Raw genomic sequence first — 115,343 nt, 5'->3', positions numbered from 1 at the left:
CGGTCATGAGCCCAACGTGACCTGGGCCTCGGTGCACGGTCCCGGTTATGTCCGCGCCGGCCTGACCAAGGGCTACAGCCCCCCGAACGACGCCGCCTTGAGCGACGACTTTCACACCTACACCGTGGAGTGGATAAAACAGGGGCTCACGTTTTCGGTGGACGGGCACGAATACTACTCAGTGGCCCGCACAGACATCGGCGAGGGCCGGCGGTGGGTCTTCGACAAGCCGTTCTTCCTCATTCTCAACGTCGCCGTCGGCGGCGAATGGCCAGGTGCCCCAGACGATTCCGTGCTTCCATCGACGCTGGTCGTGGACTCGGTGCGGGTCTTCGGGAAGGCTGCGCCCGACGACAAGTAGCGTATCAACGCGTCCTCGGCAAACCGAAGCGACAGCCGCGCTTATCCTTCGGTTTGCCATCGAGTCGCCTGAATTCCAGCTGGATTCACCGCGATGCCCCGAATTGGACAAAGGTGATTCTTTGGCTTAGCGTGGCTGACGGTTGCGACATGCCGAGAACCTCGGGGGGTTCACCGGCGCGCCCGATCACCACGAAGCTGCAACGCCCGGGGGATCGAGCGGTACGCCGTCGCCGACGTCCTGCGTCGGCAGCGGTGGTCGCCTGTACACGGCGACGCGATGTCGCTTGCGGACCGCGACGACGCGGTCTCACCCGCTGAACCCCTCAACCGCGTGACGATGACGCACGCCGGTTCGGGGTGTCCTCGGCGGTCCCCTGTCCCTCCATCAGAGAGCTCCGTCTTGACGACCCGAGTCCTCGCACTCATTCCTGCCCACAACGAACAAGTGATCATCGGCCAGGCCATCACGGCACTGCACGAGCAGAGCCGGCCGCCGGAGCGCATCGTTGTCGTCGCCGACAACTGCACCGACGACACCGTGCGCATCGCGCGCGACCTCGGCGCGGAGGTCTTCGAGACCGTCGGGAACGTCCACAAGAAGGGCGGCGCGCTCAACCAGGCGCTCGACGCACTGCTGCCCGACCTCGGCGAAGGCGATTTCGTCTTCGTCCAGGACGCGGACTCGGTGGTTCGGCGGGACTTCCTGCACAACGCCGAGGCGTGGTTCACCCGCAAGCCCAACCTGGGCGCCCTCGGTGGCACGTTCCGTGCGCTGCCGTTCGCGACCGATGCCGGCTGGCAGGAGCGGCTGCTGTGGCGGCTGCAGGACAACGAGTACGCCCGCTACCAGCGCGACGTCGAGCGACTCAACGGCAAGTGCCTGGTGGTGACGGGCACGGCGGCGCTGTTCAAGGCCGCCACCCTGCGCCACGTCCAGGCCGAGCGCGGCCGCCGGCTGCCCATGGGCGGGGGCGGGATCTACGACACCACGGTCCTCACCGAGGACAACGAGATCTCGTTCGCGATCATGCACCTCGGCTACGACCTGCTGGCCCCGCACGACTGCCTGCTGGAGACCGACGCCATGCAGAGCTGGAAGGACCTCTACAACCAGCGGCTGCGCTGGAAGCGGGGGGCCGTCGAGAACTGCGTGCAGTACGGCCTGACCCTCATCACCCTCCCCTACTGGGGACGGCAGCTCCTGACCATGGCCGGGGTGATCGTCACCGCCCTCTACCTGGCCTCCCTGGTGTGGTCCGGCACGGTCGGCGGCGGCATCCACATCCACCCGTTCTGGATCTGGGTGACGGGGATCTTCGTCGTCGAACGGTTCGTCACGGTCAGCAAGAAGGGAGTCAAGGAACAAGTCCTCGCCGCCTCGATGTGGGAGATCCCCTTCGAGATGTTCCTCTCATTCGTCCATGCCGACGCGTATGTCAAGGCCCTCACACGACAGAAGAAGGTTTGGTGACCTGATGTACAACAACTACTCGATCGCCGGCGCCAGCATCGCCGCGCCGACCAGCGCCTCGTTCCTCCCGCTCGACTTCCCGCTGGGCCCCTCGACCGAGCCGTTCTGGCTGCTCCTGGGCGGTTTCGCCATCTTCGCGGCGCTGTCCGCGGCCAAGCGGATCGCCCCCACGTGGACCCAGCTCGTCGGCTCCACCACGCCGTCCGCGGTCACCGAGGCAGCGTCGGACGCCCCCGTCCAGGCCTCCGCTGAAGCGGACGTCGAGGGCGCCGGCGACCACGACGCGACCCGGGCCGCCGGGCGGCACCGCGCGCCCGCACGGACCCGGACCCGGGTCTTCGCCTGAGGCAGCGGAGCTCGATCGGGGTGCGACGGGGGTCGCAGGGAGCAGACAGGGGCCGGGCGGCCGCAGTGAGCGGCGCCCTGGCCCTGGCCCTGTGTGCCGGATTCGTGGGCGGCTGGGCCACCCGCGGAACCGTCGACGCGACCCCGTCCAACGCAAACCAGGGAACGGCATCCGCTGCTAGTCGGCGGGTGCCGTTCGCCGCGTCCATGACGGCCCGCTGCCCCGCGCCGACCCCGATCGTCAACATCGCTGCGCCGGCCCGCGTCGCCGCCTTGACCTTCGACGACGGTCCCAGCGTGGATACCACCGACGCGATCCTGGCGATCCTGCGGCAGAAGCAGGTCAAGGTCACGTTCTTCGAGACCGGCGAGCACACGGCCGCGCACCCCGAACTGGTGGCCAAGGTGGCCGCCGCTGGGCACGCCGTCGGCAGCCACTCGTGGAACCACCCCCGCCTGTCGACGCTGACCGAGGCCGACCTCACGGCCCAGCTGGAGAGCTCGACCGCTGCGGTCGCCGACGCCATCGGTCAAGACGTGTGCCTCATGCGGCCCCCGTTCGGGGACGCCAATCCCTCCGTGGACGCGACCATCGCCCGCCTGCGGCTCACCAAGGTGGGCTGGACCGACAACCCCATCGACTGGGAGAACCCCAGCGCCGCAGAACTCACCCGACGCGTCGTCGCCGCCGCGGACGGCCACCCGATGATCCTGCTGCTCCACGAGCACGGGAAAGAGGACCCGCAACAGGTCGGTCCGTCGCCGACCGTCCAGGCGCTCGGCGACATCGTCGACGGCCTCAAACGCGCCGGCTACAGCTTCGTGCAGGTCGACGGGCGGCCGTTCCCGACCGACCCGCCGCCGGGCCGCCCGCGCTGAGGCGCGTGCCCGCGCCGTCACCACGCGCGGCGCTCGCTCGCCGATTCCCGCAACCATGGTGACGAGAAATCAGCACGGTAGGGGCTCCGTGGGAGCACGCCCTACGGCGTACGGCGTACGGCGTACGGCGTTGGCAGCGGCCGCGTCAGCGGTACATCGCCACGTAGTCGACGACCAACTCCGCCGGGAACTGAGTGGTCGCCGCCGGGTCGCCCGGCCACTTGCCGCCGACCGCCAGGTTCAGGATCACGTGCATGGGCTTGTCGAAGACCCACTCGGCGGCCCCGACGTCGGCGCGGTTGACCTGGTGATACACGTTGCCGTCCACGGAGAACTGCACCCCCGTCGAGGTCCACTCCATCGCGAAGGTGTGGAAGTCGTCGTGGTAGGTGACGCCCTCCGGGAGCCGGTACGGCGCCGTGAGCCCGGCGAGCACGTATCCCGGCCCGTGGATCGACGACCAGATCTCGCTGGGCCAATCGCCGACGAGCTCCATGATGTCGGCCTCGCCGCACTGCGGGTAGCCCGCCGTGTCGAGGTTGTCGCCCAGCATCCAGAACGCCGGCCAGACGCCCTTGCCGATCGGCGTCTTGAGCCGAGCCTCGACCCGGCCGCTGTTCGCCGTCACCTTCTTCGCGGTGGTCAACCGGGCTGACGTGTATTGGCACGGCCCGTACCAGCACGTTCCCGCCGACTCCTTGCGGGCCGTGATGACGAGGTTGCCCTGGCCGTCGACGGCCGCGTTCTTGCCGCCGGACTGGTACAGCTGCAGCTCCTGGTTGCCCCAGCCCTCGCCGCCGGACAGCTCGGTCCACCACGCCGGGTTGACGCGGCTTCCGGCGGGGCCGTCGAAGTCGTCGCGCCACACGAGGGTGGGCGCGGTGCTGGGCGGTGGCGTCACGGTGGTCGGCGTGGGCGTCGGCGTCGGGCTGGGCGAGGGCGTCGCCGTCGGCGTGGGCGTGGGTGTCGGCGTCGGCTTGGGACGCTTCCTGGTCGCCAGCCTACGGGTCGTCCGGCCGGCGGCGACGAAGCGGGTCCCGTCGGGGGAGGACGTGGCGAGCGCGGGTGCGGCGCCGGCCGGCAGCGGTACGTCGAGAGCCGCGACATCCGTGGCCTCGAGGGCGGCAGGCGTCGACACGGCGTACGCCGTCCCGGGGCCCAGACTCAGCACCACGGCGGAGCACATGAACGCCGCGCGGGCGCCACGGGACATCTTCACGGACGTTCCCTTCCAGGGGGCGAGACGCGGCCCGCGGACGTGATGGGGGCGGGACGCGTCGATGCCGTGCGGGAAGGGCGCCCGGCGGGGCGGTTTGCGTAGATCCAGTCGTCCGTCCGACGGCCGATCTGAGGCCGTGCGGGGCCCGTGGGCAGCGGCCGGGAATTCACCCCGATGCGTGCGAAATTGGGCTCCTCGCAGACCCCAAACGACCCGGGATGTGAGACAAATCACACCGCGCCACGACCATTGCGTACCCCGTTAAGCCACACCGATATTGGCTGATCAGAGGCCTATTCTGGCCCGATCTCGGCTTGAGTTATGCCGAATGGGACTGTCTACTGGACGTGCGACCCAGACAGTCGACCACCAGCGTCGAGGGGGGTTTGGGCGCAGTCATTGGGGACATCAGAACGGCCGTTCGCCATTGGGTGGCGCGCGGGGGGAACGTTCTGCACGCCGACGGGGGAACGTCGGCAACTGGGGAATGAATGGGGGGATTATTCGTGGCCGATTTCACGCGCTCCGGAGTGCTTCCGGGGATGAGCGGATCGACCGAAAACCACGCATCGCCGTACGCCCCGCACGAGGCGGCCCGCGAGCAGCTACCCGCCAGCGGCGGGCGCACGAGCAACATCACCGTCGTCGTGTGCGTCTACGACATGGCCCGGCTCCGCGAGATCGACCTGTGCCTGGCCTCGCTCCGCCGCCAGACGCTGGCACCCGCCGAGGTCGTCGTGGTCGTCGACGGCTGTGAGCCGCTGGCCGCGGCCCTCATGGACCGCTACCGCGACATCACCCTGGTGCCGCTCCCCGAGAACCAAGGCCTGTCCGCCGCCCGCAACGCCGGGCTGGCCCGCGTGCACACGCCGTGGGTCGCCTTCCTGGACGACGACGCGTACGCCGAGCCCGACTGGCTGGCCCAGCTGGCCGAGGCGCACGCCGACACCGGCGCCGTGGGCGTCGGCGGCTGGGTCGAGCCGGTGTTCGTCGAGGGCCGGCCCCGCTGGTTCCCCAGCGAGCTGCTCTGGACCGTGGGCTGCTCGCACGCCGGGCTGCCGACCGAGCGCACCGTCGTCCGCAACGTCTTCGGCGGCTGCGCCATGATGGCGACCGACGCGCTCAAGGACCACGGGGGCTACGACGAGAGCGTCGGCCGCAAGGGCGACGACGCGCGCGGCGGCGAAGAGGCGGACCTCTGCCTGCGCATCCGCGAGGCCGTCCCGGACGCGCAGTTCGTCCTGGAGCCGAGCGCGGTCATCCACCACCACGTCCCGGGCAACCGCAGCCGCGTCGGCTACGTGATGAAGCGCTGCCACGCCGACGGCAAGGCCAAGGCCGGGATGGCTGCCCGGCTGGGCGCCGACTCGCTGACCAGCGAGACCGCCTTCGTGCGGGACTTCGTGCCCCGCGTGCTCGGCCTGGTGGCCCGGGCCCGCGTCGCCGCGGCCTTCGTCCTCCTCCTCGGCATGACGGTGGCGGCCTTCGGCTTCGCCATGGGCCTGCTCGCGTTGCGCCTGCGGCCGGCCAAGCCGGCCCTGGGGCGTCCCGGGCGTCGGGCCGCTGCGGCCGCGCCGGACGCCGAGGCGCGGACCCGCGGGTCAGCGCACGCCTCGGCCTCTCCCCCCACGCGCTCCGCCGATCCGGCGTACAGCGCTTCCTGACCAGCGTCGCACGGCACCGCGCGCGCCGACCTTCGTCACGCGTCGGGACGGTCGCGGACGGGACTGCTTGCCGCAGCAAGCGTGGCCTGCCCTCGCCGTGTCGCTGATCGCGACGCCATGCGACGTACCCCTATTCCGCGGTGCCAGCCGCGACGCCCCTCGCGCGATCGAGAAACCTCGGCGCGCCCAGGCCAGACCGACATCCGAAGGACAGCAGATGACCAGCACGGAGTTCGTCGCTACCGACGTCAACGGCAACAGCACCTCGCCAGCACGCGACGCCGAGCCGTTCAAGATCCTCATGGTGGCCCACAAGTACCTGCCGGACGTGGGCGGCATCGAGAAGCACGTCAACGAGGTCGCCAAGCGGATCAACGCCGACCCCCGCTTCGAGGTCACGATCCTCACGACCGACGTGTCGGGGACCCGCCCGAAGGACGAGTACCTGGACGGCATCCGCACCCTGCGCGTGCCCGCCTACCCCAAGACGAAGGACTACTACTTCGCCCCCGAGGTCGCCCGCATCGCCGCCGACGGCGACTGGGACCTCGTCCACCAGCAGGGCATCCACACCGCGGTGCCGCCGACCACGATGCTCGCGGCGGCCCGGGCGAAGATCCCGTACGTCGTGACGTTCCACACCGGCGGTCACAGCCTCGGCCACCGCAACGCCGCGCGCGGCGCCCAGTGGCGCCTCCTCGCCCCGCTGCTGCGCCGCGCCGACGCCCTCATCGGCGTCAGCCACTTCGAGGCCGACCTCGTCGCCTCGCAGGCGGGCATCACGCCCAGCCGGGTCGAGGTCATCCGCAACGGCGGCGGGCTCACCGCCCTGCCGCAGCGCCCCGAGACCGTGCCGGGCCTCATCATCTCCTCCGGTCGGCTCGTGCCCTACAAGGGCCACCAGCGCGTCATCGAGGCGCTGCCGGACGTGCTGCGCTCCGAGCCCCGCGCCCGCCTGCTGATCCTCGGCGCCGGCGACCAGAGCAGCAACGAGCCGCAGCTGCGCGAGCTCGCCGCCAAGCTCGGCGTCGCCGACAAGGTCGAGATCACCTCCCTGCCGCCGGACGACCGGACCGCGATGGCCGAGGCGCTGTGCAAGGCCGACGTGTTCGTGTCGCTGTCGGAGTACGAGGCACACCCGGTCGCCGTCATGGAGGCCCTGTCGCTCGGTTGCACCGTCGTCGGCCTGGAGGTCGCCGGGGTGGGCGAGCTCGTCCAGGAGGGCTGGGTCCGGGGGATCCCGGAGAGCGCCAGCCCCGCGGACGTCGCGCACGGTCTGCTGTCGGCCATGTCCACCGGCCCGACCGCCGACCCGGAGCAGCTGCCCACCTGGGACACCAGCGCCGAGGGCCTGCGCGACATCTACCTGAAGATCCGCGCCCGCGCCGCGCGCCGCCAGGGCCGCTGATGGCCGACCCCCGCAGCGCAACCGTCACGTCGGAGTCGACGCCGCTGCCCATCCTCATGTACCACTCCGTGCCCGCGGACGGAGACGGTACGCCGTTGGCCGTCCCGCGGGCCCGGGTCCGTGAGCAGTGGCGCGCCCTCGTCGCCGACGGCTGGCGACTGGCGGGGGTGACCGAGGCCCTCACGGCCAGGGATCGCGACCCGAACGCCCGGATCGTGGCGCTGACCTTCGACGACGCGCTTGACGACTTCGACGCGGTGCCCGACCTCCTCGCGGAGGTCGGGGGCTCGGCCACCGTCTACGTGCCCACCGCGCTGGTGGGCCGGACGGCGGAGAGCATGCGCTACGCGGGGTCGGTGCTCGACTGGGCCCGCCTGGAGGCGCTGCCCGAGTCGGTCGAGATCGGCAGCCACGGGCACCGGCACCTGCCGCTCGACCTGTTCGGGCGGCGCCCGCTGGCGCGGGAGCTGCGGCTGTCGGCCGAGCTCCTGCAGCAGCACCTGGGTCGCCGGCCCGTCTCGTTCTGCTACCCGCACGGCTACGCCGGCCGGTCCACCCGGCAGGCGGTGCGTGACGCGGGGTTCAGCTCGGCGTGCGTGATCGGGCGCCGGCTCGCGCGGCCGGGGGTGGACGACCCCCTCGCGCTGCCGCGCCTGCACGTCCTGCCGGAGCACGACGCCGCGGCGATCGTCGCCGCGGTGCGCGCGGACCGTACGCCGCTCGCCGCGCGCGTCCGGGACGCCCTGCAACCGGGCTGGCGGCTGGCCCGCCGCTCGGTCTACCGGACGACGCGCGTCGTGCTCACCTAGCGGGGGCGGCAGCGCCCATGCCCGACATAACACCGCAACCATGGTTGCAGGGTTACGTCATTTCGTCACCATGGTTGCAGGATTATGTCGCGCGACAGTGCGATATCGGCGGAAACTGAATAGATACAAAGGTCGAGAATGCAGTTGGACAGGCGTCTAGATCTCGACCGACAATGAAGAGGGGCCCACGTCGCCATTCTGGGGAGAATGCGACAGCTTGACCGGGCTCATGGGGATTCTGGGGAAGGATCGGGGAAATACCATGCGTAACAATCGGCAGCGGGAGTTCGACTACATCATCGCGGGCGGCGGCTCGGCTGGCTGCGTCGTGGCTGGTCGGCTCGCTGACAGCGGGGCATCCGTGTTGTTGCTGGAGGCGGGCCGGGGGGACAGCAACCCGCTGATCCACATTCCGGCGGGCATCGGCGTCCTGAACAACGAAAACTACGAATGGCCGCTGCACTCGGTGCCGCAGAAGCACTGCGTGGGCCAGCGCGTCGAATTGCGCCAGGCGAAGGTGATCGGCGGCGGCGGCTCCATTAATGCGCAGGTCTTCACCCGCGGCGCCCCCGTCGATTTCGACACGTGGGAAAGTGAATTCGGTGCGCACGGTTGGTCGCACGCCGACGTCGCCCCGGTCTACCGCCGCTACGAGCGCAACGCCCGCTTCGCCGACGAGTTCCACGGCGTCGACGGCCCGCTCGGGGTCTCCGACCAGATCGACCCGCACCCGCTGTCGCTCGCGTTCGTGCGCGCCGGCCAGGAGGCCGGCCTGCCGTTCAACGCTGACTTCAACGGGGCCCGCCAGCACGGTGTCGGCTTCTACCAGCGCACCACCTGGAACAGCCTGCGTAACAGCACCAGTTCGGCCTACCTCGGCCGGACCCGGCGCCCCCGCAACCTCACGGTGGCGACGCACGCCCAGGTCATGCGGATCGGCATCCACCAGGGCCGGGCGCGCACGGTCGAGGCGCTCGTGCGCGGCCGCCGTACGACGTACCGCGCGAGCCACGAGATCATCCTGTCGGCGGGCGCTTACCTGTCCCCGCACCTGCTCAACCTGAGCGGCATCGGCGACCCGGAGGTCCTGCGGGCCGCGGGCATCCCGGTCGTGCACGAGCTGGTCGGCGTCGGCAAGAACCTGCAGGACCACCCGCGGGTCGACATGTGCTACTCGATCAAGCCGGGCAACTCCATGGACCGCTACCGGCTGCCGATCCCGGGGGCGATGGCGGTGGCGCAGTACGCCGCGCACCGCCGCGGGCCGCTGCAGTCGACGCTGGCTGAGGCGGGGGCGTTCGCGTACGTCGACGCCGACGCGCCGGCGCCCGACCAGCAGCTGCACTTCGTCCCGGCGATGACGAACGACTTCCGCCGGCAGGCGGGCTACCGCACCGGCCACGGCGTGGGCGTCGACGTCTACACGCTGCGCCCGACCTCCCGCGGCTCGGTGACGACGATCAGCTCCGACCCGACGCAGCTCCCGCTGCTCGACCCGAACTTCCTGGCCACGGAATACGACGTCCGCCAGATGATCGGGGGGACCAAGATCATGCGCGAGATCATGGCGCAGCCGTCGATGGCCCAGCTGGTGGACGAGGAGTTCCTCTACGGCTTCGACGAGCTGCGCACCGACGCGGACTACGAGCGGTTCGTCAAGACGCACATCGTCAGCGCTTGCCACCCCACCGGCACCTGCTCCATGGGCACCGGCGCGATGGCCGTCGTCGACCCGCAGCTGCGGGTCCACGGCATCGAGGGCCTGCGGGTCGCCGACGCCTCCGTCATGCCAACGGTGCCGAGCTGCAACACGCAGGCGCCGACCGTCATGGTGGGCGAGCGGTGCGCCGACTTCGTGCTCGGCGTCAGGACGCCGGCACCGGCGCGACCGGCCGCCCGGCAGCTCGCCGTCACCGCGCCGCCGCGCAGCGACGCCCTCGCCGGGCACTAGCCAAGACCTCCCTCCCCCCAGAGCCGCACGGCCGGCCGACCCCCGTCGGACGGCACGCGGCAGCAGGCGGAGCAGCCGTCCCGCAGGGTGCGGTTTCCGCCGCCTCGGTGCCAGGGACCCCCACCTGGCACCGAGGCACCCAGACCACCGCAGCGATGCGATGACCAGCACGACCCTCAGCACGACTGAGCACCACGAGAACAACCCGTAGTTCATCCGCAGCACGTCATCCGCAGCAACCGGCGAAACGAGGAAGAGAATCCCATGCGCAGAGATCGGACAACCGGACCGGTGAAGGTGAGCATCGTGGTACCGGTCCTTAACGAGGCCCGCAACCTCGAGGTCATCCTCCCGAAGCTCCCCGCCGTCCACCAGGTCGTCCTCGTCGACGGCCGGTCCACGGACGACACCGTCGCGACCGCCCGCCGGGTCATGCCCGACATCACCGTGGTGACGCAGACGCGGCGCGGCAAGGGCAACGCCCTCGCCTGCGGCTTCGAGGCCTCGACCGGCGACATCATCGTCATGTTCGACGCCGACTGCTCCGCCGACCCGGCCGAGATCCCCGCGTTCGTCGACGCGCTCGTCGCCGGCGCCGACTTCGCCAAGGGGACCCGCTACGCACACCAGGGCGGTTCCCACGACCTGACGTTGCTGCGCTCGATGGGCAACCGCGGCCTGAACGGGCTGGCGAACGTGCTGATGGGCACGCGGTACACCGACCTGTGCTACGGCTACAACGCGTTCTGGCGGGACATCCTGCCGGCGCTGAACCTGCCGAGCAGCCGGGTGCGCACCATCGACCCCGACGCCCGCCTGTGGGGCGACGGCTTCGAGATCGAAACGCTGCTCGCCTGCCGGGTCACCGCGGCCGGCCTGCGCGTCGCCGAGGTCCCGAGTGTGGAGCAGCCCCGCCTGTTCGGCGAGAGCAACCTCAACACCTGGGGCGACGGGGCCCGGGTGCTGCGCACGATCATCGCCGAGAAGCGGCAGATGCACGCGCGTCGCCGTGGCTCGGACGTCGCTACCAACGAGCCCGCGACGCAGCGCGCCGCGGCGACGAGCGCCTGACCGGCGCCCACATCGGGACGGGACAAGGACACCAGCCATGTACGACCAGCTGATCGCGCCGGCCACCGCGGCCGAGGCGGACCGCATCCTGGCCTCCTGGGGAGCCCAGCACGTCCGTCCGCTGGAGTCCCGCAACGCCACCTGGCCCGAGCCGCTGGTGCAGATCTGGGGCGACCTGGTTGCGCTCACGCGCGATAAGGTCGCCCAGCGGGCCCGCCGGCTGGTGCGTCGCCCGGACTTTCGGCACGTGGTCCGGTTGCTCGACATGCGCGGCCGGCGCGCCGCCGATGTCCCGACGGACCGGCTCGATGAGCTGATCGACGCCCTCGTCGTCGAGGCGGGGCTGCCCTGGAGCGCCGGACCCGAGGCGATCGCCCAGCACGAGTTGGGTCGCGAGCTGGCGGTCCTGCCGTTCCGCATCGTGGTTGGTGATCGGTACGTCGCCATCCGCTTCAGCCACGCCTTCGGGGACCTGTACGCCGAGACCCGGGCGCTCCTTCCCCTCCTCCTGGCCGACGCCGACGAACCGGTGCCCGCGCCGGTGCCGGCGCCGCTGATCCGCGCCTTGGCGCACACCGTCACTCGCCACCCCGCCAAGGTCCTGGCCGCATTTCGGGCGGACCGCTGGGCGCCGCCGGCAACGTTTGCCGACGGCCCCGCACAGCTGTGGCGGCGCGAGCTCTGTTTCGCGACCAGCGAGGACGGCTGGCTCGACGACCTGACCGCGCGGCTCGACCCGGCGCGGGTTTCGGTGGGGGGGTGGCTGACCGCCGCGATGCACCGCGCGACGCGGGAGGTCGGCATCGCCGCCCACCCGGGCGCTCTCGTCGTGGTCGATTGTCGGCGGTATCTCCCGGCCGGGGCGCGGCACCTGTCGGGGAACTTCGTTGCGGGGAGCTTCCTGACGGTGGCCGATCCGACGGATCCGGTCCAGACCACCGCGGCCATTCGCGAGTACGCAGCCTCGGCGCGGCCCCTTCTCGCGATGGCGGCCAGCCGCCGCTCGGATGGTCGCCGGGCTCGTGCGGACCAGCCGCACCGCGACCAGCTCCCGGATCCGGATGGGCGCGCCTACCTGGGGCTTTCGCACACCACGCGGGTGCCCTGGCCGTCTCGGACGGTTCCGCCGGCCGGGTGCGCCTTCAACGTGCCGACCCCGATCGGACCCGACGGGATCGCTGCGGTGACGATGGGCGTCGGGGGACGTCTTTCGGTCTCGCTGGCGTATCGCGAAGGCCAGTACGACCGGGCGGCCATTGAGCACGTCGCCGGGGCACTGACCGGCGCTCCGGCCGCTATCAGGGCGAGGTAGCCCGCTGGGCAGACCGCGGGACGGAACGCAACACAACGGGGAACAGCGCCGGTGGGGGGACCAACGGCGAGTGGGGGATGGGAGAACAGCGCGATGAGCGCGAACAGTCACGTCATGGAGCGAACCATGCAGCCGCCGGAGCCCGAAGGGGGAGCCGGCGCGGGCGACCCGCTAGCGGACGGAGGCGGCGGGCCCGCGGCCACGCCCCGGCCGCCGCAGTCGCGGATGTCCGGATGGCTGGGTCACCAGCTCGGCCGGCTGCTGGCCATCAGCGCCTCGCTGGTGTCGACGTATGTCATCACCGGTGGGCTGGGGCTGCTGTTCTGGGCCATCGCCGCGCGCCGGCTCAGCATCGCCGAGGTCGGCGTCGCCGGGGCCGCCATCGCCCTGATGTCCCTCTTGGGCGGGCTCGGCAGCCTCGGGCTGGGTGCGCTGCTCATCCAGAAGATCCCGCAGACCCCGCAACCGCACCGACGCGTGCTCGTGCGCTCCAGCCTGGCGCTTGCGGCCGCGACCAGCTTCGTGTTGACGCTACTGGTGGCGACCGGCGTGGCCCACCTGTCCGATGCGCCGGCCCTGCGGTCCCTGACGGACTCGCCGTTGAAGATCGGCATGCTCGCGGCGGGCACCGCCTTGGCCACCGTCGGCATGATCCTCGACCAGGCCGTGCTGGTGCTCGGCGTCGGCACGCTGCAGATGAAGCGCAACACGGTCGCGAGCGTCGCGAAGATCGTTGCCCTGTTCGCCATGCCGAGCGCGCTCGGCGGCATGGCGGTCTTTGCGGCCTGGACGATCGGCATCGCGCTGTCACTGCTCGTCATCGTCCACGGCACCCGCGGCGGCCGGGCACTCGAGGAGCCCACCAACAAGCTCGTCGACCTCGCCGTCATTCGCCAGCACGCCCGCGCCGTCGCCGGGAACTACGCCCTGAGCACGATGCTCATCATTCCGTTGCAGATGCTGCCGATCATCTGCAGCGTGGTGCTCAGCCAGCGTGACAACGGCCTGTTCACCGCCACCCTGCGCATCTCCGAGATCTGTTTCGTCTTGCCGTACTCCCTCTCCATCGGCCTGTTCGCCGCCTCCGCGGGCAGCCCCCGCAGCGTCCTGCGGCAGATGCGGGTCACCCTGCCGATGGCGCTGGCAATCTGCGGCGCCGCGGCCATCGTCGCGTTCTTCGGCGCACCGCTGCTGTTGTCGCTGTTCGGCTCGGCGTACTCCGCCGAGGCTGCCACGATCCTGCGCCTGGTCGTGCTGGCGTCGATCGGCTTCGCGGTCAAGGACCACTTCGTGGCCTTCAAGCGCGTCCAGGAGCGCACCGGCTCCGCCGCCGTGTTCTTCTTCGTCTTCACCCTGATCGAGCTTGTCGCGGCGACTGCCGGCGCCAAGGTCGCCGGCCTGGCGGGCTTGGTCTCGTTCTGGCTCGCGGTCGTTGCGGTCCAGGCCGTGATCATGCTGACGCTGCTGTTCCGCGAGGACCGGCGCTCCCGCGGGACCTCGGATGACGCCCCCGCTGCGGACGACGTACCGGCTGCTGCAGTGGACGACGTACCGCCGCTCGCCACAGCTGCCGCGGCGGACGATGTACCGCCGCTCCCAACAGCCGGGGCAGCCGCCGTACCCGCCGCCGCAGCCGACGCACGGCTGTCCGCGGCAAGCGACGCCGCGCCAGTCGCGCCCGGTGACGCGAAGCGCGTGTCCGCCAAGGCTGCGGCCCGGCACGCCGCGGCCGATGAGGACAACGTGATCAGCCGTTTCATCAATCGGCAGGGGCTGGGATTCCCCCTGCTGGTCATCGCCGTCGGGTTGGCGATCTTCACCGTCGGGATCGACCAGGCCCGGGCCATGCACACCGGCACCGGGATGGCGCTCTACCTGGCCGGCCTGGCGCTGCTCATCGTGCCCGCCGTGGGCGCGGCGCTGCTGCCGGGCCTGACCGACCCGTTCCGCCGCTGGGTCCCCATCGCCATGCTCGTGGCGTTGCAGCTGACGCGGTTCATCCAGTTCCCGCACCACTTCACCGATCACGACGAACTCGCGCACGCGGCCAACCTGGAACACCTGATGACGACGGGCGAGCTGTACGGCGCCAACCCGATCCTGCCGGTGACGGCCTCCTACCCGGGCTGGCCACCGCGGCCGGGGCGGTGGCGCAGCTCACCGGGCTGTCGGAGCACACCAGCGGCATGGTCGTCACGTTCATCGCCCGCGTCATCTTCGCGGCCGCGATCTACGGCGTCGCCGCAACCGCCGCACGATCCGCCCGGGTCGGCGGGGTCGCCGTGGTGATCTACGCCTGCGCCCCGCAGACGCTGCTGTTCAACTCGCAGTACGCCTACCAGACCCTCGCCCTGCCGTTGGCGCTGTTCGCGGTGTACCTCGTGGCGCGGCGCCACGCCGACGGCGTCGGCGGTCTCGTGGCCCCGATGCTCACCGTCGGCGCGGTCGCGCTCACCCACCACCTGACGTCGATCGCCCTCCTGGGGATCTTCGGCCTCTGGTGGCTGTTGACGCTGGTCCGGCGTCGGCGTACAGACCGGTGGGGACGCCGCGTCGGCGAGCTCTCGCTCATGGTGGTGGCGACAGCGGCGGCCATCGTGGGAGTCGCGCTGATGCCGGGCAACGTCATGACGACGTACCTGGGCAGCGCGTTCCAGAACGCCGTCGCCTCCGGGATGGCGGCCCTGTCCGCGGGCGAGACGAAGACCCTGTTCGTCAACCCGGCCGGCCTGACCAGCTCGCTCGCGGAGAAGCTCGCGATGGCCGGCTCGATCGCCCTAACCGGCCTGGGCCTCCTGTTCGGGTGGTGGCACGCGCGCACCTGGTTGCGACGCCGCAACGCCGCCCTAGGCCTGCTCCTCATCGCCCTCTCCGCCGTGTTCGTGCTCGAACCGCTGGGCCACGTGGTGCAGAGCACCGCGGAGATCGCCGACCGGTCCACCAGCTACGCCTTCCTGGGCATCGGGTTCGTGCTCGGCCTATGGGCGTGGTCGCGGCGCATGACGGTACGCCGGTTCGTGGTGCTCGGCACCGCCGCGGTGGTCATGTTCGCCGGCGGGGTGATGCTTGGCGCGGGCCCGATGGTGATGCAGGTGCCTGGCGGCTACTTCGTCGGCGCCGACCACCGCACCGTGGACCGCGACAACATCGCCGCCTCTGAGTGGATGCGGACCGAGATGCCCACGGGTAGCCGGGTCTTCGCCGACCGCGTCGGGATGCTGCTGGCCGCCGGCGTCGGCGCCGAACCGCTCACCCAGATCGGCACCGGGGTGGACGCCAGCGACCTGCTCCTCGCCCCCGGCGTGACGCCCCAGGACTACGCGCTGATCAAGAACCTGAAGGTCGAGTACCTGATGGTCGACGAGCGGGACAGCACCGGCCTGCCCAACCTGGGGATCTACGTGACGGGCGGCGAGTACGGGCTGGCCGATCGCCGCACCCCGGTCCCGCTGTCCACCCTGCGCAAGTTCGCCGGCGTCCCCGGGGCTCAGCAGATCTACACGAACGGCTCGATGAAGATTTACACCCTGAAGGGGGTCAACGGTGGCTGACGAAAGCGCCGTGCGCACCGAAAAGGCGATCGATCCCGAGACCGCCCGCTCCGGCGGCACGGTGACCGATCTCGAGACCCCGCCCGTGGCCGAGACTCGGGAGGAGACTCGGACCGGGGCCTCGACCGCGGCCGGGTTTGTGGACGCGATCGAGACGCCGTCGGCGACCTCCGAGTCGGGCCTCGATCCCGCGTCGACGGCGGATCCCATGGGCGCTCGCTCGCGCTGGGCACCCTCGGCTGGCCTGCGGCTCTGGGTGCCGTTGGCCGTGGTCGCGGCCGCCGTTGCGGCGACCATGCTGCAGGCCGGACCGGCCGTGCAGGTGCCCCTGTGGGTGGCCGCAGCCGTGGGAGTGGCACTGGTCTTTCGTACCGAGGCCCTCGACCTGCTGACCCGCAGCCTCGGCCTCGGCGCGGTCGCCGTCATCCTCCTCGGACCGCTGCTGCAGGCCTTCGGGATCAAGCTGTGGCACGACGCCTGGGCCCTCGGCGTCGGGGCGCTCGCCGTGGCCGCGATCGTCGTGGGCCACCTCCGCAGCCGCGCGGGCTACCCGTGGCCGGGCCACGCTGCGGGGGACCCGCGTCGCGATCCCGCTCCGGTCAACCGTCGGTCGCTGGTGTGGGGTGGCCTGGCCGCGCTCACGGTCCTGGGCGCCCTCGCCGGAGCTAGCCTCAGCGGCCGCATCGATGCACCGGAGGCGGAGCTGTGGCTGGTCAACCCCGCCGAGGTCCAGGCGGCCGCACCGGCGCAGCCGGGCGCCGGCCAGGTCCCCGCTGGGGCCCCCGCTCAGCCGGCCGCAGCGGCCCCGACCCCCGCGGCGCCGACGCAGGTGCAGGTCGCCGTACGGGCCGCCCAGGCCATCCCCGACGCGCAGCTGATCGTGACGACGCTCGGGCCCTTCGTGGCCGTCCCGTACGCGCCCACACCGACCGGCGCCGGCGCGGCCAAGGGCACCGCGGCCGGACCCGCTGGCGGCGCGCCCACCTTCGCCCTAGCGGCCGGCGAAACCGTGCAGCGTAGCGTGACGATCCCCGCCACGGGGCGCACGGAGATCCGCCTGACCAGCGCCAGCCGCCCGGATCTCGACCGCACCCTGGTGCTGAACCGGTGACGGCCGTGAGCACCTGTCCACGACGCGTCATCCATGTCATCGCCGCCCTCCACGAGGGCGGGGCCGAACGCCAGCTGGAGCTGCTCGCCCCGCGGCAGGACGCGGACGTCTCCGTCATCACCCTGTACGGCGGGGGGGCGGTCGCCGAGGCGCTGCGCGCGAAGGGGATTCCCGTGCTGGAGTTCCCGCTGAGCGCCGGCCCCAAGGCCTTGGCCTGGTTCCGGCTGGCCAAGGTGCTACGTCGCGAACGCCCCGACGTGGTGCACGTCCATCTCCTGGCGTCCCAGCTCTGGGCCATCCCCGCCGCCCGGCTGGCACGGGTGCCGGTGATCGTCAGCACGGAGCACTCCCTCAACGACGAGCTCATCGAGGGTCGCCCGCTGACCGCGTCGTTGCGCGTCGTGTATTGGTGCCTGGCCCGGATGGCCACGATGACCCTGGCGGTGTCTGCGGAGACCGCCGACATCCTGCGCCGGTGGCGGATCGCCGCGGATCGCGTCGAGGTCGTCGACAACGGCATCGACTTCACGGCCATGAGCTTTGACCCGGCCGGCCGCGACCGGGTGCGGGCGGAGTTTGGGATTCCCCCGGAGACCGAACTCATCGGGGCCGTGGGAAGGCTGCACGTCAGCAAGCGGTTTGACGTGCTGCTCCGAGCCGTTCGCCCGGTGCTTAGCCCGTCCCATCGGCTGATGATCGTCGGCGACGGCCCCGAGCGGGAGGCCCTGCACGCGCTCGCCCATGAGCTGGGCCTGACCGACCGGGTGGTTTTCACCGGCGCCCGGGACGACATCCCCGACCTGTACTCGGCCATGGACGCCTTCGTCAGCCCTGGGCTGGCCGAGACGTTTGGATTGGCCATCATCGAGGCGCTGGCTAACGGGTTGCCGACGGTCTATGCCATGTGCCCGGCGCTTGCGCCCCTGCCGCCCCAGCCGAAGGCGCACTGCATGGGGACGCGGGACGGCGCGGCTGCCGAGGAGGACCTGCGGGTCGCGCTGGCCGACGCGCTGGCCCAGACCAAGGCCACCGCCGAGACTCGGGTGGCGCCGCCGGAGCTGGCGCGCCGCTACGGCATCGACATGACGGCCGCGCGACTCGACGAGACCTACCGACGACTCCTCGCGGAGGCCCCTCCCGCAAGGGGGAGTCTGCTCCGGCTACGGCGTACGGCCTCGGCGACGTGAGCCGACCGACGACGACCAGCAGCACCACCATCGACGACGAAGGCAAAGGCACCATGGTTCGGGGGAACACCAGCAGGGTACGACGGGCACACCGCCGGGTCCGGCGCCGTGGGGCGCTGGGGCCGTTGGCTGTGGCGCCACTCTTAGCGGCGCTGGCGGTGGCGGGTTGCGACAGCAACCCCGCCCCAGCGCCCACGACGAGCACGCCGAGCACCGCGGTCTCGAGTTCCAGCACGACCAGTCCGACGGGCGCCACGCCCGGGCGGCCGGCGACCTTCCTCAAGACGCAGGGCACCCAGTTCATGCTGGACGGCCAGGAGTTCCGGTTCTCCGGCTTCAATCTCTTCGACGCCGCAGCCTCGGCGTTCTACGCGTGCGAGCCGCACAACACGATGTCGGACGAGCAGCTGCGCGCCGCGTTCCGGGAGATCAAGGGCAAGTCCGGCGCCAAGGTCGTGCGGTTCTGGGCCTACCAGCCGTTCACCAAGGGGGGCACCGACTTCGCTGGCGTGGACCGCCTGATCAACGCCGCCACGAGCGAGGGCATGCTGGTTATGCCGGTCCTGGAGGACGGGCCGGGCTACTGCACGACCGGCGCCAAGGCCCAGCCGAAGATGAACTGGCAGGACGACACGTACTACACGGAGGGCTACCGCAAACCCTTCGGCAGCGCCTCGCGCAGTCTGCTCGACTACGCCCGTGTCATGGCCGAGCACTACAAGAACGAGCCGACGATCGCCGCCTGGATGATCATGAACGAGGCCGAGACGAAGCGGCGCAGCCCCGACGGCAAGTCGGTGCTCGTGGAGATGGCCCGCACCGTGGCGCGCGAGATCCGCAAGGCCGACCCGAACCACCTGGTTTCGCTCGGCACCCAGGGCAACGGCGCGCCCGGCAACTCCGGCGCGGACTTCCGCGACATCTACAGCCTGCCCGAGATGGACTACGTCGAGGTGCACGACTGGGCCTACTACGGCTCGGACACCGAGGCCATGCCGGGGGCGCTACCGAACGGCGAGCTGCCTGCGGCGGACAGCCCCCAATGCCAGGACAAGGCGGCCAAGATCGCCTGCTCGTTCGCCATCGCCAAGGCGCTGAACAAGCCGCTGGTGGTCGGCGAGATCGGCATCAAGGCCAAGGACAAGGCGGCGATCGAGCGGCGCGCCAAGCTCATGGACGCCAAGATCCAGGCGGCCAAGAAGCACGGCGCCGCCGGCTACCTCATCTGGGAGGTCAACACCTTCGCCAACGAGGGCTACGGGATCGTGCCCGGCTCCGGCGACCCGATTTGGGATGCGCTGGCCCGGTTCTGATGGGGCACAGCGGAGCCCGACGCGGCGGTGCTCCCGGAGCGGGTGCAGCCGCCCCGGGGGGCCTGCGGGTTCGGGACGCGCAAGCTAGCATGTGAGCCACCCTGCGCCCGGAGCGCAGGTTCCGGCGCCCACGGTGACCACGGCGCTTCCCCCCCGGACGTGAGGAGTCACCCATGGCCGCCACCCCTCGCGCTCGCAGCGACGCCGCACCGGCCCCCTGCCGGTGCGGCCACGACGCGTTCGACCACGAGCACTACCGGCGCGGCCGCGAGTGCGGGCGGTGTGAGTGCCCCGCCTATCGGTCCCGGAGTGGTATGCCGGTTCGGGTGGTCGCCGGGCTGCGCACGGCCGTGCGGCGGTTCGCGGGGCGTTGACGCCTCGAGTGGCGGTTCGGCTGGTGCCTCGGCCGGCGGTTCGGCCGGCGGCCGTCTCGGACGGGGCGGCTTAGACTCGAACCATGCGAGTGCTGGTCACGGGCGGCTGCGGCTACATCGGTTCCCACACGGTCCTGCAACTGCTGGGGTCCGGTCACGACGTGGTCGTGGTCGACGACTTCAGCAACGCCTCCCCGGCGGTCGCGCCGCGGCTGGAGGAGCTGGCCGCCCGGCCGATCCCGGTGCACCGGTTCACCCTGGAGGACCGCGCGGCCACCCGCGCCCTGTTCGCCGCCGAGCGGATCGACGCGGTCATCCACTTCGCCGGGTTCAAGGCAGTCGGCGAGAGCGTCGCCAAGCCGCTGGACTACTACCGCAACAACATCGGCTCGACGCTTTCGCTGGTCGAGGCGATGACCGCGCACGACGTACGGTCCTTGGTGTTCTCCTCCTCGGCGACCGTGTACGGGCCGGCCGCAGAGCCTCCCTTCCCGGAGGAGCTGCCCACGTCGGCGACGAACCCGTACGGCTGGACCAAGGTGATGATCGAGCAGATCCTCCGAGATGTGGCGGTCTCGGACGAGTCATGGCGGATCGCGTTGCTGCGCTACTTCAACCCCGTGGGCGCGCACCCCTCCGGGCGGATCGGCGAGGACCCCACCGGCGTCCCGAACAACCTGCTGCCGTTCATCGCGCAGGTCGCGGTGGGCCGGCGGGAGAAGCTGGCCGTGTTCGGGGGGGACTACCCGACGGTCGACGGCACGGGCGTGCGCGACTACATCCACGTCGACGACCTCGCCGCGGGCCACGTCGCCGCGCTGGACGCCCTTGCGCGGCTCGACCGGCCGGTCTCGACGTGGAACCTGGGGACGGGCCAGGGGACCTCGGTGCTGCAGCTGCTGGCGGCGTTCGAGCGGGCGTGCGGGCGCGAGTTGCCGTACGAGGTGGTGGCCCGGCGCGCGGGTGATGTGGCGGCCTCCTTCGCCGACCCGGCGCTCGCCGAGCGGGAGCTGGGCTGGCGGGCCACCCGGACCCTGGACGACATCTGCGCCTCGTCGTGGAAATGGCAGTCGGCCAACCCGAACGGCTTCGCCGGCTGAGCGGTCCGCCGTTCCTGGCGACGATCATTACCGACCGGATCGGGGTATTCGGCGGCCGGATCGGGGGCATTGATCGCGGCGCGTAACCGCACCGGGGCTACGGGCGGGCCGCGCCGGGGTGTCGGCGCGCTGCGGGGAGGCTCGGTCGGCGAAGTCGACGCGCGGGTCCGTCGCCGAGGGCGACGCTGCGGTCAGTCGCCGAGCGCGACGCTCGGGTCAGTCGCCGAGGGCGACCTGGACCGAGATCGTGTATTGGTCCCCGCGGTAGCGGTGGTCGCCGCACTCGATGATCCGGCCGCTGGCGTCGAACGCGTTGCGCCACATGGTGAGCAGGGGGTCGGCCCTGGTCAGGCCCAGGAGGCGCCGCTCCGCGCCGGTGGCATTGCGGGCGCCGAAGGTCTGCTGCGCGGTGTGCGGAGCCAGGCCCTGGGCGCGCAGGATCTCGTACATCCCCTCCCGCTCCAGCCGGCCGGGCACCAGCGCGGGCAGCGCCGGGGTGTCCGGCGGGAGCCAGTTCTCCAGGATCGCCAGCGGCAGGGCGCCCACGTAGCGCAGCCGGGTCACGTGCACGAGGCGGGTCCGCGGCGGCAACCCCAACACGGTGGCGGCGCGCGGCCACACCGTCGAGGTGTCGAGATCGAGCAATTCCGTTCGGGGAGAACGGCGTTCGGCGGCAAGGTCGTCGTAGAGGCTGTTCAGTTCGGCGTGCTGTTGCACCCCGCCGGCGGCGACCACGGTGCCGACCCCACGGCGCCGGACGAGCAGCCCGCGGTCGACGAGGACGGCGATGGCCCGGCGTACGGTCGGGCGGGACAGTCGCAGCCGGCGGGCCAGGTCGACCTCGGTCTCGAACGGGTCGCCGGGCTGGACGCGGCCGTGCTCGATGCCGGCCAGGAGTTGCTGCGAGAGCTGCAGGTAGAGGGGCACGTCGCTGCCGCGGTCGAGCGCGACGGGCAGCTGGACGGTCACGGCCCCAGGGTACGTCGACCGCCGGCAGTCAGCCGATTCCGAGCAGCGCGGGCAGGACCTGGTCGGCGGGCAGGCCTTCGTAGATGAGCCCGTAGACGGCCTCCGAGACGGGCATCGGCACGTCGTATTCGGCGGCCATCAGGTGCACGCTCTTGGCGTTGTGGACGCCCTCGGCGACCTGGCCGAGCTCGGCCTGGATGTCCTCCAGCGTGCGTCCCGAGCCGAGGGCGAAGCCGACCCGGTAGTTGCGGGACTTCGTGGAGGAGCAGGTCAGGAACAGATCGCCGAACCCGGCGAGGCCCTGCATGGTCTCGGGGCGGCCGCCGCGGCGGGCGGCGAGGGCGGAGGTCTCGGCGAGGCCGCGGGTCATCAGGGCGGCGGTGCCGTTGGTGGTGACGCCGGAGCCGACGGCGAATCCGGTGGCGATGGCCACGACGTTCTTGGTGCAGCCGCCGAGTTCGACACCCATGACGTCGGTGCTGGTGTACGGGCGGAAGAACGTGGAGTAGAACGCCTCCTGCACGCGGACGGCGACGTCTTCGGATTCGGCGGCGATGGTGACCGCGGTGGGCATCTGGTGGGCGACGTCGACGGCGAACGACGGGCCGGACAGCACGGCGAGCCCGGCGTGGTGGCGCGGCGGCAGGACGTCCTTGAGGACCTCGTGCATGGTCATCAGGGTGTCCACCTCGACGCCCTTCGTCACCGAGCAGAGCAGGACGTCGTCGGGGAGCCGGTCCGCGATGTTCTGTGCGGCGGAGCGCATGGCGAAGGAGGGGACCGCGAGCACGACGAGTTCGGCGCCCTCGAGCGCGCGGGTCAGGTCCGGCTCGCCGACCATCGAGTCGGGCAGCACGACGCCGGGCAGGTAGCGGCTGTTCTCGTGCTTGTCGCTGATCGTCCCGAGGGGGCCCGGGTCGATGTCCCACATCCGCACGTCGTCACCCTTGTCGGCGAGGAGGCGGCCGAGAGCGGTACCCCACGAGCCGGCCCCCAAAACTGTCGTGCGCATGCCCGCACTCTAGGGGGTGGCGGCAGCGGCGGGGGTGGTTCTCGGGCCGCTACCGGGCTCCCGTGACCAGCCAGGCGTCGCTGCGGGCGCGGCGGACCAGCAGGACGGCGCGCAGGCCCATGAAGGCGACGAAGGCCGCCCACAGGGTGGCGACGGCGACCCGATCCCCCGCGGCGGCGAGCGTGGGGGCGGCGTGGTGGACGGCGAGGGCGAGGGGGGCGTACGCCACCAGCAATCCCGTCTGCGCGATCGCCAGCCAGCGGGCGTCGCCGGCGCCGATGAGGACGCCGTCCAGCACGAACGCGACCCCGGAGATCGGCTGGCAGAGCGCGATGACGACGAGCCCGGCCGCGAGGGCGGCCGCGGTGCGGGGGTCGGGGGTGAACAGGGCGGGCAGCACGGTGTGGGTGGCGAGGACGAGTACGCCGAGCGCGGCGCCGCACAGCAGCCCCCACCGGGTCATGACGCCGGTCATCGCGCGGGCCCCGGCGACGTCGCCGGCGCCCAGGGCGCGCCCGACGAGGGCCTGGCCGGCGATGGCGAGGGCGTCGAGGGCGAAGGTGAGGAAGGTCCAGATGGTGCTGGTGACCTGGTAGGCGGCCAGGGGTACGTCGCCGAGCGCGGCAGCCGCCCAGGTCGCCAGGAGCAGGACACCGCGCAGGGCGAGGGTGCGGACGAGGAGCGGTACGCCGTCGCGGGCGGCCCGGGCGATGCGGCGGGGATGCGGCCGCAGCGGGGCGCGGAGGCGGTGTCCGGCGCGGCCGACGACGACGAGCAAGGCCAGTGCCATGGCGGATTGGGCGATGACCGTGCCCCAGGCGGAGCCCGCGATGCCGAGTCCTGCCCCGTACACCAGCGCGAGGTTGAGGACGACGTTCCCGGTGCAGGCGGCGGTCGTGACGATCAGCGGGGTGCGGGTGTCCTGGAGTCCGCGGAGGATGCCGGTGGTGGCCAGGACGAGCAGCATGGCGGGCAGGCCGAGGGCGCTGATGCGCAGGTAGATGGTCGCCGCCGCGAGAACCGGGGGCGAGGGGCCGAACGCGGCGCAGATCGGTTCGGCCGCGACGAAGGCGATGGCGCCGCCGGCGAGTCCGAGGGCCGCGGCCAACCAGACGCCGTCGAGCCCCGCGCTGACGGCGTCCCGCTCGCTGCCGGCGCCGAGGGCGCGGGAGACGACCGCCGTGGTGCCGTAAGCGAGGAAGACGAACAGCCCGGCGGCGGTGGCCAGGGCGGCTCCGGCGATGCCCAACCCGGCGAGCTCGGTGGTGCCGAGGTGCCCGATGATGGCCGAGTCGGCGAGCAGGAAGACGGGCTCGGCGATCAGGGTGAGGAGGGCGGGCACCGCGAGGTGCAGGATGGCGCGGCGGTGGTCCGGGGTGCCCCCGCCGCGCGGCTCGCTGCTCACCGCCGAAGAATAGCCATCGCGCGGTGGCTTTGCCGGACCGCGGCCGACGGGCAAGTCGTTGCGTTAACGCCGTTCACTCACATTGGAAAAGCGACGGGCCCGCCGCGCAAAAAGGACACTGCGCAGCCGGCGGGTGGGACGGATGTGACGGCTGCGACCACGGGTGACGCGCGCCACGCCGATGGTGTTATCCCCAGGCGGCGCGTGAACTGCGGATTTGACGCGGTGTTGACCGAAACGCCGAAAGCGGGCCGCCACGAGGGCCTTCGTGTTCGAGGAGGAGGGTGAATCGCGCTCTGTCGCGGCTGCTCCGGCGACTATCCACACCCTCGTCCACAGGCCCGTCGGCGCTCTCGCAGCGCCTCTTGCCCGGGCTGGCGGGGATTGTGCGACCGGGTATGGCCCCAGCGCTGTCCAGTCCGAATATCGGGACGATCTGTCTCACGGGCTCCGGTCGGGACAAAAGTCCTCGGATCAACAGCCGGTGGACGGCAACGATGCCGGTCAGGCGCGACCGCCGCACGTCGGTCGGGTGTGTCGTCAACAACGATCTCCACAGGCCGGTGGGGTTGTGCACCGGCGGGGGCGCGGTTGTCCCCAGGTCGCGCACAGGGTGTTCCACAGGGGTTCTTGAGCCTTCGCCGGGCTGCGCCGTACCTTCTCTTTACCCCTCCTGGCCGGCGCGACCTGTTTCACCGCCCCGCGTGCGACAAGCCAGTTTCGACCTGGACCGGGTGCGTCGTCGCGCCCACGGTCAGCTCCCGGATCACCGGAAAAACTGCTGGTCGTGGCGTTGTCGGCGCACGAAGTCACACTGATGACATTCGAGCCTCGCCCGCGTGCCCGCGTGGGTGTCGCCGCGGTGGGTCGGTGTCCCTGCACTGTCGCTCGAGCTGGGAAGGGGGTGTTCGCCGGTGTCGCTCTCCGAGCTGGAGAAGGACTTCGCGGGGTATTCCGCGGGCGACCCGACGGACCGCATGCCCCCGCAGGACGTGCACGCGGAGCAGTCCGTGCTCGGCGGGATGCTGCTGTCCAAGGACGCGATCGCGGACTGCGTCGAGACGCTGCGGTCCACCGACTTCTACCGGCCCGCGCACGAGCTGATCTACGACGCGATCCTCAACCTCTACGGACGCGGCGAACCGGCCGACGCGATCACGGTCTCCGACGAGCTGACCAAGCGCGGTGACCTGGGCCGGATCGGCGGGCAGGCCTACCTGCACCAGCTGATCCAGGCGGTGCCGACGGCGGCGAACGCGGGCTACTACGCGGAGATCGTGGCCGAGCGGGCCACGCTGCGCCGGCTTGTCGATGCCGGCACCCGCATCGTGCAGATGGGCTACGGCCAGGGTGGCGGCGATGTCGAGGACATCGTCAACGCGGCGCAGGCGGAGGTGTACGCCGTCGCCGACAAGCGCGGCGGCGAGGACTATCACCTGCTGCGCGATCTGCTCGAGCCGACGTACGACGAGATCGAGGCCGCCGGCGGCGCCAGCGGCGAGATGATCGGCGTGCCTACGGGCTTCGCCGAACTCGACGAGCTGACCAACGGCCTGCACCCCGGGCAGATGATCGTGATCGCGGCCAGACCAGCTGTCGGCAAATCGACCCTGGCACTCGATTTTGCGCGGGCCGCGGCGATCAAGCACCAGCAGGCGACCGTGGTGTTCTCGCTCGAAATGAGCCGCTCGGAGATCACGATGCGCTTGATCTCGGCTGAGGCGGGGATCAACCTGCAGAAGATTCGGCGCGGCAAGCTGGAGGATCGGGACTGGGAGAAGCTGGCTCGGTTGGCGTCGGAATTCGACGCGGCGCCGTTGTTCATCGACGACTCGCCGAACATGTCGCTGATGGAGATCCGGGCGAAGTGCCGGCGGCTGAAGCAGCGCAACAATCTGCGGCTGGTGATCATCGACTACCTGCAGCTGATGTCGAGCGGCAAGAAGGTGGAAAGCCGACAACAGGAGGTGTCGGAGTTCTCCCGCGCGCTGAAGCTACTGGCCAAGGAGCTGGAGGTGCCCGTGGTGGCGCTGTCCCAGCTCAACCGGGGACCCGAGCAGCGTACCGACAAGAAGCCGCAGGTCAGTGACCTGCGCGAGTCGGGCTGCCTCACCGGGGAGACGCGGCTCCTGCGGGCCGACACCGGTGCGGAGGTCTCGATCGGGGAGCTGGTCGCCGGAGGCGCCCGCGACGTACCGGTGTGGGCGTTGGACTCCTCGCTGCGCTACGTGCCGCGGCCGCTCACCCACGCCTTCCCCACGGGGACGCGGCCGGTGTTTCGGCTGACCACCGCGTCCGGGCGGACGGTGCGGGCGACCGCGAACCACCCGTTCCTGACGTACGACGGGTGGCGGTCGCTCGGCGAGCTCTCCGCGGGGGACCGGCTCGCCGTCCCCCGGCACGTGTCGGCACCGAGTGAGGTCGACGAGAGTTGGGAGGACGATGATGTCGAGGCGGCAGCCCAGGTGTGCGCGACGATGCCCGACGCCGTCGTACCGTCGGCGGTGTTCCACCTGCCGAAGCGGCAGATTGCGGTGTTCGTACGGGAGGTCTTCTCGGCTGCCGGTGGGGTGATGCTTCCGCACGACGAGGCGGGCGGGCAGATCTTCTGCTTCGCGGCGACCCGGGGGTTGCTCGACCGAGTGGCGCTGCTGCTGCTGCGGTTCGGGATCACCGGCCAGATCGTCGGGGACGAGTCGGGCTGGATGCTCGACATCGTCGAGCTGGATGACCAGCGACGGTTCCTGCAGGAGATCGGGATTCGCGGCGAGGCAGCGGTGGACGCCGTACGGATGCTGTCCATCGTGCGGGCGGCGACCGCGGTGCCGACGCGCGTCGGCGCGGGCGTCGACGCGGCGGCGAGCGGTACGTCGGGCGCGGCGGACGCCTCGTGGCATCGCGTGGCGGCCGTCCTGGCGGACGCCCCGGACGAGGGCGCGCTGCCCTCCGTCGCCGCCGAGCTCGCGGACGGCGGCCTGGACCTGGCGGCCGTCAACGACGTGATGTGGGACGCGGTGGCCGCGGTCGAGCCGGATGGGACGGCGGAGGTGTACGACGCGACGGTGCTCGGCGCGCACAACTTCGTCGCCAACGGGATCGCGGTGCACAACTCGATCGAGCAGGACGCCGACATGGTGATGTTGCTGCACCGGGAGTCCATGTACGAGCAGGACAGTCCCCGGGAGGGGGAGGCCGACATCATCGTGGCCAAGCACCGAAACGGCCCGACCAAGACCATTACGGTCGCTTTCCAGGGACATTATTCGCGCTTCACCAACATGGCGACCACTTACTAGACTTTTGTCGAGATGCCTCCTAGTTTGGATTTTTCGCCTTCTGTCCTGGGATGGCGGGACTCTACACAAAGCTCCTGGCAGAGCACGGTGTCACCCCGACCCCTTGAAACCGCCACCTCTCTGGCAGACACACCGTCCGCAGTCAAGCCAGCTTGGCCTCAAATCGTGGCGTCTACCTCACCATTTGACCCGAGTTGCACAGGTTTAGTGGGTCGCCTTGTGGATGACGGCTTGGATGTCGTCGGGGATCGCGGGATGGGCGGTGATGGTCTGGCCAGCGATGGCGATGGTCACATCGCGCAGGGGTCGCAGGGTCTGGATGATCTTCTTGATACTCATCCCTGTGCTGTTCTGGAGGTGGCGGGCCACTGCCAGGGCGGTGAAGACGATGGTCAGGTGGGCCTCGATGGCGTCGCGGTTGTGGTGGAAGATGGGGCGGGCTCGCAGGTCGGCCTTGCTCATCCGGAACGAGGCTTCGACCTGCCACAGGTCGTGGTAGCTGGCGATGACTTCGGCCGCGGGCATGACGTTGGTGGGGATGTTCGTCACGTACCCTTTCAAGCCCACGAGGCGTCGGGCTCGAGCCAGGGACGCCTCGTCCAAGGACTGGGTGCCGTTCTTCGTGGTGACGAATCGTGGTGTGCGCGCGGCCTTCTCGCCGGCGACGACGGCCCGGGCGCGGTTTTCCTGCAGCCTCATGGTGTGCCCGTCGCGGGTGGCTCGTTTGCGGGAGTACGCCCACACCGCACGCCATGAGCGGGTGTGGACTGCCGGGTCCCACACCGGCTCGGGCCGCTGGGAGCTGTCATTGACGCAACGCGCGGCGGCGGTGGCCACGCGCGCGGTGATCGTGTCGATGAGCTGCCCGTCGGTGAACGCGTCTCCGTGCCACCGGAAATGCGAGGCCAGATCAGCTGGGGCCTTGGTGACCCGGGACCCGACGATGAACCGCAGTCCGGCCTCGTCGAGGCCCTTCAAGTTGCCCGCTGACAGCATCCCGGCGTCAGCGACGACCACCATGTCGCTCAGGTTGTGCCGGGCCTGGAACCCCTTGACGATCGGGACGATCGTGGTCGTCTCTGCCTTGTTGCCTTCGTAGCACCCAATCTCTAGGGGAAACCCGGCCCGGTGGGGGTGTCAACTCTTCTGTGTAAGGGTCTTCGGGCCTGACACGAGAGGACGCAGTACGCGTGAGCATGATGGACGAGATGACGGCATCGACGAACGGCGCGGAGGCGACGGCGGCGATGGCCGAGGAGCTGGTGGCTTCTGGCGCCTTGGACGGGTTGTTCTCCCGGATCGATTCCGGTGAGGTGCAGCTGACCGGTGAGGGCGGGATGCTGCCGGCGATGATCAAGGCTGCGCTCGAGCGTGGCCTGCGGGCCGAGCTGACCGATCACCTGGGATACGACAAGGGCGACCCGGAGGCGAAACACTTCCCGAACTCGCGTAACGGCACGACGCCCAAGACGGTCTCGACCGAGGTCGGCGACGTCGCCCTGGAGGTGCCTCGGGACCGGGCGGGGACGTTCACCCCGATGCTGGTACCCAAGGGTGCGCGGCGCCTCGGCGGCCTCGACGACATGATCATCAGCTTGTATGCGGGTGGGATGACGGTCCGGGAGATCGCCCATCACCTCGCGGCCACGATCGGCACCGAGCTGTCCCACGAGACGATCAGCAACATCGTGGACGAGATCGCCGATGAGGTGATGGCCTGGCAGAACCGGCCGTTGGAGGCGTTCTACCCGGTCATCTACCTCGACGCGATCATCGTCAAGATCCGCGACGGCGCGCACGTGCGCAACAAGGCCGCGCACATCGCCGTGGGCGTGGACATGGACGGGATCAAGCACGTCCTGGGCATCTGGATCGAGAACACCGAGGGCGCGAAGTTCTGGGCCGGGGTCTGCGCCGAGCTCGCCAACCGCGGGGTCCGTGACGTGCTGATCGTGTGCTGCGACGGCCTCAAGGGCTTCCCCGAGGCGATCGAGGCGACCTGGCCGAACTCACTGGTCCAGACCTGCGTGGTCCACCTGATCCGCGCCGCGATGCGGTTCGTCTCCTACGGCGACCGCAAGGCCGTCGCCGCGGCCCTGAAGCCGGTCTACACCGCCGCGAACGCCGAGGCCGCCCTGGACGCCCTGGGAGCGTTCGAGGCCAGCGAACTCGGCCGCAGATACCCCCACGCGGTCGCGACCTGGACCGGGGCCTGGGAGCGGTTCACCCTGTTCCTGGCGTTCCCGCCCGAGCTGCGGCGAGTGATCTACACGACGAACTCGATCGAGTCGCTGAACTACCAGCTGCGGAAGGTGACCAAGAACCGTGGTCACTTCCTCCGACGACGCCGCCCGCAAGCTGCTGTGGCTGGCGATCTGCAACATCGAGGACCGCCGCGCCCGCGAACGAGCCAAGGAACGCGGCAAGCCCGCGAACGAGCGCAAGGCCTCAGGCCGGCTCGTCGAGGGCCAGGTCACCACGAACTGGAAGCAAGCCCTCGCCCAGCTCGCCGTGGCCTACCCCGAACGCATCAACCCCTACCTGACCTACTGAAAGCCCGACCCGCTTACACAGAGAAGTTGACAGGCCCGGCCCGGTCGACCAACAACCCGACGACGATCTGAGGATCGACCCGGCGTTCTTTGGAGAAACCGACCTTGCGCAGGTCATCCTCGTGCTCCGCCTCGAAGTAGAGGGTCGTCACGTCGTACAGCACCAAGGACACGTCCCCACTGGTGGCGGCCTGGGTGAAGCAGGCGGTCGCGATCTGGTCGCGGTATCCGCGCTGCCCACACCGCTTCAACGTCGCGGTGAACGTGTTGCGGTGCGCCGCAGCCAATCCCAGTTCGGTCAGCACCCGCACCGAATCGGCCTTACTGGTCGGCTCCACCAGGCGCGCGAGCACCAGCTGGAAGAACGCCTCGTCCCCGACAACGTCGAACCCGAGCTGTCGCCAAGCTCCCTCAACCACCTCGATCAGGACCCGCGAGCGTTGCCCGACCACGACCGCCTCACGCGAACCGCGCTCTCCCAGGCCCAGATCCAGCTCGCCCTGGCCCTCATGCATCTTCTGGCGGCCGGCCTGCATCAACACCGCCAGCTCAGCCTCCGAATGCGCCGACCCAAGATGCTCGATCACCTTGTCCCGCCCGCCAACACGCTCAGCGATCTGCACCGCCGTCGCTCCCGACGCCGTCCGCACCTTCCGCAGGAACACCACGAGAAGGCACGCTACCCACCCGGTTAGTGTGTCAACGCCCAACCCCGCACATCCCTGACCAGGACAAACGCGAGCCCGACCGCAGAATCACACCCGACATGTGCAAGTCAGGTTTGAGGCCAAGGATCCTCTCCATCGACGACGCCAAGCACGAGCAGCCTCAGCGCGCGGCTAGCACCCGCCGAGCCATCGCCTCGGGCAACAGCTCGGCGAACTTCAGTCCCCGCAGCGCTTCTTCGCTCACCGTGATCTGTACCCCCGCCAAGTCCGCACCGAATCGAGAGTGGGCTTCCCTCATGGCCTCAGCCACCTCGGCGGCCTGACAGCCAGGGCGCAGCCGCACCGCCAGGTTGGTGACGCCCCGGCCCTCCGCGAGCAGCGTCGGGTCGATCGCGTCCAGGGCCGCGGCCCGGTGGACGTTGCCGCGCAGGCCCGCCCACGTCCACCAGGTCGTCGCGGTGCCGTCGGTCAACACCACGGGGTCGGCCGACCACGCCTGCTCGCCGCGCAGCTCCCGGAGGTGGTCGAGTCGCTGCCGCGCCCGCCGGGTCAACGCCACTCCGTCGGGGTCGGCTCCCGCGAGGACACGCCGCATCGCGTCGCACAACTGCGGGGTGTACGCCGCTCCGCCGCCTCCCCAGGTGGTACGTCCGGGGGCGTCTGATGGTTCGACGTAGGCGCGGCGCCGCGGCCAGTCGATGCCGGTGACCCGCCACGACCGGCCGGCCAGGGACAGCACCGTCGGCCCGTCCTGGCGGCGCGTCAGGGTCACCGGTTCGACCGTCCCGAGCTCATCTCGGCCGTGCAGGATCGTCACCTCGGGAGGGGCTGAGAAGACGGCGAGCAGGTCGAGGAAGTGCTTGCGGCCGTAGCGACGCTCGGCCTCGGGCCCGACGAACGACAGCCCCCCGTCGGTGTCGAGGTGTCCGCTCGCGTGCAGGTGCGCCAGGATTTTGTCGAATTCCGCCGGCGTGGCGACGCCGAGGGGCGCCAGCGGCTCCCACGCCTCTGACCCCGTGACGGCGGAGCGTTCCAAAGCCTGGGCGATCACCTGCTGAGCGACGATGTGCAGCGGGATGGGCGGCGGGATGGTCGGTTCGACGTACCCCTCCGACCACAGCAACAGCAGCCCGGCCGCCCGCAGGAGTGCGTCGTCGTCCGGGGCGAGGAAGAGCGTGTTGCGCACGCCGCCGGGTCGCCGACCGGTCCGCCCGAGCCGCTGCAGGAAGGATGCGACGGTACTGGGCGCCCCGAGCTGCAGCACCCGGTCGAGGTCGCCCACGTCGATGCCCAGCTCGAGCGTCGAGGTGGACACGATGAGGCAGTCGCGGGCCTGAGCGAAGGCCGCCTCGGCCCGGCGCCGCTCGTCGAGCGACAGGGAGGAGTGCGACACGTAGGTGTCGACGCCACGCTCCCGCAGCTCCACGGCCAGCCGCTCGACAGCCCGGCGGGAGTCCGCGAAGAGCAGCCGCTTCTCCCCGACGTACAGCCGCGAGGCGACCTCGGCCGCGTTGGGGATGCCGCCGACGTAGTCGAGCACCACCTCGGGCTGCGCCGCGGCCGCGGGCGGAGGGTTGATGACCGCGGCGGGCACCCCCGCGGCACGGTTGCTGCCCTGCAGCCAGGACAGCAGCTCGGGGGCGTTGCCGACCGTCGCGGAGCAGCCGATGCGTTGCAGTGGTCGTCCGGCGATCCGGGCGACCCGCTCCAGCACGGCCAGGAGATGCCAGCCGCGATCGTCGCCGGCGAAGGCGTGCACCTCGTCCACGACCACGGCTCGCACGTCGCGGAAGAGGTCTCGCGGGTCGTTCAGCGCGGAGACGAGCATCGCCTCGATGGATTCGGGGGTGGTCAGCAGAAGGTCGGGCGGCTCGATCACCTGGCGCCGGCGGGCACCGGCGCCGATGTCGCCGTGCCGCAGCTCGGCGCGGCGCCCTAGCCATCCCGCATAGGCCTGCGCGCGCACGTGGATGTTGTTGAGCAGGGCCTTGAGCGGGCAGATATAGAGGATGGAGGTGCCCCGCCAGCCTTCCCGGGAGGCGCGGGTGAGCAGCGGAAAGAGCGCCGCCTCGGTCTTGCCTCCGGCGGTGGGTGCGAGAAGGAGTACGTCGTGTCCGCTCAGGATCGGAGCGATGGAGTGCTGCTGCAGCGCCCGCAGCTCGCGCCAGCCGAGGGTGTTGACGACGTGATGCTGGAGGACGGGGTCGAGGTCGTCGAAGCCGGCCGCGCCTGCGCTCGTCACGGGTCAGCCCATGTCGAGGTCGATGTCGTCGGGCGCACTCACCGGGCCGGACCGGGCCCCTCGCTCGGCGTCGGTCAGCTCGGCCGGGCGCACGGTCAGCGCATAGTGCGCGCGGGGGTCGAAATCCGCGAACTGGTCGACGCGGTCGAGCACGTCGCCCACCAGCTTCTTCAGATAAAGCCGCGGCGCGACCCCCACCTTGCCGCCGAGGGACCCCGTGACCCCGTCCGCGAGCGCCGCCAGGTAGTCGTCGTCGACGCGGGCCCGCAGCCGGGCCTCGGCGGACTCTCCGGTCGCGTAGACATCCCGCACCCGGGCGCCGACGGCGACCAGGCTGTCCCGGGTGAAGCCGGGTAGCCGCACCTGCACTGCCCGTGGGTTGTCGAAGCGCGCATCGGTGGTGAAGTCGGTCGCGAGCCGACCTGCGAGCGGCGCCAACCGTTGCACGCCGGACACGCCGTCGTAGAAGGCAGGCGTGCCCGTGATCACCAGGAAGAGCCCGGGGTAGCGGCCGCCGTCCACGTCGTCGATGAGCTGCCGCAGGGCGTTGAGCGCCTTGTCTCGCACGTCCCCGCGGACCCGCTGCAGCGTCTCGACTTCGTCGAGCACCAGCAGCAGCCCGGGGTGCCCGGCGTCGCGGAGCACGGTGAGGAGCCCCTGCAGGAAGCCCATCGCCCCGAAGTGGTCGAGGCCGCCGCGCACCCCGGCGGCCCGTTTGGCGGCGGAGGCGACGTGCGGCTGACCCCCGAGCCACGCCGCCACGGCGTCCGCGGTCGCGGCCTCCCCACTCAGCGATGCGACCCCATAGCCGCGCAGCGCCAGCGCGAAACCGGGCGCAGAGGAGGCGACGGAGGCCAGTCTCCGCTCCACCAGTCCCCCGACGGCCGCGCCGACCGCGACGCCATCTGCCGCATCGAGACTCGGATCCGCCTCGAGTGCGTCTTCCTCCAGGGTGTAAAACCACGAGTCCAGCACGGCCCGAAAAGCACTCGGCGGGATCGACGCGGTGCGCAGGGTCTCCGTGACACGGCGATAGACGGTTTCCAGGCGGTGGAGGGGAGTCTCGGTCTCGGAGACTTGGACCTCGGACACGGCGAAGCCTCGTTGCAGCGCCCGTTCGGCGAGGTGGCGCGTGAAGAAGGTCTTCCCGGACCCGTAGTCGCCGCGGACGGCCTTGAAGACAGCCCCTCCCGAGGCCACCCGGTCCAGGTCCTCGTCGAGGGCGCCCGCGAAGCGGTCCAGCCCCACGGCGAGCACGTCGAGGCCCGCCTGCGGGACCGTGCCGCGACGCAGGGCGTCGATGATGTAGCGACGGCGTCGCGCGGAGACCTCAACCACCGCTCAGTCCGAACTGCTCGCGCAAGGAGCGCTCATCCAGGACGAGCGTGGTGCCGTCGGCGTCCACGCGCAGCACGGGGTAGCCGTCCACGTTGAGGAGCTGCTTCACCTGTTCCTGGGCGCGGGGCAGGCGGGACGTCGGGACACCGAGGGCTTGGGCGGCGGGCACCTGCCCCAGGCGTCGATCCGGCGTGGCGAGCAGGGCGTCCACGAGACGTGCCACCGCGTCGGCGGTGACGCGCAGGCGGGGCGAGAGGTGGACCTGCGCGGCGTAGACCTGACCGCCCACCAGGCGCCGCCCAACGCTCGCGGATGACCCGGCGGCCGCCGAGTCCGTCGCTGCCCGCTCGCCCACCTCGAAGAGCGCCGGCTCCTCCTGTCGGGACTCCCGTCGCCGCGCGGACCGTGCGGGCGGCGGGGAGGCAGGCGGTACGGCGTCCGCCGCCGCCTCCACCGGTCCGAGCCACCAAGCCGGTTCCTGTGGGGGCAGGCCGCCCTCGTCGCTTCCGGCGCCGGCGGGCTGCAGGACGATGAGGGGGACGACGACCTCGGCCGGGTGGGCGCCGCCGTGATAGCCGGCCTTGAGCGGGCCATAGCGCAGCTTGTCCGAGACGGCGAGCACGGCGCGTCCCTCAGGTACGACTCGTCGCCCCTCGATCAGCACCTCCTCGGCGGGGTCGACGTGTGCCCCGGGGAGGGCCTTCCTGCTGCGACCGCTGTCGCTCTGATCCCGCGCGGGCTTCAGGTGTCCCAGGCGTCGCTCGACGATGTGGCCGTGGTCGCCGGTGAGGACCACGGTGAGCCCCGCCGCCTGAGCGCGGGCCAGGAGTGGCTCCAGGTGACGGATGGCGTCGGCCGTCCACGTGGTGCCGCCGGGGTCGGACCGGTCCAGCGCGTCGTCGATGGTGTTGAGGACCACGGCGACGACTCCGACGGCCTGGTCGTCGATGGCCTCCGCCACGTCGGCAGCCAGGGCGTGCCCGCTGCGCCCGGTGTCCAGGGCCTTCTTGTGGAACAGACGCCCTGCGCGCTTGAGGCGTTGGTCGACGTACCGCTCGAAGGACGCGACCTCGAACTCGCGGCCGCCCCGGGTGAGTTCGCCAGCGAGGAGCGAGGCGCGGCTGATCTCAGTCAGCGTGGGGAGGGCCGCGATGGCGGCCCCGCGGCGGCCGCTGGGGCTGATCTCCTCCCACCCCCGGCGCAGCGCGTCGGTGGCCACTTCGGTGCCTGCGCCGGAGCTCAGGCCGTCGAGGACCACGAGGAGCACGCGCCGCTTCTGCGCCACCAGCGGCGCAACGCCGCGGTCCAGGGCCGCTTCGATGAGCACGACCCCGTCCGAGGGTTCCCCCACGATCCCCTCCGCGGCACCGACGTCTTGCGAGGTGGCGCGGGCGAGGGTCTCGGCGAAGAGGCGGGCCTGGGTCTCCCGCCGGGCCATTGCGGCCGTGGCGACGTGTTCGATGCCGCGGGCCTGGATGTCCGCGCTGACGCCGGCGGCGGCGACGTTGATCGCGACATCGGCCCAGGCCGCGTCGTCGACCTGGAGTCGAGCCAGGGCGGCCAGGCCGGCACCCGGATCACTCGCCGAGGCCTGGGTCCATCGGTCCGGCGTCGCGATCCACCGCGCCAGGCGAACCGCCGCGGCGAGCGCCTGGTGATCCCGTGGGGAGCGATCGGCCAGCAGATGGGTCGCGACAGCGGCCGAGGCGGCCTCGACGCCAGTCAGGCCCGGATCGACGCCGGGGCGCGGGTCGACGACCAGGGCCGAGAGCGCGCCGCCCAGGTCGTCGGCCCGCAGCCGATAGCCGGTGGGCAGCAGGTCCGAATACCGCGCCAGGGCCGCGCCGTCGACCTCCGCCAGCAGGGTGTCGGCGCGGTCGGCTACGGCCCACGCGCGTTCGCGCAGGCGCGGGTCCCCGATCCATCCGCTCACCACTCGCGCCACGGCCGTCCCGAACGCGCGCAGCCCCGGATCCGCCGAGGAGACGCGCCCATCAAACCAGCGTTCCCCGCGCGCGAGGCTGATGGCCGCCTGGTGCCGGTCGGCAGCCGGCACCGCCTCGGAGGTGAGCAGCGCGACGACGAGCCCGACGGCGGCGAGGTCACTGATCCGGTCGCCATCGAGCAGCGGCCGTACGGCGGCGCGTGCGGCGCCGGTCCCCTCGGCGAGCCGGTCTAACGCGGCCTCCCCGAGGGCGTCGCCCGCGTCGCGGCGCAGGCCGGTCAGCGAGGAGGGTGCGTCGGCGCGGAGCGACCAGTCCAGCAGCCCGGCGGTGTCCTGGTGGTCGGGCGCGATGCCCAGCCGCTCGTGGAGGAGGCTGTCGAGGGCGTGCTCGCGGGTGAGCACCCCGCCGGGCGCGGAGGGCCAACCCTGCGGGGGCATGGTGCGGATCAGCCCGAAGGCGACGTCGCGGCCGTGCGGCATGCTCACGAAGGAGCTGGCGGACTGGCTGGCTCGGAAGACCTCCTGGACCGCGCCCCACGCGTCGATGGCGTGGACCTTGGTCTTGAGCAGGTGGGCCAGGATGCCCGCGCCAAGGTCTTCGGGGTCGCGATCGGTGAGGATCACGGTCCATTCGCCGGCGCGGTGCGCTCGCAGCGCTTCCCGGACGGCGAGGGCGGACCCGGCCGGTACGGCGGTGATGGGCACGTTCTTCGTCGAGGTGCCGGTCCACGACGTGGCCGCTCGGGCACGAATCGCCACTGGCCCGGGGTCGTGCTTGTCCGCGAACATGTCGACCATGGCCCGGATGGTGCTCGGGCTGGCCTCGGGGACGGCGGGTGCGCCGGGCACGCTCACTCGACCACCCGCCAGGTCACCTCGATCCGCGCGGACGGGTGCGCGGCGACGTAGGCCTCGAGTTCGGACAACGCGTCTCGTCCCCGGGCGACCGTCTGTCCGGAGCGGCGCGGCGCAGTGGCGGGGGCAGCTGCGGCCCCGCCCGGGTGCGCAACCCAGGTGCTCGCGCTTGACGGGGCCGCGGGGGACGCCGCGGGCAGCACGACGGCCTGCGGGTCCTCGCGGGGCGGCAGCGGCGCTGGCGCCGGCGGCGCGGCCGGGGCCTGCCGCAGCCAGTCGCGCACGTCTCGATCGACGTCGGCCAAGGCGGCGGCGGCCGGGTGATCGAGTTCGTCGGCGGAGAGCCGCTCGCCCAGGCGGGTGAGCAGGCGGCCGGCGGCGTCGGCCCGGTCGCCCTCGCCGGCCCGCGCGGCGAGGGGGTCGGCCAGCCACGTCCAATCGAAGCGGCGCAGCGCGTCGATCACGGCGGGCGCGCTGGTCAGCGACTTGCCCATGTGGCGCCCCTGGGAGGGCTTCACCTCGACGGACGCCAGCGCCCGCACGAGGGCGACCCCGTCCTTGCGGGTGAGTCCGTCGAGCGCCTCGGCGACCGCCACGGCCGTGCCCAGCCGGGCCGAGCCGTCGATGGCCTCCGGGGCCAACCCGGCGCGCCCCAGCCCCCGACGCACCTGGCCCACCAGCTCGCGCGCCGGCTCGATGGTCTGCGCGACGCGGGCCCGGACGCGCTCGGCCAGGTCGGCGACCGCCGCGGGGCTGAGGAAGGGGGTCACGCTCTCCCCGAAGAGGTGGCCGGCGTGCTCCACCGCCCTGCGCCACTCGTCCTCGGTGGGCATCTCCTGGGTGCGCATCTCCATGCCGGCCTGGAGCTGGCCTGGTTCCGGGGCCGTCGCGCGAGGCTGCCCACCGGCGTCGTACCAGACCCGCTGCCGGAGCGCCGCCCACGCGAGGATGACGAGGTCGGAGACGGGCTCGGTGAGCCCCCGACCCACGTCGGCGACCCACGCGCGGGCTTCCGCGACGCGCACCGGCGCGTCGTGGTCGCCGCGGCGGGCGAGGGCCTTGTCGAGTTCGGTGGCCCACGGGGTCAGATAGGGGTCGCCGAAGACGAAGTGGGTGTCCGTGGTCTGTCCGACCCCGAGCGTGTTGCCGACGCGACGGAGCGCGCGGGCGTCGCCCTCGATGGGGACGCGGCGGTCGGCGTCGTTCATGGCGCGTTCGACGTGCCGCTGGATGAGCGTGAGGTCGCGTCGCTGCACGGGGGTGTCGGCCGGGAACCGGGGGTGGTCGGGGTAGGTGGCGTCCCAGACCTGCGCGATGAGGCGGTCGAAGGCGTCGCCGAGGCCGGCGCCGACGGGGCGTTGCACGTTGACGCGGCGGGTCAGGGGGGTCAGCTCGGAGTCGTGGCCGGCGTCCTCGAGGAGGTTGCCCGGCTGCGCGGGCGCGGCGCCATAGGCCTGTTGCAGCGCGTCCCGGAGCGAGCGGGTGAGGGTGTCGCGGTTGCTCCGCAGGATGGTCAGCGCGGTCAGCCGATCCTGCTCGCTGAGGTGGCTGGCGTATTGCTGCCACCGCTCCCCGGTGCCGCCGAGCAGCCAGTCCAGGACGACGAGGCGGCCGAGGTCGTCCATGCGCGCCTGCGAGAGGAAGTGGGGAAGCCAAACGACGGTCCGCTGGTCGATCTCCTTGGTCAGCATGGCGTCGATGCGCTTCATGTCCTCGGCCGTCGTGTGCCCGGCCTCGTCGAAGGGATGGTCGATCACGAAGCGCCACGTGCCGGGCCTGGCCTCGAAGGCCTGATCGGAGAGCCACGAGACGTCGCGGACGTTGCCGAAGATCACGTCGATCTCGCGCTGGGTGCCGCGCCAGAGGACGGCGCGGGGGTGGCTTCCGTCCAGCGCGTGGTCGGTCTCATCCACGCCCAGCTCTTGCGCGACGAGGCGCTGCACGAGCTGCCTGCGGCGACCCTCGGTGTCCTCGACGAGGGCCTTCTTGACGACGGACTCGTAGTCCACGTCGGTGAGTTTCACCGAGATCGTCGGGTCTGCCACGGCGCTGTCGACGTGGATCTCGGGGATCGACTCCGCCCAGGTCCGCACCTTGCCGAGCACGGCGCGCGCCTCCCCGCCCGGGATGGGCGAGACGATCGAGCCGTGATTGAGGTGGGCCAGGCGTTCGGCGGTCAGGCCGCGCAGGGCGGCCACCTTGGGCGCGATCGCCGACAGCAGGAGGGTCTTGGCGAGGCGCGCGTCGGCGTAATAGGGCGCCGGGGCCTGCCCCGCGTCGATCGCCGCGTCGGTGGTGCCGTGGGTGCTGCGCAGGAGCGGCTGCAGCTTGCCGCCCCACAGCTCGCGGGCGGAGGCGAAGAGGGCATTCACGCCCGGCTCGAGCGCGTCGCCCTTGACGAGCAGGTCGTAGCTGTCGCCGACGGGGATGATGTCGTCGACGGTGAGGCTGTCGCGCCGGTCGACGAGCATCTGCTGCATGACCTTGAGGGCGGTCCGTTCGCGCTGCATCGCCGACGCGAGGACGCGCAGGGTCGAGATGAGCGCCGGGGAGAAGGGATAGGTCAGCTTGAAGTCGCGTTCGTCGGAGCCGCGGTTGTCCTCGTCGGTGTTGACGTTGTCGAGGAGCACGCGCCACACCCCGGGGGTGCGGTCGATGCGCGCGAACGCGTCGGCGATCTGGGCGGCGGCCGCGGCGTCCTTGGGGAGCAGCAGCCGCTGGTGGGCCACGTAGGGCAGGTTGGCGTCGCCCAGCTCGATCGACGGAAAGCGGCCCTTCTGGAAGGCCAGGCTCTCCTCCAGCATCGCCTGCTGGGCGCCGCTCCCGCCGGCGTCGGCGAGCCAGCGGCGCAGGTCGATCTGCTTGGCGACGAAGGAGATCAGCGGGATCTCGCGCCGGCCGCTGCCGCTCTCGACGAGCTTGGTCAGCTTTTGCACCTCGCGGCGGAAGAACTCGGGGACGCTCATGCCGAAGGCCAGCCACAGGATCAGCTCGTCGAGGAAGAGCACGACCCCCTCGTAGCCGAGGCTCTTGGCGTGCCGGGCGATCTCCGCGAGCCCCTCGTCCATGTCGACGTAGTCGGCGGCCTTGGTGAAGCTGGAGAAGTAGGCGTCCACCAGGGCCGTGACGAGCGTTCCGCGGGCCTCGTCCGTGGCGGGGGCGTGCCGGGCGGCGTCGTACGTCGCCGCGGTCCAGCCCGAGGACGAGCCGAAGTCCCCCCAGCCCTCCGAGGCCTCGCCGCTGGGGCCCGTGTCGCCGAGCCCGGCGAAGAAGGCCTCGTCGCCAAGCCGCTCGCGCAGGGCGTCCGCGTCGCGCAGCAGGCCGTCGGTCTGGTGGACGCGCGGCAGCTCGGCCTCGGGGTGCAGCCGCCGGATCTGCTCGACGTAGCTGCCGAAGACCCGCTCCTCGAAGCTCGTGGCGCTCAGCATGTGGAAGGCGAGCGGCAGCAGGCGCCGCCCGGTGAGGTCCGCATCATGCCGTACGACGACCTCGCGCAGCCCCTCCTTGTCGCGCGCGGCTCGGTCGCCGCGCAGGATCGCGTGCAGGACGGCCATGAAGTGCGACTTGCCGGAGCCGAAGGAGCCCTCAAGGTAGGCACCCTTGCTCTCCCCGGTCGCCAGCGCCTGCTCGACGATGCCGAGCGCCGTGTCGAACGCGGCGGCGAGCTGCTCGGTCACCACGTAGTGCTCCAGCGCGGCGGCAGCGTGCTCGTCGACGCTCTCGGACAGCCGCAGCACGTAGTCGGTGGCGCTGGTCCGCTCGGGGATGTCGATGAGGTCGCGCAGCAGGGTGGCCATCAGGAGCCCTTCGGTGAGGCGGAGCGGGCGGCGCCGCGGCGGCCGCGGGTGGCCGCGGGCGGGCGCCAGTCGCGCAGGTCGGTCTCGGTCACGCCGAGGCTGGCCAGGTGGTGGCGCAGCGTCTCGGAGGTGTATTCGGCGAGGTTGAGGCCTAGGTCGCTCATCTCGTCGTGCCACTGGTCGACCCAGGGTTGCAGCTCGGCCATGCCGGCGACGAGGGGGATGAGCACCTCGTCCGTTGCGCCGTCGCTTTCTCGTTCCTGGATGAGGATGCCGAGCGCCAGGGACTGCTGGGCGTGGTCCCAGCCGGCCCAGCCGAGCAGCGTCGTGGGGTCGGTGGCGCGGCCGCCGCCGGGGTAGGAGATGAAGCGCTCCTTGGGCACGTCGAGCTTGCCTCGGTGCGACCAGTACGACGGGCGGCGGAAGTCGGCCGAGGTGTATTTCGGCGGGACCGGGATGGGGTCGACCGCCTCGCCGCGGTCCTCGGCGCGCTGTAGGTCCCAGGTGCGCTCCCACTCGCCGCGCTTGCGCAGGCCCGTGTCCTTCAGCCGGTGGGCCGCGAGATAGGGCACGACCTCGTCGGCGAGCAGCTTCTCCAGGGCGTCGGTGACGTCGGCGTCCTTGCGGCCGGCCCAGAGGTTGAGGACGCCCACGAGGTCGGCGTCGGTGCCGACGCGGTCGGCGAGCTGCGCCACCGACAGCGGGCGAGGTCGGCCCGCGCGGTCGAACCACAGGTCGCGGCGCTCCAGCCGGTCCAGCAGCCAGGTCCGCAGGGCGGCGGTGACGCGCTTGTCCCAGGGCTCCTCGGCCCACCGCCGCTTGTATTCCGGCCGCTCGAGCAGCCCTACGAACCGGTCCGAGGCGATCAGGTCGAGCCGCCGCTGCACGAGTTCGCGGTACGGCGCAGGCCACTCCGCCGGGATCTCGGTGATCGGGGTGGAGCCGTGCCGCTCGAACCATGCCGACGAGTCGGCGCCGGTGGCGATCGTGCGGGCGAGGGCGATCTCGAAGGCGCGCTCACCGAGCCGGGGGCGGGGCAGCTCCGCACCCTCGGGCAGGGTCAGCTCGTCCTCGATGATGCCGTAGGCACGGTAGACCTCCCAGTCCAGCTCCTCCTGGACGGCGACCATCTCGCCGCGCAGGACGTCGTGCTCGCGTCGCGCCTGCGCCACCGTCGCGTCTGTGGGGATCGCGTCGTCCTGGAAGCACCGCGTGAACGAGTCAGCGAGTTTCTGCGCGAGGAGGTCGAGTCGGCGCGCACGGGCAAGAGGCAGGTTGGCCGGGAGCGGGTAATCCTTGAGCGTGGTGCCCGTGAACTCATAGAATTCCTCCCAGTCATCGCCGCGAAAGCCTTCATTCACTCCCCCATTACCCTTGCCATGGCTGTTCTGCTTGAGCCAGAAGCACGCCGCGGAGGAGTTCAGCACACCGAGCAGCGCGAGGTGGTCGTCCTCGCTGGCCCCCTCCGGCAGCTTGATCACCGGCGCCGACTGCTTGAAGACCTTCCCACCCCGGTCCAGCACAAAATGGTTGTGCGTGGCCACAAACGCAAACGCAATCGACAGCGGCGTCCGCAACTTGGCGGTGTACAGCTCTTGCCACTCCCACCACGTAAGCCCCCGCTCAACCATGGGGGTGCCGAATCGTCGCCTCTTATCTAGGGCTGACTTGAACTGATGAAGACGGTGGCCGAAAGCGCCCAGATCCTGCAATGAGCGAACTCCGTAGTCACCGGAGTACGGCCAGCCGGCTTCCGTTGCGGTCGAGACTTCCCAATCCCGGACTGCGTCACCTTCCACCAGCGGGCGAGTCGGCCATTCCTCCCTACGGCCCGCGATTGGAGCAAACATGTAGAAGTCGTCCTGCCCGGTCACCGACATGATCCCCAGCTCCGCTGCGACGGAGTCGAGCGGCGCGCGAGCGCCAGCCTCAACCAGGGCGAGAAGGCCCTGCGCGCCGCCACCCGAGAGGCTCCAAGGGTGTCTCGAAAGGGTCTCACGCGGTAGATCGACCGTGCTGGTGTACTCGTCCTCGTGGCCCACGTGATCGATATGGTCAACGATGCTGCGCCATACCAGTCCCTGGGCAGGGACATGGGGACGTCCTGGTTCACCGCGGATGCCGAGCACCGCACGCACAGTGGGTGACAGCGGGTTCGGCTCGTCGAAAGGCTTCCGCGGGCGCCCCACAAGGATCACCGTCGGCGTGCCGTGGCCTGGGATGTAGGCGCCGGACGTGTCAACGACCAGCCGCAGGTCGTGCTTCGGCAGATACTGCTCCACGAGCGTGGTGCCGAACTCGCGCTTCATGAAGGAGTTGGACGTGATCTGACCGACCCAACCCGCGGGATGATCACCGTTGCTGGGCTTTGCGAGCTGGAAGAAACGCTCCATGAAGGGGACCGTCAGCGCGTACTTGCCCTTGGGGCTTTCGTACCGGTCCCGGTAGAGCGGGTTGAGGACTTTGTCCTTGACCGTGATGTAAGGCGGGTTGCCGACGACCACGTCGTAGACGCCCGGCACGAGAAGAGAGCGCAGCAGGTCCAGGTCCTCGGTGGCATAGGCGAACTGTCTTTCGATGGCGTCCTCGTCGAACTCTGCTCCCAGGTCGAAGGCGCGCTGCGGTCGGCCGTGTAGCAGGGAATCTCCCACCGCCACGTTGAGCGGCCAGTCGGGGGCGTCGTTCAGGGAGCGCTGCCGGGTGACCTGCAGGGCCGCCACGAGGAGCCGGAAGCGGGCGATGGCGACGGCGAAGGGGTTGAGGTCCACGCCGTGGACAGCGTCGAGGGCGCGGCGCGCCAGCTCGGCCTCGTTGGTGTCCGGCTCGGCCGCCCGCCAGCGCGCGTAGAGCCGCGCGAAGGCCCCAAGCAGGAAGTGGCCCGACCCGCAGGTGGGGTCGATGAGCGTGAAGCCCGCGAGCGGTCGCTCCCGCAGCGCCGGCTCCAGCGTGCGGTCGAGGATGAACTCCTCGACGAACTCCGGGGTCTGCAGCAGGGCGTAGGTGCCCTTCGCGTGTTCGGAGAGGTCCTGATAAAGGTCGCCGAGAAAGCGGGTCGACAGGCCGGGGTCGGCAAAGTCCCAGCGCGGCTCGCCCGCGGCGTCCGTCTGGTGCCAGAAGGCGAGGATGCGCTCGGCGGCGCCACCCGACGGCGCCACCGTCCACAGCGCGGAGTGCGCCTCGACCAGGTCCCGCGTGGCCTTGAGCCCCCGCAGGTGCTCGATAGCCCGACCGAGCCACTCGCGGTCGGTGTCGGCGGGGTGCTGCCGGAAGTAGGCGGTGCGGGCGTCCTGAGCCCGCTGCCGCAGCTCGCGGGTCGGCCCGCCGATCCAGGGGGCGTAGCGACCCGGCTCCTGCGCGGTCTCGCCCGCGCCGCGCTCCCCCAGGAGGCGGTTGTCCTCGCAGAAGCGCACGAACACCGTGGTCAGCACCCACGCGACGGCGGCCTGGGTGACCCGGTCGTCGCGCCACTCCGTCCACGTGCGCCCGGTGCGGGAGGCGGCGACGGCCTCGTCGTACTCAGCGCGCCACCTGGCGAGCGCCCCCTGCTCGCGGAGGTCCTCGTCGCGGCCGTCGACCCGCGCGCGCAGGTCATCCTCGAGGTCCAGCACGAGCCGCTTGAGCGCGGCCGTGAGCTCGGCGGCGTCGATCACGCCCTCGCCTCCTTCTCGCCGGCGGCCGCCGGCACGTTCTGGTCATCCGAGGCATAGAGGCGGCGCAGGTCCAGCCGCACGTATTGCCCCGGGGAGGACAGCGGCAGGGGCTGGCCGTCGATCACCGGACCCTGCGACGTGGGCGTCTGCGGCGCGAGCACCCACACGGCCCGCTCCCGGGGGAGCGCCACGTCGCTCCAGCGGGACAGCTCGCCCAGGTGTCGATAGCGCGCGAGCGGCGCGACGTCGGTGAGCACCACGGGGGCGTCCTTCGCGTGCCCGGCCTCAGCGGATCCACCCGAGGGCCCGGCGGCACCGTCCTCGCCCGGGTGCGGCGTGGCGGCGATTGCCGACGCGATCGCCTCCCACACCTCTGGCAGGCACATCCCGACGAGCTGCTCCAGGTTGGCGCGGTCGCGGGTGCCCGGCGTAGCCGCATCCGAGGCGAGCACGACGTCCCACGGCACGCCGTGCCGTGCGGCCGCGGCCCGCATCGCGTCGATGAGCAGCCCGGTCACGTCGAGGAGGTGGGCGTCGTAACGCTCACGCAGCACGTCCTGGACCCGGGCCAGGTCGAGGGCGCCCACCCCCAGCGCCAGGAACGAGCGCGTCGCCACGCTCTCGGCGAGCCGGGCGGCGACCGGGTCCCTCAGGGAGCGCGCCGCGGCACCCCCCGCCACCGTCGGCGTGGCCGTCACCAGACCCGTCGTCGTGAGGGAGCGCTCGGGAACCACGTAGCCCCGCAGCGCCTCGTCCCACCGCAGGTCCGCGCCGGAGTCCTTGACCAGGTCATCGAGCAGCGGCCGATCCGGCAGCGTCGCGACGGCGGGGAAGCGCCGACGAACACGCAGGCGCAGGTCCCGCGGCGTCAGGACGGTGCGGCCGCGGGCCTCTCGCGCGGTCGTGCCCGCGTAGCCACGGAAAGCCTCGGCCAGCGCGACCCGCTGCGGCAGGTCCACGTGGTGCAGATCCAGCGTGCCCGCGGCCGCCGCGTGCGGCGCCAACTCGGCGCCCACCCGCACGAGTCGCCCCAGCCCCCGCGCCTCCGGCGACGCCGTCGCCTCGCCGTCCGTTTCGCTCTGGGTGGGGACCGCGACCCCGGCCTCCGCGCGATGGTGCTCCGGCTCGCTTTCCTGGGGGTGCTCGTCCCGCTCGAAGAGCCCGCCGAAGGGCGCCAACGCCGCGGCCAACTCGCGACCCGCGGTCGCCGACGGGATGATGATCGAGGCATCGGCGCCGGTGGCCCGCAACACCAGGTCCTCCGCGGCCCGGCCCACCGCCTCCCAGGCGTCGAACAATCCCGGCCTGGAGCCGAGCATGATCACGCTGCCGTCCCGGCGGCGCACCGACAGCGGCTGCCACGCGGTGCCGCCCCCGAGCCGGCGCAGGAAGCGACGCCGTTCCAGCGCCAGCCGCACGAGGCCCTCCGCGCCGCGCAGCACAGCCCCGCCGCGCAGCGGCTCCTGCGTCGCGTCGAGCACCGCGGCCGCCGCCTCGCCGCGGGTGATCGCCCCGCCCATCTCGGCGATGCGGCGGTCGAGGGCCGAGCCGAGGGCGTCGATCATGTCGGTCGCCTGGGCGTCGGCGGACCAGCAGCTCAACGCGTCGCCCAGGAGCTCCTCCGCACGGGCCTCGGGCACACCCAGTTCCTGCGCGAACGCCGTCATCGGGGCGAACGCCTCAAGGCTGCCCTCCGCCCCCAGGAGAAGCCGCACCAGCCTCCGCCGTACGGTCGCCTTGTCCGGACCGCTCGAGCCGACCAGCGACGACACGGTGAGGTCGACGCCGTCGGAGAGCAGGCTTCCTCCGGCCGCGCGCGGCAGACCGAGCCGCTTCTCCCACGCGGAGCGGCGCTGCCGCAGGTGATTGCGGGTGTAGGGGGCGACCCGGTAATAGGGGTGGCCGGCGTCGACCTTGAGGAGGAAGTCGCGGACCGTCACGACCTTAAAGCGCGCCAGTGCGGACAGCCCGCGCGCCGTGAGCCCCGCCTCAGTCAGCGGCGTGTCGAGGGTCGCCGCCTCCGCCCGCCGGTCGTCTTCGCCCGTGGGGGCCTGCGTCGTCACGTCCGTCGCGAACATGCGGTCCCACGCCTGCCGCATCGACGACGCCGAGTCGAAACGCTCGCCGGCCTGGCGCCGCAGCGCGCGGCGGAAGAAGTCGGCGAAGTCGCCGGCCAGTCCCTCAGGGAACTCCTTCGGGTCGATCGTCGCCTCGTCCGGGATCAGCGACGGCAGCGTGAGCCCGTCGCCGAAGACGGGTGGGTGGCCCGTCGCCATCTCGAAGAGCACGACCGCCGCCGAATAGCGTTCGGCCGCGCTGTCGAACCGTCGGCGAGTCCCCTCACCAAGGAAGGGATCGCGGTACGGCGCCGTGCCAGCCTGCACTTCCTCGGCCGCCGCGCGCGTCAGCGAGAAGTCGAACAGCACGAGGTGCGCCTCGCGGTTGCCGGGGTTCAACCGCACGCCCAGGTTGCTGGGTTTGATGTCGCGGTGATCGACACCGAGCCGGTCCAGCTCGACCACGGCGTCGAGCACGTCGCGGCCCCACCGCTGCAGGAAGTCCAGGGGGACAGGCACGTCCGGACGCAGCTCCTCGGCCAGGGTGTGCGTGCCAGCCGACTCCAGGAGCAGCGCGAGCCGCCCATCCACGTCCATCGGGCCCTCGATCAGCCGGGCCAACGACTTCGCGCCGGTGATCGCCTTGAGGACCTCGGCCTCGGACGTCAGGCGGGCCTCGGCCTTGTCGTCCAGGGCGACCTTGAGGACCCGGTGGGGGCGGGCGGGCTCGGCTGCGTCGGCGACGAGCAGCCCCCGCGCCGTGGAGCCCTTGCCGAGGCGCTTCTCGACGACGAACCGGCCGCCGGCCAGCACTGCGCCCGGCAGTGCGTCCAGCGGGTCCGCCGTCGCCTCCTCCGCCGCCGTCAGCGCGACCGTGGCCCGATCCAGCTCGTCGAGGAAGTCGGGCACGGATTCCGTCCGCTTGCCCACCACCGGATGCGTCGCCCGGCGGATGAGGGCCCGCAGGCTCTCGGGCGCGGCGCCGAGCAGGCTCACGTCGATGCCGTCGCCTTGGCTGCGCAACTGCTCCCGCAGGTCCGCGGCGGACGAGGCCGGGGCGCGGCCGGTGACAACGTAGGCCGCGAGCGCGCCCAGGGCGAAGACGTCGACTCGCACGCGGTCGGGGGCGAGCCACTGGGACTCCGGGGCGGTGAACGCCTCGGTGAGCCACCGGTCGCCGGTGGCCTCGGCCGTCGCGCCGACCGGCGAGCTGGGGGTGATGCCGCCGGCCAAGCCGGTCAACCCGGCCTCGTGCGCCTGCTGCGCGCCCGTGCCGGCCGCCTCCACCCGGCCCGCGAAACTCCAGTCGCGGATCTGCACGTCAAGGCCACCATCGGTCGCCGTACGACCATCACGCGGACGCACCCACACCGAACCCGCGCCCAACGTGCGGTGCGCGATGCCGTGCGCGTGGGCGTAGCGCAGGCCGTCGGCGACCTGACGCACGAGCGACAACGCGACGTCCAGCGGCACCGGCGCGTGGCCGGCCATCCAGAGGTCCAGGCGCTGCCAGGTCCCATCGTCCTGATAGACCAGCCCCGCACCCAGGTCGTTGTGCACGAAGTCCTCGGGCGTCAGGATCGCCTCGTGCTGCAAGGTGCGACTCAGCCGGAACTCGTTGCGGGCCACGTCCGCGCGACGGCGGGCGTCGTGCGTGCCCACGTTAGGGGGCGACAAGAAGAAGCGGACGCGACCCTGGCGGGACGGGTCGGCGAGATGCGAGCAGCGCCAGTCCTGCCACGCAAACCCCTGCGCCGAGACGCCCTCGTCGACGACCCCCTCCTGGATCACCCACGAGCCGGCCTCCCGCTCCCGGCGCTGCACCAGGCCGATGCGCGCCATGAGCTTCACCAGGATCTGCTCCTGGTTGGCCCCGATCTCGCGACCCGGGCGCGCGGCTTGGGTGAGGAGCGAGGTCAGGGGAGGCAGGTGCGACGAGCGCTCCGCCTCCTCGCCCTCCAGGCCATAGAGGCCCAGGGCCGCACTCCCCGACATGTCGCTCACGAAGTCCGGGTGATGCAGGAAGACGGCCTCCTGGACGAAGGGGACCAGGCCCACCACCGGGCCGACCTCGACGCGCTTCTCCAGCGCCCACTCCTTGGCCGCGTCCTTGAGCTTGCTCGCCAGCCGCTGCGCCTTGCGTCGACAGAGCAACAGCGGCGAACGCTCCACCCGGCCGGGGTGCCGGACCCAGCGGGTGTCGTCACCGGTCAAGCGGCCCGAGTAGTACTTCAACTCCACCAGGTAGAGGCCGCCTGGCCCGAGGACCAGGAGGTCGCACTCGTGCCAGCCACCCTGCGCGTCACGAAACTCGAAGTTGGACCACGCGCGGTAGGGCGACTCCTGCCTGGTCAACCACTCGCGGACCGAATCCAGCCCCTCGCGCTCGTGGGCGAACTGCGAGGGGGACACTTCGACCCAGCGAGCGTCGTCACGCTGCGCCACCATGGTCCCCCTTGAGCCGAGTTCGCCAGACGCCGATCGTAACTCGTTACTACGCAGGCTTACCTCGTCCCGGGCGTCAGAGGCACCAGCCGGGCTGACGGCACGCCTCGTGGTGTCGCTCCAGTAAGGAGACGTCGGGCTGTTCGTTGGCGTGTTGCGGCACGACCGCGAGGGGGTTTCCGTGGAACTGGTCGTCCAGCGTCACGGAGAGCACGTCCATCCCTCGCTCGGCGGCTGCCGCCCGGATCTCGGCGACGGTGCCCAGCTCGCCCGGCCGGACCACCTGGTGCCGGTCCAGCAGGAAGACCGGCGTGCGCGCAGCGGCGAGGAGCTCGTCGATCTGGGACCTGCAGCGATGCGACCCCTGGCGTCCGGGACACGCTGGCCGGCTCCCTCAGGCGTCTGCCACCGCCCGTGGATGCCGCCGTCTACCGAATCGCGCAGGAAGCCCTGACCAACGCCGTACGGCATGCGCTAACCGCGAAGCTCGCAGCTCAGCACCACTGCTGCGGCCTGACTTCACGCAGGCGCCCAGACGCTGAGCCCACGGGATCGCGTCGGGTCGATCAGCTCGTGGAATAGACGTCGCGTCGATGACGGATCGTGATGACCCGTACGACGACCGCCTCCTCGTTGATCTCGTAAATGATGCGGAACTCGCCGCGGCGAGCCGAATAACGGCCCGCGAGTTCGTTGCGGAGCTGCTTGCCGACTCGGTGCGGGGCAGCAGCCAACACGTCCTGAAGGAAATGCGCGCAGGCAGCCGCCACGGCCTCCGGAAGATCGTGCGTCAGAGCACGACGAGCGGCAGGCGCCAGCTCGATCCGGTAGGTCATGAGGGCAACCGGCCCCGCAACTTCATGTCAGCCAGGACATCGTCCAGCGTCGAGACATTTCCGGACGCGATATCGGCGTCAGCTTCGCGGATGTCGGCCATCGTTTGAGCGTCGCCAAGGATGTCGATGGTTTCCATCAGTTCGTCATAGTCGTCGGCGCTCAGGATGACCGCGGCGCGCCGGCCGTTCTTCGTGACCTCGACGCGTTGGTGGGTGCGGATCGCCTCGTCGACGAGGCGAGAGAGCTGCGCCCGCGCTTCTGCAAGCGGAACCGTCGTCATGTACAGGATTGTAGCGTGACTCCTCGGGGAGAAGGGTCCGGCGATGATCCCACGGCCGTACCGCGAGCCCTGCGCAAGCGGCCTGAGGCCCATCCCGAGGAGGCGATGAGGATCTCCGCGACCAGCCACTTCTGGAGTGTCCGGAACGCCCCGTGAGCCCACCGTCCACTGGTCACGCAGGCGTCAGCACGCTGAGGCACAGCGATCACGCCGAGTCGATCAGCCGCGAGTCGGGTCGTCGGGCGCACCGGACGACAGGAGTGCCACACCTCAGCGTTCCCTGCGGGGCTGCTCGGCGCCCCAGCGACCAAGAGCCACGATCGCCTCGCGCAGGGCGAGCCCGCGTTCGGTCAGCGCGTAGGCCCGCGTGTTGTGGCGGAGGGGCAGGCGGGTCAGGACGTCGGCCTCTTCGAGTTCGCGTAGGCGGGTAGCGAGCATGTTCGTGCCCAGCCCGAGGTCGCGCTGCAGGTCGCCGTACCGTTGCGGACCGTCGAGGAGCCGCTCCACGATGAGCAGGGCCCACCGGGCCCCGACGATGTCGAGTGCCCTCGCGAGGTCGCTCACGCGGTGGGGTCGGCGTCCGGCTTCATCCAGAACGGCGAGTAGTGGTAGCCGTCGAGGTCGTCGAACTGGCGCTGGTACATGAAGGGGTAGTCGTCGGTGTCGCCGATCCGACCCCCGGCGGCGCCGGCGCGCGCCACCAGCTCATCGACGGCCTCGCGGCTGCCGAGGTTGAAGGAGACCGTCACTTTAGACGGCGTGTCGGGGCCACCGACGAGATCCTCGACGCCGCCGACGGCGGCGTACCGCTCTCGGCTGCCGAGCATCACGTACTGCTCCGGCGCGATCGCGAAGCAAGACACGTGGTGATCGGACATCTCGGCGTTGAGTGTCCAGCCCAGGGCCTTGTAGAACGCCGTCGCGCGCTCGACGTTCTCGACCGGGCACGTGATGAAGAGGCTCATGGCGCGATACTTCCAAAATGAAAGTGACCGGTCAAGGGGTGGCGTGAAACACGCCGTACGTCGTGGGCCCGATCCACCGTGTGCGCGGGTCACCCGAGGTTGGCTTGGGTTCTGCCCGGCGGTCCGCGACGCCCCCGGGGGCACCCGTTCGGTCCGGGCCACGACACCAGTCGCCGACAGTGGACAGGTATCAGGACATTATTACGGTCGTGATCACAGCACGTCACGTGTCCTGAAAGCTGTCCACGAAGAGGCGGTGCCGGGCGACAACGGATGGTGGACGCGGCGTACCGCGATCGAAGGCCGCGCGCCGAGGGGGTCGGCCGTCAACTCGAAGCGACACCCGAGCATTCGCGTCGACGGCGAGTTGATCGCCCTCCGGCGACCCAGATGCGCAGGCCGTCAGCGAGCGCGGCGCCCTCGCGGCGGGATCCGTCGAAAGTACGGCCGCGGAATCGTGCTTTCGGGCGGGCGAACGCGAGTCCGGGGGCCGATGTGCCCGGCGGCGCCGCTGAGCGACGGTGGGGGAGCGAATTCAGTCACGTCTCACCCAGGAGTCACCCATGCAAACCCACATCTCGGCCCCCACCACGCTGATGGACCCGCCGCTACCAATCCGGGCGAAGCTCGTCGCGGCGTGGACCGGCTTCATGTTCCTCTACGTGTACGTCGACGTCCTCGGCCTCTACAAGCCGGGCGCCATCGCCGACATCCTCAAGGGCAAGGTCTTCACCTTCGACATCAGCCAGACCTTTGCGGTCAGCTCGCTCGCTGCCTTTTCGGTCCCGGCCCTGATGATCCTGCTGTCGGCGACCCTCCCAGCCCGGGAAAACCGCGTCACGAACCTCGTCGTGGCATCCCTCCTCATCCCCTGGATGGCGTTCAACCTGGCCGGCGGGGAGTGGCTGTACTACTACGGTCTCGGCCTGGCCGTCGAGCTGATCTTCCTGGCCGCCATCCTGCGCACCGCTTGGACCTGGCCCCACACGACAGCGGAGCCGGCGGCCCCGACCGGCGCAGCCAACCCGCACTCCCGGCCGCAGATCCCCGCGGGACGGTAGTCCCCTCGATGCGCCCGTCCCTACCCTGAAGCTGTGCGGGCTTTCTGGCAGTCCATCGGGCGCGAGCCACGGCCAGCCGGCGCTCCGACGGCGGGCCGTGTCGATGGGCTCCTCGTTGCTGCGTTCGAGGTCGCAGCGCTGGCCGAGGGCATCGCCCGCCCCGACCTCGCCTTTCGGCCGTTCGTCACTGGGTTGACCATGGCGATGCTGCCCGTCCTGGTGTGGCGGCGCAGTCACCCCCTGACGGCGTGCCTGATCGGCTTCGGGGCCACCGGCCTGCTCTCCGTCGTGCAGCTGTGGTCCAGCGAGGCGAACCTGGGCCTCTACGCGATGATGGCCGTCCTGATCCTGCTCTATTCACTGGTCCGCTGGGGCTCGGGTCGCGAGATCGCGTTGGGCACGGCGTACGTCGTGGGGGTTGTCGCGGTGGGCCTGTACGCCGCCGCGGCCGGCCTGCCGGACATCATCGGCGGCATCGGATTCCTGCTGGTGATCGTTGCCTTGGCGGCGGTGTTCCGCTCCCGCGCCGATCTCTGGCAGCGCCAGGAGCGGGAGGTCCGCAACGAGGAGCGCCTGGCACTGGCCCGCGAGCTGCACGACACCGTGGCCCACCACGTCTCGGCCATCGCGGTGCAGGCGCAGGCCGGCCGGGTGGTCGCGGTCACGCAGCCGCAAAAGGCGGTCGACGTGCTCGCCGCGATCGAGGCCGAGGCGTCGCGCACGCTGGCGGAGATGCGGTCCATGGTCAGGGTGCTGCGGGACGACGGCGGGGAGCCCTACACGCCGCAGCCGGGGGTCGCCGACCTGCCCGCGCTGGCCGGCGCCGATGCGGCCCTCGCGGTCGAGGTCTCGCTGACCGGATCCCTGACGCGGCTGCCCCCACCAGTGGACGCCGCGATCTACCGGATCGCGCAGGAGGCCCTGACGAACGCCGTACGGCATGCGCCGACAGCGACCCACGTCGAGATCGCCGTACGTCGGGTGGGCGACCAGATCAGGCTGCGCGTGACCGACGACGGCCGCACCTCGCCCGGGCCGTGGGCCGAGCCGGGATTCGGCCTCGCCGGGATGGCCGAACGCGCGCACCTGCTCGGCGGATCGCTGCGTGCCGGGCCGGGGGCCGAGGGCGGCTGGGTGGTCGAGGCCGTGCTCCCCGCGAGGATTCCGGCATGAGCATCCGAGTCGTCGTCGCCGACGATCAGGACCTGGTCCGGACCGGGCTGGTGATGATCCTGAGCGCCCAACCCGACCTAGTCGTCGTGGGGGAGGCGGCAGACGGACCGGCGGCGCTCGAGGTGGCCACTCGGCTGCGTCCCGATGTCCTCCTCGTGGACATCCGCATGCCGGGGCTGGACGGGGTGGAGGTCACGCGGCGCCTGGCCGGTCCGGACGTGGCTGATCCGATGCCCGTCGTGGTCATCACGACGTTCGACCTCGATGAGTACGTCCTCGGTGCCCTTCGGGCCGGTGCTCGCGGATTCCTGCTCAAGGACGCCGGTCCGGAGCTCCTCGTACAGGCGATTCGCGCGGCGGCCAATGGCGACGCGCTCATTGCCCCTAACATCACCCGTCGCCTGCTGGCGACCTTCGTCGGCCACGCGCCGACCAGGCCGACTCAGCCGATCGAGCCGCTCACGCAGCGCGAGGAGGAGGTGCTGCTGCTGGTCGCCCGCGGTCGGACCAACGCCGAGATCGCCACTGAGCTGTTCATCGGGTTGAGCACCGTCAAGACCCACGTCGCCTCGTTGATGGCCAAACTCGACGTCCGCAACCGGGTCGAGATCGCGATGTGGGCTTACGACACCAAACGGGTGTGAGGCGTCAGTGGACCGGCGCGCTCGCTTCTTTGAGGGGTCTCACGTCAGAAGGTCGAGCGCGTTGCCGGGGGTGCTCTGCATGGTGCCGCCGCCGCGGATCCCACCCCACGCCCCGCCCTCGATCAGGTGCTTAGGATCAGACATGCCAGACCGGGCTACCCCCAATCTTCCGGCCAGGGACTTCTCGGCCACGGCAGCCTTCTACGCCCGGCTCGGCTTCGGCGAGTCCTACCGCGACCCAGGCTGGATGATCCTCACGCGCGGTGACCTCATGCTCGACGCGCCCTTTCATTCGTCTCAACGACCGTTCGTGACCTGCCCAAAGGGTGCCATGGCACCTAACGGGCAGGTCATGAGCGGTCGGCCTGTGGATAAGTAGGAGCTGGGCCGGGAGGGGCTGGTCGGCACCTGCCAACTCCACACCTCAGCGATGACCACTCCCGCGTCCACCCTTGCCGACCGGCTGCCGTCGGCGACAGCATGGGCCATGAGCGCGTGCCAGGACGACATCACCACCCCCGGACCGCCCCGCCTGGAGGAGGTCTCGGCGGACATCTGGGCCTATGTCCAGCCCGACGGCACCTGGTGGATCAACAACACGGGGTTCGTCGTCGGGCCGCAGGGCGTCATCGGCGTCGACTCGTGCGCCACCGAACGGCGTACCCGCGCCTTCGTCGCCGCCATCCGCTCGGTGAGCACCGCACCGGTCCGCACCCTGGTTAACACGCACCACCACGGCGACCACACCTGGGGCAACGCCCTATTCGACACCGCCACGATCGTGGCCCACGAGCGGGCCCGCACGGAGATGCTGGCCTTCGGGCCGCCGCGCGAACTGCCGTTCTGGCAGAACCCGGAGTGGGGTTCACTGCCGCTCGACCCACCGTTCCTGACGTTCACCGAGGGCATCACCCTGCACCTCGGGGACCTGCGCGCCGAGGTCCGCCACGTCGGTACGCCCGCACACACCACCAACGACGTCCTCGTTTGGTTTCCCGACCGGTCGACGCTGTTCTGTGGTGACCTGATCTTCAACGGCGGTACGCCGTTCCTCCTGATGGGATCCGTCGCGGGGGCCATCGAGGTGCTGGAGAACGTGGTCGCGCCGCTGCACGCGGCCACGATCGTCCCGGGGCACGGCCCGATCATTCGCGACGCGGCGCCCCTAGCCGCGACCCTGGACTACCTGCGCTTCGTGCTCGACCTGGCGCAGCGCGGCCGGGCCGCGGGACTCTCGCCGCTTGAGGCCGCCCGCGAGACCGACCTCGGCCGGTTCGCCGACTGGCCCGATGCGGAGCGCATCGTCGGCAACCTCCACCGCGCGTACGCCGAGTTCGACGGCGCCGACCGGGGCGCCCCGATCGACGTCATGGCGGCCCTCGCCGACATGGTCACCTATAACGGCGGACGCCCACTCACGTGCTTGGCCTGATGGCGCACGCGGTACGCCGTGAGCGGGCCTGGTCGTGCCGTGCCCGGGTAGAACCAGCCGGCGCTACCCGTGGCCCGCTGGCCCGCCCCCGCGTTGTTCGCGACGGGTCCAGCCGCCAGACTTCCTCTATGGCACGGGGCGACTGGGCGAGCGGCGCGGCGCTGCACGGCCTGCCGCGCCCCCGGGTCGGGCTCCGCCACCGCGACGGCGCCAGCGGCCGCACCCTGAGCGGTGCGGTCATCCGCCGTACCCAGATCCTGCTCGCCTTTGCCATGCAGCTGGTGGGCCTCATCGCCACGTTCCTGGCCTTGCTCACGACGCCCGGCGTCATCGACGGTTTCCGCCTGGTCGCCGTGTCGTGCCTCGCGATGTGCGTGGTGGTCGCGGTGACGCAGCAGGTGTCGGGCCGCCGCTCGGTCGTGGGCGTGACGGCGTACAGCGTGGTCTCCGTCGTCGTCCTCGCCCTCATGCCGGTGGTCAACCGGCCCGGCCTGACCGGAACCGGCTACCCGGTGCTGCTGCATGCGGTCTCGCTCGGCGTCGTCACCCTGCTGATGCGGCTGCCCCCGCGATGGGGCGTCCCTGCCTCACTCGTCTACGGCGCGTGGATCGCGCTGGTGCGCGCGCCGGTCACCGGGACGCTGCAGGCGGCCCTGGAGGGGGGCATCTTCGCCAACATGGGCGTGCTGGTGGGCTGGGCGTTCGCCATCGCCACCCGCGCCGCGGCGGAGGTCGAGCAGGGCGCCACGCTGGCCCGGGCCGCCGGCGAGGCGGCGCTGCGGACGGAGTTCCGCGCGTACGAACGCGACAGCTCCACCCGGGTTCTGCAGGACAAGATCCTCGCGGCCCTGCGGATGGTGGGCGCCGCGCATCGCCCGGTGATCCCCGAGGCCGCCCGGGACCCGGCCGGCGAGGCGCTCGCCGTGCTGGTCGGCCGCCGCCGCAACAAGGAGGCCACCCCGACCGCCGCCGCGATCACGGCCGCGGCGCAGCGCCTGGGGGTCGGCCTGCACCTCAACATCGTGGGCGAGGTCGCCGACGAGGGGGTACGCGCCGCGCTGGTCGAGGCGACCTCGGCGGCGCTCACCCAGGTGGCCGAGCGCCCCGGGCAGCAGCGGGTCCAGGTGCAGGGCCGCCTCTCGGGGAAGTTCGCCGAGCTGGCGCTCACCGACGCCGGGGCGGACGCCGTGGCCCCGCGCCGCCCCGCGCTCGACGACACCCCCGCGCCGGGCGTGGCGGAGGCGATGGCCCGGGTCGGCGGTCAGGGGATCGTCGAGGCCCGCGACGAGGGCCTGATGACGCGCCTCACGTGGGAAGGGGTCGGTGCGCCGACGGCCGCCGAGTGGTCAGGGCGGTCGTTCGCGCCCCTGGTGATCTGCGGCGTCGTCGCGATCGTTCTGCACGAACTCATCGGCCTGCTCTACCTCGACGTGGTCCGCAACGTCGCCGTGGTGCTCGTCGCGATGGTGCTCATCCCCGCGTTGACGGTCGGGCTCCTGCTGATCCCGGTGCGGGCCCGGACGGCGTACGGACTGACGCTCCTCGCCCTCCTCGCCATCCCGCCCGTCCTCACGCTCAACCTGCAGTTGCCCTGGCAGGACGACTGGCGGTTCTGGTACGCGAACGTGACCCTCGACTGCGCCGTCGCCATCCTGTCCTTCCGCGTCCGGCCGTGGCTGGGTGCCGCGGTCACCTTCCTGTCCGCGGCGCTCTTCGCGGCGATTCAGGTGGCGCGGGGCGACCTCCTGATCGTGTTGGTGGCGACGGCGTACGTCGGGCCGCTCGCCGCCGCGCTCGGCGGGGGGGCCATCCGGATCCTCATGGACACGACCCGAGATCAGGTGACGCGCTCGGAGCAGGAGCGTCGCAACGCGGCGCTGGCGACCATCGAGGCCGAGGAGCGGATTCGCGAGGCCGACCGACGCATGGCGGCCACGGGGACCGACGTCCTGCCCGTCCTCGCCGCGATCAGCGGGGGAGGGCCCATGCCTGACGTCCACTTCCGCCAGACCTGCCGCGCCCTCGAAGGCCGCCTCGTCGCCGCTCTCGAACAGGCGGGCCAGGGCGACGCGGCCGAGCGATTGCGCACGACATGAGCCGACGCCCCCGCGCGGAGCGCGACGCATGACGGGCCTGCAGGTGGTCGCCGCGCGGGAGGTGCCGCTGGGCGGGCTGAGGGCGATGACGGTACGTCGGACGCTGCCGCACCGTGACCGGTCCTTCGTCGGCGCCTGGTGCTTCGTCGACCACTACGGGCCGACCCCGGTCGGCGCCGACAACGCCGGCGGGATGGACGTACCGCCCCACCCGCACGCCGGTCTCGCCACCGTGTCGTGGCTGTTCGAAGGCGAGATCGAGCATCGCGACAGCGGCGGGGTGGTGGGGTTGGTGCGGCCCGGTGAGGTGAACCTGATGACCGCCGGCCACGGGATCGCGCACTCCGAGGTGTCCACGACCGCCGCCCGGGTGTTGCACGGGGTCCAGCTCTGGGTCGCGTTGCCCGAGGCGGCGCGGGACGTCGAGCGCGGGTTCGAGCATGCCGCTCCCGCGCGGGTTGCGCTGCCGGGCGGGGCTGCTGGGGTCGGCACCGCGCTGGTATTCATCGGTGCTTTGACTGGCGTGGCCGCCTCGCCCGTTCACACCCATACGCCGCTGCTGGGCGCCCAGCTGGATCTGAGCGCCCACGCCGAGGTCACGCTGCCGCTGGACCCGACGTACGAGCACGGTTTTCTGCTGGACCGCGGGGCGGTGAGCATCGACGGCCTGGCGGTCCAGCCGGGCGACCTCGGCTGCCTCGACCCCGGCCCGCGGGCGGTGACCCTGCGCGCGGGCGCCGCGGGGGCGCGGCTGATCCTGCTGGGCGGCGCGCCGTTCGAGGAGGAGATCGTGATGTGGTGGAACCTGATCGGCCGCAGCCACGAGGAGATCGTCGAGCAGCGGGCGCAGTGGGAGGCGGGCGCGGACCGATTCGGGTCGGTTCCTGGTTATGTCGGGGCGACCGAGCGGATTCCGGCGCCGGCGATGCCCACCGTGCGGCTGCGGCCGCGCCGGCGGAAGACCTGACGGCTCTCGGCGGGTCGGTAGAGGAGCGCGACCCCGCGCCCGGTGGACTGGCCCCACCGCACGGTCACGCGTCGGCAACCGGGAGTCGGAGGCCGCCTGGAGTGGCTATGGGCAGCCGGCCGCCCGCGCCCGGTCCCAGGCGGCCGAGCGGAGCGGGCGCAGGCCGTTGAGGCCCACGATGACCGTGGAACCCTCGTGGCCGGCCACGCCCAGCGGCAGCGGCAGGATCCAGATCAGGTCGCAGATCACGAGCCCGGCGATGACGGTGGCCGCGATCGCCAGGTTGGCGGTGACGACGCGGTGGGCGCGGCGGGATACGGCGATGACGGTGGGCAGCAGGGCCAACTCGTCGCGCACCAGGACCGCATCCGAGGTCTCCAACGCGAGGTCCGAGCCGTGCCGGCCCATGGCGACCCCCACGTCGGAGGTGGCCATCGCGGGGGTGTCGTTGACCCCGTCGCCGACCAGCAGGACCCGGTGCCCGGAACGTTGGAGCTGGGCGACGATCTCGGCCTTCTGCTCGGGCAGCAGGCCGGCGTGGACGGTGCGGATGCCGACCTCGTCGGCGAGGCGCCGCGCCGCGCCGACGTTGTCGCCGGTGAGGAGCACCGGGCTGGCGCCGGTCAGTGCGGCCAGCGCCGCGACGGCGGCGGGCGCGTCCGGCCGGACCCGGTCCGCCAGGCCGAGGACTCCCACCGGGGTGCCGTCGCGCAGGACGACGGCGGGGGTGAGCCCGGTGTGTTGGTACTCGGCGACTACGCCGTTCGCCTGCTCGGCCTGCTCCGCCGGGTCGGCCTGCTCCGCCCGGTCGGAGAGCACGCCGGGGGACCCGACCTGGATGGTGCGGCCGTCCAGGGTGGCCGTGACCCCCCGCCCGGGGGCGGAGGAGAAGTCGTCGACGGTGGGTACCTCGAGCCCCCGGTCGAGGGCCGCGGTCACGATGGCCCGGGACAAGGGGTGTTCGCTCGGTCGTTCGGCGGCAGCGGCCAGGCGCAGGACGGCGTCGTCGTCGAGCGCGGCGGCTGGGAGGGCGCGGACCTCGCAGACCCACGGGGCGCCCTCGGTGAGGGTGCCGCTCTTGTCGAACGCGACGATGCTGACGTCGCGGAACTTCTCCATCACCACGGCCGACTTCACGAGGAGCCCGTGCCGGCCGGCGTTGGCGATGCAGGACAGCAGCGGCGGCATCGTGGCCAGCACCACCGCGCACGGCGAGGCCACGATCATGAACGTCATCGCCCGGAGCAGCGTCGGCTGCAGCTCCTGGCCGAGGGCGAGTGGGACGCCGAACAGCGCGAGGGTAGCCACGACGACCCCGATGGAATAGCGCTGCTCCACCTTCTCGATGAACAGCTGCGTGCGCGCCTTGGTGGCGGAAGCGACCTCGACCTGGGCGACGATCCGGGCCATGACGCTGTCCCGGGCCGCGCGGTCCACCCTGACTCGGAGGGCGCCGGTGCCGTTGAGGGTCCCGGCGAAGACGCCGTCGCCGGGCTGTTTGACCACCGGCAGACCCTCGCCGGTGATGGAGGCCTGGTCGACGTCGCTGGTCCCATCCACGACCGTCCCGTCGGCGCCGACCCGCTCTCCCGGCCGGATCAGCACCAGATCGCCGACGGCGAGGTCGGCGGTGTCGACCGCCTCCTCGGTGCCGTCGTCGCGCACCCGGCAGGCCCGCTCGGGGGCCAGGTCCAGCAGGGCGCGCACCGAATCCGCCGTACGGCGGGTGACGAACGCCTCCAGCGCCCCCGATGTCGCGAAGATGACGATGAGGAGCGCCCCGTCGAAGACCTCGCCGATCGCGGCCGCCACCAGCGCCGCCACGATCATCAGGAGGTCGACGTCCAGGGTCTTCTCCCGGAGGGCCCGGAGCCCGGACAGCGCCGGTTCCCACCCGCCGGTCGCGTAACAGGCCAGGTAGAACGCCCACCACACGAGGGGCGGCGCGCCGGCGAGCTGCGCCACCCCGCCGATGGCGAACAGCACCAGCGCCCCGACGGCCCAGCGCACCTCGGGCATCGCCAGCAGCTGCCAACGGCCGGCCCGCGCGCTACGCCGTACGGCGTCGTCCGCCGCCCCCCGCGGCGTGGTGCGAACCGTTTCCGCAGCGGCGGTGGCATCGACTGCGGTCCTGGCATCGACAACGGTGCCGGCATCGACTGCGGCGGAGGAAGCGACAGCGTCGGCGGCGGCATCGGCGGAGGAAGCAGCGGGCACGCGCCCACTGTAATCACATGAAGAGGTGTTCATCTAATCCGCGATATGCTGCCGGGCATGGGTCACGGGGTTGAGGGACGCGCACCGGCGGCGCGCCTCGACGTGGCCGCCGCCAAGGCGGTCGCCGAGACCCTCCAGGCCCTGGCCACCCCGAGCCGGCTGCTGATCCTCGGGCGGCTGCGCGAGGGCCAGGCCACCGTGGGCGAGCTGGCGCAGGCGGTCGGGATGGAGCAGTCAGCCGTCTCCCACCAGCTGCGGATGCTCCGGCACCTCGGCCTGGTCGAGGGCCAGCGGCTCGGCCGCACGGTGAGCTATTCGCTGTACGACGAGCACGTGGCCCAGCTGCTGGACGAGGCCGTCTACCACGCCGAGCACCTGCGCCTCGGGATCCCGGACCGTCCTGCCGACGCGGGCTGACAGGTCAGCTCGGAGGATCGCCTGCGCTGGGAGCCGGCCAGCCCGGATGAAAACACCGGATCGGGTCAGGGCGTCAGGACAGCGGTACCTCGGTCCAGCGCAGGCCCGCAGCTTCGCGGGTTGGGGTGACCGGGGTGGCGTCGGCCGCCGCGCCGCCCGTGGACTCGTCGGCCGCCCCGCTCGCGGTGTCGGCGGCCAGCACCAGGTCGGTGACCACGTCGGCTTACCAGGCCACCGAGTCGAACGCGTCCCGCCCGGTCGAGCGGATCGCGAGCTCCAGCCCGTCGCCGCCCGGCGACGTCTCGACGATCTCGAGCGTGGCGCCGCCGTCGTAGCGGCGCCCCGCCTCCTGCGGGCGTTCGCACCGCGGCAACGTCTCGACCCAGGCGGTCACGGCCGAGACCGCGGGTTTCCCCGTGACGTGCCCGAGCAGCGTGATCTCGGTGTCTTCGGTCCAGCCCGGCTGGTGGCCCCAGCCGTAGTTGAGGTGGTACCGCTCGATCATCGTGTGCCTCCCGAGGTGCCGCGCCATCGTACGTCGTACCCGCCGGAGCTCGGCCAGATCCGTACGAGGCCCGCACGACGGCCGTTCCACGCTGTCGAGGCGCCCGGCCGGTGGCGCGTCAGCGACTCAGGGTGTCCATCGGCGTCGAGGCGGGGCGAGTGCGGGAGCGCAGCTTGCGGGCAGCCAGCACGACGAGGACGCTGACCAGGGCAACCCAGGCGACTCCGTGGAAGTGGTCGTCGAACTCGTCGGGCATGAGCGCGAGGACGGTCACGACCAGCAGGACCAGCGAGGCACCGCCGGATCTGATGGCCCGTTCCAGGTGCACGCGGCCCGAGCGGTGGGGCAGCAGCAGCCAGGCGAGGAGATAGAGGGGTACGCCGACGCCCGTGAAGGCCGCGATCACGGCCACGAGCCGGACGACGCCGGGCGCGATCGCGAAGCGTTCCGCCACGCCGGCGCAGACGCCGCCGACCTTACCCTGCGGCGAACGGGTGACGGGGCTGCGGCGCAGTCCGTCGAACAGGCTGTCCATCCGGCCGGTCGAGTGGGTCGCGCCGGGCGACGTGGGGGCGCTCGGCGCACTCGGCGGAGCGGTCGGGCCCATCGGGGGGATAGGGCTCATCGGAGGGATCGGGCTGATGGGGGTGGGGGTGGAGGATCCGGTCGTTGTCATGGCTTCATCGTGCGGCGCGGCGCGGGGCCGGGGACATTGGGAACCTCCCCGAGCGGACCCTGGGTACCCCTGGTCCGACCCTGACGCCGATTGCCGGCGGGCGTGGGCGGGAAGGGATCCCGGCGGCGGGCGCCGTACGGTGTGAACGGCCCTCGCCCGCCGCGGCCATCACGAGGAGGATCGACGTGCGGACCGAACAGCAGGCGCTGCGGGTGTCGCTGGGCGCCGTCATCGTCGTCGCCGTCCTCGGCGTCGTCTTCGGCCTGGTCTCCGGGTCGGTGGCGATCATCTTCGACGGCGTGATGTCGCTCTTCGATGCGGTCATGTCGCTGGTGTCGATCGCCGTGTCGACCATCACACTCGCTCGGCCGCGAACACGTTGTCCCGCCGATTGCAGGACCGCTTCAGCATGGGGTTCTGGCACTTCGAGCCGATGGTCCTCGCCGTGAACGCTCTGGTCATGCTGACCGTCATCGGTTACGGCTTCGTCCAGGCCGTCTTCGCCATCCTGCACGGCGGCCGCGACATCGCCTTCGGGCCCGCGGTGGCGTACGCCGCGGTGGTGCTGGTCCTGACCTTGACGATGGGGTTCCTGGAGCATCGGGCCAACCGGCGCATCGGCTCGGCGTTCGTCGAGCTGGACATCAAGGGCTGGCTGATGGCCGGCGGGGTCACCGGGGCGCTGCTGGTCGCGTTCCTGATCGGGTTGGCCATTCAAGGCACGTCGTGGGCGTGGCTCACGCCGTACGTCGACCCGGCCGTGCTCGCGGTCGTCTCGCTGGTGCTGTTCCCGGCGCCGGTGCCGATGCTGCGGCAGGCGCTCGCGGAAATCGCGCTGGTGGCGCCGCCCGAGCTGCGCGCGCGGGCCGATCGCGTGGCGGGCGAGGTCGGCGCGGAGCACGGGCTGGCGCAGCACCGCGTGTACGTCTCGCAGCAGGGTCGCGGCAAGGCCGTCGAGATCGTGTTCCACCTGCCGCCGGGCCTGCCGTCGCGGCCGCTGGAGGAGTGGGACGCGATCCGCGCGCAGATCAAGGAGCGCCTGGCCGGGGACGACCCGCACTACTGGTTGACGGTGCTGTTCACGACGGTCCCGCCGGTCGATCCCCCGGAGCCCGCTGCACCCGACGTACGGTCCGAACCCTGACCGGCGAGCCGTTCGGCCGCCGCTGCCCCTCGCGGTCTTGGCCTGCGTGCTCAGTCGAGCCAGGCGGCCGGGGTGATCGTGGCGGCGTAGGGGCTGGTCGCGGTCCAGGTGTCGTGGCGGGTGAGGTGGGCGCTCTGGCGGAGGTGGCCGTGGTTGAGTTCGTAGACGGTCAGGGTGAGGGTGTCGGGGTCGGCGAGCCAGTAGGCGGGGGTGGCGGCGCGTTCGTAGCGCTCGCGTTTGAGGGTGCGGTCGGCCGTCTGGGTGCTGGGAGAGAGGATTTCGATGGCCAGTTCGGGTGGGCCGGTCAGTCCCCGGGGACTGAGGCGGTCGCGGCGGGCGACCAGGAGGTCGGGCTGCAGCACGGTGCGCTCATCAAGCAGTACGTCGAGCGGCGCGCCGAGGACCCGAAGATGTAGTGGGCACGACGCGTGCAACTGGCGATACAGCCCGAAGAGGACGATCTGGTGAGCCGAGGACGGCGCGGGGGTCACGACGAGCGTCCCGTCCAGGACCTCGTAGCGGTGCCCGTCGTCCGGTAGGGCGTCCCGGTCATCACGGGTCCAGTCCCGCCCTCGAAGGATCGCTGTCATGCTCACCATGGTGCCCCCTCGCCCCGACCTCCACCAGCGCCTGTGCCACGCGGTCAGCCTGCCAGGACCGGCCTCAACGCCGTCCAGGTTTTCCACAGCCCCGCGCCGCGAACCAGGCTGACCAGCGAGGCCGATGCCGGGTCTTGACGCCGTGCCAGTCGGTTCTTATCGTGGAACGATAATATCGATGATCGATAAGGATGCGGTCATGACCAGGCAGCGCGCGGCGCAGGATCCACTCCTCCCGATCGAGGTGATCGTGCGGCTGGCCCTGAGCCTCCTCTGTGGGCTCACGATTTTCTCCGCCAGCCTGGCGGTCTTCGTCGGAGGGGTGTCGTTCGGGGCATGGGGTTCCTCCCACCCGTGCGTCGAGGCGCCGCAGCTCGGGCTGGAGATCATGGACGCAACGTCCCATCCGGCCATCAGGAACCTGAGGCCCGGAGTTGTCACCGGCTATCCCGCTAGCTTCGAACTGTGTGATCCGCAGTTGAGCGGGCTTGATCGCACGCTGGGCAGCGCTCCGCTCCTGCTCGATCTCCTGTGGTCGGTGGGATTCCTGTGGCTGACCCTGCGCCTCATCGGCACCGCCCGGCGCGGTGGGCTGTTCACCCACGAGGTGGCCCGAGGAACGACCCGGTTGGGGTGGTACATCCTTGGCGGCACCGTTCTCGTCAACGTCGTCGGTGCGGTCCTCACCACGATGGCGATCTCCCACCTGGTGATCGGCGACTACCCCATGGTCGCGGCGACCTTGGCGAACTTGCACCTCAGTTGGGCTGTCGTCATCGCGGGGTGCGGCGTCGTCTCGGTTGGACGGGTGCTGCAGCAGACCGTCCCGATGCGCGAAGAGATCGACGCCACCGTATGAGGAAACGGCCACGCACCGAAGTCGCCGAGCCGCCAGGCTCGGCCGAGGCGGCAGACCACGGCATCGAGGTGCGGCTGGACGAAGTCCTGGCCGCTCGGGGGATGACCCTCACCCAGCTGTCCCAGCAGACCGGAACCACCCTGGCCAATCTGTCCATCCTCAAGAACGGCCGTGCGCGGGCCGTGCGCTTTACCAGCCTGACTGCCATCTGCCGAGCCCTGGAGTGCGAGCCGGGCAACATCCTCAAGCTCTCCCCAGCCGAGGGCCCCGACCAGCCGCACAACCCCCCGGTGGGCGGCCGCTGAGCGGGCAGCCAGCTGTAGGTGCGCGCTGGATGCTGCTCCTAGCGACGTCGCCATGCTGTCGGTCGCCGCGCCCTGTGGATAGTGACCGTTCACGACCTGCCCAAAGGGTGCCATGGCACCGAACGGGCAGGTCACGAACGGTCGGGCTGTGGACAACCGAGGCCGCTCGGGTCCCGCGTGGCACACTCGCGGGGTGCCGAACCCCTCGCCCGACGTCCAGTTGACGATGGCCGAGCTGCGGGCCGTCGCGCGGTACGCCATCGCCTGCGCAGAGCCGGTGCTCGTGCTGTACGAGCGGGCCTGCCCCCAGGACCCTCGCCCGGCGGCCGCCCTGGAGGCCGCTCGCGCCTTCGCTGACGGAGGGCACCGCGCGCGTCGGCTACGGAGCGCCGCCACGGAGGCCCACCGGGCTGGGCGGGAGGCGCCGACCGAGGCGGCGACGTACGCCGCGATGGCGGCGGGTGATGCCGCGGCTGCGGCGTACCTGCATCCGCTCGCGAAGGCGACCCAGGTGCGGCACATCCTCGGGGCGGCGGCGCATGCCGCGCGGGCGGCGGAGGTCGCCCGGGGGGAGGACGCGGTGGTGGCGGAGTACATGCTGTACGGCGCCGCCCGGCGGGCCGACCCGCTCGTGCGGGCGGTGCTGCACCGCTACCCGCGGGCGCCCCGGGGCGCCACCCGCGTCGCCGTACTCATGGCGCGGCTCGACAGCCTCCTGCGCGATCCGCCCCCGCCGCCGCGGGTCGTTGACGACCGGGGGCCGTTCTTCCACGGCACGACGGCCGCGCTCCGGCCGGGGGATCTGCTGACGCCAGGGCGGCCGACGAACTACGGGTCGGGGAAGGTCTCGGGGCACGTCTACCTCACCGCTTCGCTCGAGGGCGCGCCGCTGGCCGCGGCGCTCGCGGTGGGCGAGGCTCCGCCGCGGGTCTATCGCGTCGAACCGCTCGGCCCGATCGAGGACGACCCGAACGTCACCGACAAACGGTTCCCGGGCAACCCCACCCGCTCGTACCGCACCAGGAAGCCGCTGCGCGTCGTCGAAGAGATCACCGGCCTGGCCGGGCCACCGCCGGAGCTGGTCGCGAAGCTCCGTGCCAACGCGGCCGAGCTGGCCGAGCTCGGCATCGAGGCGATGGACGACTGAAGAACACGCAGATCGAGGCCGCTCCCCGCTCGGCCCTGCCACCGACCGTTCGTGACCTGGGCGTTGGGTGCCATGGCACCAAACGGGCAGGTCGTGAGCGGTCCCGGTCACGGTTGGGACAGGGTGAAGGGCGAGCGCCATGTGACGCCTGCAGATCACCGCTCAGTGGACGGCCCGCGCGTGCGTTCGATCGCCGCCAGCAGCGCGGCCGCGACGCTCACGGCGATGACCGCCGGCTCCTTGCCGCCGAGCTCTGTCAGCCCGATCGGGGTCGTCACCCGGTCCAGGTCCGACTCGGCGAAAGCGCTCTCCGCCAGCAACCGCTTCCGGAACCGGGACCACTTCGTCGCGGACCCGATGACGCCGATGCTGCCCAGCCCGTCGGTACGCAGCGCCGCGTCGAGAATGGCGAAGTCCTCGGCGTGATCGTGCGTCATCACCAGCACGTGCGCGCCGCGCGGCAGGTCCGCGAGCGCCGTCTCGGGGAGCAGGGGCAGAGGGTGCAAATGTAGCTGCGCCTCGGCGTCAGCGAGGGGAGCCAGCGCGGCCGGTTGGAGGCGGTCCGGGCGGGAGTCGATGAGGTGCAGGTCCAGGTCGTGACGCGCCAGGATGCGGGCCAGTTCCAGACCGACGTGACCGACGCCGAAGATGGCCACCGCAGCGGGCGTCGGCAACGGTTCCAGCAGCACGTGGACCCGACCGCCACAGCACTGGACCCCATGCTCGTACGGCGCCCGGTCCGAAAGGTCGAAGGTCAGCGTGGTGAGTTCCGGGTGAGGCAGGGCGAGCAGCTCGCGGGCCCTCTCGATGGCGACCGATTCGAGATTGCCCCCGCCCACGCTGCCCCAGGTCTGCTCGGTCGCGACGACCATCTTGGCGCCCGCCGCGCGGGGGGCGTGGCCGCGCGCTTCGAGGACGGTGACCAGGACTCCGGACTGGCCGCGACGCCGTAGCTCGCTCACCCCGGCCACCCACGACATACCGTCATCGTCTCAGGAACACGACGTACGCCGCAGCGGCCCCGGGTACCTGGGGTGCTTGCCGCAGTTCGCGTGTGATCGATGAGGCCGTCCGACGGTGAGCGATGAGGCGTCTCTGGTCGCTGGCGCTGTCCGGGGGGGCGTTAGGGTGAGGGCCATGTCGCCAGGACTCACCGCCCGCCTGATCGCCGACAACGCCGGAGCCTGGGAGGCCGCCGTCCGGAGCCGGTTCGTCGACGAGCTGCTGGCCGGCACGGTCGCCGACGACGTGCTGGCCCGCTACCTCGTGCAGGACTACCAGTTCTGCGATGCGTTCACGGCGCTGCTCGGCCAGGGCTGCGCCTCGGCCCCGGACCTGCCCGAACGGCTGGTGTTCGCGCGTCAACTCGGCATGTTCGCCAACGACGAGAACTCCTACTTCGTCGACTCCTTCGACGCCCTCGGCGTCGCCGAGTCCGATCGCCTGCGTCCGCCACTGCACCCGGCGACGCGGGACTTCGACGCGCTGATGCGGGAGGCGCTGGCGAGCCGGTCCTATCCACAGGTCCTCGCCGTCCTCGTGGTCGCCGAGCGCCTCTACTTGGACTGGGCGACCCGCCCCGACGCAGCGGGCCTGCGCGCGACCCGGCCCGAGCATGTCGGCTGGGTTGACCTCCACCGAGGCCTGGCGTTCGAGGCGTGGGTGGCCTGGCTCACTGACCGGCTCGACGCCCACGCGCCGACCGACGCCGCAGAACTCCAGGCCGTGGCGGACCTCTTCGCGCGCGCGGTCGCGTGTGAGGTCGCCTTCTTCGATGCCGCGTACGACGCCGCCGCGTACGACGACGCCGCGCACCACGAGGCGCCCTCCGAGCTCGCGGCGCCGCGGTCATGACCGACGTTTGGCCCACCGTCCACGCGGAGCGCCAGGCCTTGATCGCCGACCTGGCGGGCGTCGAGCCACACCAGTGGGAGACACCGTCGCTCGCGCCGGGCTGGACCGTGCACGACGTCGCCGCCCACCTGGTCGACAACGCCCGGACCACGCCGCTGCGGCTACTCGCGGCGATGTTCCGGGCCCGCTTCGACTTCGACCGCCAGAACGCCGACGGCGTCGCCGCCGCAAAGGGAGACATCCCGGCGCAGACCCTCGACCGGCTCCGGGCCGCGGCCCCGCGGACCAGCGGCCCGCCGACCGTCCTCGCCGCCGTAGAAAGCCGCCTCGTCGAGGAGATCGCGCACGGCGAGGACATCCGCGTTCCCCTCGCAATCCCGCGCGACTATCCGCTCGACCCTGTGCTCGCGGCGCTGCGGTACCAGGCCAAAACCCCCGAGGCCATGGGCGGCGCCAAAGGCTTGACCAGCAAGGTCACCCTCGTGGTGGCGGAGGACGGGACGCGGCTCGGCACCGGCCCGGAGGTACGCGGGTCCGCAGTCGCGCTGCTGATGCTCGCGACCGGGCGACGCCATCGGCTCGGGGAGTTGACCGGGCCCGGGGTAGACCTCCTCGACTGACTCGACCGGCTTCCCGCCCGCCCGGCACGACCCTCGCCCGCCCGGCACGCCAGCCGCGCGGCCCATCCCAGCCGCACCGACCCGCCCGACGCCTCACCACTCGATGCCGCGTTGCCCCTTCTGGCCCTCGTCGAAGGGGTGCTTGACCTTGGTCATCTCCGTCACGAGCTGCGCGGCCGCCAGCAGCGGCTCGGGGCATTGCCGCCCGGTGATCACCACGTGCTGCCGCCCTGGGCGGTCCGCCAGCGTCCGCACGACGTCGGCCACGTCGACCCACCCCCAGGCCAGCGGGTAGGTGAACTCGTCCAGCACGTACAGCCCGTGAGCCTGCGCCGCCAGCCGCCGCTTCACCTCGGCCCAGCCTTCCGCGGCGGCGGCCGCGTGGTCCTGCTCGGTGCCCTGCGTCCGCGACCAGGACCAGCCGGCGCCCATCGTGTGCCATTCGACGGGACCGCCCTGCCCGGTCTCGACGTACACCCGCCCGAGCGCCTCGAACGCCGCCTGCTCCCCGATGCGCCACTTGGCGCTCTTGACGAACTGGAACACCCCGATCGACCAGCCCTGGTTCCAGGCCCGCAACGCCATCCCGAACGCCGCCGTCGACTTGCCCTTGCCGTCGCCGGTGTGCACCGCGAGGATCGGCCGGTCGCGCCGCTCCCGGGTGCTCAGCCCGTCGTCCGGCTCCGTCTCGATCTGCCCCTTCATCGGGAGCAACCTACGCCATGGAGCCCCGTGCTACCTTCGCGCACACAGGGCCGGGGAGCGGGGAAGCGGGGAGCAGGGAGCAGGAAGCCAGGAGCGCAGCAGACGACGAGGGCGGCCCTGGGCCAGCCCGGAGGCCACCCGGCTCACCTTGTCGATGATCATGAGCCAGAACGACACCAACCTCATTGGGACCGTCCACGGCGGCGTCGTGATGAAGGCGGTCGACGAGGCCGCGGGCACGCTCGCCGCCCGCTTCTCCGGCGGGCCCGCCGTGACTGCGGCGATGGACGAGATGCTGTTCCGGGCGCCCGTGCGCGTCGGCGACGTCCTGACCGTGCAGGCCCAGGTGAACTGGGCCGGGCGGTCGTCGATGGAGGTCGGCGCCCGCGTCGAGACCACGCGCTGGGATCAGCTCGGCGCCCCGGTGCACGTGGCGACGGCGTACCTCGTCATGGTCGCCGTCGATGCCGGCGGCTCGCCGCGGACGATCCCCGAGCTGCGGGTGCAGTTCGAGGTGGACCGGCGACGGTACGCCGAAGCGACGATCCGACGCCGACACCGCCTCTCGATGCGCCAGGAGATCGGTCGCCTCCGCGAAGGGGGAACCGACTGAGGCTGTGGCAGTCTTCGCGCATGCGTGCAGCGGTGGTCACCGAGCTGACCGGCCCCGACGGCGTCCAGATCCGCGAACTGCCCGAGCCGGCGGCCGCGCTGGGCGAGGTGCTCATCGACGTCGACCACGCGGGTGTCGTGTTTCCCGACGTCCTGCGGACGCGCGGGGAGTACCAGCACCGGCCCGAGCTGCCCTTCATCCTGGGCTGGGAGGTCTCCGGGGTCGTCCGGGACGCCGCGGCCGGCTTCGCGGAAGGGGATCGGGTGGTCGCGATGCCTACGGCCGGTGGGCTCGCGCAGGTCGTCGCCGTGGACGCCCACTATGTCTTCCCCCTGCCGGACCAGGTGCCGCTGACCGCGGGCGCAGCGCTGCCGCTCAACTACCTCACGATGCACTTCGCCCTGCGCCGGCGCGCCCGCCTGCGCTCCGGCGAGACCGTGCTGGTGCACGGGGCGGCCGGGGGCGTCGGCATCGCCGCCTGCCAGCTGGCTGCCGCGGACGGGGCCCGCGTCATCGCCGTCGTGTCCAGCCCCGAGAAGGCCGCGGTGGCGCGCAGGGCGGGGCCCACGAGGTGATCGACGTCGACGGCTTCCTCGACCGCGTGCGCATGCTCACCGGCGGCCGCGGCGTCGACGTCGTGGTCGACCCCGTTGGCGGGGACCGCTTCCCGGACTCGCTGCGCGCGCTCGCCGCCGAGGGCCGCGTCATCGTCCTCGGGTTCACCGGTCGCTCGATTCCCTCCGTCACGGTCAACCGGCTGCTCCTGCGCAACATCGGCGTGCTCGGCGCCGGATCGATGGAGCACTGGACGCGGCACCCGGACTACCCCGCCGAGCAGTGGCGCGAGCTGTGGCCCCTGCTAGCCGACCGGACCCTCGACCCGCCCATCGCGGCGACCTACCCGCTCGACCGCGTCGCCGACGCCCTGCGCGACATCGACGAGCGGCGCGCCGCGGGGCGCGTCCTGGTCGCCGTCCGCTGACCGGATCGCGCGGCGACCCCGGCCGGCCCGCGCCAGGCCCGGGCCACCGGATCGCGCCGGGCCCAGTCGGTAGCCCGGCGGCCCGGGCTACCGGCGCGGGTTCCCCAGGCCGGTCAGCATCTCCACCGTCGCCGGCGCGTAGTGCGAGAAGAACGCGCTCTCGCCCTCGTCGAGTCCTCGGATGCTCTGCATCTCCGCCTCGTCCAGCGCGAAGTCGAACACCGCCAGGTTCTGCGCCATCCGCTCCCGATGTACGGACTTGGGGATCACCACCACGTCGGACTGCACGAGGAACCGTAGGGCCACCTGCGCCACGGACTTGCCGTGCGCCGCGCCGACCTCCTCGAGCACGGGGTTGGTGAACAGGTCCTTGCGCCCCTCGGCGAACGGCCCCCACGACTCGTGCACGACGCCGTACTTGGCCATGACCTCGTGCGCCGCCGCCTGCTGGTGCAGCGGATGGGTCTCGACCTGGTTGACGGCCGGTACGACGTCCGCGAACCGGCAGATGTCGATCAGCCGGTCGGGATAGAAGTTGCTGACGCCGATGGCGCGCACCTTCCCGTCGGCCAGCGCCTGCTCCATCGCGCGGTAGCTGCCGTAGTAGTCGCCGAACGGCTGGTGGATGAGCAGCAGGTCGATGTAGTCCGTGCCCAGCGCGCGCAGCGACTCCTCGATCGAGGCGGCCGCCCGCGCCTCGCCGGCGTTGGAGATCCACACCTTCGTGGTGAGGAACAGCTCCTCCCGGGGCACCCCCGACGCGGCGACCGCCGCCCCCACGCCGGACTCGTTGCGGTAGGCCTGCGCGGTGTCGATCGAGCGGTAGCCCACGTCGATCGCCTCCCCCACGCACCGCTCGCATTCGGCCGGATCGACCTGGTAGACGCCGTAACCCAGCATGGGCATGACGACTCCGTTGTTCAGCGTGACGTGTTCCATGGCTACTCCCGTCGCGGTTCGCCCATCGGGTCCGGTGGGTGCACGGGCGACGGTACGCCGCACGGTCGGCGCCGCCTCGCGCGGGGGAGCGCCGCCTGCGGTGGGCCCCATTAGGGCCGTACGTCGACGCCAAGCGCGGACCGGGTCGTCGGCGGGTGAGCGCCGGGTCGGTCGAGGGGCCGTTGCGAGGGGCGTGGCGGCTGGCCGATTGCCGGTCCGGCGGGCGCTGGGTTGAATGGCGGCATGTCCGCGCGTACCCCAGGTCAGCCGCTGCCCCGCCCCGCCAAGCTCCTCGTCCAGGAGGCGACGGCGAAGATCACCACACTGCCCGTCGAGCGGGTGGCCGAGCTGCTGGACGATCCCGACCACCTGGTGGTCGACATCCGGGACCCGCGCGAGCTGGAGCGGGAGGGCACCGTGCCGGGCGCGTTCCGTGCTCCGCGGGGCATGCTGGAGTTCTGGGTCGACCCCGAGAGCCCGTACTACAAGCCGGCGCTCGACGACGGCCGGACCCTGGTCCTGTTCTGCGGGGGCGCCTGGCGATCCGCCCTGGCCGCCGCGACGCTGCGGGACATGGGCCGCGACGACGTCGCCCACATGGAGGGTGGCTTCGCCGCCTGGAAGGCCGCTGGCCTGCCGATTGAGAGGCTGCCCGCGCGCTGACGGACCCGCCCACGACGGCGCTGACGGGCCCGTCCGCGACTTATCCACAGGCCGACCGTTCGTGACCTGCGCGTTTGGTGCCATGGCACCCTTTGTGCAGGTCACGAACGGTCATCCACACGGATGGGCACACGGACTGCGCGCCCCAGCAGCGTTTCCTCAGCTCGCGACCGGGTGTTCGGCCGCCCACGCGCCGTACCCGCCCAGCACATCCGAGACGTCCGCGAAGCCCTGGCCCCGCAGGTAGCTCGCCCCCACGCTGGTGCGCCAGCCGCCGGCGCAGTACAGCACCACCGGGCGCGCCGGGTCGAGCTCGCCGTGCCGGGTGAGCAGCTGCGGCAGGGGGATGTGGACCGCGCCCGGGATCATGCCCGCCGCGACCTCGCCGGGGTTGCGGATGTCGACGAGCTGCACGTCTGCGGCCTCGTCGAGCTGGTCGACGCGCAGCCGGCTGGCCGGCACCACCTCGTCGGCGTGCCGCTCCAGATAGGCCGCAACGTCGGCGACATAGCCGACCACGTTGTCGTAGCCGATCCGCGCCAGCCGGGTGGCGGTGTCCTGCTCCAGCCCGGCCGGCGTCATCAGCACCAACCGCTGCTCCGGGGTGAAGACCATCCCAGCCGTCTCGGCCATCCGCCCGTCCACCGGCACGCTCACCGCGCCGCGCAGGTGCCCGGCCGTGTACTCCGCCACGGGGCGCGCGTCATGAACCACGGCACCCCCGGCGAGCGCGGCCGCGACCTCCTCGTCGGACAGTGCGGGAACCGTGGCCTGCGCCTCCCGCACGGCCCGGTCCTGCTTGTTCAGGGTGGCGTTGAACAGGAAGTACCCCGGTGCCGTCGGCTGGCCCTCCGTGACCACGGCGACGAACTCGTCCTCGCTCATCGGCTGGCACGCGTAGTTCGTGCGGCGCTGGTCGCCGATGGTGGACTGCCGCTCGGTCGACAGGTTCTTGCCACACGCCGAGCCGGCGCCGTGGGCGGGGAAGACGCGCACCTCGTCCGGCAGGCCCATGAGCTTGGTCTGGATCGAGTGGTACAGCTGGCGGCCCAGCTCGTCCGCCGTGGTGCCGACGGACGCCAGCAGGTCCGGGCGGCCCACGTCGCCGATGAACAGGGCGTCGCCGGTCAACACGCCGTACGGCGTCGCGTCCCCCGCGTGCTCGTAGACCAGCACGGAGATCGACTCCGGGGTGTGGCCGGGCGTCGTCATGATCTCGAGCTGCACGTCGCCGAGGTCGATCCGTTCGCCGTCGGCCAGCGCCCGCGCCGCGAACTCCGGGCGCGCCGCGTCGCCGTACCCGATCCACGCACCCGTCTCCTTCGCGATCTCGAGGTGCCCGGACACGAAGTCCGCGTGGAAATGGGTGTTGATGACGCCGACGATGCGCAGGCCCGCGGCGCGGGCGTCCGCCAGGTAATCCGCCACGTCGCGGCGGGGATCGACGATGACGGCCTGGTGGGTGCTGTCGTCGCCGATCAGGTACGACGCCTGCGAGAGGCAGTCCAGGTAGTACTGGGTGAAGATCATGGCGGTCTCCTCGGTCAGGGATGGCTGGCGGATGGGGGCGGTCCGGTCCGGTGGGTCTGGGAGTCGACCGGTACGTCGGAGGGAGCCGCTCGCCTTGCGACAAAAATACCCCCAGGGGTATTGTCTCGGCAAGCCCCACGCGCCGCCGGCACTCCGAGCGGGGCCGGCCTGCGGGGCGATCCAGCCGACGATCCACGAGGAGACCCACCGCATGCCGCAGCACACCCACGTCATCGTCGGGGCCGGCAGCGCCGGCGCCACGGTCGCCGCCCGGCTCCACCGCGCCGGCGCCCGGGACATCGCCGTCGTCGACCCCTACCCGATGCACTACTACCAGCCGCTCTGGACCCTGGTGGGCGGCGGTCGCGCGCGTCAGGAGGACAGCCAACGGCCGCGCGAGCAGGTCATGCCCAAGGGGGTTCGCTGGATCAAGGACTTCGCCGAGGGCGTCGACCCGCTGCGGCGTACCGTCCAGCTTCGGGAGGGCGGCGAGGTGGGTTACGGGCAGCTCGTCATGGCCCCCGGCATCCAGCTCGACTGGCACCAGGTGCCGGGCCTCGAAGAGACCATCGGGCAGCACGGCACGTCGAGCAACTACCGGTTCGACCTGGCGCCGAAGACGTGGGATCTGATCCGTACGACGACGTCGGGCACCGCCGTCTTTTCCATGCCCGCGGGGCCGATCAAGTGCGCGGGCGCCCCGCAGAAGATCGCCTATCTGGCGGCCGACCATTGGCGCCGGGAGGGCGTGCTGCAGGACATCGACATCCACCTCGTGCTGCCGACGCCGGGGATGTTCGGCATCCCCAAGTTCGCGAAGATCCTCGCCGATACGGCCGCCGACTACGGCATCACCGTGCACCTGAGCAGCGAGGTCAGCGCCGTGGACGGGCCGAACCGCACCGTCACGATCCGGCACCTGGAGACGGGCGAGACGCGCTCGCTGGGCTACACGATGGCCCACCTGGTGCCGCCGCAGTCGGCCCCCGACTGGGTCAAGGCCTCTCTGCTGGCCGACGCCGCCGACCCTAAGGGGTACGTCGAGGTCGACAAGAACACCCTGCAGCACGTGCGCTTCCCGGAGGTCTTCGCCCTCGGTGACGCCGTGTCGACGCCCAACTCCAAGACCGGCGCGGCCGTGCGCCACCAGGCCCCTGTCGTGGTCGCGAATATGAAGTCCGCGTGGCAGGGCCGGCCGCTGCGGGCGTCGTACGACGGCTACGCCAGCTGCCCGCTCACCCTCTCGCAGCGCCGACTGCTGCTGGCCGAGTTCGACTATTCGATGCAGCCGACCCCGAGCAACCCGCTGCCCTGGCCCGACACCACCGAACCGGTCACGGACTTCAACCTGTTCAAGAGCCGGGGACTGCCGCTCATGTACTGGAACCTCATGCTCAAGGGCCTCGCCTGACTGCTCGGCGGCCCGGCGCCGGCGGTGCCTCGGTGGGGCGCACCAGGGAGGCACCGCCGGTTCGTCAGCCGGCGCCGACTGCGTCGCGGACGACGGTGACCTCGAAGCCCGGCACCCTCGCCTTGAGGTCGCGCAGCGGCACGTCCGTGGGGACGTCGGCGGGCAGCTTGGCCCTGGCCATGAGGTCGGGCAGGGCGATGCCGTAGGCCTCGGCGACCTGCTTCAGCGTCATGGTCCCGGTCACGCCGGATGCCGCACCGGTGCCCGTCCGAGTCCCGCTGGGGGACCCCGAACCCGAACCGGTCCCGGTCGGATGCGGCGTCGTCGACCCGGCCGCCGGAGTCGTGGGCACCGCGGAGGGCGACGGCGCGGGCATGGTCCTGTGCTCGCGGTACTTCGTCACGGCGTCCCGAAAGGCCGACATCGTGAAGTCCGGGACCTTGTCCTCGAGTTCGTTGAGCGGTGTCGCCGGGGTCACCGCGGCGACCGTCGCCGCGTCCGCCCCCGTCAGCCGGAGCAGCGTCGGGATGTCGATGCCGAGGCCATCGCTGGCCTGCTGCACCGTCATCCACCCCTTGAGGTCCGCCGGAGCCAGCGCCCCGCTCGTCACGTCCGTGCGGCCGCTGGACTGCCACACGCCCAGGGCCGAGGTGGCGCCGTACGTCCCGAAGATCGCGACGACGGCGACGGCCGGCATGAGGAGTCGGTGCGCGAGGGGGCCACGCCGTACGGCGGGTTGCGCGGCGCCGGTCGCTGCGGCCGGCGCGGGGCGCGCCGACGTACGCCGGGGCTGGCCGGGATCCTGGGCGGTCATCGGGAGACCTCCGCGGTCGCGCGCTCGTCGCGCCGCCCGATCGAGCCGAGGAACGTCGGGCCGGTGACATTGAGCGCCCCCGGGAAGGGGCAGGTCGCGACGCACTCCATGCAGCCCACGCAGTCGGTGTTGACCGTCCCGGCATGGGCCACGTCGATGCCGACCGGGCAGGGCGAGTTGCACAGGCCGCAGTCCGTGCAGGCCGAGGCGCTGCGGCGGATCCGCAGGAAGGAGAGGTGGCCGAGCACGGCAAACACCGCCCCCGCGGGGCACAGGTAGCGGCACCACAGCCGGTCGACGAGCACCGAGCCCACGATGACGACAGCCGTGATGATCAGCGCCGGGATCAGGGCCGTGCTCGGCTCGAAGATCCAGTGCAGCGAGAAGAGGGTGACGTACGGGTCGTACTCGGCGAAGATCAGCCGCCCGGTCTGCACGGTGGCGATGACCACGGCGGCGAGCACGACATAGCGGCCGTAGCGCAGCACCCGGTCCACGCGGTCGGGCACGTGGACCGGGCGCCACCCGAGCCGCTTGCGCAGCCCGGTGATGACGTCGCCAAGGGTGCCCATCGGGCAGATCCAGCCGCAGAAGGCGTTCCCCGCGATCAGGACGCTGACCACCACAGCAATCCCCAGGATCATGTTGCTGGGGTGCAGCTTCGGCACCATCGTGCCCGTGGTGACCCAGGTGTACAGGGATTCCACCGCGCCGAACGGGCACAGCGCATCGACGCTGGGCGCCCCGTTCTGTTTGGCCACCTGGTGCCGAACGGCGGCCACCAGGATGAACAACGCGAAGAACGCCTGAGTGGCATAGCGGGCCACATGCAGCCTCGACATCGAGCGCTGGCGCAGCGCCGCCCGGCTTCCCCCGGGTCGGGTTGACGTCGTCATCTCACATCACCTGTGACGATCAGCTCGCCATGCGGCCCATGCCGGGGCCCCGCTGGCCGGGGCCGCGCTGGCCCGGACCTTGGCCGGCTCCGGCGCCGGGGCCCATGCCCCCGCCGGACCCGGACGCGGCGCGCTGGAACGCCGCGAGGTGGTTCTGGGAACCCTGGAGCAGGTTGGCGTAGACGGCCTTGATGTCGTCGGGCGCCGGTTGCGCCGCGAGCTTCTGCAGGTCGGCGATGTCGCGCTGCTCGAGCTCCACGCCCACCTGGGCGGCGGCCTGCACCGACACCTTGCCGCGGGAGAACCAGTCGTCGTACAGCTTCTGGATCTCGGGGAAGGCGTACGTGCCGGCGGTCTTGCCCGCCGACGGGTCCGCCAGGCCGTAGCGCTGCAGCAGCGTCCCGATCGCGTCGAAGTGCCGCTGTTCGCTGGTGGTGATCATGCTCATCGGCCGGGCCCCGTTGTGCACCGCGGCGAGGGCCGCGTAGAGGTCCCGGGCCATGCGTTCCTCCTCCCGGCTGAACGCCAGGCCGTCCTTGGTCTCCTGGGACAACGTGGCCGTGGGTACGCCGGTGCTGGTGCCCGTGCCTGGGGTGGCGGACGACCCGGCACTGGGGGAGGCCGTGGCCACGGGGCAGTTCGTCGGGCGGCCGGTGCCGGGACCGGGGGTCTGGGTGCCGGCCGAGGCGGGCCCGGCGAGGGTGGCGGCGAGCGCCACCCCGGCAAGGGTTGCCGCGCCGAGCTGCGCGGGACGACCGAGCTTCGTGCGGCGACGGGGGACCATGGTGCGCTCCTTTGCGGATGCGGGGCAGGTTTCCCTCGAGGACTCCGGAAAAATGCCCCTGGGGGTATCTGACATGCCCACGCTCGTCCCGCAAGCTGTGCCGAACCTGTGGAATGCCCTCGGGATCGCTATGTGAGCGACGTCGCATCTCCGGGCGAATCGGACGAACCGTACGCCGTCGAGTTGAGCGGCTGAGGCGAATTGGCTACTCTGACGGCAAGCCACCAAATACCCCCAGGGGTATCACGTTCAGGAGTGCGCATGGCCACCATCGTCACGATCGAAACCCCGTCCCTCGGCGACCGCAGCTATCTCGTCCATGACGGATCGGTCGCCTTCGTCGTCGACCCGCAGCGCGACATCGACCGGGTCCTCGCCGCCGCTCGGGAGGCCACCGCGGACGGCGTACGCATCGCGGCGGTCTTCGAGACCCACATCCACAACGACTACGTGACCGGCGGCTACGCGCTCGCGGGGGAGACCGGGGCGACGTACTACGTCAACGGCGCCGACGATGTCGCCTTCGAGCGGACCGCCATCGCGGACGGCGACGTGGTCGGTGTTGGCTCGATGCGGGTGCGGGCCATCGCGACGCCGGGGCACACGTTCACGCACCTGTCGTACGCGCTGGAGGGCCCCGACCACGAGCCGGCGGTCTTCACCGGCGGCTCGCTGCTCTTCGGCTCGACGGGGCGGCCCGACCTGCTCGGCAAGGAGCACGCCGAGGCCCTCGCCCGGTACCAGCACGCCTCCGCCCACCGGCTCGCCGCCGAGCTGCCGGACGAGACCGAGGTCATGCCGACGCACGGCTTCGGCTCGTTCTGCTCGGCCACGCAGAGTTCCGGCGACGCCTCGACCATCGGCAAGGAGAAGCGCGAGAACCCCGCGCTGACCAGCGACGAGGCCGCGTACGTCGAGGAGATCCTGGCCGGGCTGGAGGAGTTCCCGGCGTACTACGCCCACATGGGCCCGGCCAACGCCGCCGGCCCGCTCGCCGCGAGCCTGGCCGCGCCCACCCAGGCGGACGCGGCCGAGCTGCGTCGTCGCCTCGAGGCGGGCGAATGGCTGGTGGACCTGCGGACCCGGACGGCGTTCGCCGCCGGCCACGCCCCCGGGACCTTCAACTTCGGCCTGGACGGGCAGTTCGTCACGTACCTCGGCTGGCTGATCCCGTGGGGCACGCCCGTCACGCTGCTCGGGGATACGGCCGAGCAGGTCGCCGAGGCCCAGCGGGAGATGGTGCGGATCGGCATCGACCGCCCCGCCGCGGCCGCGACGGGCGGACCGCAGAACTGGACCGAGGGTCAGCTGGCCACCTTCCCGCGAGCGACGTTCGCCGACCTCGCCCAGGTGCGGCACCACCGGGAGGTGGTCGTGCTCGACGTACGTCGTGCGGGGGAGTACGCGCAAGGCCACATCGAGGCGGCCGTCAACGTGCCGCTGCACGACATGGTGCGACGCGCCGATGAGGTGCCGGCTGGAGAGGTCTGGGTGCACTGCGCCGGCGGCTACCGCGCCTCGATCGCGGCCTCCCTGCTGGCTGCCGCCGGCCGGGGCGTCGTCGCGATCGACGATTCCTTCGACAACGCCGGCAAGGCCGGCCTACCGCTGACCACCCCGACCAGCTGACCACCCGACCAGCTGACCACCCGACCAGCTGACCACCCGACCCCTGACCACCCCCAGCCCTGCCCACCCCGGTGCCCTGCCCACCCAGGCGCGCGGCCACCGACCTCAGCCCCCGTGCACCGAGATCCCCGAAGGAGAACTCGCCCCCATGACCGCCGTCACCGACAACTCCCCCCATCAGCTCGCCGACCTGCACGCGCGGGTGGATCCGGGCGCGGTCCGACCGATGCCCGCCCATGTCGATGCCGCCACCCTGCGGGACTGGCTGACGCACCCCGACCGCCCTCGACTGATCGACGTCCGGTCCGCAGCCGAGTTCCGGGCCGCGCACATCCCCGGCGCCTACAACGTGCCGCTGCCCCTGCTGCGCGAGCACCGCGCGGAGTTCGCCGAGCCGTTGAACGAGCAGATCGTCCTCATCTGCCGCAGTGACAAGAGAGCCAGCGAGGCCGAGCAGATCCTCGCCGCCGCCGGCCTGTCCCGGCTGCACGTGCTCACCGGGGGGATGCAGGCCTGGCAGCGCGAGGGCGGAGCCGTGAACCACGGCGAGGGCCGCTGGGACCTGGAGCGTCAGGTCCGGCTCGTGGCCGGCGGCATCGTCGCGACGGGCGTGTTGACCAGCACGGTTGCGCCGAAGGCCAAGTGGCTGTCGGGAGCCATCGGTGCCGGCCTCATGACGGCGGCTCTGACAGACTCGTGCCTGATGGGATCTCTGCTGAGCAAGCTGCCGTACAACCGCGACCTCGAGCCCGACGCCGCCGACGTCATCGCCGCGCTGGCGCGCTGAGCGGACGAGACGGTCATGGGCAGCCTCGCGGTGATCGTCCCCCTCGGGCTCCTCATCGGCGTCGTGATGGGCGCGCTCGGCGGCGGCGGCGCGATCCTGACGGTGCCGATCCTCGTCTACGTCCTTGGGCAGCAGCCGGCCGCCGCCACCGCGGGGTCCCTGGTCATCGTCATGCTGACCGCGCTGGCCGGGGTGGGCAGCCACGCCCGCAAGGGCAACGTGCGGGTTCGCGACGGCTTGGTCTTCGGCGCGGTCGGGGTGGTCGGTTCGTTGGTGGGGTCCAAGCTGTCGGCGGCGGTTTCCGCGCCGGTCCTCATGACGGCGTTCGGCGTGCTGATGATCGCCCTGGGGACGCTCATGATCCGGCGCCGCGCGCAGGGTGGCGAGTCGGCCGGGGCGGGCCCGGACGGGGGCGGGACGCGGCGTGGCCTCGGCGTGCTCATCGCGACGGCCACGGGGGTGGGCTTCCTCACCGGCTTCTTCGGCGTGGGCGGCGGGTTCGCCGTGGTCCCCGCGCTCGTGCTCGCCTTGGGGTTTTCGATGCCCGTCGCGGTCGGTACGTCGCTGCTCGTGATCGTCCTGAACTGCCTGGTCGCCCTCGGCGCCCGGGTCGGCGGCGGCGTGTCGATCGACTGGCCGATCATCCTGACGTTCAGCGCATTCGGGGCCATCGGCAGCATCGCGGGCGGCCGGATCGCCGCCCGCGTGGACCCCCGCAAGCTCAGCCTCGCCTTCAGCGTGCTGCTCTTTGCCGTGGCCGCCTACGTGCTCGCCATGAACGTCCCTCACCTTCGCTGACCGGTCCACCGCCGGTGTCCGGCGCGTTCCGGTGGCCCCACCCGCCGCGGCACCGCACGCTGGACCCATGCGGGTGAACATGAGGAGCCCTGCGTGCTAGGCGCGCTGGGCTGGGGCCTGGTGGCGGCCTCGTCGCTGGTTCTCGGTGGAGTTCTCGCGCTCGTCCGCCGCTGGCCCGACGGGCTGATCGGCGCCGTGCTGGGCTTCGGCGCCGGGGCGCTCATCGCCAGCGTCTCCTTCGAACTCGCCGAGGAGGGGGTGCACAGCGGGGGCCCCTGGGCGGTCGCGGTCGGGTTGGCGGTCGGCGCCCTCACCTTCTTCGGGGCAGACCGGGCGGTCACCAGACTCGGCGGCCGAACCCGCAAGCGGGACGGCGAGGACGGCGACAACGACCATGCAGGCGGTGCGCCCCGCGGCGGATCGGGCGGCGCGCCCCGCGGTCCGTCCTCGGCCGGCCAGGGCGGTGCCGGCGCGACGTTGGCGCTGGGGGCACTGCTCGACGGCGTACCGGAGCAGCTCGTCCTCGGCATCGGCCTCGCCCAGGGGGAGGGCCTGAGCCTGGCCCTGCTCGTCGCGATCTTCGTCTCGAACCTGCCGGAGGCCATCGGCTCCTCCGCCGATATGCGCGCGGCCGGCCAGTCGAAGGCCCGCATCCTGGCGCTCTGGGCGATCGTCGCGTTGATCTGTGCGGCGGCCACCGTCTGCGGGTACGCCGTGGCCGAGGCCACCTCCGCCGAACTCAAGGCGGCGATCAACGGGTTCGCCGCGGGCGCCCTGCTGGTCATGCTCGTCGACTCGATGGTGCCCGAGGCCCGGGAGAAGGAACAGGACAAGACCGGCCTGTTCACGGTCGTCGGGTTCGCGCTCTCGGCCGGGCTCTCGCTCCTCGGCTGAACCGGCGGCCCAGGCCCGCGGTCCCGAAGCAGCGGACCGATTCTGTCCGGATTCGCTTCTAGCGTCGGCTCATCGAGACCGACGGAAGGACAGCCCCATGAGCGAGCGCGAAACGCTGATCGAGACCCTGGCCCGGCACCGCGGGTTCCTCCTGCAGACCGCCGAGGGCCTCTCCGAGGAACAGGCCCGCACCCGCAGCACCGTCAGCCAGCTGACGATTGCCGGCCTGCTCAAGCACGTCGCCGACACCGAGCAGCAGTGGTTCGCGTTCGCGGTGCAGGGCGCCTCGGCCTTCGGTGGCGGGGGAGTCTACGGGTCCGGCGTGGACTGGGAGTCCCTCGCCGCAGAGACCGCCGCGGACCAGGGCGACGACCCCGCGCAGGCCGCGTGGCAGGACGACCGGTTCACCGTCGGCGCGGCCGAGACGTTGACCGCGCTGCGCGATCGCCTGGCCGAGGTCGCCACACGCACCGAGCAGATCCTGCGGGAGGCCGACCTCGACGGCGCCCACCCGCTGCCCGAGGCGCCCTGGTTCGAGCCGGGAGTCAGCTGGTCGGTCCGCCGCGTGGCGCTGCACATGCTCGCCGAGATCAGCCAGCACGCGGGTCACGCCGACATCATCCGGGAGGCCATCGACGGGCAACGCACGATGGGCTGACCCGGGTCCGGCCGAGCGGTTGCTGATCGGGTACCGCGGGAGGGCGCCCCCGCGGCACCCGGTCGCATGACGGGTCGCCCTCGGTGGGGGGCGATGCCTCCACAGGCCGGCTGAAATGCAAAACCGGTGTGGCTCAGGACAATTCGCCTGGTCTTCAGCCGGCTGAAGAGGTGATATGCCTCAAGAGTCCGCAGTCTGCCTGGCGGTGGAACGACTCGGGGGTGGGGGGCCGCCGCCTTGTCGTCGAGGAGTTGACCATGCGCCGTACCGGATCCCGCCTCCTTCCCCTGACTCTCGCCGCCACGATGCTCGCCGCAGGCGCCGGAGCCGCCGTCGCCGCCCCGGCGGTGCCGGCCACGCCAGGCGCCGCCACGCAGGCCGGCCCGAACTCGGGGCTGACCTTCCGGGACCTCGGTTGCGTCCCCGCGGTGATCAAGATCGCCCAGGAGACCGTCAAGAACCGCAACTTCCGTACGCGGCGTGGACGTGCGACACGTTGCAGCTCACCCTCATGTCCATCCCGGTCGGTGGCGACGTGGGCCTGGAGATGCACGCGAACGTGGACCAGTTCCTGCGCGTGGAGAGCGGCACCGCCCAGGTGATGACGGGCTCGGCGACCACGCTCGGCTACGTCAAGGACGTCGGCCCCGGGGACGCGATCCTCGTCCCGTCGGGGACGTGGCACAACATCGTCAACACCGGTACGGCGCCCCTCAAGCTCCACTCCCTCTACGGTCCGGCGCAACACCCCCAGGGCACCGTCCACGTCACCCAGCCGGTCGAGGACCACGGCACCGCGCACCCGAGCGTCGGGGCGGTCACCCCTGTCGCGCCGTTCACGAAGGATCCTGGCGCCACGCCGTTCGTGCTGGACGTGGAGGCCGCCACGCTGGCCAACACGAACTTCCGCACCGCCGCGTGGACCGCTGACACCCTGCAGCTCACGCTCATGTCGATCCCGGTCGGCGGGGACGTCGGGCTGGAGATGCACAGCAACGTCGACCAGTTCCTGCGGGTCGAGTCGGGGATGGCCAAGGTCTACTTCGGCGACAGCCAGGGCAACGTCCGCTTCGCCGGGGTCGCGCACAAGGACAGCGCGATCCTCGTGCCGTCCGGGACCTGGCACAACATCGTCAACGCCTCCCCGAAGGAGCCGCTGAAGCTCTACTCGCTCTACGGCCCCGCCCAGCACCCCCAGGGCACGATCCACGTGACGCAGGCGGACGGCGAGCACCACTGAGAAGGGGGCGCGGCCGGTGCCCGCTGGCCGCGGCGCCCGCTCGTCTCCGGCGGGCCGACCCCGACGGGCTCCGCCCCGAAGCACCTGCACCCCACGCCAGAGCCGCGATCGGTTCGCGTCACGCCGTGGCCGGATCGCCTGTCGCCGTCGTCGCACTGGTCTCGGCGCGTACGAACCGGCGCTTCTGCCAGCGTCCGTTCAGCGCGGCCAGGGGCCACAGCGTCAGCCACGCGTACTCGGCGCCGTTCGGGCTGATCAGCGCCAGCGGGATCGAGAGCAGGAAGACCAGGAGCGCGGGCCGCAGCGCGGCCGCGGTGAAGCGGTACAACGCGGGCGTCACGTGCTCCTTCAGCAGGCCGGACCGCCACGCGTGCCACCAGGCGAGATCCAGCATCCCGAAGATGCCGACGATCGTCGCGGCGTAGAGCATCGGCGGGATCGGCGAGCCGCCGCTGTGCTGGAACAACATGCCGGTCGGCACGGGCATGAAGGCGACGAAGAAGAGCATGCCGAGGTTGGCCAGTTGGAGTCTCGTGTCGTACGCCGCCAGGGCCTTGAACCGGCGATGGTGCGTCAACCAGGTCAGGCCGATGATGACGAAGCTCAACACGAACGCGATGAACGCCGGGACCTTCTCGGCGACCGCCTCGGCGAACGCGTGGGCGCTGACGTCCGCCGACGCCTCCGGCACCCGCAGCTCCAGCACCAGCAGCGTCATGGCGATGGCGAAGACCGCGTCGCTGAAGAAGATGGTCCGTTCGACGTCGCTGCCGCTGCGCAGCACGTTGAGCCGGGCCTCCATCCGGCGCGATGCCGCCCCATCCGGTGTGCCGCCACCCCGAGTCATGTCCGCAGCCTAGGGGGGGGCCGGCTCAGGCGATGCTGCGCGAGGCGCCGTCGATGCCGATCGTCTGCCCGGAGATCGAGCGGGCCGCGTCCGAGGCGAGGAAGACGGCGAGCGCGCCGATGTCGTCGGGATTGACCATGTACTTCAGCGACTGCAGCGCCAGCGCCCCCGCCATCTCCTGCTCGATCGAGGTGCCGCCCGCCTCGGCGCGGCCGGCGAACACCCGGCGTACCCGGTCGCCGTCCACGAGACCCGGCGCGATGGCGTTGACCCGAATCTGGTGCTCGCCGAGCTCCATGGCCAGGGTCTCCACCAGGGCGAGCACGCCGCGCTTGACGACGGCGTACGGCGCGCGTCGCGGGTAGCCGTGCCGCCCACCCAGCGACGACACGAAGACCATCGCGCCGCCCCCGGCGGCTTTCAGGTGCGGAATGGTCTCCCGCGATATCAGGAAGTGACCGGTGAGGTTGACGTCGAGGACCCGCTGCCAATCCGCCAGCGCGAGTTCCTCCACCAGACAGGTCGGACCGGCGATCCCGGCGTTGTTGACCACCACGTCCATGCGGCCCAGGGTCTGTGCGGCCCCAGCCACGAACCGCCGCACCGCCTCCTCGTCGGCGACGTCGCAGATCTCGCCGGTCACCTCGCCCGGTCCCGCGGCGGTCAGCTCCGCGGTGGTGGCGGCGAGCGCGGCTTCGTCGACGTCACACACGTGGACCCGGTCGCCGGCCCGGGCGAAGGCCGCCGCGATGCACCGGCCGATGCCGCCGGCGCCGGCGGTGACGAGGACCCCGCGGGGCGCGGTGGGCGAAGAGGTCACGGGGAGCTCCGTTCTCGCGAGGGGTACGGCGTTCCCGAGTATTCCGCGCCGAGGCATCGCGGGTACGCCGGGCGGGGTGGACTTCTCCCCGCCGCCGACGCTCCGAACGGAGCGGCGACGCCCCAGGGGGCCGGGGCAACTGCCTCCGAACGGAGCGGCGACGCCTCAGGGCGCCGGTAGGTCTCCGTTCGGAGCGGCGACGGTCAGCCGCGCGTGCCGGTGATCTCGTTGGGCACCCGCGGCAGCTGCACGGTCTTGACGAGCTTGCCCGACTCCAGGTCGACGAGGTGCAGCAGCCGCTCGGCCGGCTCGGTCACGTACGCCGTACCGTCCTGCACGTGGATCGCCGGCCGGGGCTTCTGCCAGTCCACCGGCTCGTCCCAGGACTTCGTCACGGGGATCTCGCGGCCGACCTTGGCCGCCTGGACGTCGATGACGCGCAGCACGCCGTCGGTGCCGAGCACCAGCCCGTCGCCGGTCGGGGTGCGGCGCAACGAGCGGAACGAGTAGCTGGCCGGCAGGTCGACGAGCTTCAGGGAGTTCGTGCGGGTGTCGGTGAGGGAGATGCGCTTCGGCCGCTCGAGCTCGGCCGACTTGTCGACCTTGTAGTCGCCGAGGATGACCGGGGACTTCTCGGAGCCCGCCTGGTTGCCGATGCGGCCGTAAGCGTCGGGCGATGCCACCTTGGTGATCTGGGTGCCCTTGACGATGAGGATCCCGTTCTCGCAGCCGACCGCCAGCACGTGATCCGCCGCGGCCGCCTCGCCGTGGACGCCCGGGCAGTCGGAACTCTCGGCGATCTTGGCGCGGGCGGCGTCGAGGATCACCACGCCGTCGCGCTTCTTGGCGTCGCCCTTGGTGGTCAGCATCGTGCCGTCGGCGCGGATCACCGCGACGCCGTGGTGCGGACTCGGGTCGGTCCAGACCTGGGTCTTGGGTGCCTTGCCGGCCAGCAGGTCCGCCGAGGCGAAGCTCTCCACCTTGCCGTTGCCGTCGCCGTACAGCACCGTCTTGCCGTCGTGCACCACGGCGTGACCGGGCTTCTTGCTGGCGAAGGCGAGGTCGGTGGGGCGCGGGTCCCCGGCGTACCGGTGCGCGTGGTCGCCGTGCGGCTCCGACCACGCCCCGAGGTCGAGCACCCGGAAGGCGTCGCCCTCGGTGAGCAGGACGTGCCGCTCGTCGCCGGCGGGGTTCAGCCGCGTGAAGCCCTTGGCGGGTAGGTCGCCGAGGACCTTGCCGGTCAGGGCGTCGAGGACGAGCACGCCGCCGTCGTAGCTGAGCGCGAGCCGCGGCGACCGCGCCCTGACCTCCGCGGCGCTCGGCGTCCCGCTCGGGGCCGCGGCGGTGGTGGTCGCCTCCGGGACGGGACTGTACGTCGGGGCGGCTGCGGTGCTCGCGCCCGAGGTGGCGGCGCTGTTGGCCGCGGTGTTGCCGGCGGGGGCGGGGGCTTGGGCGCAGGCCGCGGCGCAGAGCGCGACGCTGCCGAGGAGGAGGGGGACGCGAAGGATGGCTCGACTCATAATGAGAAGGATTACCAATAGCGATAATCGGGTCAAGTCGCGTCCAGGATGGGCGTCGGCGAGCGGGGGCGGCCCCTCGACCCCGGCGGGTAACTAGCCGGGTCGGCCGGACGGCGCTAGCGTCAGCACCCCGATCGGGTTCCGGCACTAAGGAGATCGCATGGTCGCGATGCACACCGCCATAGCCATCGCGGTGGTGGTCCTGTTGATCATCAAGGCCAAGGTGGACCCGATCATCTCCCTCATCGTCGGCTGCCTCTATCTGGGGCTGGCTGCCGGCGTGGGCTTCGCCGGGACCGTCAAGGCCATCACCGAGGGGTTCGGCAGCATCATGGCCAGCGTCGGCCTGCTGATCGGCTTCGGAGTGTTGATCGGGTCGCTGCTGCACACGACCGGCACCTTCCGCAGGATCGTCCAGGTGCTGCTGCGGGTCTTCGGGCCGCGCCGCATCCCCTATGCGCTCGCGATGTCCCTGGCGACGATCTTCCCCTCGATCTACGTCGACGTGCAGGTCGTCCTCGCCGCCCCGGTGGCGCGCCAGGCCGCTCCGCACATCGGCCCCAAGGGGCTGGGTCTCATGGCGGGCGCGCTCGGCACGGGCATCTTCTGCGGCTACGTGTTCGTGGTGCCGGGGCTGTCTGCGATCTCCATCGCCGGACTGCTCAAGATCCCGCTGGGGACCTACCTGCTCTACGGCATCGTCATCGGCCCCCTCACCGCCCTGCTGACCACGCTGATCTTCCGCTCCATGCTGCGGTTCGGCTGGTGGAACCCAGCCACCGACGAGGAGCAGGACGAGGCCCTGCGGGACATGGAGGCGAACGAGGGCGCACCGGTCGCGGCGGCCCACGTGGCCGAAGGGCACCAGGCCGGGCCGGCCGAGGCGCACCATGTCGCGACCGCGGACGGGCGCCCGGTCGCGCCGGACCGGGCCGCCGAGGTCGAGGTCGCCGACGTAGAGGACGCCCCGCACGGGCCGCCGCTGGCCGTCTCGATGCTGCCGATCATCGTGCCGCTGCTCATGATCGCCTTCGGCGCGTTCGCGGAACTGGCGGGCTTCACCAACGACGTCATCGACTTCGTCGGCAACGCGAACATCGCACTGTTCACCGGCCTGGTGGGGGCCTACCTCCTCGCCCGCCGCAGCGTCGGCAAGGACCGCACGGACGAGGCCTTCTCCGACGGCCTGCACACCTCCGGGGAGATCCTCCTCGTCACGGGCATCGGCGGCTCGCTCGGCGCCGTGATCAAGGCGACCGGCCTGGCGAAGATCCTCGGCGGCCTGTTCAGCGCGGACGCCGGCGCCCCCATCGTCCTGAGCATTCTGCTGGCCTGGTTCATCGCCGCGGTGCTGCACCTGGCGATCGGCTCGGTGTCGGTGGCGGCGATCACGGGGGCCGGGATCATCGCCCCGATCCTGTCCTCCATCGACGTCGCGCCGGTGGCGATCGGGCTGGCCATCGCGTCGGGTGCCCTGTTCGCGCTGCACGTCAACAGCAACTTCTTCTGGATGTTCAAGTCGCTGCTGGGCCTGACCACGCAGGGCAGCCTGAAGACCATGACGACCGTGACGACCATCGCCTCGTTGGTGTCGCTGCCGCTGGTGATGCTCGTCGCGGTGGTCGCCTAGGACGGCGCGCCGAATCGGGTCTCCAGCTCCGCCAGCAACGGGTCCCGCAGCCCCACGGTGTCGGTCGCCCAGAACGCCTCCGCGTAGACGAGCCGGCCGCGCAGCCACGCCGGCCACTCGCCGGTGACGACGAGCTGGCAGGCCGCCGCCGGGATCCGCTCGGACGGCGGGGTCACGTGGTGCCGCGCCGCCGGCTCGAAGCCCAGTCGGCCGTAGTAGCCGGGGTCGCCTTCCAGGAAGACGCCCGCTACGGCGTGCGCCCGCGCCCACTCCAGGGCCGCGCCGACCAGCGCCGCGCCGATGCCGTGCCCCTGGTGGGCCGGGTCAACGCCGAGGGGGGACAGCACGAGCACCTCGACGAGGGCGCGTCGAGCGTCGACCCAGCCCCGGCTGAGCTGCACGTGGCCGATGACGGGCTCCAGGTCGGGCTCGGTGGTCTCGACGAGCGCGGCGACGGCCACGAAAGACGCTCGGGTGGCCGGCGCGAGGGACCGCAAGAGGTCGACGATCTGCGGGCCCTCCTCGGGGAACGCGGCCAGGTGCAGCCGCTCAATCGCTGCCCCGTCGACCGGAGTTGCGGCCCGGATGCGCCATGCCGCCGGGCTCGACTCGCCGTCGGTGGTCGTCGCCAGGTTCATGGGTCTCAGGCCGTCTCGACGCGCATCATCGTGGCGACCATGGTCGCGCAGTGCGTCTCGCTGCCGCCGCGCACGGCGTACGCGTCCCCCTGGCACACCGTGATCGTCCGGCCGCCGCGCACCACCCGGCCCCGCGCAATCAGGCGCTCGCCCGCGGCCGGGGCGAACAGGTTGATCTTGAACTCGACCGTCAGCACCTCCGACCCGGCCGCCATCAGGGTCAGCGCCGAATAGCCGCAGCTGGAGTCCACGATGGATGTCGTCACCCCGCCGTGGAAGAAGCCCTGCTGCTGGCTCAGCCGGTCGTCGAAGGGCACCGCGATCGTGACGTGGCCGGGCTCGACCACGGTCAGCTCGGCGCCGAGCGTGGCCATCAGACCCTGCCGGGCGAAGGAATCGCGGACGACGGCGGCGAACTCGGGGTTGCGGGCGGTCAACTGGCTCATGGCGTCGTCCTTCGTCGCAGGGCTCGGCGCTTTGGGGGAGCGCGCGGTTGGCTCGCGGTGGCTGGGTCGGCGGGGGGCGTCGAGCGAACCCCGTACGGCGAGAGGGTAGTCCTCAGCGGCCGCACTGCTGGCGCAGCCAGGCGGTCGCCGCCTGCTCGGCGGAATCGACGGGGGTCGCCTGGTCGGGGGCGACGCGCTCGCCGTACGTCGTGCCGGTCCGGTCGATGTCGACGGCCGAGGTCAAGAGCATCTGGGTGCCGTCGTACAGGCGGATGGTCTGGTTCGCCGAGGAGTAGCCTGCGGTGGGGGCGCCGAACGACCGAGCGCCCGGTGCGCCCTTGAAGGCGAGGACGACGACCTCGCCCGAGCTGCCGGTGTCGGGGCCCTGCAGGACCGCGACCGGGCGCCCGGACTTGGCGTGGGCGCTGACCGAGGCGGCCTCGTTGTCGCCCAGCCGCACGCTTCCGCCCGCGACGGCGAGGGTCGTCGTACGGCCGTCGCGGTCGACGAACCCCCCGATCTTTCCGTCGGCGAGCAGCGGGGTCAGGCCGGCCAGCATGGGGCGCATGTCGCCGCCGTGGTTCTGCCGGGCGTCGACGATCCATCCGCAGCTCGCCTGCGCCTGGCGGGCGTCGATGCCGTCGGCCATCGTCGTGGCGTAGCTCTTCGTGAACGTCGGGTCGTCCGCGCTCACCTTCGGCACGGTGACGGTGGCGATGCCGTCCGCCTGGGTGAACGCGGGCATGGGGCGCTCCGTGTCGACACTGGAGAGCTGCTGCCCGGCGGGGAAGATCGTCGAGTGCTTGCCGCCGGCGACCGCGAGCGCCTCCCGCAGCGGCGGCAGGGTCTGCTCGTAGCTGTCCGCCCCCCGCGTGTCCGCGACGGCCTTGGCCCGGGCGCGGTCCCACTCGGGCCCACGCGCGAAGTACCCCGAATCCATCGTGTTGAGCGCGTCATCGGCGTAGGCCTGCGGCGACGGGGGCACCAGGTACAGGCCGTAGCGCGGCCCGAGCTGCCACACGGCGAGCAGGACCACGGCGATCAGGGCTGCGAGCGTGGCGCCCACCCAGCGCAGCCAGCGGCGGGGGCGGCGCCGTGGCTCGTGGGCGCTGTCCCCGGGCCGGCTGGCGTCGTTGGCGGCGGCGGGCTGTCCGAGCTGGTCCATGACCTCACTGTCGCCGGAGCGCACCCGCCGTGCCATCGGGCGAGGGGCGGAGGTTGGGCTCCCCCCAAGGTCGTACGGCGGCTGGGCGGCGCGACGCCGCCGAGGGGACCCGGGTGTGCCGCACGGCCGTACGGCGGCTCGGCGGCGGCGACCGCGCCGAGGGGAGGCGCCTCTCGTCGCGGCGGGAGAACTCGCGTACGGACGGGAGTTCACCCACCCTGAGGAGAGGCGACTCACCTGAGGCGTGGCCAGCCACTCGCAGCGCCCCGCGACCCGATGAGCCCACCCCGAGCGAAAGGCGGCGTCGTGACCGACAAGCACACCACCACCGAGGCCAGCGAACTGCCCACCGCGAAGCTGACCACGGACGGCCCCACCGGCGGCGACATCCTCGCCGAGGTGATGCGCGCCGCAGGGGTGTCGGTGGCGTTCGGGGTCATCAGCATCCATAACATCCCGCTGGTCGAGGCCGTGGATCGGGAGCTGCGGTTCGTGCCGGTGCGGCACGAGGCGGCGGCGGTCAACGCCGCGGACGGCTACGCCCGGGCCACCGGCGGCATCGGGGTAGCGCTGACCTAGACCGGGACCGGCGCCGGGAACGCCGCGGGCGCGATGCTGGAGGCGCTCACCGCGCAGAGCCGGGTGCTGCACGTGACGGGCAACATCGACTCGACGTACCTCGGCGAGGACCGCGGCGTCTACCACGAGGTGCCGCGGCAGCTGGAGATGCTCGCGGCGGTCTCGGGGGCGGCGCTGCGGGTGGAGCGGGCCTCGCACGCGCGGCGGGTGCTGACGGAGGCCGTACGGCGGCTGGGGGCAGCGCCCTGCAGGCCGGTGAGCATCGACTGGCCGATCGACCTGCAGTACACCGCGGACCCGGCCGACCAGGTCAAGGTCACCGGGAGCGAGCCCAAGCCGGCCACGGCCACCAAGCGGGATCTCGCCGCCGCGGCCCGGCTGATGAGCGAGGCACGGCGGCCGCTGATCTGGGCCGGCGGGGGTGCGCGGTGGGTCGGACCGGCGCTGACCGAGCTGGCCGAGCAGTGGGGCGCGGGAGTGCTCACCGGCGCGAACGGCCGCGGGTCGGTGCCCGAGGACCACCCGCTGCTGATCGGCAACTTCGCCGTCGAGGAGCAGCTGGCCGACCGCATCGCCGACGCTGACTGCCTGCTCACCGTGGGCAGCCACCTGCGGGCCCACGAGACCAAGAACTTCGAGCTGCCCCTGCCGCGCCGGCACATCCAGATCGACGTGGACCCCGAGGCGATCGGCCGCAACTTCCCGGTGGCGGCGGGGCTGATCGCGGACGCCGCGACGGCGGTGCCGGCGCTGCAGGAGGCGCTGGCCGCGCGCGCCGGAGGGTCCGGTGGTGGCCGCGGTGCCGACGCGGTCGGCGCCGAGGAGGGCTGGGCCGAGCGGGTGGCCGCGGCGGCGCGGGCGGCGCGCGAGAGCCATCGCGCGGATCTCGGCGCCTACGCCCAGATCTGCGACGCCATGCGGGTCCGGCTGCCGCGGGAGTCGCCGCTGGTCCGCGACGTCACCATCCCGGGCAGCTCGTGGGGCAACCGGCTTCTCGAGGTCTACGACCCGACCACGAACCTCTTCGCGGCCGGCGGCGGCATCGGCCAGGGCCTGGCCATGGCGATCGGCGCGGGCGTCGCCCGCCCCGACGTACCGGTCCTCGCGATCGTCGGCGACGGCGGCCTCGCCGTCCACCTCGGGGAGCTGGCCACGCTTGCCGCGGAGGCGCCGCACGTGATCGTTGCGCTGTTCAACGACGGCGGGTACGGCGTGCTGGGCAACATGCAGCAGGCCCACGGCGCCCCGCGCCGTGGGGTGGACCTGACGACCCCCGACTACGCGGTGTTGGCCCGTTCGCTGCAGTTGCCGCATCAGCGGGTCCGCGACGCCGGCTCCTTCGACAAGGCGCTCGCCGCCGCGATTGACCGCCAGGGACCGTCGATCATCGAGATCGACGTCCCGGCGTTGCGGCCGGCACCCGCGCCGTTCGTGCCTCCGGTCAACGTCCCTGAGTCACGGTTGCCGGCCGGTCGTCGAGGCGCCGGTGGCTGTTCGCCCAGGCCTCGCCGGCTCAGCGCGCTCGGATTCGGGGTCGCTCCGCTGGAGGCCGCTACGGCAGGCTGTGCCCATGACGAACTCCGCTGTGGATCAACGACTCCGGGTGCGCCAGCTGGCGGTGACGGTCGCCGCCGTCTTCTGTGTCTTCGGGACGCTGGTCGGGACCGGCGTCATCGGCACGCGGGTGGCGGAGTCCTCCGGCGGTGACCTGGCTGCGGACGCGACGCTCATCGCGCCAGCGGGCCCGGCGTTCTCGATCTGGAGCGTCATCTACCTCGGCCTGGGGGCCTACACCCTGTGGCAGTGGCGCACCGCCAACGCGGCAACCGAGCGCCACCGCCGGACCGCCTGGCTGGCCGCGCTGTCCATGGTGCTCAACGCGACGTGGCTGCTGGTCACCCAGGTCGGCTGGCTCGCGGTCAGCGTGGTCGTCATCATTGCCCTGCTCGTGACCTGCGCCATGATCGTCGATCGGTTGACGCAGGAGCCGCCCCGGGGACGTCTGGAGCTCGCCGTGGTCGACGGGACGTTCGGGCTCTACCTCGGCTGGGTCTGCGTCGCGGTGTGCGCGAACATCGCGGCCACCCTGGTGGCGTGGGGGGTGCCGGCGACGGGTGTCGTGCCCACCGTGCTCACGGTGGTCGTGCTGGCCGCGGTGGTCGTCGTCGCGGCCCGACTCGGCCGCGTCTTCGGTGGCAACTGGTTCGTCGCCGCCGGGATCGCGTGGGGGTTGGCCTGGGTGGCCGTGGCCCGGCTGACGGATCGGCCCCAGTCGATGGTGCTCGGGTTCGCCGCCATCGCCGCCGCGGTCGCCGTCCTGCTGGTGACGCGGCAGGCCCGAGAGCGGCGGCGATGACTTCGGCCCGACGACCACCTGCCAGGGGTGGCGGCTCGCGAGCGCGACCGCGTCGGGAGCTCACCCGCCGTGAGGAGAGGCGCCTCACCTGAGCGCGGGTGGACTCACGAACGTACGGGAGTTCCCCCGCCGTGAGGAGAGGCGCCTCACCTGAGCGCGGGTGGACTCACGAACGTACGGGAGCTCACCCGCCGTGAGGTGAGGCGCCTCACCTGAGCGCGGGTGGACTCACGAACGTACGGGAGTTCCCCCGCCGTGAGGTGAGGCGCCTCACCTGAGGGCGGGTAGCCCGCCACCCGCAGCGCCCCGCCACCCGAGCAGGAACTGAGGGCGCCCTCGCCGCTGCGGCCGGCGTGGCCGGCCGGTGCGCTCAGCTCGCGTCGAGGAGCCGCGCGAGGGCGGCGAGCTGGCGCCGTACGCCATCCGTGGCGACCGAATAGTGCGCCCACCGACCCCGACGCTCGCGGGTGAGCAGCCCGGCGTCGACGAGCCGGGCCAGGTGGTGGCTCATCGTGGGCTGGCCGATGCCGAGCGCGTCGGGGAGGGTGCAGGCGCACGCCGTACCGCCCGGCGCCCCGGCGATGTAGTGCATCAGCCGCAGCCGGACCGGGTCCGCGAGGGCCTTGAGCACCGCGGCCTGGGCCTGGGCATCTGCCTCCGGGAGCAGGGCGACGGCCGCGCCCGTGGCGCACTCCGCGAGCACCTCGACGCCCGGGCGGCGCGATGACGCGGCCCGGGCCGAATCGGTCGCGGTGACGGCGGGGGCGCTGGGCATGGACCCCAGCGTACGTCACATTGACGCGCATCGATATGCCGGGCTAGTGTTCATATCGACAGAGATCGATATGTGGGTGCCGTCGACGCGGGAGGAGGCAGCTGGTGGCGCACGGAACCAGGTCTCGGCCTGCGGCCGGTCCCGCCGCGGGTGGCCCGAGGCCGGGCGCGGGCGCGACCCCGGGGCGACTGCTCGCGGCGCTGGCCGGCGCGGGCGTGCTGTGGGCCGCCGCATACGCCCTCAACGAGCGACTCTGGACCGCCCTGTTCGTGGACCTACTCGGGCTCGACCTCGCCGATCGAGTCCCGGGCGCGGCGCACTTCTTCCTTTATGACAGCGCCAAGGTGCTTCTCCTTCTCGTCGGGATGGTCTTCCTCATCGGGATGCTGCGCACCACGATCCGGCCGGAGTCGGTCCGCACCTACCTGCACGGCAAGCCGCTGCCCGTGGCGCTGGTGGCCGCCGCGCTGTTCGGGGCGATCACGCCGTTCTGCTCGTGCAGCTCGATACCGCTGTTCATCGGGTTCGTGGCCGCGGGCGTGCCGCTGTCGGTGACTCTGACGTTCCTCATCGCGTCCCCGCTGGTCAACGAGGTGGCCGTGATTCTGCTGGGGCAGACCTTCGGGTGGGGGCTAACGACGGCGTACGTCGTGAGCGGCCTGACCCTCGCCGTCGCGCTCGGCGCGATCTTCTCCCGGCTGGACCTGGAGGATCAGGTGGCCGACTTCGTCCGGGACACCCCGACCGCGCGGCTGCACGCGGGCGGCCACCGGCCCAGCCTGCACGAACGGGTCACCGCCGCGCGCGAGGAGACCGCCCAGATCGTCGGCCGGGTCTGGAAGTGGGTCCTCATCGGCGTGGCCGTCGGCGCATTCATCCACGGCTGGGTGCCGGCCGAGTTCCTCGCCGACTACGCCGGAGCGGACAACCCGCTGGCCGTGCCGATCGTGACCGCGCTCGGCGTACCGCTGTATGCCAACGCCGCCGGCGTCGTCCCCATCGCCCAAGCGTTGGCCGCCAAGGGCATGGCCACCGGCACCGTGCTCAGCTTCATGATGGCCACCGTGGCCCTGTCACTGCCCGAATTTGTGTTGCTCAAGCAGGTCCTCAAGCCGCGCCTGCTCGCCCTGTTCTTCGGCTCGATCGCCCTGGGGATCATGGCGATCGGGTTCGGCTTCAACGCCTTCGCCTGATTGGACCCCTGACCCCGAGGTCGGAGCGCGGACGGTACGTCGTGCGCCGGCAGCACCCGAAAGGACACCGCCATGCACATCAAGATCCTCGGCCCCGGCTGCAAGAACTGCACCACCCTGGAGGCCGAGGCCCGCGCCGCCGTCGAGCACCTCGGGCTCCACGCGACCATCGAGAAGGTCACCGCATATCCCGACATCGCGGCGTACGGGATCATGTCGACCCCCGGCCTGGTCGTCGACGAGCAGGTTCTGGTATCCGGGCGGGTCCCCAAGCGGGCCGAGATCGAAGAGCTGCTGACCCGCTGATTCCCCGGTCCCTCACGCCCCGCCACCGGAAGGCACCGCATGCCCACCGACACTGCCGCGACGCGCGCCCACGATTCGGTCGCAGCGCGCCTGTCCACCCTCGACCGGTACCTGCCCGTCTGGATCGGCGTGGCCATGCTCGCCGGGCTCCTGCTCGGCCGGCTCATCCCCGGCCTCGGGGCGGCGCTGTCCGCGGTCGAGATCGACGGCGTCTCGCTGCCGATCGCGCTCGGGCTGCTGCTGATGATGTATCCGGTGCTGGCCAAGGTCCGCTACGACCGCCTCGACACCGTCACCGCCGACCGCCCCATGCTGGTGGCCAGCCTGGTGTTGAACTGGCTGATCGGGCCGGCGCTGATGTTCGCGCTGGCCTGGCTGTTCCTGCCGGACCTACCCGAATACCGCACCGGCCTCATCATCGTCGGCCTGGCCCGGTGCATCGCCATGGTCATCATCTGGAACGACCTGGCCTGCGGCGACCGCGAGGCCGCGGCCGTGCTCGTCGCCTTGAACTCGATCTTCCAGGTCATCGCGTTTGCGGCGCTGGGCTGGTTCTACCTGACCGTGCTCCCGGGCTGGCTCGGGTTGAGCCAGGCAAGCCTCGACGTCTCGCCTTGGCAGATCGCCAAGTCGGTGCTGATCTTCCTGGGCATCCCGCTGCTGGCCGGCTACCTGTCGCGGACGCTGGGGGAACGGTCGCGGGGACGGGCGTGGTACGAGGACCGGTTCCTGCCGCGCATCGGCCCGTGGGCGCTGTATGGGCTGCTCTTCACCATCGTCGTGCTGTTCGCGCTCCAGGGCGAGAAGATCACCTCCCGGCCGCTCGACGTGGCCCGCATCGCCGTACCGCTGCTGGTCTACTTCGCGATCATGTGGGGCGCCGGCTACCTGTTCGGGCGGGCCGTCGGGCTGGGCTACGAGCGCACCACCACGCTGGCCTTCACCGCCGCTGGCAACAACTTCGAGCTCGCCATCGCGGTCGCCATCGCCACCTTCGGTGTCACCTCCGGGCAGGCCCTCGCCGGCGTCGTCGGTCCGCTGATCGAGGTGCCGGTGCTGGTCGGGCTGGTCTACGTCAGCCTCGCCTTGCGCCGCCGATTCCCCGCCGCCCCGCGGGAGGGCGAGCGCCGCTGACCCCGGCGCCCGCCGCCACCCTCGTCGTGGTCCTGGTCGCCACGTCGGGGGCCTCCCCGGCGTCGCCGCGCGCCGCCGAACCTCCCTGTCCTGCTCGTTGAACCCGCCCCCTTCGGAGGATCCCGTGAGCACGCCCAGCGTCCTGTTCGTCTGCGTCAAGAACGGCGGCAAGTCCCAGCTCGCCGCCGCGCTCATGCGCCAGATCGTGGGCTCGGCGGTCGAGGTGCACTCGGCCGGTACGGCGCCCGGCGGCAGCCTCAACGAGCAGGCGCGAGCCAGCGCCGAGGAGGTCGGCGCGACGATGGCCGGGGAGCACCCCAAGCCCCTCGACGCGGCCCTACTCGAGCGTGTCGACCGGGTGGTGGTGCTTGGCCGGGAGGCGATCATCGAGACGCCCGGCCGCGCCCCGATCGAGGTGTGGGACACCGACGAACCGTCCACGCGGGGGATCGAGGGTCCCGAACGGATGCGCCTCATCCGCACCGACATCACCGAGCGGGTCATCCCCCTGGCGATGGAGCTGACCGGGCAGCCACCGGAGCACGCCCTGCTCTATCGTCGGGTCGTCGCGGACCTGATCGACCGGTTCCGCGGGGTGTTCGACCAGGACGAGGTGCGGACGGCGGTCCGGGAGGCACACGCGGCTCTGGTGTGCCGGGCCCGGGTGACGTCGTTCCTACCGATGCTCGTCGAGCGGTTCGCGCGGGAGCTGTTGACGGCCCAGGCGCAGGCCGACGGGCGAACGGCCAAGCCGCTGCCGGAACTGCTGTTCGTGTGCGTGCACAACGCGGGGCGCTCCCAGATCGCAGCCGCCCTCGCGCGGCACCTCTCCGGCGGCCGGGTCAACGTGCGCTCGGCCGGCTCCGACCCGAGCGGCGAGATCAACCCCGTGGTGCTGCAGGTGTTGGCCGAACGCGGTGTGCCCGTGCCCGACGCCTACCCCAAGCCGCTAACCGACCGGGTCGTCCGCGCCGCCGACGTCATCGTGACCATGGGCTGCGGCGACGAGTGCCCGTTCGTGCCGGGCAAGCGCTACGAGGACTGGGCCGTCGCCGACCCCAACGGCGCCGACCTGAGCGCCGTGCGAGGCATCACCGACGACATCCAGGTCCGGATCACCGGCCTGCTGGCCGAGCTGCTGCACTGACCACGGGTTGCCGACCGGGCTCGTGCTGAACCGCTGCCCGCTGAGCCACTGAACAGTTTACCATATCACCGTTGACCAGGGAGAACACCATGTCGGAGAAGCCGAGTGTGCTATACGTCTGCGTCCACAACGCCGGCCGCTCCCAGATGGGCGCCGCCTACACCCATCACCTGTCCGGGGGCGCCGTCGAGGTGCGCTCCGCCGGGTCCGCACCGGCCGAGACGATCAACCCCGCGGTCCGCGAGGCCCTTCTGGAGGACGGCATCGACATCTCCGCCGAGACCCCGAAGATCCTCACCACCGAGGCGGTGCAGGCCTCCGACGTGGTCATCACGATGGGCTGCGGCGACACCTGCCCGGTGTTCCCCGGGAAGCGCTACGAGGACTGGAAACTGGCCGACCCCGCCGGGCAGGGCGTCGACGCCGTACGGCCCATCCGCGACGACATCAAGTCCCGAGTGGCCCAGCTGATCAGGGAGCTGGGGGTGGATCCGGTGCGCTGAGCACCGGTCCGCAGCCGGGGCGTAACGGCGCTGCGGCCCCACGTGGGGCGGCGGCCCCCGTGATCGCGCCGTTGCTGTCGTGCGGGCAGCAGCAACCGGGCGATGCCGGGGGCGGTCTCGCCGCCGAGACCAAGGTCGGTACGCGCCGGACGCCGTCCGGTCAAGGGCGGGTCCGGCCGGTACGGCGCGCCGGGTCGAGCCTCTTGGCCCGCCTCTGAGGCGCCCGGTCGAGGGCGGGTCCGGACGGTACGGCGAGCGGGCTCGGCAGAGCTGACCTAGGGTGTCGGACAAAGCGCTCCTAGCGGGCGAATCCAGGGTGGATGCGACAAGGGGGCCTGATCCGCGGTGAGAAAGTGCCCGGAGTGCGGCGCCTCGGTGGCCGAGGGCGTCACCTTCTGCAGTTCCTGCGGCGAGATGATGCCCGCCCCACCCTCGGCGCAACCGCCGCCAGCGCCCGCCCCGCCGCCGGCCGAGCCACCGGCCTCATCGCCCGCCCCGCCGCGGGCGCCCGGCCGGGCATCATGGCCGGGCGGGACCAGTGCCGGCTCCCCCGGAACGGCCGGGAGCGCTGGCCAGCCCACCCGCACCCCGCGGCCGGCCCCGAGCCCGCCTCCCGCTCAGCCACCCACCCCACCGCCGGCTTCGCGCGGCCAACGCCCGAGCCCCGGCGGGGGCGGCGGACCCGTCATCATCCAGATCCCCGGCCGGCGCCGGCCCGTGCCGTCGGCGGGCGGCGGCCCCGCTGGGGGCGGACCCGGCCCGTTCCCGGGCTGGCCCGGCGGCCCGGGCGGACAGGGACAGGGCGTGCCGCCCGGCTTCCCGTTCCCGCAGCGGCGGGGCCCGGCCCCGGCGCGTCGGGGCGGCTGCTGCGCCACGACGCTCCTGCGGCTCCTGTTCCTCGTGCTCCTGATTCCCGTGGCGCTGTTCGCGATCCCGTACCTGCTGTTCGCCATCAACGGCGGCGACAGCCCCGAGTCGGCGCCGGTCACCACGGCACCGGCCACCAGCAGTACGTCGAGCGCGTCGCGCACATCTACGTCGCCCGGGGCCGGCACCACCGGGACGGGCACCTCCTCGCGGGCGTCCGTGACGCTGGCCCCGACCACGGGCACCACGCCGGTCCGCCTCGACGCCACCCCCTGCCCGGCCGCGGCGGCGCCGTACCCCGGGGTCGCCGTCGGACCGGCCACGAGCTGCTCGTTCGCGGCCGACACGCGCCTGGCGTACGTGAACTCCGGCGCCGCGGGCAAGCCCATCACCCTGAGCGTGTTCAGCGTCGCCAAGGGCGCGAACGTCACCCTCAACTGCACCGGCCAGGCCCTGGTGACCTGCAGCTCGACCGACGGGGCGAAGGTCTACCTGGCCACCGGCCCGCTCCGCCTCGAGGGGTGAGGTCGAACCCCCTTGGCCCACAGCACGATCCGAAGGGCCCGCCCGCAGGACGGTTGAACCGCGCCGAGACGGGCAAGTTACGCGTAACGGTAAGCAGCCCCGAGTCGGGCTTGACGATGGAGGACGCATGACGCAGGTACCGCCCACCACCCCCATGCCCGGCGAGCCGCCCGTTCCGGGTGCGCCGCCCGTGCCTGGTGAGCCGACCGCGCCCGGCGTACTGGTCGATCCCGCAGCGGCGCCCGCCGCGCCGGTCGAACCGCCGGCGCCGCAGCCCCCCGCGCCGGTCGACCCGGGCGCGACGGGCCCGGTCCCGGGCCAGGCGACCTTCGGCACCCCGGTTTCCCCCGTGCCGCCGATGAGCCCGCCCCCCGCGGGGGGCCCGGCGCCCACCTCGGCCGGCATCGACACCCCGCAGGACGACAAGGCCAAGCTGCTGCCGTTCTACCTGGTGTGCGATGTGTCGTACTCGATGGTCGAGAGCGGCGCTGGAGGAGTGCAGCCGGATCCTGCCTACGCTGGTCCAGGCGCTGGAGAAGGACCCCATCATCTGCGACAAGGTCCGCTTCGGCGTCATCGACTTCAGCGACGACGCCCGCGTGCTGCTGCCCCTGTGCGACCTGCTCGAGCAGACCAGCCTGCCGCACCTGGAGGGCCGCAAGAACACCAGCTACAAGGCCGCTTTCGACCTGCTCAAGGGCGAGATCGAGCGGAACGTGACCCAGCTGAAGGCGGACGGTTTCCAGGTCCACCGGCCGGCCGTGTTCTTCCTGTCCGACGGCGCCCCGACGGACTCCGAGGCCGACTGGAAGGCGAGCTTCGAGGCGCTCACGACGTACGACAAGGCCAGCGGCCAGGGCAACCGCATGTACCCGAACATCATCCCGTTCGGCCTGCAGGGCTGCGATCCGCAGGTGCTCCAGCAGGTGATCCACCCGAAGAACCCGCCGGAGCGCGCGATGCGGCTGTTCCTCGCGGAGCAGGACCAGACCCCGGCCTCCGCGGTGACGAAGATGGCGAAGCTGCTCGTCGCCAGCGTCATCCAGTCCGGCAGCGGGCTGGCGCAGGGTGGCACCGGCATCGTGCTTCCCAAGGCCGAGGACGGCGTGAAGTCCTTCGGCGCGGACGATGACGTCTTCCTCTGATCGCGAGCAGGGACCCGTCGAGGGGTCGGCCGACGGCATGAGCCCGGCCGACCCCGCGGCGGCGCCCGGTTCGCAGGTGCCCGGTTCGGTGCCGGGTTCGCAGGGGCCGGCGCAGCCCCCCGAGGCGGCGGGCTCCCCTGTGCCGGAAGAGATGGCGGGCGACGGGACGAGCGCCGTGGGCGATCCGCGCGATCCGCGCGATGCCAGCGATCCGACAGATTCGGCCCCCGTCGACGGGAGTGCGGACCCCTTGGGGGCCGAGCCCGCGCAGATCGTGACCCGCCTCCGGCCCGATGGTGCCGCCACGGTCGAGCCGCGTACCGCAGCGACGGAGGGCCACATCGACCGCGCCCGGGAGCAGCCCGAGCCAACGCAGGTCCCCACGTCCGCTTCCGCGCCGAGTGACGGCGGCGGTGCGGCGCCGCGGACCGAGCCGGGCACGAAGGCCGACGGGCCGGCCCCGGCGACTCCTGCCGAGCCGCGTCCCGCCGATCACGCCGGCGCCTTCACGGCGTACCGCATCGGCGATCCCGGCCGAGCCTTCGAGCGCACCCGCCCGCTGCCGGCCGTCGATCGCGGCGTCGTCCACGACACCGTGATCGACGCGGCGGTCATTTCCGACGCGGGCGGCACGGAGCGGCTGATCCTGCGCGGCGCGTCGGGGCGCGGGCTGAGCCACCAGCAGTACGGCGACCCGCGCCAGGACGACATCGCGTACACGATCAGCCCGGACGGCGCGCACCTGGTGTGTGTCGTCGCCGACGGCGTCTCCTCGGGGGCGTGGTCGCACCTGGCCGCCCGCATCGCGGTCGAGGAGGGTTCCGCGCATGTCGCCAAGCTAATCGCGACGACGGACCCGGCCCAGCTCGACTGGCACGAGGTGCTCGCGCACCTGACCGAGCGGATCACCGACGCCGCGGCCACCCTGCCGCACGCCGCCGCGCTGCCGGTGGACTCGCCCGCCTCGGAGGTCGCCGCGCTGATGGCGACGACGATCATCGTGGGGGTCGTGGCCATCGCGCCGGGTGAGGACGGGACGCATCGCGTCACCGTCGTCCGCCTCGGCGACACCAGCGGCTGGCTGCTCGACGACGAGGACGGTTGGGTCGCGCTCGGCGACGTGAAGAACGAGGGCAACGTCATCGCCGAGTCCGCGACTGCCTGTCTGCCGCTCGTGCCCAAGGAGCCGCCGGCCGTCGTCGAGACCGCGCTGGGCGCGGGATCGGCGCTGCTGCTGCTCACCGACGGGGTGGGCGACCCGCTGGGGTCCGGCCACGGCGAGGTCGGCGCGGTGCTGGCCCAGCAGTGGGCGCGGCCGCCGCACCCGATCGAGTTCGCGGCGCAGGTCTGCTTCGGACGCAAGACGTACGACGACGACCGCGGCGCCATCGGGATCTGGCCGGTGGAGTCGTGAGCGGCGTGGCTCGTCGCGTCTCCCTGGGCGCCACCCGTGGCACCTCTCGTCGCGCCCCCCGTCGCGCCCCCCGACGAGGGAACGCATGAGCGCGGCCCCCGGCGAGCTGATCGACAAGGCCGCCCTCGGCGCGATGGAGTACATCGCCGAGGGCGGCCAGGGCCGCATCTACCGGTGCACTCAGCTGCGGTTGCCCGATTACGACGGCGCGCTCGCCTACAAGGAGTTCAAGTCGCAGCAGTTCTCCGCGTCGGGGCTGGAGGCGATCATCGGGGTGCGTAGCCGCCTCGACGAGGCCACCCGGCATCGACTCGATGCGCTGACGACGTGGCCCACGCGGTTGGTGCGCGACGGCGGTCCCGTCGTGGGGTTGCTGATGCCCCTCATCAAGGACGAGTTCGTGCACGTCGGCCGGTCGCTGACCGGGTCGCCGATGCGCAAGGAGCGCGAGATCCAGTACCTCTTCCTCGCCGCCGATCGGCTGGAGCGGCTGGGCTTCCCGCGGGTGAACCTCTACCAGCGGTTCGCGATCTGCCTGCGGCTCGCGCAGGCCTTCGAGATCCTCGGGGCGAACAACGTGGTGTATGGCGACTTCAGCGCCAAGAACGCCCTGTACAGCGTAGGTCCCGGGCGCCGCGACGCCGCGGCGATCCTGGTCGACTGCGACGCCGTACGGGTCACGGGCACCATGTCCGCCGTACCGCAGCTGAACTCGCCCGACTGGGAGCCGCCCGGCGACGAGCGCACCCGGCTGACCACGCAGACCGACCTGTACAAGTACGCCCTCTTCGTCCTGCGTTGCCTGAGCCCCGGCTCGCAGGCCTCCACCGCGCGCGATCCGCGCCGGGCCGACGACATCCTCGATGCCCACGGGCAGGGGATGCTGCGGGCCGCGCTGGGCAGCAACCCCGCGGCCCGGCCGTCGGCCACCGCGTGGGTGCAGTACTTCACCGCCCGCCTCGCCGCGAACGGACCCGGACCGGGGACGGCCGCGGGTACGTCGGGTGTCGGTGCCCCGGCTGCGCCGGCAAGCGGTACGCCGGGCGCTGGCGCCGCGCCGGCTGGTGCTGGGACGGCAAGCCCGGCCCCGGGAGCGGGCGCTGCGGCGGCCGGCGACTCCGGTGGCTGGCAGCGGTCCCCGACGGGGGAATGGGTGCGAGTCCGCCGCCCGTGAGTGCTGGGGCCGGTCGGCTGGACTGGGCCGATGCAGATCACCGCCGAGCTGGCCGCGCTCGTCCGCCCGCAGTGGGGCCTGGTGACGCGGGCCCAGGCGCGTGAGGCCGGAGTGACCGATGCGGCCGTGCGCTGGGCGCTGTGTCGCGACTGGCAGGTCGTGCTGCCCGGCGTCATGCACGTGGACCGCTCTCCGCTCCGGCTCTCGCAGCGGATGCTGGCCGCCCTGCTCTATGCCGGACCGAGCGGCGTGATCGGCTCGCCGGCACGACGGCCGCGTGGTGGTACGGCCTGCGGCACGTGCCCACCCCGCGGATCGTGCAGGTCGAGGTGGCGGCCCCGGCGAAGTCGCGACGGGTCCAATGGGCCGACTTCCGGCGGACGACGGTGCCCGACGGGCGGGTGCGATCGGCAGAGCCGTTGCGGTTCGTGTCGCCCGAGCGGGCCATCGTCGGGGCGGCGCGACAGGTCGGTTCGGAGGCGGCGACCGCACTGGTCATCGAGTCCGTGCAGCGACGCCTGTGTCGCCTGGAACGTCTGGCCCACGAGAATCAGGTCCTCGGCCGGCGCGGTTCGGCCGGAGTGACTCGTGCGATCCGCGAGGCCGCGACCGGCGTCTGGTCGGTTCCGGAGCTGCAGTTGGCGCGTCTGCTCGACCGGTCCGGCGAGCTGCCCCGCATGTGGTGCAACCCGGAGCTGGTCACCGCGACGGGTCATCCGCTGATTTCGCCGGACGGGTGGTTCGACGACGTCGGGCTGGCGGTCATGGTGCACTCGCGGCAGCACCACGACGGGCCGGGTTTCGAGGCCACCATCGAGAGCGACGGCGAGCTGGCCTCGTTCGGTGTGCCCGTGGTCGGCGTGACCCCACGCAGCATCGACCGGGACCCCGAGCTCGTGGTGCGCCGGATCGAGCGGGCCTACCGGGCGGCGCTCGTCGGCGGCAGCAGGCCAGACATCGTGGCGCGCCCCCGCAGCCCCTGGTCCCGGTCTGCCTGAGCGGGCGTCCCCAAGGTGGCGCTCATGGTCGCCCCGATGATCGCCCTCCTGGTGCTGTGAGAGAAGCACCAGGAGAGATCTCTTGGGGGCGATCTCGCGACGCGCCGTCCAGGCGCTGATTGCCGGAGCGGCCGCGCCCCCGAGACGTGTCGCGCTAGGGTCCTCGGGCCCCGGGACGTTTCGCGCCCGGGTTCTCGGGAGGCGAGCGAGGGACCGGTCAGCGGGCCAGGAACGCCTCGATCTCGCCGATCAGGGCGCCGGGCGCGATCAGCAGGTCGACGTGCCCGCCGCGGTACAGGTGCAGCTCGCTGCGCCGGGTCAACGCCGACAGCAGCCGGCCCTGGACCGGATGCACGATCGGGTCGTCCGTGCCGCTCAGCACGAGGGTCGGCTGGTGTAGCCACGGCAGGAACCAGGCGCTGGTCCAGCCCAGCCCGGCCAGGAACTGCAGCGCGGTCCCCACCGGCCGGTGGGACAGCATCTGCACCGAGGCGATGTGCGCGGCCGTGGCCGGTTGGGTGCGCGCGCGGCCGCCGTACATCTCGCCCGCGACCGCCCCCAGCACCGACCTGCCGCGGTAGGCGCGCGGGTTCGCCAGACGCCGTACCGCGGTCAGCGACGGTGGCGGGGGAGAGTACGCCGGGCCGGTCGAGACGAGCACCACCCGGCGGCAGCGCCGGGGGGCCTGCAGCGCGAACTGCTGCGCCAGCGCCCCGCCCCAGGAGAGGCCGAGCACGTCGACGCGGTCGTACCCCAGGTGGCGCAGGGTGCGGTTCATGGCCCAGGCGAGTTCGGGCAACCGGTACGGCGCCAGCGCGGCCGGGGACCGACCGATGCCCGGCGGGTCGATCCGGATCACCTCGACGGCCGGGTCCAGCCGGTCGATGAAGTGCGCCATGAGCTGGGCCGGTGCCCCGATGCCGCCGCAGACCAGCAGCGGGACGCGCGACGGGTCGCGACCGGGCGAGACGTGCACGAAGAGCCGGAGCCGGCCCACCCGATGCACCAGGGTCCGGACCCGCGTCGAGCGGCGACCTCGGGGGCGCGAGCTCGGGGGCGCGGAGCGAGCCGATCGAGTCAGGGTGCGCCCGGCAGCCCGCGCCCCCGCACGATGCCCGGCCCGGCCCTTGGCCGCCCGGTCCACCGCCCCGCGGCTCTTCGCTCCTCGGCCGTTCGTCGCCCGTGCCGCCGCCCCACCCCTCGCCCGTGCCGCCGCCATGATCACCCTCGGTTCGCCTGCCGCGCGGCCTGCCCGCCGCTCGCCCCGCCGGGACCCAGAGCGGCCCGGCAGCCCGAGGTTACGCCGCGAATCGCCTACGCGGTGTCGGTGGTTCCCTCGTAGAGCCCGATGACGTTCCCGTCGGGGTCGGTGAAGATCGCCCACCAGCTGGTGTCGCTGATCGGCTGCTTGCCCATCACGATCTCGCCGCCGGACTGCTCCACCTTCGCCAGGGTCTCCTCGATGGAGTCGACCTCGACGTACGAGCGGGGTTGCGTGAAGTCCGAGCTGCGGGGCGCCAGCCCGCCGCCGCTGATCTGGTTGGGCGCCTGCCACATGGGGTAGCCCTCGAAGCCGGGGGGCTCGGCGATCTCCCAGCCGAACAGGCCCGCGTAGAACTGCTGCGCCCGCGCCGTATCGCGGACCGGGATGTCGATGTGCGTGATGTCACCGTGCGCCATGCGTGTCTCCTCGGTGGGTTAGTCGCCGCTGTCGTCGATCTCGATGCCGTGCCGCTTGGCGGCGGCCATGATCCGGGCGCGGATGCGGTCGACCTCGGTGCCCTCGTACTTGGCCGCGTTGGCCTTCTTGTTGATGTAGCTCCAGGCGGCCCGGACGTGCTCGGCCGTGTCGATCGGGTACTTCTTGTTGACCGGGTCGCGAACTCCACGTCGCCGTACTTCTTCTCGCCCTCGGCCGGGTTGACGTCGTCGCGGCGGTGGATCGGCTTGGTCATCGCGTCAGGCCCGTCGCACGTCGAACGTGAAGCCCTGGGCACGGAGCCGGTCCACGAGCGGCATCCCCAGCGCCGTCGCGGGGGTGAGCACCCCGCCGCCGCCGGGCAGATCGTCGAAGGCCAGGCACAGGCCGGCCTCGCCGAGCATCACGGCGGTGCCGCTGTAGCCGGGGTCGCGGTCGGCGGCGACGCGTACGACATAGCGGGCGCCGGTCGTCGTGGTCGTCTCGATGTCCATCGCGAACCGGCCGGCCGCCTGGGCCTCCTCCGACGGGCCCTCGCCGGGCTTCGGCAGGATCCGTTCGAGCAGCGCCCGGGTCGGACCGAACGACATCCCCAGCATGCCCCCGGCGAGCGCCCCCGTGAGGAGGCCGGCCTTGGCCAGCCCCGCGGCGCCGTCCCCACAGTCGGTGACCTCGGCGTAGCGGAAGTCCCGCCCGTACCGGTACCCGCTCACCGCATTCGAGCGCCGCACGATCCGGGTGTTGTGGGAGGCCATAATGAACGGCGCCGACCAGCGGCCCGCGGGGGAGCGGAGCACCGGGACGGAGCCGGCGACTCGGTCCACGAGACCCGCGGCCCCGGTCCGCGCGGGTGCCCGGTTCCGGGACGGCGGTTCGGCCGATCGGTCGGGGGACAGGGCGTAGGAGTCGCCGACCATGCGGCGGGCGTCCGGCGATGCCGCCATCGCGGCCGCCTGGCCACGGATGCTCGCGATCGTGCCGCCGCTGAAGCCACCCCGCAGCGCGCGCACCCGCAGGGTGGTCTCGCCGAGCGTCCCCTCGCCGTCCGCGGCGAGCCGGTCCGCCAGCACCAGGACGCCGAGGTCGGACGGGATGGAGTCGAACCCGCAGCTCGGCACGAGCCGGGCGCGGGACGCCGCGGCGGGCGCCTGGCACTCGTCGATGACCTGGCGCACGAAGAGGACCTCGCCGGTCAGGTCGGCATAGTGCGTGCCGGCCGCGGCGCAGGCGCGGGCCAGGGGCAGGCCGTGCTCGGCGTACGGTCCCACGGTGGTCACCACGACCGCCGTACGCCGAGCAAGCGCGGCCAGCCCCGCCGCGTCGGACGCCTCCGCCATCAGCACGTCCCACGCGCTCGCCGCGCCGCCGAGCCGCGCGCGGGCGGCCTCGAGGCGCTCGCGGGACCGACCGGCTAGGGCGATGCGGGCGTCCGCCGGGCCGTGTTCCGCGAGGTAGCGGGCGGTCAACGAGCCGACGAAGCCCGTGGCGCCGAACAGGACGAGGTCGTAGTCGCGATCGTGCTGGCTCATCTGGGCATCCTACGGAGGCGGTCCGACCCCCGCCCGCGGGCGAGGGCCGGACCCGCGCTCCTCGTGAGGGGGCCTGGCGCCCTAGCGGTTCAGGAACTTCGCCAGCGGGCCGGTGATGGCATACGTGCAGTCGCTCTGCACCGAGCCGAACAGCACGTTGCCGGACTTGTTGAGGCACGGGCCGGCCCACTCGCCGCGCTCGGCGATGTCCTTGGCCAGCGGCACGCTGCCGGTCCGCGGCGCCCAGGCGATGAGGTGGTTCGGGTCCGAGCCGTCCTCGGCGATCACCAGGCTGCCCCAGGGCGAGACGGTGATGTTATCGGGGCTGTCGAAGTAGTCGCCGACCGCGTAGTAGATCTTCAGCGTCAGCGTCTGGTGCGCGAAGTCGTAGTACATGACCATGCCCTGGTCCTGGTCGATGCCGTACTTGGCCGCCTCGGTCGCCGAGACGTAGGACAGCGTGAACCACAGGCCCCTGCCGTCGCTCCAGCAGCCCTCGATCTTCGGGTGCACGGTGGCGCCGGGGAACTGCTTGCGCAGGTCGGTCTTGCTGGCCCGGCGGTCGGCACCGCCGTCGATCCACTTCACGGGGTACGGCGTGCCCAGGTCGGCGGCGGACAGCTCGCCGTAGTGCCCGAGCGCCTTGCCGTTCTTGACCAGCTGGGCCGCCTGCAGGACCCCGTCCGTGGGGCCGAAGGCCCGCGCGATGCCCGGGCCGAGCTTCCGCCCGGACGGGGCGGTCCACCGGTAGAACAGGCCGCCGCCGGTGTCCTCGGTGAGGTAGGCGCTGGTCCGGTCCGGCCCGATCGCCGCGCCCTCCCAGACGGCCCGACCCCAGGCGGTGATGGGCTCCGGAATCTGCTTGGCGACGTCCTCGGGGAAGACCTCGAAGACGTAGCCGTGGTCCTTCTTCAGGGTGTAGGTCTTGCCGTCCACCGAGCTCTTGACCTGCGCGCCGGCCTTGCTGGTGTCCTCCTCGCAGGAGAGCCAGGTGCCCCACGGCGTCTCGCCGCCGGCGCAGTTGCGGATGGTGCCGGACAGGCCGACCCACTGCTGCACGAACGTGCCGTCGGGCCGGGTGACGACCACCGTGTCGCCACCCATGCCGGTGGGTACGCCGTCGTCGTACACCGTGCCCTTGACCAGCGGCACCGGGGCCTGGGCGTCGGCGCGGCACTCGTGGTTACGGACCAGGATGATCTCGCCGGCGCGGTCGAAGCAGCCGGTGCCGTCGAGGTTGGACGGGGTCGTGCCGATGGCCTTGCCGCCGCGGTCTTCGAGGAGCGGCTCCTTGCCGATGGTGCCGACCCGGATCGCCTTGAAGCCGCGCGGCAGGGCCAGCTTCCCGTCGTCCGTGATCACCGCCAGGTCGAACGTGGCCGGGTCGGTGATGCCTGCGACGCCGCCGGGGGCCAGGGGGCCGGCGAAGGCGGCGGCCCGTCCGGTCGCGGCGATGAGGCCGACGGCGGCGGAGGCGCCAAGGAAGGTACGACGATCGAGGTCCATGTCCGGATGCTCCTGGGGGTGTGGGGGTGGCGCGGAGTCCGGGAGCATGCCACCACGCTGGTCGGACCTCTTGCCCGACGTGGAGGTGTCGGGCGGGAGAACAGCCGCCGAACTGCGCTGTCCGGTCAGGTCCGGGGCAGCGCCAGGTACTTCACCTCCAGGAACTCCTCGATGCCGAAGGCGCCGCCTTCCCGGCCCAGACCTGAGGACTTCACCCCGCCGAACGGCGCCTGCGGGTTGGACACCAGCCCCGTGTTCAGCCCGACCATCCCTGTCTCCAGGCGTTCGCCCAGGCGGAGGGCCCGCTCCACGCTGTCGGTGTAGACGTAGCCCATCAACCCGAAGGGCGTGTCGTTGGCCATGCGGATCATCTCGTCCTCGTCGTCATAGGGGACGAGCGGCGCGACCGGGCCGAAAATCTCCTCGGCCATCAGCCGGCTGGCCGGGTCGACGTCCGTGAGCACGGTGGGCGTCCAGAAGTACCCGCGGCCCTCCGGACGGCCACCCCCGCTGGCCACCTGCGCGCCCCGATCGACCGCGTCAGCGACGAGCTCGGCGACCTTGTCCAGAGCCTTCGGTTCGACGAGCGGCCCCACCTGTACGCCGTCCGCCAGACCGTCCCCCACCGTGAGCGCGGCCATCTTCTCGGCCAGGCGGGCGCCGAACTCCTCGTGCACGGACCGGTGCACGAGGATCCGGTTCGCGGCCGTGCAGGCCTCGCCCATGTTGCGCATCTTGGCGATCATCGCCCCGTCGACCGCGGCGGCGACGTCGGCGTCCTCGCAGACGATGAACGGGGCGTTCCCGCCGAGCTCCATGGACGAGCGCAGCACGTGCTGGGCCGCTTGCTCCAGTAAGCGCACGCCCACCGCCGTCGACCCCGTGAACGAGACCTTGCGGGCCTTGCCGCTGGCCAGCCACGGACCGACGACCTCGCCGGCCTGGCTGGTGCAGACAACGTTGAGGACGCCCGCCGGCAGGCCCGCCTCGGTCAGGATGTCGACCAAAGCGAACGAGGTCAGCGGGGTGAGCTGGGCCGGCTTGAACACCATCGTGCAGCCGGCCGCGATGGCCGGGCCGATCTTGCGGGTGCCCATGGCCAGCGGGAAGTTCCAGGGCGTCACGAGGACGCTCGGGCCCACCGGCTGGCGGCTGACGAAGATGCGGGTCTTGCCGTCGCCGGACAGGCGCATGTCGCCGCCGATCCGCACCGCCTCCTCGGCGAACCAGCGGAAGAACTCGGCGCCATAGGTGACCTCGCCACGCGCCTCGGCGAGCGGCTTGCCCATCTCCACGGTCATCAACGTGGCGAGGTCGTCCTGGCGTTCGATGATGAGTTCGTAGGCTCGGCGCAGGATTTCGCCCCGTTCCCGGGGCGGGGTGCGGGCCCAGTCGTCCTGCCGGGCGGCGGCCACGTCGATGGCCCGCTGGGCGTCCCGCTCGCCGCCGTCGGCGATCGTGGCCAGCACCTCCTCGGTGGCCGGGTTGACGACGGCCAGGGTCGTGCCGGACGCCGCGTCCACCCAGGACCCGTCGATGAACAGGCCGGTGTGGACCCGGTCGACGATCTCCTGGGCGCGGGCGGTTCCCTCGGCGGTGGCGGTGCGCAGCGCGGTCATGGGGGCTGTCCTTTCGTCGCGAGGCGGTTCAGGTCCCGCAGTAGGTGACATACGGGCCGGCGTCGTCGGGGGCCGGGCCGGCGAGGTCGGCGAGGTCGGCGCGCTCGACGTACGGCTGGGACACCGCCGCGACCAGCCGCCGAACGGGGGCGAGGTCGCCGCCCGTCGCCGCGGCGAGCGCCTCCTCGACGCGGTGGTTGCGCGGGATGTAGAGCGGGTTGACGCGGTTCATGGCCGCGGCGATCGCGGCCCGCGCGTCGGGGTCGGTGGGCAGCGCGGCCTCCCGCCGTACGGCCCAGGCGTCGTACGCCGTGGGCTCGGCGAACAGCTCCCGCGCCATCCCGCCCGCCAGTGCGCGGAAGAACGACGTGAAGTCGACGCGCTGCGCGGCGAGCAGGGCGAGCAGGTCCTCGGCGAGCGCGTCGTCCGGCGCCGGGAGCCCGAGCTTGGCCGCCATCCCCGCCGCGGCGGTGGCCTGGTAGCGCGGCCCGAAGTCACCCAGCACCTCGGTGACGGCCTCGACGGCGGCGTCCGCGCCGGTGCGGTGCGCCGCCTCGTCGGCCGGGTCTGTCGGGTCTGCCGGGCCGACCAGCAGCGGGATGAGCGTTTCGGCGAAGCGGGCGAGGTTCCACAGGGCGACCGACGGCTGGTTCCCGTAGGCGTACCGGCCGCCGAGGTCGATCGAGCTGAACACCGTGTCCATGGCGAACCGGTCGAGGAACGCGCAGGGGCCGTAGTCGATGGTCTGGCCGCTGATCGTCATGTTGTCGGTGTTCATCACGCCGTGCACGAAGCCGACGAGCATCCACCGGGCGACGAGGTCGGCTTGGGCCAAGACCACCGCGCGGAGCAGGGCGAGGTACGGCTGGGCGGACTCGGCGGCGCTGGGGTAGTGCCGGGCGATGGCGTAATCCGCGAGCGCTTGCAACAGTTCGCGGTCGCCGGTGGACGCGGCGTACTGGAACGTGCCCACCCGCAGGTGGCTGGCCGCGACCCGACACAGGACGGCGCCGGGCTCGGGGCTGCGGCGGAGCACGGGCTCACCGGTGGCCACCACCGACAGGGCGCGGGTCGTCGGGATGCCGAGGGCGTGCATCGCCTCGCCGATGACGTACTCCCGCAGCATCGGCCCGATGACCGCCTTGCCGTCGCCGCCCCGCGAGAACCGGGTGCGGCCCGACCCCTTGAGATGCAGGTCCACGCGGCCCCCGCCAGGCGTACCCAGCTCGCCGAGCAGCACCGCCCGGCCATCGCCGAGCTGCGGCTGGTAGGAGCCGAATTGGTGGCCCGCGTAGGCCTGGGCGTACGTCGGGTGGTCCGCCGGCAGCTGGCCGGTGAGCAGCGCCGGATCGGCCCGCAGGGCGGCGGGGTCGAGGCCCAGGTCGGCAGCCAGGGCGTCGTTCAGCACCAGGAGTCGGGGGGCGGGCGCCGGCTCGGCCCGGAACGGCACCGAGAGCGCCGGGACGGCCTCGGCGTAGCTGTGCTCCAGCCCGCCGAGCGCGGTGCCTGCGCGGGGAGCGTCGGCGGCGGGGGTGGCGGGCTGCATGGGCGGCACGTTACGCCAGGGGTGCTCGGGACGGTACGTCACACCGGGCCCCACGGCCCGGCCGAACGACCGTTCGTGACCTGCCCAAAGGGTGCCGTGGCACCAAACGCGCAGGTCGTGAACGGACATCGTCGCGGTGCGCAGGTCCGGGTGAAACGCCGAGTGCCGGTGGTATGGCGATCAACGGTTCCCCGGATCGGGGTTCAGCGGAAGCGCGCCTCGTGCAGCCCACGGACGCGCTCTGCGAGGTCCGGGTCGGGTCCGTCCACGACCACTCCAGGCACGATCTGGTGGATCGGCACGGTGTTGATGGGCGGGGCGGGTACGCCGAGCTCGGTGAGCCACTCGCCGAGCTGGGCCGACGACGCGGCGTAGACGATGCGGCCCAGCCCGACCCAGCCGTGCGCCGCCGAACACATCGGGCAGTGTTCGCCCGAGGTATAGACCACCGCCGCGGCGCGCTCCGGCGGCGCCAGGTGCGCGGCGGCCCATCGGGCGATCGCGAACTCCGGATGCTGCGTGTGGTCGCCGCCACCGACGTGGTTGTGGTCCTCAAAAAGCACCGTTCCATCGGCGCCGACCAGCACCGATCCGAACGGCTCGTCGCCGGCGGCGAGCGCCGTCTCGGCGAGTTCAACGGCACGAAGCAGGTGGGGACGGTCGCTCGCGGAGATCGGCATGGGGAGAGCCTAGGGAGCGCAGCACCGCCACGGCAGCCCGTGCGTGCAGGCAGACCAGGGGGCTGTTCGCATGGTGAACACTCAGTCCGAATTCAGCTGGTCTCCAGGCTTATCGGTAAGCGTGGGGCTATGACGACGGCACCGCACGCGCCCCCCAGCCGCGCACGGTTGCGGCACCTGGTCGCCGACCTGGCGAGATCCGAAGACGCGCTCCGCGCGGTGGGACCCGAAAACCCCCAGAGCGGCACCACATCCTGCGTCATCAGGCACGGTTGGTAGCCGAGCTGAGGTCGCACCGGCTGACCTGAGATTCCAGCCGGCGTGGCGGAGCGAACGGCAGACGGTACGCCCGCGCGCCCTGGCGCCGCACCCTCGGGTTGTGGCTGGCGAGGGTTCGCCGACGTGGACGCCGCCCTCGCCGACCTCGCCTTGCGCTGCCGATGACCGGATCTGAGCCCCCGCCCGCAGGTTTAGCGGGCAGCATCGCAGCCCGGTGCGCGGTCGGGCGAGGCGCGCTGCCCGCGGCGGGGTGCTTTGGCCGACGTCGGTCATCTGGGGGAGGGTCATTGTCGTGGTTTCCGGTGGACGCGGCCGTTGATGAGTTCGCCCCGGAGGCGGCGGGCGTGGATGTCGGGGTGGTGGCGGGTGCAGAGCAGGGTGAGTTGGTCGACGTGGTTTCGCCGAGGTCGGCTTGCCATTCGCGCAGGCGGTGGGCTTCGCACCAGGACGGCGGCCGGTCGCAGCCGGGGAAGGTGCAGGCCCGCGTAGTCCTGCGCGAAGGTGGGCACCGTGTCATCGACGCCGCCCGCGAGGATCTCCGGCCGCGCCGCCAGCTCCGCCGTGTCTAGGCCCAGGTCCCGGGCCAGGCCCGCGGCGACGAGGACGGTCCTGGGCTGGGGTGCCGGAGCCGCCCACCGGGGAACGTTCGGCGCGGGCACCGCCCCGGCGTACGTCTGTTCCAGGCGCCCTTCCAATGGTCCGAGCTGGGCATGGCCGTCACGGTATGCGGCGGGCCATCATGGCGCATGGCCACCCCCGGGCGTCCTCGCCTCGACGAGTGGGCGACCGTGCGTCGGGCCGCC

General features: G+C 72.1%; 91 protein-coding genes and 7 pseudogenes (1 of these 98 running past the window's edge). 54 read left to right on the top strand and 44 right to left on the bottom strand.

Translation table 11 applies throughout. From position 1 onward, the window contains the following. The 4 genes from IPK37_06860 to IPK37_06845 form a co-directional block, all read left to right on the top strand. A protein-coding gene (locus IPK37_06860) for a glycoside hydrolase family 16 protein (GenBank protein QQS02723.1) crosses the window boundary here: on the top strand, nt 1-361 show its end. Its footprint begins 530 nt before the window's first position; 361 of the gene's 891 nt are visible here — the last part of the coding sequence; its start codon lies beyond the left edge, outside the window; it ends in the stop codon at nt 359-361. Between the two features lie 339 nt (nt 362-700). Continuing rightward, the gene (locus tag IPK37_06855) at nt 701-1,834 is read left to right on the top strand and encodes a glycosyltransferase family 2 protein (protein QQS02722.1); all 1,134 of its coding nucleotides are present in this window, start codon (nt 701-703) and stop codon (nt 1,832-1,834) included. Between the two features lie 4 nt (nt 1,835-1,838). Then, entirely contained in the window at nt 1,839-2,180 is a 342-nt protein-coding gene (locus IPK37_06850) for a hypothetical protein (GenBank protein QQS02076.1), read from the top strand. Between the two features lie 188 nt (nt 2,181-2,368). After that, nucleotides 2,369-3,058 carry a polysaccharide deacetylase family protein gene (locus IPK37_06845; protein ID QQS02075.1) on the top strand — a complete coding sequence of 230 codons (690 nt, stop codon included), beginning with the start codon at nt 2,369-2,371 and terminating at the stop codon, nt 3,056-3,058. Nucleotides 3,059-3,203: 145 nt separating this feature from the next. Here the strand turns inward: IPK37_06845 and IPK37_06840 are convergent, their stop codons facing one another. Then, entirely contained in the window at nt 3,204-4,277 is a 1,074-nt protein-coding gene (locus tag IPK37_06840) for a glycoside hydrolase family 16 protein (protein QQS02074.1), read from the bottom strand. A 542-nt stretch (nt 4,278-4,819) separates the two neighbouring features. Between IPK37_06840 and IPK37_06835 the strand changes: the two genes are divergently transcribed. From IPK37_06835 to galE, 12 genes are all read left to right on the top strand, one after another. Then, nucleotides 4,820-5,941, top strand: a complete 1,122-nt coding sequence (locus IPK37_06835; GenBank protein QQS02073.1) for a glycosyltransferase family 2 protein — start codon at nt 4,820-4,822, stop codon at nt 5,939-5,941. 217 nt (nt 5,942-6,158) lie between these two features. After that, nucleotides 6,159-7,349 (top strand): glycosyltransferase family 4 protein, encoded by a 1,191-nt coding sequence (locus tag IPK37_06830; protein QQS02072.1) that lies wholly within the window; start codon nt 6,159-6,161, stop codon nt 7,347-7,349. Continuing rightward, entirely contained in the window at nt 7,349-8,158 is an 810-nt protein-coding gene (locus IPK37_06825; protein QQS02071.1) for a polysaccharide deacetylase family protein, read from the top strand. The genes IPK37_06830 and IPK37_06825 overlap by 1 nt, the downstream gene beginning before the upstream one ends. Before the next feature lie 262 nt (nt 8,159-8,420). Beyond that, nucleotides 8,421-10,109 carry a GMC family oxidoreductase N-terminal domain-containing protein gene (locus IPK37_06820; protein QQS02070.1) on the top strand — a complete coding sequence of 563 codons (1,689 nt, stop codon included), beginning with the start codon at nt 8,421-8,423 and terminating at the stop codon, nt 10,107-10,109. A gap of 264 nt (nt 10,110-10,373) precedes the next feature. Next, the gene (locus IPK37_06815) at nt 10,374-11,180 is read left to right on the top strand and encodes a glycosyltransferase family 2 protein (protein ID QQS02069.1); all 807 of its coding nucleotides are present in this window, start codon (nt 10,374-10,376) and stop codon (nt 11,178-11,180) included. A 37-nt stretch (nt 11,181-11,217) separates the two neighbouring features. Next, nucleotides 11,218-12,492: a hypothetical protein gene (locus IPK37_06810; GenBank protein QQS02068.1), complete on the top strand. Its 1,275-nt coding sequence runs from the start codon at nt 11,218-11,220 to the stop codon at nt 12,490-12,492. A 93-nt stretch (nt 12,493-12,585) separates the two neighbouring features. Then, nucleotides 12,586-14,781 (top strand): hypothetical protein, encoded by a 2,196-nt coding sequence (locus IPK37_06805; protein QQS02067.1) that lies wholly within the window; start codon nt 12,586-12,588, stop codon nt 14,779-14,781. After that, nucleotides 14,679-16,043 (top strand): hypothetical protein, encoded by a 1,365-nt coding sequence (locus IPK37_06800; GenBank protein ID QQS02066.1) that lies wholly within the window; start codon nt 14,679-14,681, stop codon nt 16,041-16,043. Before IPK37_06805 ends, IPK37_06800 begins: the two co-directional genes overlap by 103 nt. Further along, nucleotides 16,036-17,154 (top strand): hypothetical protein, encoded by a 1,119-nt coding sequence (locus IPK37_06795; protein ID QQS02065.1) that lies wholly within the window; start codon nt 16,036-16,038, stop codon nt 17,152-17,154. The genes IPK37_06800 and IPK37_06795 overlap by 8 nt, the downstream gene beginning before the upstream one ends. A gap of 5 nt (nt 17,155-17,159) precedes the next feature. Then, nucleotides 17,160-18,341: a glycosyltransferase gene (locus IPK37_06790; GenBank protein ID QQS02064.1), complete on the top strand. Its 1,182-nt coding sequence runs from the start codon at nt 17,160-17,162 to the stop codon at nt 18,339-18,341. 131 nt (nt 18,342-18,472) lie between these two features. Further along, on the top strand, nt 18,473-19,654 hold the full coding sequence (locus IPK37_06785) for a cellulase family glycosylhydrolase (protein QQS02063.1): 1,182 nt from the start codon (nt 18,473-18,475) through the stop codon (nt 19,652-19,654). Between the two features lie 457 nt (nt 19,655-20,111). Beyond that, nucleotides 20,112-21,128: a UDP-glucose 4-epimerase GalE gene (galE, locus tag IPK37_06780; GenBank protein ID QQS02062.1), complete on the top strand. Its 1,017-nt coding sequence runs from the start codon at nt 20,112-20,114 to the stop codon at nt 21,126-21,128. Between the two features lie 216 nt (nt 21,129-21,344). Here galE and IPK37_06775 read toward each other — a convergent pair whose 3' ends face one another. From IPK37_06775 to IPK37_06765, 3 genes are read right to left on the bottom strand one after another with little or no spacing between them, the layout of a single operon-like run. Continuing rightward, nucleotides 21,345-22,097 carry a GntR family transcriptional regulator gene (locus tag IPK37_06775; protein QQS02061.1) on the bottom strand — a complete coding sequence of 251 codons (753 nt, stop codon included), beginning with the start codon at nt 22,095-22,097 and terminating at the stop codon, nt 21,345-21,347. A 28-nt stretch (nt 22,098-22,125) separates the two neighbouring features. Further along, on the bottom strand, nt 22,126-23,109 hold the full coding sequence (locus tag IPK37_06770; GenBank protein QQS02060.1) for an NAD(P)-dependent glycerol-3-phosphate dehydrogenase: 984 nt from the start codon (nt 23,107-23,109) through the stop codon (nt 22,126-22,128). A gap of 49 nt (nt 23,110-23,158) precedes the next feature. After that, nucleotides 23,159-24,466: an MATE family efflux transporter gene (locus IPK37_06765; GenBank protein QQS02721.1), complete on the bottom strand. Its 1,308-nt coding sequence runs from the start codon at nt 24,464-24,466 to the stop codon at nt 23,159-23,161. 1,025 nt (nt 24,467-25,491) lie between these two features. Between IPK37_06765 and dnaB the strand changes: the two genes are divergently transcribed. Then, complete coding sequence (gene dnaB, locus IPK37_06760; protein QQS02720.1) at nt 25,492-27,810, top strand: replicative DNA helicase; 2,319 nt, start codon at nt 25,492-25,494, stop codon at nt 27,808-27,810. Between the two features lie 204 nt (nt 27,811-28,014). Here the strand turns inward: dnaB and IPK37_06755 are convergent. After that, nucleotides 28,015-28,932, bottom strand: a pseudogene (locus IPK37_06755) (IS1634 family transposase). A gap of 86 nt (nt 28,933-29,018) precedes the next feature. Here IPK37_06755 and IPK37_06750 point away from each other — a divergent pair. Then, nucleotides 29,019-30,363: pseudogene (locus IPK37_06750) on the top strand (IS256 family transposase). A 13-nt stretch (nt 30,364-30,376) separates the two neighbouring features. Here the strand turns inward: IPK37_06750 and IPK37_06745 are convergent. From IPK37_06745 to IPK37_06690, 12 genes are all read right to left on the bottom strand, one after another. Further along, nucleotides 30,377-31,030, bottom strand: a complete 654-nt coding sequence (locus tag IPK37_06745) for a hypothetical protein (protein ID QQS02059.1) — start codon at nt 31,028-31,030, stop codon at nt 30,377-30,379. A gap of 160 nt (nt 31,031-31,190) precedes the next feature. After that, nucleotides 31,191-33,272, bottom strand: coding sequence for a DEAD/DEAH box helicase (locus IPK37_06740; protein QQS02058.1), 2,082 nt, complete (start codon nt 33,270-33,272; stop codon nt 31,191-31,193). 3 nt (nt 33,273-33,275) lie between these two features. Continuing rightward, on the bottom strand, nt 33,276-34,610 hold the full coding sequence (gene brxD / locus IPK37_06735; GenBank protein ID QQS02057.1) for a BREX system ATP-binding protein BrxD: 1,335 nt from the start codon (nt 34,608-34,610) through the stop codon (nt 33,276-33,278). Beyond that, nucleotides 34,603-37,410: a BREX-2 system phosphatase PglZ gene (gene pglZ / locus IPK37_06730; GenBank protein ID QQS02056.1), complete on the bottom strand. Its 2,808-nt coding sequence runs from the start codon at nt 37,408-37,410 to the stop codon at nt 34,603-34,605. Before pglZ ends, brxD begins: the two co-directional genes overlap by 8 nt. After that, nucleotides 37,407-41,207 carry a phage resistance protein gene (locus tag IPK37_06725; protein ID QQS02055.1) on the bottom strand — a complete coding sequence of 1,267 codons (3,801 nt, stop codon included), beginning with the start codon at nt 41,205-41,207 and terminating at the stop codon, nt 37,407-37,409. Before IPK37_06725 ends, pglZ begins: the two co-directional genes overlap by 4 nt. After that, entirely contained in the window at nt 41,207-44,857 is a 3,651-nt protein-coding gene (pglX, locus tag IPK37_06720; protein ID QQS02054.1) for a BREX-2 system adenine-specific DNA-methyltransferase PglX, read from the bottom strand. The genes IPK37_06725 and pglX overlap by 1 nt, the downstream gene beginning before the upstream one ends. Continuing rightward, nucleotides 44,854-49,362 (bottom strand): BREX system serine/threonine kinase PglW, encoded by a 4,509-nt coding sequence (gene pglW, locus IPK37_06715; GenBank protein QQS02053.1) that lies wholly within the window; start codon nt 49,360-49,362, stop codon nt 44,854-44,856. The genes pglX and pglW overlap by 4 nt, the downstream gene beginning before the upstream one ends. 73 nt (nt 49,363-49,435) lie before the next feature. Beyond that, nucleotides 49,436-49,699: a hypothetical protein gene (locus IPK37_06710; protein ID QQS02719.1), complete on the bottom strand. Its 264-nt coding sequence runs from the start codon at nt 49,697-49,699 to the stop codon at nt 49,436-49,438. 226 nt (nt 49,700-49,925) lie between these two features. Then, entirely contained in the window at nt 49,926-50,195 is a 270-nt protein-coding gene (locus IPK37_06705; GenBank protein ID QQS02052.1) for a type II toxin-antitoxin system RelE/ParE family toxin, read from the bottom strand. Beyond that, nucleotides 50,192-50,476 carry a type II toxin-antitoxin system Phd/YefM family antitoxin gene (locus IPK37_06700; GenBank protein ID QQS02051.1) on the bottom strand — a complete coding sequence of 95 codons (285 nt, stop codon included), beginning with the start codon at nt 50,474-50,476 and terminating at the stop codon, nt 50,192-50,194. Before IPK37_06700 ends, IPK37_06705 begins: the two co-directional genes overlap by 4 nt. Nucleotides 50,477-50,746: 270 nt before the next feature. Continuing rightward, nucleotides 50,747-51,040, bottom strand: a complete 294-nt coding sequence (locus IPK37_06695) for a helix-turn-helix transcriptional regulator (protein ID QQS02050.1) — start codon at nt 51,038-51,040, stop codon at nt 50,747-50,749. Continuing rightward, nucleotides 51,037-51,441: a hypothetical protein gene (locus tag IPK37_06690; protein ID QQS02049.1), complete on the bottom strand. Its 405-nt coding sequence runs from the start codon at nt 51,439-51,441 to the stop codon at nt 51,037-51,039. Before IPK37_06690 ends, IPK37_06695 begins: the two co-directional genes overlap by 4 nt. 563 nt (nt 51,442-52,004) lie before the next feature. Here IPK37_06690 and IPK37_06685 point away from each other — a divergent pair. From IPK37_06685 to IPK37_06660, 6 genes and pseudogenes are all read left to right on the top strand, one after another. Then, nucleotides 52,005-52,430: pseudogene (locus tag IPK37_06685) on the top strand (hypothetical protein). A 105-nt stretch (nt 52,431-52,535) separates the two neighbouring features. Further along, a complete protein-coding gene (locus tag IPK37_06680) occupies nt 52,536-53,675 on the top strand; it encodes a sensor histidine kinase (GenBank protein QQS02048.1) in 1,140 nt (379 codons plus the stop codon). Continuing rightward, nucleotides 53,672-54,319 (top strand): response regulator transcription factor, encoded by a 648-nt coding sequence (locus tag IPK37_06675; GenBank protein QQS02047.1) that lies wholly within the window; start codon nt 53,672-53,674, stop codon nt 54,317-54,319. The genes IPK37_06680 and IPK37_06675 overlap by 4 nt, the downstream gene beginning before the upstream one ends. Before the next feature lie 487 nt (nt 54,320-54,806). Beyond that, nucleotides 54,807-55,751: an MBL fold metallo-hydrolase gene (locus tag IPK37_06670; protein QQS02718.1), complete on the top strand. Its 945-nt coding sequence runs from the start codon at nt 54,807-54,809 to the stop codon at nt 55,749-55,751. Between the two features lie 128 nt (nt 55,752-55,879). Beyond that, entirely contained in the window at nt 55,880-57,847 is a 1,968-nt protein-coding gene (locus IPK37_06665; GenBank protein ID QQS02046.1) for a hypothetical protein, read from the top strand. A 28-nt stretch (nt 57,848-57,875) separates the two neighbouring features. Next, complete coding sequence (locus IPK37_06660; protein ID QQS02045.1) at nt 57,876-58,814, top strand: pirin family protein; 939 nt, start codon at nt 57,876-57,878, stop codon at nt 58,812-58,814. 105 nt (nt 58,815-58,919) lie between these two features. Here IPK37_06660 and IPK37_06655 read toward each other — a convergent pair whose 3' ends face one another. Continuing rightward, nucleotides 58,920-61,064: a heavy metal translocating P-type ATPase gene (locus IPK37_06655; protein QQS02044.1), complete on the bottom strand. Its 2,145-nt coding sequence runs from the start codon at nt 61,062-61,064 to the stop codon at nt 58,920-58,922. Between the two features lie 24 nt (nt 61,065-61,088). Here IPK37_06655 and IPK37_06650 point away from each other — a divergent pair, with 24 nt between their 5' ends. Beyond that, complete coding sequence (locus IPK37_06650) at nt 61,089-61,448, top strand: helix-turn-helix transcriptional regulator (GenBank protein ID QQS02043.1); 360 nt, start codon at nt 61,089-61,091, stop codon at nt 61,446-61,448. Between the two features lie 73 nt (nt 61,449-61,521). On the opposite strand, the gene IPK37_06645 is transcribed toward IPK37_06650, so the two are convergent. From IPK37_06645 to IPK37_06635, 3 genes are all read right to left on the bottom strand, one after another. Next, complete coding sequence (locus tag IPK37_06645; GenBank protein QQS02042.1) at nt 61,522-61,665, bottom strand: hypothetical protein; 144 nt, start codon at nt 61,663-61,665, stop codon at nt 61,522-61,524. A gap of 6 nt (nt 61,666-61,671) precedes the next feature. Further along, the gene (locus IPK37_06640; GenBank protein QQS02041.1) at nt 61,672-61,953 is read right to left on the bottom strand and encodes a hypothetical protein; all 282 of its coding nucleotides are present in this window, start codon (nt 61,951-61,953) and stop codon (nt 61,672-61,674) included. Between the two features lie 118 nt (nt 61,954-62,071). Next, entirely contained in the window at nt 62,072-62,578 is a 507-nt protein-coding gene (locus IPK37_06635; protein ID QQS02040.1) for a PspC domain-containing protein, read from the bottom strand. A gap of 236 nt (nt 62,579-62,814) precedes the next feature. Here IPK37_06635 and IPK37_06630 point away from each other — a divergent pair. After that, nucleotides 62,815-63,773: pseudogene (locus tag IPK37_06630) on the top strand (cation transporter). Nucleotides 63,774-63,823: 50 nt separating this feature from the next. Here IPK37_06630 and IPK37_06625 read toward each other — a convergent pair. Further along, on the bottom strand, nt 63,824-64,372 hold the full coding sequence (locus IPK37_06625; protein ID QQS02039.1) for a Uma2 family endonuclease: 549 nt from the start codon (nt 64,370-64,372) through the stop codon (nt 63,824-63,826). A gap of 199 nt (nt 64,373-64,571) precedes the next feature. Between IPK37_06625 and IPK37_06620 the strand changes: the two genes are divergently transcribed. From IPK37_06620 to arr, 3 genes are all read left to right on the top strand, one after another. After that, complete coding sequence (locus IPK37_06620) at nt 64,572-65,231, top strand: DUF2975 domain-containing protein (protein QQS02038.1); 660 nt, start codon at nt 64,572-64,574, stop codon at nt 65,229-65,231. Next, the gene (locus IPK37_06615; protein ID QQS02037.1) at nt 65,228-65,536 is read left to right on the top strand and encodes a helix-turn-helix transcriptional regulator; all 309 of its coding nucleotides are present in this window, start codon (nt 65,228-65,230) and stop codon (nt 65,534-65,536) included. The genes IPK37_06620 and IPK37_06615 overlap by 4 nt, the downstream gene beginning before the upstream one ends. A gap of 226 nt (nt 65,537-65,762) precedes the next feature. Next, entirely contained in the window at nt 65,763-66,683 is a 921-nt protein-coding gene (arr, locus tag IPK37_06610) for an NAD(+)--rifampin ADP-ribosyltransferase (GenBank protein ID QQS02717.1), read from the top strand. Between the two features lie 155 nt (nt 66,684-66,838). Here the strand turns inward: arr and xdhC are convergent, their stop codons facing one another. Then, nucleotides 66,839-67,663 (bottom strand): xanthine dehydrogenase accessory protein XdhC, encoded by an 825-nt coding sequence (xdhC, locus tag IPK37_06605; GenBank protein ID QQS02036.1) that lies wholly within the window; start codon nt 67,661-67,663, stop codon nt 66,839-66,841. A 157-nt stretch (nt 67,664-67,820) separates the two neighbouring features. On the opposite strand from xdhC, the gene IPK37_06600 reads away from it, so the two are divergent. Beyond that, nucleotides 67,821-68,537, top strand: a complete 717-nt coding sequence (locus IPK37_06600) for a TenA family protein (GenBank protein QQS02035.1) — start codon at nt 67,821-67,823, stop codon at nt 68,535-68,537. Then, a complete protein-coding gene (locus IPK37_06595; GenBank protein ID QQS02034.1) occupies nt 68,534-69,157 on the top strand; it encodes a maleylpyruvate isomerase family mycothiol-dependent enzyme in 624 nt (207 codons plus the stop codon). Before IPK37_06600 ends, IPK37_06595 begins: the two co-directional genes overlap by 4 nt. 93 nt (nt 69,158-69,250) lie before the next feature. Here the strand turns inward: IPK37_06595 and cobO are convergent, their stop codons facing one another. After that, on the bottom strand, nt 69,251-69,862 hold the full coding sequence (gene cobO, locus IPK37_06590; GenBank protein ID QQS02033.1) for a cob(I)yrinic acid a,c-diamide adenosyltransferase: 612 nt from the start codon (nt 69,860-69,862) through the stop codon (nt 69,251-69,253). Nucleotides 69,863-70,016: 154 nt separating this feature from the next. On the opposite strand from cobO, the gene IPK37_06585 reads away from it, so the two are divergent. Beyond that, nucleotides 70,017-70,475 carry an acyl-CoA thioesterase gene (locus IPK37_06585; GenBank protein ID QQS02716.1) on the top strand — a complete coding sequence of 153 codons (459 nt, stop codon included), beginning with the start codon at nt 70,017-70,019 and terminating at the stop codon, nt 70,473-70,475. Between the two features lie 20 nt (nt 70,476-70,495). Beyond that, a pseudogene (locus tag IPK37_06580) lies at nt 70,496-71,457 on the top strand (NADPH:quinone oxidoreductase family protein). 87 nt (nt 71,458-71,544) lie between these two features. On the opposite strand, the gene IPK37_06575 reads toward IPK37_06580, so the two are convergent. Further along, nucleotides 71,545-72,396 (bottom strand): aldo/keto reductase, encoded by an 852-nt coding sequence (locus IPK37_06575; GenBank protein ID QQS02032.1) that lies wholly within the window; start codon nt 72,394-72,396, stop codon nt 71,545-71,547. Between the two features lie 243 nt (nt 72,397-72,639). Between IPK37_06575 and IPK37_06570 the strand changes: the two genes are divergently transcribed. Then, nucleotides 72,640-73,059, top strand: coding sequence for a rhodanese-like domain-containing protein (locus IPK37_06570; GenBank protein QQS02031.1), 420 nt, complete (start codon nt 72,640-72,642; stop codon nt 73,057-73,059). A 159-nt stretch (nt 73,060-73,218) separates the two neighbouring features. Here IPK37_06570 and IPK37_06565 read toward each other — a convergent pair whose 3' ends face one another. After that, nucleotides 73,219-74,589, bottom strand: a complete 1,371-nt coding sequence (locus IPK37_06565) for an MBL fold metallo-hydrolase (GenBank protein QQS02030.1) — start codon at nt 74,587-74,589, stop codon at nt 73,219-73,221. Between the two features lie 211 nt (nt 74,590-74,800). Here IPK37_06565 and IPK37_06560 point away from each other — a divergent pair, with 211 nt between their 5' ends. Next, nucleotides 74,801-76,000: an NAD(P)/FAD-dependent oxidoreductase gene (locus tag IPK37_06560; protein ID QQS02029.1), complete on the top strand. Its 1,200-nt coding sequence runs from the start codon at nt 74,801-74,803 to the stop codon at nt 75,998-76,000. Between the two features lie 64 nt (nt 76,001-76,064). Here the strand turns inward: IPK37_06560 and IPK37_06555 are convergent, their stop codons facing one another. From IPK37_06555 to IPK37_06545, 3 genes are read right to left on the bottom strand one after another with little or no spacing between them, the layout of a single operon-like run. After that, a complete protein-coding gene (locus tag IPK37_06555; protein QQS02028.1) occupies nt 76,065-76,814 on the bottom strand; it encodes a hypothetical protein in 750 nt (249 codons plus the stop codon). Next, a complete protein-coding gene (locus IPK37_06550) occupies nt 76,811-77,710 on the bottom strand; it encodes a 4Fe-4S binding protein (GenBank protein QQS02027.1) in 900 nt (299 codons plus the stop codon). The genes IPK37_06555 and IPK37_06550 overlap by 4 nt, the downstream gene beginning before the upstream one ends. A 19-nt stretch (nt 77,711-77,729) precedes the next feature. Continuing rightward, entirely contained in the window at nt 77,730-78,494 is a 765-nt protein-coding gene (locus IPK37_06545; GenBank protein QQS02026.1) for a DUF2202 domain-containing protein, read from the bottom strand. Nucleotides 78,495-78,755: 261 nt separating this feature from the next. Here IPK37_06545 and IPK37_06540 point away from each other — a divergent pair, with 261 nt between their 5' ends. The 6 genes from IPK37_06540 (at nt 78,756) to IPK37_06515 (ending at nt 84,500) form a co-directional block, all read left to right on the top strand. Then, nucleotides 78,756-80,123: an MBL fold metallo-hydrolase gene (locus tag IPK37_06540; GenBank protein ID QQS02025.1), complete on the top strand. Its 1,368-nt coding sequence runs from the start codon at nt 78,756-78,758 to the stop codon at nt 80,121-80,123. A gap of 226 nt (nt 80,124-80,349) precedes the next feature. Then, nucleotides 80,350-80,910, top strand: coding sequence for a rhodanese-like domain-containing protein (locus IPK37_06535; protein QQS02715.1), 561 nt, complete (start codon nt 80,350-80,352; stop codon nt 80,908-80,910). A gap of 15 nt (nt 80,911-80,925) precedes the next feature. Next, nucleotides 80,926-81,708 (top strand): sulfite exporter TauE/SafE family protein, encoded by a 783-nt coding sequence (locus IPK37_06530; GenBank protein ID QQS02024.1) that lies wholly within the window; start codon nt 80,926-80,928, stop codon nt 81,706-81,708. A 93-nt stretch (nt 81,709-81,801) separates the two neighbouring features. Continuing rightward, the gene (locus IPK37_06525) at nt 81,802-82,602 is read left to right on the top strand and encodes a ZIP family metal transporter (protein ID QQS02023.1); all 801 of its coding nucleotides are present in this window, start codon (nt 81,802-81,804) and stop codon (nt 82,600-82,602) included. Nucleotides 82,603-82,699: 97 nt separating this feature from the next. Then, the gene (locus IPK37_06520; protein ID QQS02022.1) at nt 82,700-83,260 is read left to right on the top strand and encodes a DinB family protein; all 561 of its coding nucleotides are present in this window, start codon (nt 82,700-82,702) and stop codon (nt 83,258-83,260) included. Between the two features lie 688 nt (nt 83,261-83,948). Next, nucleotides 83,949-84,500, top strand: coding sequence for a cupin domain-containing protein (locus IPK37_06515; GenBank protein QQS02714.1), 552 nt, complete (start codon nt 83,949-83,951; stop codon nt 84,498-84,500). 118 nt (nt 84,501-84,618) lie between these two features. Here the strand turns inward: IPK37_06515 and IPK37_06510 are convergent, their stop codons facing one another. From IPK37_06510 to IPK37_06500, 3 genes are all read right to left on the bottom strand, one after another. Continuing rightward, complete coding sequence (locus IPK37_06510; protein ID QQS02021.1) at nt 84,619-85,347, bottom strand: DUF1211 domain-containing protein; 729 nt, start codon at nt 85,345-85,347, stop codon at nt 84,619-84,621. 25 nt (nt 85,348-85,372) lie between these two features. After that, entirely contained in the window at nt 85,373-86,224 is an 852-nt protein-coding gene (locus tag IPK37_06505; GenBank protein QQS02020.1) for an SDR family oxidoreductase, read from the bottom strand. Nucleotides 86,225-86,370: 146 nt separating this feature from the next. After that, nucleotides 86,371-87,687, bottom strand: a complete 1,317-nt coding sequence (locus tag IPK37_06500) for a hypothetical protein (GenBank protein ID QQS02019.1) — start codon at nt 87,685-87,687, stop codon at nt 86,371-86,373. 160 nt (nt 87,688-87,847) lie between these two features. Here IPK37_06500 and IPK37_06495 point away from each other — a divergent pair, with 160 nt between their 5' ends. Beyond that, nucleotides 87,848-89,317, top strand: coding sequence for a GntP family permease (locus IPK37_06495; protein ID QQS02018.1), 1,470 nt, complete (start codon nt 87,848-87,850; stop codon nt 89,315-89,317). Here IPK37_06495 and IPK37_06490 read toward each other — a convergent pair. From IPK37_06490 to IPK37_06480, 3 genes are all read right to left on the bottom strand, one after another. Further along, nucleotides 89,314-89,955, bottom strand: coding sequence for an N-acetyltransferase (locus IPK37_06490; GenBank protein QQS02017.1), 642 nt, complete (start codon nt 89,953-89,955; stop codon nt 89,314-89,316). The genes IPK37_06495 and IPK37_06490 overlap by 4 nt on opposite strands. A 5-nt stretch (nt 89,956-89,960) precedes the next feature. Further along, a complete protein-coding gene (locus IPK37_06485; GenBank protein QQS02016.1) occupies nt 89,961-90,401 on the bottom strand; it encodes a PaaI family thioesterase in 441 nt (146 codons plus the stop codon). A 112-nt stretch (nt 90,402-90,513) separates the two neighbouring features. Continuing rightward, nucleotides 90,514-91,566, bottom strand: a complete 1,053-nt coding sequence (locus tag IPK37_06480; protein QQS02015.1) for a S41 family peptidase — start codon at nt 91,564-91,566, stop codon at nt 90,514-90,516. 276 nt (nt 91,567-91,842) lie between these two features. Between IPK37_06480 and IPK37_06475 the strand changes: the two are divergent. Together IPK37_06475 and IPK37_06470 are read left to right on the top strand one after the other, a co-directional pair. Further along, nucleotides 91,843-93,597, top strand: a pseudogene (locus IPK37_06475) (thiamine pyrophosphate-binding protein). Between the two features lie 118 nt (nt 93,598-93,715). Continuing rightward, nucleotides 93,716-94,501 carry a tryptophan-rich sensory protein gene (locus tag IPK37_06470; GenBank protein ID QQS02014.1) on the top strand — a complete coding sequence of 262 codons (786 nt, stop codon included), beginning with the start codon at nt 93,716-93,718 and terminating at the stop codon, nt 94,499-94,501. 370 nt (nt 94,502-94,871) lie between these two features. Here IPK37_06470 and IPK37_06465 read toward each other — a convergent pair whose 3' ends face one another. After that, nucleotides 94,872-95,276 carry a helix-turn-helix transcriptional regulator gene (locus tag IPK37_06465; GenBank protein ID QQS02013.1) on the bottom strand — a complete coding sequence of 135 codons (405 nt, stop codon included), beginning with the start codon at nt 95,274-95,276 and terminating at the stop codon, nt 94,872-94,874. 104 nt (nt 95,277-95,380) lie between these two features. Here IPK37_06465 and IPK37_06460 point away from each other — a divergent pair, with 104 nt between their 5' ends. The 10 genes and pseudogenes from IPK37_06460 to IPK37_06415 all read left to right on the top strand — a co-directional run bounded on the left by IPK37_06460 (nt 95,381) and on the right by IPK37_06415 (nt 105,682). After that, nucleotides 95,381-96,469 (top strand): permease, encoded by a 1,089-nt coding sequence (locus IPK37_06460; protein QQS02012.1) that lies wholly within the window; start codon nt 95,381-95,383, stop codon nt 96,467-96,469. Nucleotides 96,470-96,541: 72 nt separating this feature from the next. Beyond that, the gene (locus IPK37_06455; GenBank protein ID QQS02011.1) at nt 96,542-96,775 is read left to right on the top strand and encodes a TM0996/MTH895 family glutaredoxin-like protein; all 234 of its coding nucleotides are present in this window, start codon (nt 96,542-96,544) and stop codon (nt 96,773-96,775) included. Between the two features lie 39 nt (nt 96,776-96,814). After that, the gene (gene arsB / locus IPK37_06450; GenBank protein ID QQS02010.1) at nt 96,815-97,909 is read left to right on the top strand and encodes an ACR3 family arsenite efflux transporter; all 1,095 of its coding nucleotides are present in this window, start codon (nt 96,815-96,817) and stop codon (nt 97,907-97,909) included. 124 nt (nt 97,910-98,033) lie between these two features. Then, nucleotides 98,034-99,056, top strand: a complete 1,023-nt coding sequence (locus IPK37_06445) for a hypothetical protein (protein QQS02009.1) — start codon at nt 98,034-98,036, stop codon at nt 99,054-99,056. Between the two features lie 89 nt (nt 99,057-99,145). Continuing rightward, a complete protein-coding gene (locus IPK37_06440) occupies nt 99,146-99,559 on the top strand; it encodes an arsenate reductase ArsC (GenBank protein ID QQS02713.1) in 414 nt (137 codons plus the stop codon). A gap of 375 nt (nt 99,560-99,934) precedes the next feature. Beyond that, entirely contained in the window at nt 99,935-100,951 is a 1,017-nt protein-coding gene (locus IPK37_06435) for a hypothetical protein (protein ID QQS02008.1), read from the top strand. Between the two features lie 472 nt (nt 100,952-101,423). Beyond that, nucleotides 101,424-102,096 (top strand): annotated as a pseudogene (locus IPK37_06430) (hypothetical protein). Continuing rightward, nucleotides 102,080-103,510 (top strand): protein phosphatase 2C domain-containing protein, encoded by a 1,431-nt coding sequence (locus tag IPK37_06425; protein ID QQS02007.1) that lies wholly within the window; start codon nt 102,080-102,082, stop codon nt 103,508-103,510. The pseudogene IPK37_06430 and the gene IPK37_06425 overlap by 17 nt, the downstream one beginning before the upstream one ends. 85 nt (nt 103,511-103,595) lie before the next feature. Further along, nucleotides 103,596-104,684: a hypothetical protein gene (locus IPK37_06420; protein ID QQS02006.1), complete on the top strand. Its 1,089-nt coding sequence runs from the start codon at nt 103,596-103,598 to the stop codon at nt 104,682-104,684. Between the two features lie 299 nt (nt 104,685-104,983). Next, nucleotides 104,984-105,682: a hypothetical protein gene (locus tag IPK37_06415; protein ID QQS02005.1), complete on the top strand. Its 699-nt coding sequence runs from the start codon at nt 104,984-104,986 to the stop codon at nt 105,680-105,682. Between the two features lie 217 nt (nt 105,683-105,899). On the opposite strand, the gene IPK37_06410 is transcribed toward IPK37_06415, so the two are convergent. The 8 genes from IPK37_06410 to IPK37_06375 form a co-directional block, all read right to left on the bottom strand. Continuing rightward, nucleotides 105,900-106,679, bottom strand: coding sequence for an alpha/beta fold hydrolase (locus IPK37_06410; GenBank protein QQS02004.1), 780 nt, complete (start codon nt 106,677-106,679; stop codon nt 105,900-105,902). A gap of 317 nt (nt 106,680-106,996) precedes the next feature. Continuing rightward, nucleotides 106,997-107,362 carry a VOC family protein gene (locus IPK37_06405; protein ID QQS02003.1) on the bottom strand — a complete coding sequence of 122 codons (366 nt, stop codon included), beginning with the start codon at nt 107,360-107,362 and terminating at the stop codon, nt 106,997-106,999. Nucleotides 107,363-107,641: 279 nt separating this feature from the next. Further along, a complete protein-coding gene (locus IPK37_06400; protein ID QQS02002.1) occupies nt 107,642-108,910 on the bottom strand; it encodes a saccharopine dehydrogenase NADP-binding domain-containing protein in 1,269 nt (422 codons plus the stop codon). Between the two features lie 81 nt (nt 108,911-108,991). After that, nucleotides 108,992-110,416 carry a DUF839 domain-containing protein gene (locus IPK37_06395; protein QQS02001.1) on the bottom strand — a complete coding sequence of 475 codons (1,425 nt, stop codon included), beginning with the start codon at nt 110,414-110,416 and terminating at the stop codon, nt 108,992-108,994. Between the two features lie 125 nt (nt 110,417-110,541). Then, a complete protein-coding gene (locus tag IPK37_06390) occupies nt 110,542-112,035 on the bottom strand; it encodes an NAD-dependent succinate-semialdehyde dehydrogenase (GenBank protein QQS02000.1) in 1,494 nt (497 codons plus the stop codon). Nucleotides 112,036-112,063: 28 nt separating this feature from the next. Then, on the bottom strand, nt 112,064-113,581 hold the full coding sequence (locus IPK37_06385; protein ID QQS01999.1) for a YdiU family protein: 1,518 nt from the start codon (nt 113,579-113,581) through the stop codon (nt 112,064-112,066). A gap of 203 nt (nt 113,582-113,784) precedes the next feature. Then, nucleotides 113,785-114,261 (bottom strand): nucleoside deaminase, encoded by a 477-nt coding sequence (locus IPK37_06380; GenBank protein QQS01998.1) that lies wholly within the window; start codon nt 114,259-114,261, stop codon nt 113,785-113,787. A gap of 563 nt (nt 114,262-114,824) precedes the next feature. Continuing rightward, the gene (locus tag IPK37_06375; GenBank protein ID QQS01997.1) at nt 114,825-115,199 is read right to left on the bottom strand and encodes a hypothetical protein; all 375 of its coding nucleotides are present in this window, start codon (nt 115,197-115,199) and stop codon (nt 114,825-114,827) included. Between the last annotated feature and the right edge of the window lie 144 nt (nt 115,200-115,343).

The sequence above is a fragment of the Austwickia sp. genome (assembly GCA_016699675.1).
In the GTDB taxonomy this organism is placed as follows: Bacteria; Actinomycetota; Actinomycetes; order Actinomycetales; family Dermatophilaceae; genus Austwickia.
This window is presented reverse-complemented; position numbering and strand designations above follow the sequence as displayed.

Coding starts and splice junctions, on each gene's coding strand:
- IPK37_06800 (QQS02066.1), top strand. CDS start 14,679: ATGGTCGTCACGTTCATCGCCCGCGTCATCTTCGCGGCCGCGATCTAC.
- IPK37_06815 (QQS02069.1), top strand. CDS start 10,374: ATGCGCAGAGATCGGACAACCGGACCGGTGAAGGTGAGCATCGTGGTA.
- IPK37_06425 (QQS02007.1), top strand. CDS start 102,080: ATGACGTCTTCCTCTGATCGCGAGCAGGGACCCGTCGAGGGGTCGGCC.
- IPK37_06405 (QQS02003.1), bottom strand. CDS start 107,362: ATGGCGCACGGTGACATCACGCACATCGACATCCCGGTCCGCGATACG.
- IPK37_06490 (QQS02017.1), bottom strand. CDS start 89,955: ATGAACCTGGCGACGACCACCGACGGCGAGTCGAGCCCGGCGGCATGG.
- IPK37_06660 (QQS02045.1), top strand. CDS start 57,876: ATGACGGGCCTGCAGGTGGTCGCCGCGCGGGAGGTGCCGCTGGGCGGG.
- IPK37_06825 (QQS02071.1), top strand. CDS start 7,349: ATGGCCGACCCCCGCAGCGCAACCGTCACGTCGGAGTCGACGCCGCTG.
- IPK37_06385 (QQS01999.1), bottom strand. CDS start 113,581: ATGCAGCCCGCCACCCCCGCCGCCGACGCTCCCCGCGCAGGCACCGCG.
- IPK37_06850 (QQS02076.1), top strand. CDS start 1,839: ATGTACAACAACTACTCGATCGCCGGCGCCAGCATCGCCGCGCCGACC.
- IPK37_06520 (QQS02022.1), top strand. CDS start 82,700: ATGAGCGAGCGCGAAACGCTGATCGAGACCCTGGCCCGGCACCGCGGG.
- IPK37_06585 (QQS02716.1), top strand. CDS start 70,017: ATGATCATGAGCCAGAACGACACCAACCTCATTGGGACCGTCCACGGC.
- IPK37_06805 (QQS02067.1), top strand. CDS start 12,586: ATGAGCGCGAACAGTCACGTCATGGAGCGAACCATGCAGCCGCCGGAG.
- IPK37_06625 (QQS02039.1), bottom strand. CDS start 64,372: ATGGTGAGCATGACAGCGATCCTTCGAGGGCGGGACTGGACCCGTGAT.
- IPK37_06560 (QQS02029.1), top strand. CDS start 74,801: ATGCCGCAGCACACCCACGTCATCGTCGGGGCCGGCAGCGCCGGCGCC.
- IPK37_06545 (QQS02026.1), bottom strand. CDS start 78,494: ATGGTCCCCCGTCGCCGCACGAAGCTCGGTCGTCCCGCGCAGCTCGGC.
- IPK37_06540 (QQS02025.1), top strand. CDS start 78,756: ATGGCCACCATCGTCACGATCGAAACCCCGTCCCTCGGCGACCGCAGC.
- IPK37_06635 (QQS02040.1), bottom strand. CDS start 62,578: ATGAGCCCTATCCCCCCGATGGGCCCGACCGCTCCGCCGAGTGCGCCG.
- IPK37_06565 (QQS02030.1), bottom strand. CDS start 74,589: ATGATCTTCACCCAGTACTACCTGGACTGCCTCTCGCAGGCGTCGTAC.
- IPK37_06665 (QQS02046.1), top strand. CDS start 55,880: ATGGCACGGGGCGACTGGGCGAGCGGCGCGGCGCTGCACGGCCTGCCG.
- IPK37_06535 (QQS02715.1), top strand. CDS start 80,350: ATGCCCGCCCATGTCGATGCCGCCACCCTGCGGGACTGGCTGACGCAC.
- arr (QQS02717.1), top strand. CDS start 65,763: ATGGCCGAGCTGCGGGCCGTCGCGCGGTACGCCATCGCCTGCGCAGAG.
- IPK37_06705 (QQS02052.1), bottom strand. CDS start 50,195: ATGACCTACCGGATCGAGCTGGCGCCTGCCGCTCGTCGTGCTCTGACG.
- IPK37_06675 (QQS02047.1), top strand. CDS start 53,672: ATGAGCATCCGAGTCGTCGTCGCCGACGATCAGGACCTGGTCCGGACC.
- IPK37_06620 (QQS02038.1), top strand. CDS start 64,572: ATGACCAGGCAGCGCGCGGCGCAGGATCCACTCCTCCCGATCGAGGTG.
- IPK37_06500 (QQS02019.1), bottom strand. CDS start 87,687: ATGAGTCGAGCCATCCTTCGCGTCCCCCTCCTCCTCGGCAGCGTCGCG.
- IPK37_06400 (QQS02002.1), bottom strand. CDS start 108,910: ATGAGCCAGCACGATCGCGACTACGACCTCGTCCTGTTCGGCGCCACG.
- xdhC (QQS02036.1), bottom strand. CDS start 67,663: ATGTCGTGGGTGGCCGGGGTGAGCGAGCTACGGCGTCGCGGCCAGTCC.
- IPK37_06810 (QQS02068.1), top strand. CDS start 11,218: ATGTACGACCAGCTGATCGCGCCGGCCACCGCGGCCGAGGCGGACCGC.
- IPK37_06455 (QQS02011.1), top strand. CDS start 96,542: ATGCACATCAAGATCCTCGGCCCCGGCTGCAAGAACTGCACCACCCTG.
- IPK37_06600 (QQS02035.1), top strand. CDS start 67,821: ATGTCGCCAGGACTCACCGCCCGCCTGATCGCCGACAACGCCGGAGCC.
- IPK37_06830 (QQS02072.1), top strand. CDS start 6,159: ATGACCAGCACGGAGTTCGTCGCTACCGACGTCAACGGCAACAGCACC.
- IPK37_06570 (QQS02031.1), top strand. CDS start 72,640: ATGTCCGCGCGTACCCCAGGTCAGCCGCTGCCCCGCCCCGCCAAGCTC.
- IPK37_06690 (QQS02049.1), bottom strand. CDS start 51,441: ATGAGCCTCTTCATCACGTGCCCGGTCGAGAACGTCGAGCGCGCGACG.
- IPK37_06640 (QQS02041.1), bottom strand. CDS start 61,953: ATGATCGAGCGGTACCACCTCAACTACGGCTGGGGCCACCAGCCGGGC.
- IPK37_06550 (QQS02027.1), bottom strand. CDS start 77,710: ATGACGACGTCAACCCGACCCGGGGGAAGCCGGGCGGCGCTGCGCCAG.
- IPK37_06855 (QQS02722.1), top strand. CDS start 701: ATGACGCACGCCGGTTCGGGGTGTCCTCGGCGGTCCCCTGTCCCTCCA.
- IPK37_06820 (QQS02070.1), top strand. CDS start 8,421: ATGCGTAACAATCGGCAGCGGGAGTTCGACTACATCATCGCGGGCGGC.
- IPK37_06470 (QQS02014.1), top strand. CDS start 93,716: ATGACGAACTCCGCTGTGGATCAACGACTCCGGGTGCGCCAGCTGGCG.
- IPK37_06465 (QQS02013.1), bottom strand. CDS start 95,276: ATGCCCAGCGCCCCCGCCGTCACCGCGACCGATTCGGCCCGGGCCGCG.
- IPK37_06530 (QQS02024.1), top strand. CDS start 80,926: ATGGGCAGCCTCGCGGTGATCGTCCCCCTCGGGCTCCTCATCGGCGTC.
- IPK37_06480 (QQS02015.1), bottom strand. CDS start 91,566: ATGGACCAGCTCGGACAGCCCGCCGCCGCCAACGACGCCAGCCGGCCC.
- IPK37_06380 (QQS01998.1), bottom strand. CDS start 114,261: ATGCCGATCTCCGCGAGCGACCGTCCCCACCTGCTTCGTGCCGTTGAA.
- IPK37_06595 (QQS02034.1), top strand. CDS start 68,534: ATGACCGACGTTTGGCCCACCGTCCACGCGGAGCGCCAGGCCTTGATC.
- pglW (QQS02053.1), bottom strand. CDS start 49,362: ATGGTGGCGCAGCGTGACGACGCTCGCTGGGTCGAAGTGTCCCCCTCG.
- IPK37_06650 (QQS02043.1), top strand. CDS start 61,089: ATGGGTCACGGGGTTGAGGGACGCGCACCGGCGGCGCGCCTCGACGTG.
- IPK37_06655 (QQS02044.1), bottom strand. CDS start 61,064: ATGAACACCTCTTCATGTGATTACAGTGGGCGCGTGCCCGCTGCTTCC.
- IPK37_06770 (QQS02060.1), bottom strand. CDS start 23,109: ATGCGCACGACAGTTTTGGGGGCCGGCTCGTGGGGTACCGCTCTCGGC.
- IPK37_06510 (QQS02021.1), bottom strand. CDS start 85,347: ATGACTCGGGGTGGCGGCACACCGGATGGGGCGGCATCGCGCCGGATG.
- IPK37_06700 (QQS02051.1), bottom strand. CDS start 50,476: ATGACGACGGTTCCGCTTGCAGAAGCGCGGGCGCAGCTCTCTCGCCTC.
- IPK37_06495 (QQS02018.1), top strand. CDS start 87,848: ATGGTCGCGATGCACACCGCCATAGCCATCGCGGTGGTGGTCCTGTTG.
- IPK37_06505 (QQS02020.1), bottom strand. CDS start 86,224: ATGCCTCGGCGCGGAATACTCGGGAACGCCGTACCCCTCGCGAGAACG.
- IPK37_06485 (QQS02016.1), bottom strand. CDS start 90,401: ATGAGCCAGTTGACCGCCCGCAACCCCGAGTTCGCCGCCGTCGTCCGC.
- IPK37_06395 (QQS02001.1), bottom strand. CDS start 110,416: ATGGACCTCGATCGTCGTACCTTCCTTGGCGCCTCCGCCGCCGTCGGC.
- cobO (QQS02033.1), bottom strand. CDS start 69,862: ATGAAGGGGCAGATCGAGACGGAGCCGGACGACGGGCTGAGCACCCGG.
- IPK37_06420 (QQS02006.1), top strand. CDS start 103,596: ATGAGCGCGGCCCCCGGCGAGCTGATCGACAAGGCCGCCCTCGGCGCG.
- IPK37_06670 (QQS02718.1), top strand. CDS start 54,807: ATGAGCGCGTGCCAGGACGACATCACCACCCCCGGACCGCCCCGCCTG.
- IPK37_06575 (QQS02032.1), bottom strand. CDS start 72,396: ATGGAACACGTCACGCTGAACAACGGAGTCGTCATGCCCATGCTGGGT.
- IPK37_06390 (QQS02000.1), bottom strand. CDS start 112,035: ATGACCGCGCTGCGCACCGCCACCGCCGAGGGAACCGCCCGCGCCCAG.
- IPK37_06725 (QQS02055.1), bottom strand. CDS start 41,207: ATGGCCACCCTGCTGCGCGACCTCATCGACATCCCCGAGCGGACCAGC.
- IPK37_06835 (QQS02073.1), top strand. CDS start 4,820: ATGAGCGGATCGACCGAAAACCACGCATCGCCGTACGCCCCGCACGAG.
- arsB (QQS02010.1), top strand. CDS start 96,815: ATGCCCACCGACACTGCCGCGACGCGCGCCCACGATTCGGTCGCAGCG.
- IPK37_06440 (QQS02713.1), top strand. CDS start 99,146: ATGTCGGAGAAGCCGAGTGTGCTATACGTCTGCGTCCACAACGCCGGC.
- dnaB (QQS02720.1), top strand. CDS start 25,492: ATGCCCCCGCAGGACGTGCACGCGGAGCAGTCCGTGCTCGGCGGGATG.
- IPK37_06555 (QQS02028.1), bottom strand. CDS start 76,814: ATGACCGCCCAGGATCCCGGCCAGCCCCGGCGTACGTCGGCGCGCCCC.
- IPK37_06615 (QQS02037.1), top strand. CDS start 65,228: ATGAGGAAACGGCCACGCACCGAAGTCGCCGAGCCGCCAGGCTCGGCC.
- galE (QQS02062.1), top strand. CDS start 20,112: ATGCGAGTGCTGGTCACGGGCGGCTGCGGCTACATCGGTTCCCACACG.